Origin of the sequence: Nesterenkonia pannonica, assembly GCF_019575955.1 — a bacterium.
GTDB classification, from domain to species: domain Bacteria; phylum Actinomycetota; class Actinomycetes; order Actinomycetales; family Micrococcaceae; genus Nesterenkonia; species Nesterenkonia pannonica.
Genome location: NZ_CP080575.1, coordinates 1921844 through 2035035, shown reverse-complemented (window position 1 = coordinate 2035035; position 113192 = coordinate 1921844). Strand labels below are relative to the sequence as shown.

Genomic DNA, 113192 nt, shown 5'->3' with positions numbered 1-113192 from the left:
TGCTCGCGGTGACCGCTGGCACCACCCTGATGAACATCCTCGGCGCGCTGATCGCCGTTCCCATCCTCGCCTTCATCAAGCGAGCCACCCAGTACCTGAACAAGGAGGAGTGGCGGGGAGACCCCGAAGCGCTGGAGATGCGGCGCGTGCAGACCGAGGAAGCCTTCGCCCGGGAGGCCCACAAAGAGGCAGTCGAGGCCGAGGAGCAGGCCAGCATGGAGACTCTCAAACGCCGGGTGAAGCAGACGGTGCCCGGCCTGCACCCCGATCGGCCCGTCTTCAGCCGTCAGGGCTCCGCTTACGCGAGCGAGGACCCAGGCCGGTCTGTGCCGGTGGGCCGCCCCGCAGGAGACGGCTCGAGACCGCGCCGCGACGAGAGCTCCCCGTCAGTGCCCGCCCCCAAGCCCGCCGCCGAAGATCATCGTGAGGACAAAGAATCATGAGCATCATCTCGCAGGCCGCCGCCCCGTCACCCCGTTCCGAAGAGCGGGAGCTGTCCGTGACGCTGGATGACGTCGTCGCTGCTCGGAGCGAGCTGGAGGGCGTCATTGTTCCCACCCCGATGGAGCACTCCCGGGCGATGGGGCGCATGCTGGGCGCCACCGTCCACTTCAAGGCAGAGAACCTGCAGCGTGTTAAGCTCGTTCAAGGTGCGCGGCGCCTACATCAGGATGAGCCGCCTCTCCGCGGAGGAGAAGGCATGCGGCGTCGTGGCCGCCTCCGCCGGAAACCACGCCCAGGGCGTGGCTCTGGCGGCCAAGAAGCTGGGAATCAGCGCCCGAATCTTCATGCCCCACGGGGCCGCGCTGCCCAAGATTGCGGCGACCAAGGATCACGGCGCCGAAGTGGTGCTGCACGGCTCCAACGTGGACGAGGCCCTTGCTGAGGCCCAGCGCTGCGCCGATGAGACGGGCGCCGTCATCATCCACCCTTCAACCACACTGACGTGGTGGCAGGCCAGGGCACCATCGGCCTGGAGATCCTCGAGCAGCAGCCCGAGGTGGACACCGTCCTGATGAGCATCGGGGAGGCGGCCTCATCGCGGGCGCAGCAGTGGCGCTGAAGGCCAAGGCTGCCGAGCAGGGGCGCGAGATACGGATCATCGGGGTGCAGGCGGAGAACGCGGCCGCCTACCCTCCGTCCTCGCGGCCGACTCCGTGGTGCAGATCAAGGCGGCGAAGCGCACCATCGCAGACGGCATCGCTGTGGGCCAGCCGGGAGAGATCCCCTTCGACATCATCCGGGAGCTCGTCGACGACGTGGTCACGGTGTCCGAGGACGCCATCGCACAGGCGCTGATCTTCCTCCTCGAGCGATCCAAGATGGTGGTGGAGCCTGCGGGTGCGGTAGGAGTGGCGGCCCTGATGGAGGGCAAGCTCGAAGAGCTCGGTGTCGATGCGAAGAACATCGTGACCGTCCTCTCCGGGGCAACATCGACCCGATGCTGATGATGCGCGTCATCCAGCACGGGCTCGCCGCGGCTCAGCGATTCCTGCGGGTGAAGATCATGCTGCGCGACCGCCCCGGCGAGCTCGCCACCATCTCACGGCTCATCGCCTCGACGGATGCCAACGTCACCGGTGTGGACCACAGCCCCATCGGCAGCGACCTCTCCATGGGAGATGTCTCGATCACGATCACCATGGAGACCAAAGGCACCGAGCACTCCTCGCAGGTGCTGGACACGCTGCGGGCCGAAGGCTACGAGCCCATGGTGCTCAACTAGACGGCCTGCATACACAGGAGGCGACCTCCCCGGCCAGAGGCCGAAGGAGGTCGCCTCCTTGTGAGTTCGTGCTTACCGTCAGCCGGTGTAGGTCTCGGCCGAGATGATCTTGACCTCGAGCTCGCGTCCGTTGGGCGCGGTGTAGGAGACCTGGTCACCCGCCTGCGTGCCGTTGATGGCCTCTCCCATAGGGGAGGTGGGGAGTACACGGTGAGGTCCGAGTCACCGGCGATCTCACGATTGCCGAACAGGAACTCCAGCTCGCGGCCTACCACATTGGCTTTCACGAGGGTGCCCGGCTTCACCGTGCCGTCGCTCTCCGGCGCATCGCCGACGACGGCATTCTCCAGAAGCTGCTCGAGGTAGCGGATGCGGGCCTCAGCTTTGCCCTGCTCCTCCTTGGCGGCGTGGTAGCCGCCGTTCTCCTTGAGGTCGCCCTCATCGCGTGCCGCAGCGATGCGGTCAACGACCTCCTGGCGTCCGGGGCCTCGGAGATGCTCCAGCTCCTGAGAGGCGGTCGTAGGCCTCTTGGCTCAGCCAGTTGGCGTTCTCGGCGGTCTCTGGGCTGTTCGTGGTCATTGAGCCATCATAGGCCTCCCGGCTCATTGATGACACTTCCCACGGAGGGCTCAGCCTTCTGATGAGGGCTGATCCACCAGCCAGCAGGACTCCGCGATGCCCGTCACCCCGCCGTATTCGGTGCGCACCTCAGAGCGCAGGTACTGCCTGCGCTCGCCTGCTCCCTGCCCTCGTGGGGGCCGATGGTCACGATGCGGTGCCCGACGACCGCGTAGGACTCATCGAGCACCTGCAGGGCGCACTGGGCGGTCGCGTCGAAGTCTTTGGTCACCTCGTAGTCCACGACGGCGCGGGTGTCGGAGACGATCTGATATCCGACATCGTTGTACTCCAGCTCGCCGAAGGCCAGGTCGATCGTGAACCATGCGGCGGCGCCGACAGCGGCGGCGAGGGCACCGATGATCGACCACCGCTTCGTCCGGGCGGAGAGGCGGCGCCGCGGAGCGCCGTATCGCTGGTCAAGCTCGTGCTGCTCAGAACCGCGCTGCTCATAGGTCACCGTCATCACCTATATTCTAGTCGCCATGAGTCAGCTGACCCGTCGTACTGAATCCGCTCCCGAAGAGTCCGCCGTCGAGGCCGCGGCCGACGAGCTGGAGGCGCGTCTGCCGCAGGCCCCGCAGAAGGTGCCTGACTCGAGAGGCCTCAGGCTCCTTGCCGTGCACGCCCACCCCGACGATGAGTCCTCCAAGGGTGCGGCCATGATGGCGGCATATGCCGCCGCCGGCGCGGAGGTGATCGTGGCGACCGCCACAGGCGGAGAGGCGGGGACCTGCTGAACCCTGACGCGGCCGAGATCCGCCGATGCCACCGGGACCTGCCCGGCGTGCGCCGCGAGGAGATGGCGCAGGCCGCACGTGCCCTCGGCATCGAGCAGGTGTGGCTCGGCTTCACAGACTCGGGCCTGCCTGAGGGCGATCCGATGCCTCCGCTGCCATTCGGCAGCTTCGCAACCCTGCCGCTGGAGCAGTCCGCTGCGCCGCTGGTTCGGCTGATCCGCCGCTTCCGGCCCCACGTGATCACCACCTACGACGAGTCGGGCGGCTATCCGCATCCCGACCACATCATGACGCACCGCGTCAGCATCGAGGCCTATGAGGCTGCCGGAGACGCGTCACGGTATCCGGGGCTCGGTGAGCCGTGGCAGCCGCAGAAGCTCTACTACGACCGTGCGTTCAATCCTGGGCGCTTCAGGGCCATCCACGAGGCGCTGCTCGAGGCGGGCTTCGAATCGCCCTACGGGGAGCGGCTGGCCCGGTGGGAGGATGAGTCGGAGCGTCCGGACTGGCTCACTCAGCACACGGTCACCACGCAGGTGCCGGTCGGGGACTACCTGGAGGCGCGCGATGAGGCCCTGCGCGCCCATCGCACGCAGGTCGAGCCGCACGGCTTCTTCTTCGCCACGCCCAATGACTTCCTGAGAAGGATCTGGCCCTACGACGACTACGTGCTGGTGGACTCAAGGTGGACGCTAAGCGCACCTGAGTATGACCTCTTCGAAGGAATACCCAGGACCTGACCCACGCCGAGGGTGCGCGTAGAATAGGGGCACTATGGACTTCTTCTCTGCGGACCTGATGCCGCTGCTGACCCAGTGGTGGCCCGGAGGCGGGGAGGCGAATCCCCGAACCTGCGGCCAGGGCTGGAGGAGGAGGACATCACCCCGGCATCGCTTACTTCCTCTTCACCGCCCTCATGGTCGGCCTCGCCGTGCTGGTCATCCGTGATCTGGTCAAGAGGATGCGCCGCATGAAGTACGCCTCGGAGGTCGAGGCCGAGAACGAGGGCCTCGAGGCTGACTTCCCCACGAGATCGTCCCCGCCGAGATCTCGGAGTCGCAGCAGCGTGCCCGCGCCGCCGCCGCTGAGGCCCGATTCGGCCCCGCTGAGCCGAACGAGGCCTACGAGGGCCGAGAAGAGACTCCGGGCGGGCCGGAAGCACCCGCTGACGCGAGGCCTCCCAGTCCGTAGGGTGATGGGATGAGCAATCGTCTCGCCTCTGCGCAGTCCGCCTACCTGCGCCAGCACGCTGACAATCCTGTCGACTGGTGGCCGTGGTCCGCGGAGGCGTTCGCCGAGGCGCAGCGACGAGACGTGCCGGTCTTCATCTCGATCGGCTACGCGGCATGTCACTGGTGCCACGTGATGGCGAGGGAGTCATTCGAGGACGACGCAGCGGCGGAGCTGCTGAATGCGCGCTTCGTGGCGATCAAGGTGGACCGGGAGGAGCGTCCCGACGTCGACGACACCTACATGGCAGCGGTGCAGGCGATGACGGGAATGGGCGGCTGGCCGATGAGCGTCTTCGCCACCCCGCAGGGCAGAGTCTTTCATGCGGGGACCTACTTCCCGCCGCAGCGCAGGGGTCAGGTGCCCAGCTTCTCCGAAGTGTGCGACGCGGTGCATGAGGCGTGGACGCAGCGCCGCGACCAGGTGGAGAGCCAAGCCGAAGACATTGCCGAGGCGCTCGCGGGCCAGCGTCGCCAGCAGTCTCAGATGGCCACAGCAGTGCAGACCGATCGCGAGGGGTCATCCCTCAGCATGAGCGGTGAGGTGTACGCCGACCTTCGCGCCAGGACCTTGGACGTCCTGGCCGAGCAGGAGGACGATGGTCACGGCGGGTTCGGCGCCGCTCCGAAGTTTCCGCCCTCGCCGCTTCTGGGGTGGCTCCTCGAAGACTCGGCATGGAATCCGGAGCATCCTCAGGGCAGCTGGCGCTGCGGACGATGGCCGCCATGGGACGCTCCGCCCTGTTCGACCACGTCGAGGGCGGGTTCGCGCGCTATGCCACAGACCGCGCGTGGGCCCTGCCGCACTTCGAGAAGATGCTCTACGACAATGCTCAGCTGCTGGGCCACTATGCCAGGCTCTCGCGTCACACGGCTGCTGACGCGGGCGCCCGGGCAGACGCTGAGCGCATCGCGCGGATGACGATCGAATGGCTCAGGGAACGGCTCCTGCTGGATGACTCCGGGCTCCTGGCCTCCAGCCTCGACGCTGACACGGTCCTGCCGGACGGCACGCATGCGGAGGGCGGCACATACATCTTCAGCGATGCCGAACTGGCAGAGGCCGCGCGCGAGTCAGGCCTCAGCGACGAGGAGGCGCGGAGAGCCGTCGAGCTCAACCGCGGTGTGCCCGCCGACGAGCATGCGGTCGCGTCGGGAGCCCCGCTGAGCATCACTGCGGAGACGCCCCGCACCGTCCACTTCGACGCACCCCTGAACGATGAGGAGCGCGCCCTGTGGGACGCCATGATGCCCGCGCTGCGCCGTCGGAGGGCCAGCCGCAGCCAACCCTCCCTGGACAGGAAGGTGGTCGCCTCCTGGAACGCGCAGGCCGTGCAATCAGTCGCCGAGGCAGCTGCTCTGTGGGAGGATGCAGAGCTTCTGGACTTTGCGGAGAGCCTCGCCGAACGCCTCTGGGAGACGCACACGGATGAGGAGGGTCGGGTCTGCCGCACCTCCTACGCCGGGAAGCGGGGAACGGGCGTCGGGACGCTGAGCGATCATGCGCATCTGATCTCGGCATGCTTCGCCCTGGCCTCGCTTACGCGGGCTCCGAGTGGGCTGCGCGCGCTGCTCATGCCCTGCGCTTCACGGCGACGCACTTTGTGCAGCGCTCGGATGCGGGGCTTGAGGTGCTGGACACGCTCGATGAGGAGGGGCTGCTGCACGCCGCCCAGGCCGGCGCGGCGCACGCCTCGCCGTTCGACAGCTCTGAGCCGAGCCCCATCGCAGCTCTGGCTGCGGCGGTGCAGCAGGCCGAGGCATTCGCCGTCGACGTCGATCTTCCGATGCGCTCCGGGGAGCTCCTCCAGCACGTGGCACCGGCAGCTCCCGGGCACCGATCGCGGTGGGCTCAAGTCTGCTGGCGCTCCGGCGCTCCGTGCAGCAGTCGCCGGCGCTGCGGCTCTTCGGCGGGTCCCCGGAAGATGCCGCTCAGGTGCGTCGCACTGGGGCGCTTCTCGGCATCCCGGTGGAGCCCCCGGCCCCGGGGACCGTGTCCGAGGGGGCGGAGCTTCGCGTGGCGGTGTGCCTCAACGGCCCGGAGACCTCGATGTGCCTCGTCCCGCAGGGAGACCTCCGCGCAGCTCTCGCGCCGCTGAGCTGATCGTGCACGGTGCGCTCAGCCGACGACGGCAGAGAAGCTGATCATGATCGCTGCGTAGTGGAGGCCGAAGCCTATGAGGGTGCAGGCGTGGAACAGCTCATGGAAGCCGAACCAGTGAGGTGAGATGTTCGGCCTCTTGAGGGCGTAGAAGACGGCACCTGTCACGTAGGCCGCGCCGCTTGCGCAGATGAGGACTGCCGCTGCTGCATCTGCGGCGAAGAAATCGGCGATGAACCACATGGCCGAAAGGCCCAGCACCACGTAGACGAGTGTGGAGAGCCATCGTGGAGCGCTGGTCCAGAAGACTCGGAAGAGGACCCCGCCGATGGCCCCGACCCACACGCCTGTGAGCAGGATGGTGGACTGCGGCTCTGGCAGCAGCGCCGGAGTCATGGGAGTGTAGGTGCCTGCGATCAGCAGCATGATGTTCGCGTGGTCCACGCGTTTGAGCATCACTTTGGCCCGAGGGCTCCACCGCCCCAGGTGGTACACGGCGGAGACGGTGAACAGCAGCAGTCCCGTGATGGCGTAGATCGCCGCAGCGACGGTGAGGCCGGGCGTGGGCGCCCAGGCCACCGCGGCCATTCCGGCCGCCAGGGCCGCGGGAACCATGCTTAGGCGTGCAGCCAGCCGCGGAGCTTGGGCTTCAGCGGCTGCTGGGGCTCAGGAGCTGCTCCGCAGGGGCGGACGCTCGTCCGTCGGCGGTCAGCGACTCCTTGGCGGTGCTTTCCATAGGCTGAATTCTATCGAGAGAGTGACTGGTCGGTAACAAGCTGTCACAAGGGTGCGGGCGACGGAGTGGCATAGGGTGGCGGGTGTGAAGCGCCCGCAGTCCGGCCCCGCCAGGGGCTGAAGCATTTGGCCTACTCGCTGTACGAGCGAAGGCTCCTCGCCGACCTCTCCTCCCAGTAAGCGCCCCAGCACATCGGGGTCGTGGTGGATGGAAACCGCAGATGGGCCAAGCTCGCGGCGCAGAGACCGCCGAGGGCCACGCGGCCGGAGCCCAGAAGATCGTGGAGTTCATCGATTGGTGTGCTGAGCTCGGCGTCCCCACCGTCACTCTCTACATGCTCTCCACCGACAACATGAGCCGCTCGGGGAGGAGCTGGACCAGCTCATGCGCATCATCGGGGACCTGCTGGACCAGCTCGCCGAATCCCGGCCGGGCGGACGCCCGCTCCGTGTGCACCCGGTGGGCCAGCCCGAGCTCCTTCCGGAGCCCCTGGCCCAGAAGCTGTGGTGCGTCACGACCGCGACCGGCTCCATCCCGCTCGTCAGCCCTGAAGGGGTGCGGATGAGGAGCCCTGCGTCCATGTGAACGTCGCCGTGGGCTACGGCGGACGGCAGGAGATCACCGACGCGGTGAAGGACCTCCTCCTGAAGGCCGCCGACGAGGGTGAGGATCTGCGGCAGGTCGCAGACCGGCTCACTCCCGACCAGATCGGCGAACGGCTCTACACCCGCGGTCAGCCGGATCCTGATCTGATCATCCGCACCTCCGGCGAGCAGCGTCTCTCTGGCTTCCTCATGTGGCAGTCGGCCTATTCGGAGTTCTACTTCGCTGAGGCGCTCTGGCCCGATTTTCGCAGGGTGGACTTCCTCCGAGCCCTGAGGGACTTCGCCAAGCGGCAGAGGCGCTTCGGCAGCTGAGAGCAGCTGTTCACCTGTTCGTCACCTGCCGTTTCGTGTGTTCTCCCTCATACGGCCGCGCGCAGGCTTAGATTAGAAGTGTCAGAACCCTGACCGGAAGGCCCAGACCATATGCGCTATGGCAGAAGGGGCCGGTCTGGTCCCTGGCCGTCAGTGCGGCCATGGGTCGGCCGACCATCATCCGACCGAGGATGCGTCGAGACTATGACGCCTGCGGCGCATCTGAGACCCGTCTGGAGACACTGTGGCCACCACCCCGCTCGCCGCCCCGCTGATGCCGCTGCACTCGAAACAGCCGTATCGCAGGAGGTCGCACAGAAGTCTTACGTGCTAGACACCTCAGTTCTGCTCTCCGATCCGAAGGCAGTCCTGCGCTTCGCCGAGCACGAAGTGATCATTCCGATCGTCGTGATCTCCGAGCTGGAGAAGAAGCGCCACGATTCGGAGCTGGGCTACTACGCCCGCTCGGCCCTGCGCCTGCTGGACGAGCTGCGCACCGCCCATGGAGCCCTGAACCAGCCGGTGCCGCTGAACAGCCAGGGCGGTCACCTGCTGGTCGAGCTCAACCACATCAGCCAGGAGGTTCTGCTTAGTTACTTCCGGGGCCGGAGAACGACGCCCGAATTCTTGCGGTGGCGAAGTCGTTCGCCGACGAAGGGCGGGCGGTGACAGTGGTCTCGAAGGACCTTCCTATGCGGGTGAAGGCCTCAGCCATGGGGCTCGACGCCGATGAGTACCGCAGCGAGTGGGTGGCGGACTCCGGGTGGACGGGCCTCGCAGAGGTGACTGCGGCCGACGACCAGGTCGCCGAGCTCTACGACGGCGAGCGCGTCGAGCTGGAGGAGGCTGATGATCTGCCCACCAACACGGGATTGGTCATCCAGTCCGGCTGCGGGTCCGCACTGGGCCGGGTGAAGCAGGATGCCGCATCGAAGAAGTACGTGCAGGTGGCCCGGGCGGACCGCGACGTGTTCGGCCTCCACGGCCGCTCCGCCGAGCAGCGGCTGGCGATCGACATGCTGATGGACCGCGAGATCGGCATCGTCTCCATGGGAGGCCGAGCGGGCACCGGCAAGTCTGCGCTCGCCCTGTGCGCCGGACTGGAGGCAGTGCTGGAGCGCCGGGAGCACCGGAAGATCGTCGTCTTCCGTCCGCTCTACGCGGTGGGCGGACAGGAGCTGGGCTACCTCCCTGGCTCAGAGGCCGAGAAGATGAACCCGTGGGGCCAAGCCGTCTATGACACGCTCAGCGCCCTGGTCTCCGAGAACGTGCTCGAGGAGATTATGGCCCGCGGCCTGCTGGAGGTGCTGCCGCTGACCCACATCCGCGGGCGCTCCTCCATGATGCGTGGGTCATCGTCGATGAGGCCCAGTCCTTGGAGAAGAACGTCCTGCTCACCGTGATGTCCCGCATGGGGCAGAACTCGAAGATCGTTCTGACGCACGACGTTGCTCAGCGCGACAATCTGCGGGTCGGCCGCCATGACGGCATCGCAGCCGTCGTCGAGACGCTGAAGGGAAACGCGCTGTTCGGCCACATCACCCTCACCCGATCGGAGCGCAGCCGCATCGCCGCCCTGGTCACAGAGCTGCTGGAGGAGTGACGCGCTGACCGCCCCGGAGGCTCAGAACCACGGAGGAGCCTCATCCGATGCGGCCGGGGTGCGGGAGGGGCGGCTGCGGCGCTCCTCCCGCACCCCTCTTGTGAAGATCCAGGCAACCGCGACGTTGGCGACGGCCCCGGCCAGATGCCCGGTCCAGGAGACGCGCATCCCGGCGGCCACCGGCATCATGCCGACCAGCATGGAGAGGCCGTAGAAGACGATGACGAAGATCGCGAAGACCATGGCCATCACTCGTCGCGTGATGAGCCCATAGATGATGAGGAAGCTTATGAACCCGTAGATCACGCCGGATGCGCCCACATGCCCGCCCCACGAGGAGCCGTCCGGACGCAGCACCCACGGGGTTCCGATCAGCCACAGGACGATGCCTGAGACGAGCCAGATGCCGGACATGACAAAGGTGAACCGGCGGGTGAGCAGCGAGACCATGCCGCCGAGCACCAGCCAGGAGAACGTATTGCCGAGCAGGTGGCCGAAGCTGCCGTGGAGCACAGGCATGAAGAGGATGCCGCTGAGCCCCTCGAGACTGCGCGGCGTCAGACGCAGGGTGAGATTCAGCCAGTTGCCCGTCCACATGTTGACCAGCCACAGCAGCCACATCACCGCCAGCGGCAGGAGCACCGGAAGGAAGGTGCGCACCATCGAGTGCTTCAGCTCCGTGCCCAGCGAACGCTGAGGCTCGTGGTGATCGTCCCCGGGCTGCAGGTGCAGGCTCATGCCTCCACCATAGGCGAGGCGTCTGGCGGCAGTCGCCCCAGGCACCCTGGCTGTGACCCTGAAACCCACCCTGATCCGTACGTGTCATCCGGCTCACAGCCGGACTAGGATGACCCGGAGAGCGGACCGGGACCCCGGTCTGCGCCGAACCGCACAGACGGGAGTAGCGACATATGGCTGAGACCGAGTACCGGGTCGAGAAGGACACGATGGGCGAGGTGAAGGTGCTTACCCACGCGCTGTACCGGGCACAGACCCAGCGTGCAGTGGAGAACTTCCCCATCTCCGGAAGGACCCTCGAGCGAGCTCACATTGAGGCGCTCGCCCGGGTGAAGAAGGCCGCGGCCAAGGCGAACGCGGAGCTGGGCGTGCTCGACGAGGAGCTTGCCGAAGCAATCGTGGTCGCCGCCGAGCAGGTCGAGTCGGGCGACCTTGACGAGCACTTCCCCGTGGATGTCTTCCAGACCGGCTCCGGAACGTCGTCCAACATGAACACCAATGAGGTGCTCTCCTCACTGGCCAACCAGCACCTGGAGGCCAAGGGGTCGGAGAAGCGGGTCCACCCCAACGATCACGTCAATGCCTCCCAGTCCTCCAATGACGTGTTCCCGACGTCGGTGCATGTTGCCGTCACCTCCGCGCTGGTCAATGACCTGAAGCCTGCCTTGGCGTACCTCGCCGAGCACCTCGAGGCCAAGGCTGAGGAGTTCAAGGACATCGTCAAGTCCGGACGGACGCACCTGATGGACGCCACCCCTGTGACGCTGGGCCAGGAGTTCTCCGGCTATGCGGCCCAGGTGCGGTACGGCATCGAGCGGATCGACTCCTCCCTGCCGCGCGTCGCCGAGGTTCCGCTGGGCGGCACCGCAGTGGGCACCGGGATCAACACGCCGCTGGGCTTCGCAGAGAAGGCCATCAGGAACCTCGCCGAAGACTCCGGCCTTCCGATCACTGAGGCCAGAGACCACTTCGAGGCTCAGGCCAACAGGGACGGCCTGGTGGAGGCCTCCGGGCAGCTGCGGACCATCGCCTACAGCTTCATGAAGATCAACAATGACCTGCGTTGGATGGGTTCGGGCCCCAACACAGGACTGGGGAGATCGCGCTGCCTGATCTGCAGCCCGGCTCCTCCATCATGCCCGGCAAAGTCAACCCGGTGATCTGCGAGTCTGCTATCCAGGTCTCCGCCCAGGTGATCGGCAACGACACCACCGTGGCGCTCTCCTCCACCAACGGTGCCTTCGAGCTGAATGTGGGCATCCCCGTCATGGCGGCCAATGTCCTGGAGTCGATCCGACTGCTGACCAACACCTCACGGGTCATGTCCGACAAGATGATCAAGGGGCTGACAGCCAACGAGGAGCGAGCCGCGTTCCTTGCGGGCGCATCGCCTTCGGTCGTCACCCCTCTGAACAAGCACATCGGCTACGAAGCCGCGGCCGAGATCGCGAAGCACGCCGTGAAGAGCAAGGTCACCGTCCGTGAGGCGGTCGTGGAGCTCGGCTACCTCGAGCGAGGAGACCTCACCGAGGAGCAGCTGGACGAGGCGCTGGACGTCAAGCGCATGACCCAGCCCGGCTGATCACCGCCACTTAGCCGCAGCCCCGGCGTCGAGAGCCCATTCCAAGGATTCTCGATGGCCGGGGCTCAGCGGTTCTGGGAGCCCGTCCACCGGGAACCACCCGACATCAGTCGACTCGTCGTCATTGACGTGCGGCTCCCCGGACACCCACTCCATCTCGAAGACCGTATCCACGTAGCGGCATCTGTCGCCGTTGGGGTACTCGATCAGCCGGGTCGCCGCCACGCCGGCGACCCGGACTGGCCGCACCACCGTCCCGGTCTCCTCGTGCACTTCGCGCACCGCACCCGCGGCGGGCTCCTCCCGGGATCGAGGATGCCGGAGGTGATCATCCAGGCCCCGTTGTCAGACCTGCGAACCAGCAGCACCTCGGGCGCGTCCAGGGCGGAGCCGTCCGCGTCGCGGCGTCTGATGACCGCGGCGCGGACCGATGGCAGAAGCAGCTCTTTGTGCCCGATGTCCTCGCGGAGCGCTGTGATGAAGTCTGGTGTGGCCACGGCCTCACCCTAGTAGGAGGGCCGCCGCAGTGCCGGTCAGCATGAACGGTCCCAGCGGCAGACGCGAGCGGCCTTCGGCCCTGCGGAGAGCCAGAAGCGTCAGAACGGCCAAGTTTAGCGAGCATCAGGGTCGATGCCACGGCGAGCACCGCGGAGCTCCAGCCGAAGAATCCGCTGTGGAGGCCGAGGATGAAGGCCAGCTTCACGTCGCCCAGGCCGACGGCTGAGGCAAAGATGAGGCGCACAGCCATAAATCCCAAGGACCACAGGATGCGGCCACGATTCCGCGGAGAAGGCCGTACGCGTCGCCGGTGAGCGCAGCGACTGCGATGAACAGGCCTGCCGAGACCGCGGCCCAGGGGTAGACGATGGTGTTGGGCAGTCGATGCTCGCGGACATCGACGATGCTGAGCAGCACCGCGCAGATCAGGCAGATGGCGCCGATGATCAGCAGCACCACCCCTGCGCCAGTGCCGCTCCCTGAGCTCAGCAGCTCTTCGATCCGTTCGACCACGGGCACAGCCTATGCGCACTCACGGCGGACGAGGGTGCTGTGCAAAACTGAGGCCCATGGACGAGCAGCAGGGCGCACAGCGCTATCCCTCAGAAGGCGGAATCAACTTTCACACGCGCAAGTGGGTCAAGCCTGAGGATCTCAATCCCAATGGGACCCTGTTCGGGGCAGCCTGCTGCGCTGGATCGACGAGGAGGCCGCGATCTACGCGATTCTGCAGCTGGGCAACGAGCGGGTCGTCACCAAGTTCATGTCCGAGATCAGCTTTGAGGCCTCCGCGCAGCAGGGCGATCTGATCGAGATGGGCCTGCTGGCCACCAGCTTCGGCCGTACGTCGCTGACCATGCGATGCGTGGTGCGAAACATGGTCACCCGAAAGAAGATCCTGACCATCGAGAAGCTGGTCTTCGTCAACATCGGCCCAGAGGGAGTCCCTGCACCGCACGGCTTCACGGATATCACCTACAACCGGGATCGGATGCCCGGACAGCGGCTGTCCGACGGCGACAGCGACGACTGACAGCGTCAGGGGTTGCGCGCCGGACGCGGAATCCTCAGAGCTCGCCGAGCTGGGTGACCAGGTCGGCTCGTCCCTCGGCGAGGCGGTACGTGACGCCCGCAACTGCCGTCTTCCCGGACTCGACTGCGTCGTGGAGGACCGTGGAGCGGGAGATCATCCGCTGCACGGTCTGCTTCACGTGCTCTTCGACGGCTTCGTTCACGGTGGACGCGCTACTCGCTGAGCCGCCACGATGGAGGGGGTGATCCGCTCGACGAGATCGCGCACGTATCCGCCCGGGAACTCGCCGGTCTCAGAGGAGTTCATGGTCGCTGCGACGGCCCCGCAGGAGTCGTGGCCCAGGACGAGGATCAGAGGCACGTTGAGCACGTCCACGCTGAACTCCAGCGAACCCATCACTGCGTCGTCGAGGACCTGTCCGGCTGTGCGGACGACGAAGACATCGCCCAGACCGACGTCGAAGATGATCTCCGCTGCCAGTCGTGAGTCCGAGCATCCCAGAATGGCAGCCACAGGGTGCTGCGAGTCCGTCAGGGACGAGCGGCGAGCGGCGTTCTGGTTCGGGTGGGCAACCTCTCCCGCGACGAAGCGGGCGTTGCCGTCCTGCAGCTTCTTCCACGCCTCAGCGGGAGTGGGCTGACTCTCAGACATTCTCAGGGTCCTCTCTCAGGGATTCGACCACGGCCTCCACTGCTGTGAGGAACTCGTCGTCCCCGGCGTCGCCGCCGATCACCACGGTGGTGCCGTCGACGTCGTTGTTCTCCTCGGTGAGCACCCAGTAGCGGCGCTCCTGATCACCGTCATGGTATAGCTCGAACGTCATTCCCGCCGCGCTCTGCTCGTTTACGGCGTTACGAGTGGTCGATCTCCTCGGCGAGCCAGGACGGCTGCGGGTCCTCGGTCTGAGCGAAGCCGACGAAGTTCATGGCCGTGGTGGTGTACCCCACCTCCCACACGTCCACTCCGTGGTCCACGCGCGATTCCCAGCGGGCGTAGTTGGCGGTCCAGTCATCCGGCACCGCCGGTGAGAGGGGGAGTAGGCGGTGACTCCGGCGTCGTCCAGCGCAGCCGCCTCGCCCTCGACGTCCTCGTCCGGGATGAACGTGTAGTCGGGCTCGGGGCTGAGGAAGTAGAAGCCGCCCATGATGAGCACCAGGACCAGCATCGTCATCAGCATTCCGAACATCGGCGTCGTCAGTCGTTTGTGCTGGGCCTCCGTGAGCTGAGGAGTGGGAAGCTCCTCCTCGGATTCGTGCTCGGCACGGGCGTCTGGCTCAGCCTCATGGTGCGGGCCGCTCTCCGGGTTCTGCTCAGGTCGATCTGTCACGCTCCCTATTCTCGCATTGAGCTGCGCGCGCGGGCGCCCGATAGGCTGGGCCCATCGACAACGACGTTGATCACCAACCACGACGGGAAAGGCCTTCCTATGAGCGGCTACGACGAGACCAACGCCGACCAGCACTACTCGCATCTGAGCTCACGGCTCGCCGTCGGGGACACTGAGCCGGACCGGAACCTTGCGCTCGAGCTCGTCCGAGTGACCGAAGCGGCCGCAATCGTGCGGCGGTGCATGGGTGGGCCGCGGAGACAAGCTTGCCGCTGACGGCTCCGCGGTCGACGCGATGCGCTCCCTGCTGGACACGGTGAACCTCAACGGAGTCGTCGTCATCGGCGAAGGGGAGAAGGATGAAGCCCCGATGCTGTTCAACGGTGAGCAGGTCGGCAACGGCACGGGCGCTGAGGCCGATGTTGCCGTAGACCCGATCGACGGCACGCGGCTGACCGCGCTCGGATACGACAACGCTCTCGCCGTGCTCGCGGTGGCTGAGCGGGGCTCCATGTTCGATCCCTCAGCGGTGTTCTACATGGAGAAGCTGGTGACCGGGCCGGAGGCCGCCGACCTGGTGGACCTGCGCCTTCCGGTGAAGCAGAACCTGCACCTTGTCGCCAAGGCGACGGGAAAGCGCATCGACCAGCTCAACGTCTGCGTGCTGGACCGTCCGCGCCACGCCGGGCTCGTCCAGGAGATCCGAGACGCCGGGGCCCGGACTCGCTTCATCATGGACGGCGATGTTGCTTAGCGCGATCGCCGCAGCGCGTGAGGGAACGGGCGTGGACGTCCTGATGGGCACCGGGGACTCCCGAAGGCATCGTGACGGCCTGCGCCATCAAGGCCACCGGCGGAGTCATTCAGGGTCGGCTGGCGCCCACCAACGAGGAGGAGCGTCAGAAGGCGGCCGACGCTGGTCACGACGTGACCAAGGTGCTGACCACCGACGAGCTCGTCACCAGCGACAACTGCTACTTCGCTGCAACCGGCATCACCGACGGAGACCTGCTCCGCGGCGTGCGCTACCAAGGCGACAGGGTCTTCACCCAGTCTTTGGTGATGCGCTCCAAGTCCGGCACGGTGCGCACCGTCGAGGCGGAGCACCATGCCCGGAAGTGGGAGTCCTACACGTCCCGCTGAGACGGGCGGCGTGTCGGGTGAGCGAAGGACGAGTGCGTGGCTGAGCGGCTGACGCGCGGGCAGCTGGGGCTCGCCTGCGGGATCACAGCAGGGGCAGGCTTCGTGGACGGGGTGGGGTTCATCCACCTGGGCGGCTACTTCGTCTCCTTCATGTCGGGGAACTCCACTCGCGCTGCGGCGGATCTTGCCTCGGGCGATCTCCTGGGATGGGCGCGTGCTCTGGGGCTCGTCCTTGCCTTCGTGTTCGGCGTGGTGCTGGCGTCCGTGGTGTCGCACCGTGGGGAGGCGCGGCTGCGCGTGACGGCACGGCGGTCCAGCCTCAGCTGCGAGCCATGTGGCTTGCCGCTGCGGTGCTGACGCTCGCTGCGGTGTGCGGCAGCCTGTTTCGGCTGGGCCATGGGGAGGGCTGGTGGTTCGCGGTGGCTCCCTGATCGCCGCCGCGATGGGTGCGGTGAATGCGACCTTCACCCGCGGGGGTGAGGTCAGTGTGGGGCTCACATACATGACTGGCGCGCTGGTCAAGGCCGCCCAGCATTTCGCGGCCCTGCTGCAGGGCCGCCCGAACACGGTGTGGCTGCGCTACGCGGCGCTCTGGTCGTCCATCGCGGCAGGCTCTGCGGCCGGGGCGGTCTGCTACCTGGCGTGGGACCTGTGGGCGGTGTGGATCGCTGTTCTGGGACTGCTGGCCTGTGCGGCCGCTGTGGGTCTGCGCCGCCCTCAGAACTGAGCGAGGAGCTCCTTCCAGAACGACTTCCATCGGGGAATCTCATCCTGGGTCGGCAGCCTGCTGTGCTGGACCGCCACGACGGCCTTTCCGGGCGACTTCTCGCTGATGGTGACGTCGGCGCGGGTGCCGTCGGCCAGCTTCACGCGCCAGTAGCGCCACGTGTCGGTTGACGATGCGGTGGGCCGCTCCTCCGCCGGGACCCCTCCGAACTCCTGCATGCCTGCCACCACCTCGAGGAGCCGTGCGAGGGCGGCGTCCTTATCCCCGTGGACGGTCTTCGAGGCCGAGGCGCTGAAGTCCCCGGTGTGGGACTGCCCCGGAACGCGCAGACCCCTCTCATGCTCGTACGCGATCGCGGCGCCCTGAGCCCACCAGCCGCGCGAGGCCATATGCTCCGGCATGCGCTCGAATGTGATCTTCGCAATCTCAGCGTGGGGAGCTGTGCGGCCCCGGCCTCGTCGAGGAGCGCGACCCATTCTGTCCAAGCGATGCCGCTGGCCTGCTCGATCCCAGACGTGCTCTGAGGCTTCACCATGAGCCGAGCCTAGAGCCGGTCGGCCGCCGACGCCAGAGACGGTCGACCCTCGGCTGGAGGGCTCACGTAGTAATGTGCGCCGCATGGTGAAGCAGTCCGCATGGCAGCCCTCCGCATACCTCGCGTACGCCTCAGAACGTACCCAGCCGCTCATCGACCTCATCTCCCGAGCGCGGGTGCCCGGTGCGTCCCGGGTGGTGGACCTTGGGTGCGGTCCGGGCAACGGGCTGCCCATCCTGAGGGCGGCGTGGCCGGATGCGCTGATCACCGGCATCGATTCCAGCCCGGACATGCTCGCGCGGGCCCGCGAGGCCTCGGACGATGCACAGATGTCATTCGTGGAGGCGGATATTCGCGACGTCGGGCGGACACACCTCCCCGACGGCGAGCCTAACCGACGTGCTGGTCTCCAACGCTGCCCTGCACTGGGTCCCTGAGCATCGCGAGCTGCTTCCGCAGCTGATGGAGCTGGTTGCACCGGGGGCACCCTGGCAGTCCAGGTTCCGGGAACTTCTCGAATCCGAGCCATCGGCTTCTCTATGAGATGGCCTCAGCTGTGCCCTACCGCGCAGCCGTGGACATGTCGCAGCTGATCAGACCCACGGCTTCGCCTGAGGAGTATCTCTTCGACCTTGCCCAGCACGGCTGGGAGGCCGAGGCGTGGGAGACCACGTACTGCCACGTCCTTCAGGGTGAGGACCCGGTCTTCGAATGGATATCGTCCACCGGGGCGAGGCCCGTGCTGGATCAGCTGGAGGGCAGCCTTCGTGAGCGGTTCGTCGCGGAGTACAAAGAGGCGCTGCGGCAGGCGTACCCGCGCAGTGCGATCGGGACGGTGCTTCCGTTCCGACGGGTCTTCTTCACGGCCCGGCGGAGCGGCGCATAGGCATCCCCGCCTGAGCCTCCGAGTCTCAGCCGCGGGTGCGGTACTGGGCGATGATGGGGCAGTCCATCGGGTCGGCCTGTCCGAGCCCCACATCGTTGAGGTAGCGGATGACGATTCCGTATGACTCGATGAGTCCGGTCTCGGCGTAGGGGATCTGCTTCTCGGCGCAGAACTCCTCCACGATGGGCTTGACCTTGTGGAGGTTGGGGCTGGGCATGCGGGGAAGATGTGGTGCTCGATCTGGAAGTTCAGGCCGCCCATGCCCCAGTCGATGAGGCGCCCACCTCGAATGTTCCGTGCGGTCAGGATCTGTCGCTGCAGGAAGTCAACCTTTGAGTCTTTGGGGATCACCGGCATGCCCTTGTGGTTGGGGGCGAAGCTTGCTCCCATGTACACGCCGAACACGGCGACCTGCACTGCGATGAAGGCCAGTCCCACCAGTGGGCCCATAGCCCAGATCACCAGGAGTGGGAAGCCGATGAGGCGCACTGCCAGGAGGGCCGCCTCGGTCCCGCGATGCTTGACCTTCGTGGCGCGAATCACAGCATCGACGGCGCTCACGTGCAGCGCCCAGCCGAACATGGTCAGCAGCGGGAAGAGCATCCAGCCCTGTCGCCGGGCGAACCAGGCCGCAAAGCCGGTGCGCTTCTCAGCATCTTCGGGGATGAACGCGATGAAGCCCGGTTCGATGTCACCGTCCTTGCCGACGGTGTTCGGGTTGGCGTGGTGCTTGCCGTGCTTCTTGGCCCACCATGCGTAGGAGAGTCCCACAATGCCGTTGCCGATGATGCGCGACAGCCATTCGTTGCGGCGACCGTTGGAGAAGACCTGCTGGTGGGCTGCGTCGTGCGACAGGAACGCGACCTGAGTGAAGAGGACGCCGAAGACGACTGCCGTCAGCAGCTGCCACCATGATTCGCCCAGCATGACCAGCATGACGCCTACTCCGGCGAAGGCGAGGACCAATGCGATGACGCGCCCGATGTAGGCCTGCGCGCGCCGGTCCATCAGCCCTGCCTCTTTGACCTTATTGGAGAGCTCGAAGAAGTCCTTGGTCTGCTGGCTGCGGGCGGAGTGGCTGCCCGCGGCTGTGCGCCGCTCCGACCGGCGAGAGGTGCGGCCTGGTGCCGGGGCGCATCCGCGCGCGTCTCATCAGTGATCGTCATACCGCTTATGCTATGTCCCTGCCGCAGCTCCGCGCGTCCCCGTCGGAGCCAACCTGACCCCCTACCCCGGTAGGGGCTGGGCATCCTGGCGGGGCTCGAGAGGCAGATCCGCGCACACCAGGAAGCCCCTGAGCGCGTGGGGGCCGCCGCAGAGCTGCCGCCGACCGCCGTCGCGCGCTCACGCATTCCGTTCAGACCGCGCCGAGCTCCGGGCGCGGAGGGCAGGAGGCCTGAAGGCGCAGGCTCGTTCTCGACCGCCACCTGCACCCCGGGCCGTCCGCCCACCTGGCACGGGCTCAGCCGCACGGTGATGGCGGCCTCAGGTGCGTGGCGGACGGCGTTGCTCAGCGCCTCCTGGACGATGCGGTATGCGGCGAGACCTGTCGCCGGACTCGCGCGCGCGAGCGTCGCTGCCTCGTCGGCTCGGTCAGGCCCCAGTAGTCGATGGGCGCTCCCGAGGCCCGCGTGCTCTCGATCAGGGCGTCGATGTCCTCGATGCCCGGCTCGGGTGCGGTCGGCGCCTCCGATTCATCGCGCAGAATGCTCAGCAGGCTGCGCATCTCACTGAGCGCCTGGCGAGACGATGCTGCGATGTCGGCGAACTCCTGGCGTGAGACCTCGTCCACCTGCGGGTTCCGGTATGGGGCCGTGCTCGCCTGCACACTGATCACGGACATGCTGTGGGCGACGACATCGTGCAGCTCTCTGGCGATCCGGTTGCGCTCTTCGAGCTCCTGCCGCCGCCGATCCTGCTGCGCGCTGCTGGCCTCGGCCGCTTCGACGCGCCCGGCGCTGAGGATCCACAGCCTCAGCGAGATGCGGCAGCGACCGTCCCGGCCGTCACGGCGCTGAAGACGATTCCGCTGCTCAGTGCGCCGGTCGGCAGCTCCGGTGAGGCCCAGATGAGGGCGGTCGCCGTCATGAAGGATCCTCCCAGCCACCCGGCGGCAGACCATATCCAAGGCCAGGAGAGTGCTGCTACGCCCAGCACAGCGCACTGCGTGACGATGGCGGTCACGGGCCAGGGCCACACGATGACGCCCGCACCGGCGGTGGCGATCATCAGGCCCGTTCCTGCGGCCAGCGAGAGGGGAGGCCTGCGGCGGGCCATCGCAGCGTCAGCACGACTGCGGTGCAGTGGGCCGCCACGAGGGCCATGGTCAGGGCGGCGTTGAGGAGTAGACCGCGGCGACCACCGGCCATCCGACCGCGAGGAGAGCGGTCGCCGCCGCGATGACGCCGATCCACGCGTAGAGGCTCATGTGCAGAACACGACGGCCCGACAGGATCACCCGGGCGCCGGTGAGGGCCCGGGGCTGCTGCTGATCAGCTCCCTGATGGGTGGGGTAGCTTGTAGCTGTGCCTGCCACCGGTTCTGCCTCCTCTGCTGTACGTGTCCTCATTGTGGACGATCAGTCCATGATCCGCGCAGGCTTCGCAGCCCTGCTGGATGCTCAGGAGGATATAGATGTGGTGGGGACGGCCGAGGACGGCGTAAGCATCACCGACGTTGTACGGCGCACTCGGCCTGACGTCGTGCTGATGGACATTCGGATGCCTCAGGTCAATGGGCTCGACGCGACGCGTGCGGTCCTCAGTATGCCTGGAGATGCGCCGAGAATCCTCATGCTCACCACTTTCGATGCTGACGAATACGTCTTCGGCGCGCTGCGGGCTGGGGCGAGCGGGTTCCTCCTCAAGGATGCTGCCCCCGACGAGCTCATCCATGCGGTTCGCGTGGTCGCCGAAGGTGAATCGCTGCTCTCCCCGAAGATCACGCGCACCCTCATCGCCGACTATGCAGCGAGGCCGGTCAGCTCACCGTTCGGTGAGCACGCCCTCGAGGTGCTCACCGAACAGGAGTCCGATGTGCTGCGCCTGGTGGCGCGCGGCCGCTCCAACAGGGAGATCGCCGAGGATCTGTTCCTCGCCGAGCAGACGGTGAAGACGCACGTCTCCAGAATTCTCAGGAAGCTGGATCTGAGGATCGCACCCAGGCCGTCGTCGCCGCGTACGAGGCGGGCCTGGTCAGGCCCGGAGACTAGGGAGGCGAAGCAGCGGGGCCTGCAGCGACCGCTCAGGACCCTCAGGTCTGCCGAATCACCGGAGGCCCAATGCCCGGTCGCGGTTCACCTGCCGTGTCGCGGAGGTGATCGTGAAGAGGAAATGATCGTGCCGACGTAGAAGAAGCCGATCGTCAGCAGGAAGAGGATCCCCTTGATGTACTTCCCGATGTAGAAGTACTGGAGCCCTGCCACGAAGAAGAAGCCCAGAATCGTCAGAACCAGGGCCAGCCCGGATCCTTCTGCGGACCGTCGACACCACGAGAAGCCATGGCTGCATTCTACGCAGGCCGAGGCGCGCGGCTCATCCGTGGCCTCCGGAGGCTCGCTCGCGGAGCTCGACGGGGTGGGCCCAAGGGTCAGAGCGGCCTCCCAGCTTCTGCCGCCTGTCTGGAGTGCTCCCACGCCTGCCTGAGGGCCCAGAACTTTCGCCAGTGCGCGGCAAGATGGTCAGGAAGCCTGGTGGACCACCGTCTCGGCCTCCGATATGGCCACCGCGAGCAGCAGCGCCTCGCTGCCGGTCTCCCGCTCGCGGTGCGGCCAGGGCTTCCAGGTGCCGGCTGCGGCATCGACGAGCTCCTCCTCTGCGCGAAGACCTGCCACCAGCTGCATGACCACCGAGTCGCTGAGCGGCTTGGCCCGTCCCTCGCGCGTCAGGCCCTTGGTCTTGAAGTCGATCAGGCACAGGCGGCCGCCGATCTCTGCAACCAGGTCCAGTGTCCCCGCGTAGCCGACCTGGTGATTCCAGACGGTGACCTCAGCCGCAACGGGCCTGACTCCGTACATGTCCCACCATTCGTCGAACCGGTCGGCGAAGGCCGTCTCACCGTGCTCCTCAAGGAGACGGTGAGCACCGTCGAGGTCGGCCCCGGGCTCACCGAGCATCGCCAGAGCCACGTGCTCCGCGTAGCTGTGGACGCGGTCCCCCGTGCGGCAGCGTCGTCACGGAATCGCTCTGCGGCGGAAGAGGCATTGCGCGCCAGGCGACGCAGCTCGCCGGGACTCCCCACGCAGGCGGCCAGCTGAGCGTCCTGCGCCAGGGCCGTTGCGGCCATGTGGTAAGCCCACCCGGTCAGGTCCTTGGCCTCTTGGCCTATGACCGTGGTGATCGAGGGACTTCGGGCGGGGAGTTGAGGGACCGCGAGTACATGCGGCCGAACTCTGTGCTGTGCGCCAACGCAGGATCAGTCATGGCCCACGAGTCTGCCACGTCGGTCAGACATGCTGGGAGCCGTTCAACTGGACGACCTGGTAAGCTTGGGTTAAAGTGTCATGTCGTCGGAACGCGGGGAACCTTGAGTTCGACCGATGTGCGGATGTAGCTCAGCTGGCTAGAGCATCACCTTGCCATGGTGAGGGTCGCGAGTTCGAATCTCGTCATCCGCTCGCATATCAGCTTCGGCTGATGCGAAGTGGCCGATGCAGTCGGCTGCTGATTCACCGTGGGGCTTGTCTCCGCGGCCCGGTGGGAGTGAGAGTCCACTGGGTTGGGACGGGCGTCCCACGCCCGAAGCAGGGTGGGGTGGCCGAGTGGTTAGGCAACGGTCTGCAAAACCGTCAATGCGGGTTCGATTCCCGTCCCCACCTCGGAGCTAGTACACTGGCTCAGCCTGATGAAGGCGCGATTGGCGCAGCGGTAGCGCGCTTCCCTGACACGGAAGAGGTCACTGGTTCGATCCCAGTATCGCGCACGGCACGAGGCTAAGGCCTCGAGCCGCATGATGCGGATGTAGCTCAGCTGGCTAGAGCATCACCTTGCCATGGTGAGGGTCGCGAGTTCGAATCTCGTCATCCGCTCTGCGAAGAGGCGAAGCCCCGAAGTCCCCGACTTCGGGGCTTCGCTGCGTCTGTGGCAGGATAGTCCCCACGTGCTACGGGATCGGTGAAAGTCCGAACCGGCGGTGACAGTCCGCGACCCTCCTGTCCAGGAGGCTGAGCTGGTGAAACTCCAGCACCGACAGTCAGAGTCTGGATGGGAGTGGCACAGAAGGAGATGCGCGCATTGGGCACCGCCCCGCACCACGCCCACGAGCCCTTCATGCAGCAGGCGCTCGACGCCGCCCTGCAGGGCCATCGAGGAGCGAACCCGCTTGTAGGAGCTGTGCTGACGGACAGCAGAGGAGCGGTGCTGTCCGTAGGCCACCACCGAGGCGCCGGCAGTCTGCATGCCGAACGGGACTGCATCGCCAGGGCACAGAGCAGCGGAATCAGCGACTTCAGCGGAACGACGCTCTACAGCACCCTGGAGCCCTGCCGCAATTACGGCCGAACACCAGCGTGCACCCAGCTGATCCACGAGGTCGGCATCGGTCAGCTGGTGTACGGGGCGAAGGACCCCACCGCCAACACAGGCGGCGCAGATATTCTCACCGAGGCCGGGGTCAGCGTCGTCGCGGGCGTGATGGCCGCTGACGCCGAGGCGCTCAACCACCGATGGACCGCAGCCCAGAAGCAGGGAGGCCGTTCGTCACGGTGCACCTCGCGCAGTCCCTGGATGCGCGCATCGCCGCTGCGGACGGCACGAGCCAATGGATCACCGGGCCCGAATCCCGTACGCACACGCACACCATCAGACAGCGCATCGATGCCATTCTGGTCGGAACCAACACTGCTCAGGTCGACGATCCGAGGCTGACGGCGCGCACGCCGGACGGAGAACTCGCTGAGACCCAGCCTCTGCGCTGCGTCATGGGCCGCCGCGAACTGGCGCCGGGTGCCAAGCTCACACAGGGGCGTCCCGAAGGCGACAGGTGGGCCCAGCTGCGCACCAGGGACCCCTTCGAGGCGCTCCTGACTCTGGCGTCGGCCCAGCACAACGGCTTTCCAGTGCGGCATGTCCTGGTCGAGGGCGGCCAGTCCGTGCTCTCGGCGTTCGTCGCCGCAGATCTCGTCGACGAGATCTTCGCCTACGTGGCACCCGTGCTCATCGGCACCGGACAGGACGGCTCGGCCCGGAACACCCTCGGCAGCATCGGCGTTGAGACCTTGACGGATGCGCCCCGATACGGCCTCGACCCCGCAGATGGGGCCCCGTCACTGTGATGGGGACGACGTCTGCCTTCACCTCACCCCGAAGGGAGCCCAGTAGTTGTTCACCGGCATCATCACCGGCCTCGGAACCGTCCTTGAGCGGACGCCCGAGCCCGTCAGAGGCGTTGAGCGCCTCGTCATCGAAGCCCCGGGCACGTAGCAGACCTGCCTCTGGGCGGTTCCATCGCAGTCAACGGCGTGTGCGTCTCCGCCGTGGACATCACCGCTGACACCCTGGCCGTCGAGCTGATCCCCGAGACCCTCAAGCGGTCGACCTTCGGGGAGTCCGGGCCGGGTGACCGCGTCAACCTTGAGCGCTGCCTGTAAGCAGAGGCCAGGCTGGACGGACACGTGGTCAGGGCCACGTGGACGGCGTGGGGACTCTCACCGAACGCGACAGCAACGACGGCCGCCACCGCTTCGCTGTGCTTAAGCAAAGCTCGCGCCGTACCTTGCAGAGAAGGGCTCAGTCGCCATCGACGGCGTCTCCTGACCGTCACAGCGGTGGGCAGCGATGAGGCGATGGGCCAGACGTGGTTCGAAGTCGGCCTCATTCCCACCACCTTGGCAGAGACCACCCTCGGGCTCCTGCAGCTGAGCAGCAGCGTGAATATTGAGGTGGACGTCCTCGCCAAGTATGTGCGCCGGATGCTTGCGTTCGACTCCGCAGCACCCGCCGAGCGTGAGCCGCTCGGCCTCGCGGGCATCCCCGCCGTGCGCCAGCCTGACACTCCCGGCCCGGTTCTGGACCGGGTGGAGTGGCTCTCAACGAGCTCTCGGCCGGGCGCCCAGTCGTCGTGGTGGACGATGCTGATCGGGAGAACGAGGGCGACCTCGTCCTCCCTGCCTCCGCTGCCACCGCGGAGGTGCTGGGCTTCATCGTTCGCCACACCTCCGGCGTCGTCTGCGCCCCGATGTCGGCCGAGCGCGCCCGTCACCTGGCGCTTCCGCCGATGGTCGCGGAGAACACTGACCCGAAGGGAACCGCCTACACCGTCAGCTGCGACGCTGCCGGAGTCGTCTCCACCGGGATCAGCGCAGAGGACCGGGCGATCACCGCGCGGGCGCTCGCAAGCCCTGAGACGACCGCCTCCGACCTCACGCGGCCGGGGCACATGTTTCCGCTCGTGGCACATGCCCAGGGCGTGCTGGGCCGGGAGGGGCACACTGAGGCGACCGTCGATCTGTGCAGGCTCTCCGGGCATGCAGAGGTGGGGCTCATCGCGGAAATGGTGCATGACGACGGCTCCATGATGCGCCTGCCCGCGCTGCGGGAGTTCGCCGATGAGCACGGGCTTGCCTGATCAGCATCGCTGACCTCATCGAATACCGAGGGGCACGGCCTCTCCCCATGCTGTTCAGGAGCTTCACGCGGCAGCGTGGGACGCCCCTGCGGAGACCGCAGCAGGCCTTGTCAGCTCGGGGCCGCAGGTGATGCTGCCCACGGACTTCGGCATCTTCACCGCCCAGGTGTGGACGGAGCACGCGACGGGCCACGAGCACATGCTGCTCTCGGCGGATGCCGCGGACACGAAGAACCCGATGGTCAGGCTCCACTCCGAGTGCGTCACCGGCGACGTCCTGCACTCCCACCGGTGCGACTGCGGAACGCAGCTCGCTGCGGCCCTCGAGGAGCTGGAGCGTGACGGCGGTCATCTGCTGTACCTCAGGGGCACGAGGGGCGAGGCATAGGCCTGGCCAACAAGATGCGCGCCTACAAGCTCCAGGAGCAGGGCGCGGACACCGTTGAGGCCAACGAGATGCTCGGCCTTGCCGCGGAGCTGAGGACTTCACGGGCGCCGCTGCGATTCTGCACTCCGCGGGCATCAGACGTCTGAGGCTCCTCACCAACAATCCCGCAAAGGTGCAGGCGCTGTCCGCGACCGGGCTCGACGTGGAGCAGGTTCCTTCGGCGGGCATCGTCCAGGAGCACAACGAGCGCTATCTGCGCACCAAGCGCGACCGCATGGCGCATATGCTGGATCATCTGCAGCTCAATGAGCAGAATGAGAGCCTGGAGAAGACGAGTCTGACGAGTGCCGAGGAGGCTTAGAGCATGAGCGGAGCAGGTGTCCCGCAGGTTGACCAGGACGAGCTCAAAGAGATCGCCAAGGCCGCCAAGAAGCTCAAACTCAAAGTCGCTGTGGTGGCGGCGCAGTGGCACCAGCAGGTGATGGACGGCCTGGTCGGCGGGGCGGACCGCTACCTGAACAGCGTGGGTCTGGACGACTACACGCTGCTGAGGTCGTAAGCTCCTACGAGCTGCCGGTGGTCGCTGCCCACGCCACCAAGAACTTCGACGTCATCGTCGCCCTGGGCGTCGTGATCCGCGGTGAGACTCCTCACTTCGACTACGTGTGCCAGGCTGCGACCGACGGCTTGGCGCGCCTGTCGATCTCCACGGGAAGCCGATCGGCTTCGGCGTGCTGACGGTGGACACCGAGGGCAGGCGCTCGCCCGGGCCGGTCTGTCCGGCTCCAAGGAGGACGTCGGCAGCTCCAGCGCCCATGCGGCCGTGGCTGCGGCCCTGGAGATCAGCAAGCTGAAGAAGTAGGCGGCAGGCGCGGAAGGTAGGGTGGTCAGGTGAAAACTTTCGACGAACTCTTCGCCGAGCTGGCGGCCAAGGCGGAGGAGCGGCCCGCGGGCTCCGGCACTGTCGAAGCCTTGGATGCTGGGGTGCATCAGATCGGCAAGAAAGTCGTGGAAGAGGCAGCGGAGGTCTGGATGGCCGCCGAGCATCAGTCCCGCGATGAGGCGGCCGAGGAGATCTCTCAGCTGCTCTACCATCTGCAGGTGATGATGCTTGCCAAAGGTCTGACGCCTGCGGACGTCTACCGCTTCCTGTGACCCTACCGATCGTGACGAGGAACCCCTAGAACCATGCTGCGCGTTGCTGTGCCCAACAAGGGCGCCCTGTCTGAAGCTGCCATGTCCATGCTGTCCGAGGCGGGGTATCTCCAGCGCCGGGACCGCAAAGAGCTCCGGCTGATCGATGAGGCCAATGGAGTCGAGTTCTTCTACCTCAGGCCCAAGGATGTCGCCGTGTTCGTCGGGCAGGGGATCATTGATCTCGGCCTGACCGGGCGTGACCTCTTCGCCGATGCCCGAGTGGGCCACGGGGCTGAGGAGGCCATGGGATTGGGCTTCGGCCGAGCGTCCTTCCGCCTCGCCGCCCCGCGCGGCATCTTCTCCTCGGCCTCCGAGCTGCGGGGCAAGCGCGTCGCCACCACCTATGACGGGCTGCTCTCCTCGTGGCTGGAGGAGCAGGGCATCGAGGATGTCGACGTGGTTCATCTGGACGGCGCTGTCGAGTCCGCCGTGAGCCTCGGCGTCGCGGATGCGATCGCAGATGTGGTGGAGACCGGCAACACTCTCAAGGCTGCAGGCATGGAGACTTTCGGGAGGCCATTCTGGAGTCGGAGGCCATCCTGATCTCTGCGTCGGGGAGCGGACGGCAGTGGGTGACGGCAACGGCGCGGATCGGCTCATTCGCCGCATCAAGGGCGTGCTGACCGCCAGGCAGTACGTGATGATGGATTACGACATCAGGCGCGAGCACCTCGAGTCTGCGGCAGCCATCACGCCGGGCCTGGAATCGCCTACGATCTCGCCCCTGGCGGACGAGAACTGGGTGGCAGTGCGGTCCATGGTGCCTGCTCAGCAGACCAATCAGCTGATGGATGAGCTCTACGACCTGGGCGCCAGGGCGATCCTCGTCACGACCATCCACGCCTGCCGGGTGTAGGAGGAGGATCCCCAGATGTCGCTAGCAGTTCGGGTCATTCCGTGCCTCGACGTCGACGCCGGACGGGTCGTCAAGGGTGTGAACTTCGAGAATCTCCGCGATGCCGGGGACCCGGTCGAGCTCGCTCACCGATACAACCGCGCTTAAGCGCCGATGAGCTGACCTTTCTGGACGTCACCGCCTCCAGCGATGATCGCGGAACCACGTACGACGTGGTGTCGCGGACGGCCTCGGAGGTCTTCATCCCTCTCACGGTCGGTGGGGAGTCCGCAGCCCCGAGGATGTGGACACGCTCCTCAAGTCAGGGGCCGACAAAGCCAGCATCAACACTGCGGCCGTCGCTCGGTAAGCTGTCATCAACGACATCGTCGCCAGGTTCGGAAACCAGGTGCTGGTCCTGTCGCTGGATGCCAAGCGCACCGGCGCCACGGAGTCGGGCTATGAGGTCACCACGCACGGAGGCCGACGCGGAACCGGCATCGACGCGCTCGACTGGGCCAGAGAGGCCTCCGAGCGCGGGGTGGGTGAGATCCTGCTCAACTCGATCGATGCTGACGGCACGCAGGACGGCTTCGACACTGAGATGATCGCTGCTGTCCGTGCGGTGACCCGCGTGCCCCTGATCGCCTCCGGAGGCAGCCGGCGTCCCGGAGCACTTCCCTGCAGCGATCGATGCCGGGGCCGACGCCGTCCTGGCGGCTTCCGTGTTCCACTTCGGCCCCACGGACATGTTCGCGCGGGTCAAGGACGCCATCCGAGCCATGCTAAGCTACCCGGTAAGGTGATCCCCTGATGAGCCAGATCACTCCTGCGGCCGACATTTCCGGGAAGCTCGCCTTCAATGAGGCAGGGCTGGTGCCCGCTGTGGCCCAGGATGCTGACTCCGGAGCTGTCCTTATGCTTGCCTGGATGAACGAGGAGGCCCTGGCCGCGACGCTGGCTACGCGTCGCGGAACCTACTATTCGCGCTCGCGCGCTGGGCTGTGGGTGAAGGGCGAGACGTCCGGGAACGTCCAGCACGTCCGCTCGGTGAGCATCGACTGCGACGGCGATACGGTGCTGCTCATCGTCGATCAGACGGGACCCGCCTGCCACACCGGGAGCCTACGTGCTTTGCGGGTCGAGCTGCCGCTGGCACCGATGGAGGAGGCCGAATGAGGACTTGGGCACTGTCGCGCCCGCGCGCGAAGAGTTCCTGGACCTGGCTTCCGAGCACCGCGTCATCCCGGTGACGATGACCGTGCTGGCCGACGGGCACACTCCCTCAGCATTCACCGGACGCTGGCGCCCGACGGCGGAAGCCGGCACGTTCCTCATGGAGTCAGCAGCACCAGGCGCGGCATGGGACCGCTACAGCTTCATCGGCGCCCGCTCCGCCGCAGTCCTGACGGAGAAGGACGGGGCCGCGCATTGGCTGGGCACCCCTCCGGCCGGAACGCCGTCTCAAGGAAACAGCGCCGACGTCCTGCGGGACACGCTGCGGTTCCTTGCGGGCGACAGCGGGCGCGCCCGCACAGCAGCCCTCCCTCACCTGAGCTCGGGGCTCGTCGGCTACATCGGGTGGGACGTGGTCCGCCATTGGGAGCGCCTCCCGCACCCGCCTGCGGAAGGCTTGGGGCTCCCCGAGATGGCCATGAATCTTGTGTCGGACCTGGCCGTCCATGACAATCGCAGCGGCACGGTCACGCTCATCGCCAATGCCATCAACGTCGACGGTCGCTCCGAGGGCGCGGAGAGGGCGTACGAGGATGCCGCAGACCGTCTGCGCCGCATGCGCGACGATCTCAGCCGTCCCGTGGCCCCTGAGCTCACAGCGGCTGAGCCCGACTGGTCCGCGGCAGTGGAGGCCGAGCTGCACAGCCGAGTCCGCCATACCTGGGACGAGTCCGAATACATGGACTGCCTGCGCAGGGCCAAGCAGGCCATCGTGGACGGCGAGGTCTTCCAGATCGTCGTCTCCAGGAGGTTCGAGGTGGACACGAGCGTCGATGCTCTGAGCATCTACAGGATGCTCCGTCTGCTCAACCCGAGCCCCTACATGTATCTCATGAGCTTCGAGACCCCCGACGGCGAGCCCTACCAGGTGGTCGGCGCCTCCCCTGAGGCGCTCGTCACCGTGGAGGACAGGATCGCCGTCTCGCACCGATTGCTTAGGCACACGGCCGCGCGGGGCCACTCCGGCCGAGGACAGGGAGCTGGCCGAGGACCTGCTGGCCGATGAGAAGGAGCGCGCCGAGCACATCATGCTCGTTGACCTGGCGCGCAACGATCTCGCCAAAGTGTGCGAGCCGGGATCGGTCGAGGTCACACGGTTCATGTCGGTGGAGCACTTCAGCCACGTGATGCACCTGACAAGCCATGTGCAGGGCAGGGTCGCAGACGGGGCTGAGCCCTTCGACGTTCTCGCCGCGACCTTCCCTGCCGGAACCCTGTCCGGCGCCCCTAAGCCTCGGGCTCTCCAGCTGCTCGATGAGTGGGAGCCCACGCGCCGGGGCGTATACGGGAGTGGTCGGCTACTTCGACCTCTCCGGTCGCATGGACGCGGCCATCGCGATCAGATCCGCGGTCCTCTCCGGCGGAACCGCCTACGTGCAGGTAAGCGGCGGAATCGTCGCCGACTCCGACTTCGACGCAGAGCGGATAGAGACGGTGAACAAGGCGGCAGCCCGCTGCGTGCGGTTCTCGCGGCTGACAGGCTGCGCACCTATGACCGCGATCCCGGAGAGCGCCGACCAGGAGGCGCAAACCGGCGCGCGCCCGGTCTGCAGAGGCGAACCCTGGTGCTGGCGGCGCTGGTGGCCAGCGGCATACTGTTCGCCGCCACCACCCAGACGTGGGTGCTGGCGGAGGGCCTGGGAGACACTGCCCCGGTGGCCCAGGTCGAGATTCCCGGCACCGAGATCTCTGACCTCGTGACAGCGATGGCGCTGGTGGGGCTCGCTGCGGCCCTGGCTGTATCGATCGCGCGCAGGGTGCTCCGCTATGCGGTGGGCGCTGTGCTGGTGGGCGCGGGTCTGCTGGCACTGGTGCAGGTGGTGGGCGTCATCGCCGATCCCGCGGGAGCCTCGATGGTCGCGCTGGGAGAGACGACCGGTACGACGGGTAGGCCGAGAGCTACGGCGTCGGCGTCGCCGCCTATGCGGCCGCAGCGGGCGCGGGCCTGATGCTCATCTCCGGAGCGGCGCTGCTCATGGTCGCGCACCGATGGCAGGACGCCAAGGCGTCGAAGAAGTACAGCCGCACCGGCGCCGTGGTAAGCGCATCGGCCGACGAGGCCGGACGAGTTCGATCTGTGGGATGGACTGTCGCAGGGCGATGATCCCACCGAGGACGCGACTGAGCCGAACTGCCCTCCCATGGCAGAATGGACACCTAGAACCAGTGACGCCCCGCAGAGGCGGCGACCGGAAGAGCAGCGCAGAGGAGATTCTTATGGCGAGCACCAGCACCAAGGTCCGTGATGTTGAGCAGGAGCCCGTGGCGGACGACGAGTTCATCCACCACGATCACATCGGCCACGGGTCCACCCCGCTGCGTGGACGCTCGTTCTGGGCGTCATCCTCGGATCCGTGATTATCGGCGTCGGAATGATCATCTGGGTCGAGGTGCTCATCTGGATCGGCGTCGCCATCCTGCCCCTGGCCATCATCGCCAAGCATCGTCATGAAGAAGATGGGGTACGGCGTCGAGCTGGACACCAAGGCGGTCCTGAATCGCGGTGCGGACCCGCGCAGCCACCAGGTAAGCGCAGCCGGGCCGTACGCGCGGCGCCGAGGCTCGGCAGCCGGGCAGCGGCACCAGCTGAGCAGGGCTGCCGGTTTCTGAATGCCGAACATTCTCGAACAGATCATTGAGGGCGTCCGCGAGGATCTCGCGGACCGTCGTGCAGCCGTGCCCCCACGTGAGATCACGGCCCGCCTGGCCGACACGGAGCCAGCGCTGAACGTGCGTGAGGCCCTGGCCGGAGGACGCGACGACGAGGACGGCGTGAAGATCATCGCCGAGGTCAAGCGCAAGTCCCCGTCCAAGGGCAGCCTGTCCGGCATCCCGGATCCCGCGAGGCTGGCACGCTCCTACGCCATAAGCGGAGCCAGCGTCATCTCGGTGCTGACCGAGCGTCGCCGTTTCAGCGGCAGCCTCGAGGATCTCGACGCCGTTCGCCGCGCTGTGAGCATCCCTGTGCTGCGCAAGGACTTCATGGTCGACGAGTATCAGTTCCACGAGGCTCGGGCCCACGGCGCAGACCTCGTGCTGCTGATCGTCGCGGCCCTGGACGACTATCAGCTCCGCGACTATCTGTCCCTGACGCGCGAGCTGGGCATGGACGCTCTCGTCGAGGCGCACACGGAGGCTGAGATACACCGAGCCGTGGATGCCGGGGTAGGCATCGTAGGCATCAATACGCGCAACCTGAAGACTCTTGAGGTCAACCCGGCGCACTACGACGACATGGCCGCGCACCTGCCTGATGACGCCGTGCGGGTCGCGGAGTCGGGAGTCGACGGGCCGGGCATGGTGCGCAGCTACGCACAGCAGGGCGCTGATGCGGTGCTCGTCAGGGAAGCCCTGGTCAAGCACGGGGACCCCGAAGCAGCCGTGCGTGAATACCGCCGATACAGCAGTGCCAAGGAGGGTCTGTAAATGACTGAGCAGAAATCGCACGATGCTCCCGCTCAGCAGCGCTACCGCGACGCCGAGGGGCCGTACTTCGGAGCCTACGGCGGACGCTGGATGCCGGAGTCCCTGGTCGCGGCCCTGGACGAGTTGGAGGCTGCCTTTCGCAGCGCCAAGGCGGACCCGGACTTCACGGCCGAGTACCAGCGTCTGTGCCGCGACTACACCGGACGACCCAGCCTGCTCACCGAGGCGACTCGCTTCGCGGCAGCCGCAGGGCGCGCGCATCTTTCTCAAGCGCGAGGATCTCAACCACACGGGATCCCACAAGATCAACAACGTTCTGGGTCAGGCCCTGCTCGCCAAGCGGCTCGGCAAGACCCGACTGATCGCGGAGACGGGAGCGGGCCAGCACGGCGTCGCCACAGCGACCGCCGCTGCCCTCATGGGCATGGAGTGCGTCGTCTACATGGGTGCGGAGGACACGCGCCGGCAGGCGCTCAATGTGGCGCGGATGAACCTTCTCGGAGCTGAGGTGGTTCCTGTCGAGGCCGGAGCCAAGACGCTGAAGGATGCCATCAACGAGGCCCTGCGCGACTGGGTGGCCAGTGTGGACGAGACGCACTACGTCCTGGGCACCGTGGTAAGCCCCATCCCTTCCCTGAGCTGGTGCGCTTCTTCCACCAGGTCATCGGAGATGAGGCTCGAGCAGATCCTCGAGCAGACAGGTCGGCTCCCGGACGCCGTGGCGGCGTGCGTGGGCGGAGGGTCCAACGCCATCGGGCTCTTCCACGGCTTCCTCGACGACGAGTCAGTGGCGCTGTACGGCTTCGAGTAAGCGGCGACGGCGTGGAGACAGGTGGCACGCCAGCTCCATCACCCTGGGACGCTCGGGCGTGCTTCACGGGGCGCGCTCCTACCTCATGCAGGACGAGGATGGGCAGACGGTCGACTCACACTCCATCTCTGCGGGCCTCGACTATCCGTCGGTCGGACCTGAGCACGCCTACCTGGCCGACGCCGGGCGCGTCTCCTACGAGCCGGTGACCGACACCGAATGCATGGATGCCTTCCAGCTGCTCTGCCGGACAGAGGGCATCATTCCTGCCATCGAGACGGCCCACGGACTCGCGGGCGCCGCCAGGCTCTCAGCCTCCTGGGGTGATGAGGGAGCGGGCCGCATCATCATGGTGAACCTCTCCGGCCGCGGCGACAAGGACGTCGCAACGGCCGCGGAGTGGTTCAGAATGCTGCCTGGCCAGGAGAACGATCCGGTCGCCGACGATTCCGGTGCGAAGGCGCCGGACGAGGGGTCGAAGCGTGAGCATCACTGCAGCAGCCATCGACAGGGCCAAGGAGCGCAAAGGAGCGGCGTTCATCGGATACCTGCCTGCGGGCTACCCCGATCGCGACACATCCATCGCTGCCGCCATCGCTCTGGCCGAGAACGGCGCCGATGTCGTCGAGATCGGCATCCCTATTCGGACCCCGTCATGGACGGGCCGGTCATTCAGCAGGCCACCACGGAGGTGCTGGGTCGAGGATTCCGCCTCGACGAGGTGTTCGAGGTGGTCAAAGCCGTGACAGAGGCGACGGACGCCGCCGTGGTCGTGATGACCTACTACAACGTGATCGATCGGATGGGGGCCGAGACCTTCGCCAGACGACTTGCGGAGGCAGGCGGAGCGGGGCTATCACCCCCGACCTCATCCCCGACGAAGCATCCGACTGGATCGCGGCGGCGGAGAAGTACGATCTTGACCGGATCTTCCTGGCAGCACCGACCTCCACTGAGGAGAGGCACCGGTCCATCGCGGAGAGCTCGCGCGGATTCGTCTACGGCGTCTCCCTCATGGGCGTGACCGGCAAGCGAACCGCCGTATCGGACGCCGCAGCCCGCGTGGTGCGGGCCTCGAAGGCGGCAGGCGCCTCGCGGGTCTGCGTGGGCCTGGGCGTCTCCACGCGCGCCCATGTCGAGGAGATCGGCCGCTACGCCGACGGCGTGATCGTCGGCACTGCTCTGGTCGCGGCCCTGCGCGACGGCGGGGTTCCGGCTCTCAGCAGTCTGGCCGCCGAGCTGAGCGGTCGTGCCTGATAGCGTGACCGCCGTGACTGCAACGCTCGCCTCTGGCTTTCCGCCGCCGCCGCTCCGAACATTGGACCTCCCAGGCCCGTTCGAGATCGCAATGTACGCACTCTGCATCGTGCTGGGCGGCATCCTCGCCGTCGTCGTGGCCTCCAAGCTCTGGAAGTCGCGCGGGGAGACCCTGAGGACGTGATGAGCGCCACCCTGTGGGCCGTGGTGCTCGGCATCATCGGCGCAAGGCTCTACCACGTGGTGAGCTCCCCGATCCCTACTTCGGACCGGATGGAGACCCCATGCGAGCCTTCCGGGTGTGGGAGGGCGGCCTCTCGATCATCAGGGCTGTCATCTTCGGCGCTCTGGGGTCTACATCGCCTGCCATGGCACGGAATGAAGTTCCCAGCACTCGCGGACGCCGTCGTGCCGGGCGTCATCCTGGCACAGGCAGTGGGCCGCTGGGGCAACTGGTTCAACCAGGAGCTCTTCGGCCGTGCCACCAACCTTCCCTGGGGCCTGCGCATCGACCTGGACCAGGCCTCGCAGGCGCCGAGAGGCACCACTGAGGACACGCTGTTCCACCCCACATTCCTCTACGAATCGGTGTGGAACCTCATCGGCTTCGTCGCCCTCCTGTGGCTCTATCGACGCTTCCGCTTCCGGCCGGGGATCGTGGCCCTGACCTACGTGGCGTACTACTCGCTGGGCCGGTTCTGGATCGAATCCCTGCGCATCGATGAGGCCACCAAATCCACCCAGTACCCCTCTCCGAGATCGGCCTCGACTGGCGGCTCAACCAGATCATCGTCTTTGTGCTGTTCATCGCGGCCGTGGCCGCCATGATCTGGCTCTGGACCAAACGTCCCCGGACCGACGAGCAGCTCGACGAGCAGCTCCAGGGATACCGTCCCGACTCGCGCATGCGTTCGGACGGCGACGGCGATCAGCAGCAGCAGTTCGCGACCGTCCCGGCTCAGGGAGCCTGAGGCCCGATGAGGGGCCGACCGAGGCTGAGGACCCATCGCCGGAGCCCACTGACGGTCCGCCCCGAACGTAACGCAATTTGCGCCGCTCGACCCTCGAGCGGAAAATAGGCCTGATAGCCCTCGAGGGTCAGGCTTCTACGAACGCCCCGGATCGGGTCGCACCCAATCCTTTCCGAGGCACGCACCCCGAGTGCATCCATGCCGAGCGCGCCCACCCCCAGCGCCTGACTCCCGTCATGCGTGCTGAGCGCGCGAAGGTCTCCCCTGAGTGGAGGAAGGAACTGATCATGTCCGCACCGCAGGTCATCAGCCCATTTGAACGCTTCGCCGCATTCCCTGAGAAGCAGGGCCTCTACGACCCTGCCAACGAGCATGAGAACTGCGGAATGGCCGCGGTGGCGACCCTGCGGGGCACCCCGGGGCACGACATCGTCGACCACGCGCTCTACGCTCTGCGCTGCGTTGAGCACCGCGGTGCCGTCGGAGGCGACGTGGGCACGGGAGACGGTGCCGGAATTCTGACTCAGATTCCGGATGAGCTGTTCCGCGCAGTGGTGGACTTCAACCTTCCCCAGCAGGGCGACTACGCCGCAGGCACCGCCTTTCTGCCCCAGGATGAGGCCGAGCGCAATCAGGTCACCGCCGCATTCGAGGAGATGGCTGCTGAGCAGGGCCTGACGTTCCTGGGCTGGCGCGATGTTCCGATCGACGACTCCATGATCGGCTCGATGTCTCGCGCGGCCATGCCCTACTTCAAGCAGGCCTTCGTCACTGTGGCGCCCGAAGACTCGGAGGAGTATGCGAGCTCCGCTGCGGGCAGCCTGGACCAGCGGGCCTGGAGGCTGCGCAAGCGTGCGCAGAACAGGCTCGGCGTCTATTTCGCCTCGCTGAGCTCGAAGACCATCACGTACAAGGGGATGCTGACCACAGCTCAGCTCGAGCCCTTCTACCCTGACCTCTCCGACGAGCGGTACACGTCGACGCTCGGCATCGTGCACTCCCGCTTCTCCACCAACACCTTCCCCTCGTGGCCGCTGGCCCAGCCGCTGCGGCAGGTGGCGCACAACGGTGAGATCAACACTGTTGAGGGCAACCGGAACTGGATGCGAGCACGCCAGTCCATGATGTCCTCAGAGCTCCTCGGGGACGACCCCGAGTACCTCTTTCCCATCTGCACGCCGGGAGCATCCGACTCGACCAGCTTCGACGAGGCTGCCGAGATGCTCATGCTGTCCGGGCGGCCGCTTTCGCAGGCTATGCGGATGATGATTCCGGAAGCGTGGGAGAACCATGCCTCCATGGATCCCAAGCTCCGCGCGTTCTACGAGTACCACGCGATGCTCATGGAGGCCTGGGACGGCCCGGCCGCCATGGCCTTCACGGACGGCAATCAGCTGGGCGCCGTCCTGGACCGCAACGGCCTGCGCCCGGCGCGCTGCTGGGTCACCGACGACGGTCTCGTCGTCCTCTCCTCCGAGGTCGGCGTGATGGACCTCGATCCGGCACGCGTGGTCCGCAAGGGCCGCGTCGCCCCAGGATGATGTTCCTCGCCGATACGGCCGAGGGCCGCATCATTGAGGACGAGGAGATCAAGCAGGATCTGGCCTCAGGTAGGCCGTGGGAGGAATGGGTCGCCGAGAACCTCGTCGAGCTGAAGAACCTTCCCGAGCGGCTGCACGTGAAGCATCCCTCGGGCTCGGTCCGGCTGCGGCAGCAGACCTTCGGCTATACGCACGAGGAGCTCAAGACGCTGGTCGGCCCGATGGCCTCCACGGGTGCTGAGCCGTTGGGCGCGATGGGCACGGACACTCCCATCGCCGTCCTGGCAGACCGTCCCAGGCTGCTGTTCGACTACTTCGTGCAGGCATTCGCGCAGGTCACCAACCCGCCCCTGGACGCGATTCGCGAGGAGCTCGTCACCTCACTGGGCGTATACATCGGCCCCAACGGCAACGTGCTGAGCTCAGAGCATGTGCGGCACCAGCAGGTGAAGCTGGACTTCCCCGTCATCGACAATGATCAGCTGGCGAAGATCGCCAACATCCGCAACGGCGAAGGCCAGAAGGTGGCGCTGAAGATTCGCGGGCTCTTCCGCGTGGGCTCCACTGAGGAGGAGTTCCGCCAGCGCATTCGCGAGATCTGCGAAAAGGTCTCTGCGGCCGTCAACCGCGGCGTGAACTACATCGTCCTGTCCGACCGCGACTCCAACGCCCAGTGGGCTCCGATCCCGTCTCTGCTGCTGACCTCTGCGGTGCATCACCACCTGCTCAAGTCCGCGAACAGAACGCGGGCGAGCATGATCGTCGAGGCCGGAGATGTCCGCGAGACGCACCACGTGGCGCTGCTGATCGGCTACGGCGCGGCGGCCGTCAACCCCTACCTGGCCATGGAGTCCGCTGAGGACATGGTGCATCGCGGCGAGATCACCAACGTCGATGAGCAGCAGGCGGTCAAGAATCTGATCACCGCCCTGGGCAAGGGTGTTCTGAAGATCATGTCCAAGATGGGCATCTCCACCGTCGCGTCCTACTGCGGGGCTCAGACCTTCGAGGCCGTGGGCCTGTCGCAGCGGCTGGTCGACCAGTACTTCTCCGGAACCGACTCCCTCATGGGCGGTGTGGGCCTCGACGTCATCTCGCGGGAGACGCAGGACCGGCACGCACTCGCGTACCCGCAGGACGGCAACGACTTGGGCCGCGGCTCAGAGCTTGAAGTCGGCGGCGAGTACCAGTGGCGGCGCGACGGCCCCCTCACCTGTTCAACCCTGAGACGGTATTCCGGCTGCAGCACGCCTCGCGCACCCGCCGGTACGACATCTTCAAGCAGTACACCAAGGCAGTGGACGACCAGTCAGAAGCTCTGATGACGCTGCGCGGGCTCTTCAGGTTCAAGGAGAACGGGCGCTCCATACCGATCAGCGAAGTCGAGCCGGTCAGCGAGATCGTCAAGCGCTTCAACACAGGCGCGATGAGCTACGGCTCGATCTCCCAGGAGGCGCACGAGACCCTCGCCATCGCAATGAACCGCCTCGGCGGGCGCTCGAACACCGGCGAGGGCGGGAGCACCCGCAGCGCCTCATCGACCCTGAGCGGCGCAGCGCCATCAAGCAGATCGCCTCCGGCCGCTTCGGCGTGACCAGCCAGTACCTGACCCACGCCGATGACCTGCAGATCAAGATGGCTCAGGGCGCCAAGCCCGGCGAGGGCGGCCAGCTCATGGGCAGAAGGTGTACCCCTGGGTGGCTGAGACCCGCCACTCAACCCCTGGCGTCTCCTTGGTCTCGCCCCCGCCGCACCACGACATCTACTCGATCGAAGACCTCAAGCAGCTGATCTACGACCTCAAGCGGGCCAACACTGCGGCGAGGGTCAACGTCAAGCTCGTCTCCCTGCACGGTGTGGGCACGGTGGCGGCGGGTGTGGCCAAGGCCAGCGCCGACGTCGTGCTGATCTCAGGGCACGACGGCGGCACGGGCGCCTCCCCGCTGAATTCGCTCAAGCACGCCGGCACCCCATGGGAGCTCGGTCTGGCCGAGGCGCAGCAGACACTGATGCTCAACGGTCTGCGTGAACGCATCACCGTGCAGGTCGACGGCCAGATGAAGAGCGGAAGGGACGTCGTCATCGCTGCGCTTCTGGGCGCCGAGGAGTACGGCTTCGCCACCGCGCCGCTGGTCGTCTCAGGGTGCATCATGATGCGCGTCTGCCACCTGGACACCTGCCCGGTGGGCGTCGCGACTCAGAACCCGGTGCTTCGAGAGCGGTACACCGGCAAAGCCGACCACGTGGTGAACTTCTTCGAATTCATCGCCCAGGAAGTCCGGGAATACCTGGCCGAGCTCGGCTTCGGACCCTGGACGAGGCCATCGGACAGATCGACCGGCTCGACATGGACGACGCCAAGCGCCACTGGAAGTCGGAGGGCCTCGACCTCACCTCAGTGCTGACAGGCTGGGACCCGCACGAGGAGAAGACCGCGGGCATGCTGCGGCGCACCTCTGAGCAGGACCACGGTCTGGAGAAGCACTTCGACGTCGCACTGATCGAGAAGGCACAGGCAGCCATTCACCAGGGTGAGCAGGTGCGCATCGAGTCTCGTGTGGTCAACACTGATCGGGCTGTGGGCACCATGCTCGGCCACGAAGTGACCAAGGCACTGGGCCTCTCGACGCTGGACCACAACACGATCCAAGTCGACCTGCACGGAGAGGCGGGCCAGTCCTTGGGCGCGTTCCTGCCGCACGGCATCACGCTGAGGCTCACCGGCGACTCCAACGACTATGTGGGCAAGGGCCTCTCGGGCGGCCGAATCATCATTCACCCGCACCCCAGCGCGCCCTTCGTGGCCGAGGAGAACACGGTCGCGGGCAACGTCATCGGCTACGGGGCCACCCAGGGCGAGATGTTCCTGCGCGGCCAGGTCGGGAACGGTTCCTGGTCAGGAACTCCGGAGCCACCGCCGTCGTCGAGGGCATCGGCGACCACGGGTGCGAGTACATGACCGGGGACAGGCGCTGATCCTCGGCCCAACCGGGCGCAACTTCGGTGCGGGCATGTCAGGGGAACGGCGTACATCCTCGACTTCGACCGCGGCAGGCTCAACGACCAGGCCATCCGGACCGAAGCGCTGCTGCTCAGCGAGCTCGACGAGGAGGACAAGCAGATTGTGCTGGACCTCCTTCGGCGGCACCAGGAGGAGACCGGCTCGTCGCTCGCCGAGCGGCTGCTGGAGACGCCTGAGGCCACGCTCGACCGTATGACCAAGATCCTGCCCCGCGACTACGACGCCGTGCTGCGCGCCCGGGCGGATGCCCTCGATGAGGACTGGACCCCAATGGCGACGCCGCATGGCAGAAGATTCTGGAGGTGACCCGTGGCTGATCCGCGCGGATTCCTGAAATACCCCGAGCGTGAAGGGCCCTCCCGGCCGGTGCCGGTGCGCATCATGGACTTCAACGAGGTCTATGAGCGCCAAGACAAGAGCACCACGCAGACGCAAGCATCCAGGTGCATGGACTGCGGAATTCCCTTCTGCCACACGGGCTGCCCCTGGGCAACCTCATCCCTGACTGGAATGACCTCGTGTGGAGGGACCAGTGGGAGGAGGCCTCGGCGCGGCTTCACATGACGAACAACTTCCCGGAGTTCACAGGCCGCATCTGCCCTGCGCCCTGCGAGACCTCCTGCGTGCTGGGAATCAACCAGTAAGCTGTGACGATCAAGCAGTCCGAGGTTGAGATCGCCGACACCGCCCTCGAGCGCGGCTACGTGGAGCCCGTGGTGCCCTCCCGGCTCACCGGCAAGACCGTCGCTGTCGTCGGCTCCGGACCGGCTGGGCTGGCCGCAGCCCAGCAGCTGACACGCGCCGGACACACCGTCGCCGTCTACGAGCGGGATGACCGTGTCGGCGGCCTGCTCCGCTACGGAATTCCTGACTTCAAGATGGAGAAGCACCTCGTCGACTTCCGCATTGAGCAGATGGAGGCCGAAGGCACCCGGTTCTACCCCTCGACAGAGATCGGCGCGGACATCACCTGGGCCGCGCTGCGTGAGTCCTACGACGCGGTCGTCGTGGCGACGGGGGCTATGGTTCCGCGCGATCTCCCAGTGCCCGGACGGAGCCTGGGCGGCATCCACTTCGCCATGGACTACCTGGTGCAGTCGAACAAGGCCGTGGTAAGCGACGAGGTTCCGGACCAGATCCGGGCCGACGGCAAGCACGTCGTCATTCTCGGCGGCGGAGACACCGGAGCGGACTGCATCGGCACCGCACACCGACACGGCGCCAAATCGGTGACGACCCTGGCCATCGGCAAGGAGCTGCCTCGGGAGCGCCCGGGCCACGAGCCGTGGCCCATGGATCCGCGCATCTTCGAGATGTCCAGTGCCCACGAGGAGGGCGGCGAGGTGCAGTGGCTCGCGTCCACGGTCGAGTTCAGCGGTGACGAGAACGGCAACGTGCGCGCACTGAAGGTCGCTGAGACGGAGTACCGCGAGGACGGCTCCCGCGGCCCCAAGCCCGGAACCGAGCGTGAGATCCCAGCGGATCTTGTCTTCCTCGCACTGGGCTTCACGGGCGCCGAGCAGGAGACCCTGGACAGCCAGGTGGGCATGGAGTTCACCTCTCGCGGGGCGGTCGGCCGCACAGAGGACTACCAGACCAATGTCGAGGGAATCTTCACCGTCGGCGATGCTGGCCGGGGCGCCTCTCTGGTGGTCTGGGCGATCGCAGAGGGCCGTGCGGCAGCGTCGAAGGTCGACGAGTACCTCGAGGGATCCACCAGGCTTCCCTACCCGGTGAAGCCGAGCGACCGTGCGATCTCTCTGACCTAGACGAGGGCGTCCGGAGCACTGCGCGGGCTCCCGAATCTGCCTCGGCCGCCGCCGATCTGCAGCGCCGGGATGTGCCTCCCTGCCCCTTGCGTTCTGCGGTAGGCTCAGCCTGTCTGGACCTGACACAGCGTGGTGTCGTGCCAGTTTTAACCTGACTGACCGACCCCTTGAAAGGTGAGGCATGAGACACGCAAAGATCGTCGCCACGTTCGGCCCGGCCACCGCCGGATATGAGAAGACCCGCCAACTGATCGAGGTAGCGTCGACGTCGTCCGCGTGAACATGTCCCACGGGGACTACGACGTGCACGAGGACACCTACCGCACCGTTCGCGAAGTGTCGAAGGATCTTCGCCGGGCAGTGGGGATCTTCGCGGACCTGCAGGGCCCCAAGATCCGCCTGGGGCGCTTCGCCGACGGCCCTCATCAGCTCGCCGAGGGAGATCGGTTCACGATCACCACTGAGGACGTCGAAGGCACACAGGAGCGCTGCTCGACGACGTTCAAGAAGCTGCCGGGCGACGTCGCTCCGGGTGACACGCTGCTGATCGATGACGGCAAAGTCGCCCTGCGGGCAGTTGAGGTCACCGATACCGACGTGATCACCGAGGTGACCGTTCCCGGTCCCGTCTCGAACAACAAGGGCATCAACCTTCCCGGTGTGGCCGTCTCCGTGCCCGCACTGTCGGAGAAGGACGAGGAGGACCTGCGCTGGGCGCTGCGCACCGGCTTCGACATGGTGGCGCTGTCCTTCGTGCGAGACGCTGCCGACGTCGAAGCAGTGCATCAGGTGATGGAGGAGGAGGGCCGCTACGTCCCCATCATCGCCAAGATCGAGAAGCCGCAGGCCGTCGACGCCCTGCAGGATGTCATCGACGCCTTCGACGCGATCATGGTTGCCCGCGGCGACCTGGGCGTGGAGCTGCCTCTCGAGGAGGTGCCGGTCGTTCAGAAGCGTGCCGTGGAGCTCGCTCGCCGGTGGGCCAAGCCTGTGATCGTGGCCACCCAGGTGCTGGAGTCGATGATCGAGAGCCCTCGTCCCACCCGCGCCGAGGCCTCCGACTGCGCCAACGCAGTCCTCGACGGAGCCGATGCCGTAATGCTCTCGGGCGAGACCTCGATCGGCAAGTACCCGGTCCGCACCGTGGAGACCATGAGCTCCATCATTCAGACCACTGAAGCGCGCGGCCTCCACCGCATCCCCAGCTGGGCACCAAGCCCAAGACCCGCGGCGGAGCGATCACCCGGGCCGCCAACGAGATCGCCGAGCAGCTGGACGTGGCATACCTCGCCACCTTCACGCGCTCCGGCGATTCTGCCCAGCGGCTGTCCCGCCTTCGCCCCCGGCAGCCGATCTTCGCCTTCACACACGTGGAGCACACGCAGAACACGCTGACCCTCTCCTGGGGGTGCAGCCGCGATGGGTCGAGTTCGCCTCGCACACCGACCGCATGACCTCACAGGTGGACAAGCAGCTCCTCGAAGAGGGCGTTGCGGAGGTGGGGACCTGGTGGTCATCGCTGCGCTCCCCTCCAGGCCAAGCCGGGACTACGAACATGGTCAAGGTGCACAAGATCGGCGATCTTCCCGACGGCGGCGCCAACATCGACGCGCTGCGGCGCGGTGACGCAGACGTGATGCTTAGCTCGTGAGCCTGTGGGTCCCTGGCCCAGCCAGAGCGCCGCATCGGCGCACTCTGCGCACTCAGCGCTCTAGAAGTGCGGCAGATTGATTCTGTGCCCGCGGCGCAGGAGAGCTAAGATGGAGCGGCTGGGCGGCTCATAGGCCGCCCGCTGCTTACCCGAATGGCGGAATTGGTAGACGCGCTCGACTCAAAATCGAGTACCACTGGTGTGTGGGTTCGAGTCCCACTTCGGGCACAGACCGATTGCAACGCCCCGATGAAGGAGCACCTTGACTGAAGAGAATCAGCACGACGCCGAAGCCGACGCCGTCCCCGCAGACGGTGGGCGTCGCCGTGTGCTGGTCGCTGAGGACGAGACGCTCATTCGGCTCGACATCGTCGAGATCCTCACCGGCGCCGGGTACGAGGTCGTTGCCGAGGCGGAGAACGGGGAGAAGGCGGTCGCCCTTGCGCGGGAGCACCAGCCGGACCTCGTCGTCATGGATGTCAAGATGCCCGTCATGGACGGCATCAGCGCCGCCAAGCAGATCGCGGAGGGCCGCATCGCCCCGTCCTGATGCTCACGGCCTTCTCCCAGCGGGACCTCGTCGAGTCGGCCCGGGAGGCCGGGGCGATGGCCTACGTGGTCAAGCCCTTCGGAGAGAATGACCTCATACCGGCCATCGAGGTGGCTGTCGCCCGTTTCGAAGAGATTCGCGCGCTGGAGGACGAGGTCGCTGACATCAGCGACAAGTTCGAGACCAGGAAGCTCGTGGAGCGCGCCAAATCGCTGCTCACCACGAAGATGGATCTGACCGAGCCGGAGGCCTTCCGGTGGATCCAGAAGACGAGCATGGACCGTCGTCTGACGATGCGCGAGGTCGCTGAGACCGTCGTCGACCAGATGGGCTGACCCGCGCCGTCCGAAGTCTCCGACCCGCCGCCGGGGCCCGCACTCGAATACTGAGACGGGCGTGGGGTGCACTGCACCGGTTCGGATCCCCGCATAGAATCGTGGGCATGTCCGCACCCACTGATCAGCCCCGATTCACCCCGCCCCAGCCTGTGACAGGCCCCTCCTCACCGGAGAAGCCGCGTTCCTGGCAGGTCACCGACGGCTACACCCGGGCAGCCGGCCCGTGGCATGCTCCGCGCCGTAGGCATGGGCGATGATGACTGGTCCAAGGCGCAGATCGGCATCGCGAGCTCGTGGAATGAGATCACTCCCTGCAACCTGTCGCTGGACCGACTGGCCAAGTCGTCCAAGGAGGGTGTGCACGCCGGGGCGGCTTCCCCATGGAGTTCGGGACGATCAGCGTGTCCGACGGCATCTCGATGGGACACGAGGGCATGCACTACTCACTGGTCTCGCGCGAGGTGATCGCGGACTCCGTGGAGACGGTGATGAATGCCGAGCGGCTGGACGGATCAGTGCTCCTTGCAAGCTGCGACAAATCCCTGCCGGGGATGCTGATGGCAGCAGCGCGCCTCGACCTTGCGAGCGTGTTCCTCTACGCAGGCTCGATCATGCCGGGCATTGCACGCTTCAAGGACGGAACCGAGAAGGAAGTGACCCTGATCGACGCCTTCGAAGGGGTCGGCGCATGCGGACGCGGCACCATGAGCGAAGAGGACCTCGACGTCATCGAGCGTGCCATCTGCCCCGGCGAAGGTGCCTGCGGCGGCATGTACACCGCGAACACCATGGCCTGCATCGGCGAAGCACTGGGCATGTCGCTTCCCGGCTCTGCGGCGCCGCCGTCAGCAGACCGTCGGCGGGACGCCTACGCGCGCGCCTCAGGAGAGGCCGTTGTCGAGATGCTGCGGCAGGGAATCACCACTCGCGACATCCTCACGAAGAAGGCGTTCGAGAACGCCATCGCCGTGACCATGGCATTCGGCGGCTCCACCAACGCGGTGCTGCACCTGCTGGCGATCGCCTCGGAGGCCGGTGTGGGTCTCGAGCTGGAGGACTTCAACCGCATCGGAGACAAAGTCCCGCACCTGGGAGATCTCAAGCCCTTCGGCCAGCACGTCATGGTTGACGTGGACAAGGTCGGCAGGGTGCCGGTCGTGATGAAGGCGCTTCTCGACGCTGGGCTGCTGCACGGAGACGCGATGACCGTGACCGGCAGAACGGTGGCAGAGAACCTGGAGGCGATCAGTCCTCCGGACATCGATGGAAAGATCATTCGCCATCTCGACAACCCCTCCACCCCAATGGGGGCATCGCGGTGCTGCGCGGCTCGCTGGCCCCGAGGGCGCCGTGGTGAAGTCTGCGGCTTCGATGCGGAGGTCTTTGAGGGCACCGCTCGCGTCTTCGAGCGTGAGCAGGCCGCACTGAAGGCGTTGGATGAGGGTGAGATCCAGGCCGGGGATGTGGTGGTCATCCGCTACGAAGGGCCCAAGGGTGGTCCGGGCATGCGTGAGATGCTCGCCGTCACCGGTGCCATCAAGGGCGCCGGTCTGGGCAGGACGTGCTGCTCATCACCGATGGGCGGTTCTCCGGAGGCACCACCGGCCTGTGCATCGGGCACATAGCCCCTGAAGCTGTGGACGGCGGGCCTATCGCCTACGTCGCCGACGGTGACCGGATCCGGGTGGACATCGCAGGCCGCACCATCGATCTGCAGGTCGAGGAGTCGGTTCTCGCCGAGCGGATGGCAGCGCCCGACTGGAAGCCGCTGCCTCCGTACGTGACCACGGGTGTGCTGGGCAAGTACGCGAAGCTGGTGCGCTCTGCGGCCGAGGAGCCTCCTGCGGCTGAACCTCGCCGCGCAATTCCATATGGTGAGACGACTCTCACAGGGTTGACATAGGTCACACGTCGGAGAACGATGGTTTCTATGCGCAGCGAACTAGTAGCGGTACCCGTCATCGCCCCCGCCGGGCACTGACTGGTTACTGCCGCACACTGCGTACGCAACCATCCGCCCCGGCACAGGAAGCCCCTGCACGCCGGGGTTTCGTCTGTGCTGAGCCCAGCCCCACCCATGCAGCGACGAATGACAGGGAAGATGAGATGAGCATTGCATCAGATGCCAGGCCCGCAGCACCGGCAGCAGCCTCTCCCCACAGCGGTGCCGAAACCCGTGAGGAGCGACGGCGCCGCATCACCACCGCCGAGCACCGACTGTACGGCCCCGGGCGCAGCGTAGCGCCTGAGGCCGTGACCGGGAGCCAGTCCATCATCCGCTCCCTCGAAGAGCTCGGCGTCACCGACGTCTTCGGCATTCCCGGCGGCGCCATCCTTCCCACCTATGATCCGCTCATGGACTCCGAGCAGGTCAACCACATCTTGGTCCGCCATGAGCAGGGAGGCGGCCACGCAGCTCAAGGCTATGCCATGGCCACCGGGAAGGTGGGGTCTGCTTCGCCACCTCCGGACCGGGTGCCACCAACCTGGTGACGCCGATCGCCGATGCCCACATGGACTCAGTGCCGATGGTCGCGATCACGGGGCAGGTCAACGCCTCCGTCATCGGAACGGACGCCTTCCAGGAGGCTGACATCGCAAGCATCTGCGCCCCCATCACCAAGCACACCTACCTCGTGCAGGACCCTGACGAGATCCCACGCGTGCTCGCCTCGGCGTTCCACCTGGCCTCCTCAGGGCGTCCTGGACCGGTGCTCGTGGACATCACGAAATCGGCCCAGTCTGCTCGCACCACCTTCTCCTGGCCGCCCAAGATGGGGCTGCAGGGCTACAAACCGGTCACCAAGGGCCACGGCAAGCAGGTCCGCGAAGCCGCCAAACTCATCGCAGCCTCCAACAAGCCGGTGTTCTACATCGGCGGCGGCCTGATCAAGGCCGAGGCTCACGAAGAGTTCCGGGAGCTCGCCGAACTGCTGGGCGCACCGGTGGTCAGCACTCTCATGGGACGGGGCGCCTTCCCCGACTCGCACACCCTGCACGTGGGCATGCCGGGCATGCATGGAACGGTCTCTGCGGTGGCGGCGCTGCAGCAGTCGGACCTGCTGATCACTCTCGGTGCGCGCTTCGATGACCGGGTCACGGGGCAGCTGGACAGCTTCGCGCCGGAGGCGAAGGTCATTCACGCAGACGTCGATCCCGCAGAGATCTCCAAGAACCGTCACGCGGACGTGCCCATTGTGGGCTCCCTCGAGGAGATCATCCCGGACCTCACCGCCGCTCTGCGGCAGGAGCTGGATGCGCATCGTCCGGACCTGTCTCCCTGGTGGAACAGAATCGACCGCCTGCGCGATACCTATCCCTTGGGCTGGACCGCGCCGGAGGACGGAGGCCTCGCGCCTCAGCAGATCATCAAGAAGATCGGCGAAGCCAGCGGACCGGAGGCCATCTACGCATCCGGTGTTGGCCAGCACCAGATGTGGGCTGCGCAGTTCGTCAGCTACGACCGCCCTCGTCAGTGGCTGAACTCCGGCGGCCTGGGCACCATGGGCTATGCCGTGCTTAAGCAGCCATGGGCGCAGCCGTGGGTGAGCCCGGCCGCACCGTGTGGGCCATCGACGGCGACGGCTGCTTCCAGATGACCAATCAGGAGCTGGCGACGTGTGCCATCAACCGCATTCCCATCAAAGTCGCGGTGATCAACAACTCTTCGCTCGGCATGGTGCGCCAGTGGCAGACCCTGTTCTACGAGTCGCGCTACTCCAACACTCACCTGAACACCTCGACCAACGACGCGGGCGACGAGGTCGTGCGGGTGCCTGACTTCGTCAAGCTTGCCGAGGCCTACGGCTGCGTGGGCCTCCGCTGCGAGCGGGAGGAGGACATCGACGAGGTGATCGCGCAGGCAAACGCCATCAACGATCGTCCTGTGGTCGTGGACTTCGTGGTCTCTCGGGATTCGATGGTGTGGCCTATGGTGCTAGGCCGGTGTGTCGAACTCAGACATCCAGGTCGCGCGGAACATGACCCCGGACTTTGAGGAAGAGGACGACTGATGGCGGATGAGACGAAGCGGCACACCCTTTCGGTGCTCGTCGAGGACGTTCCCGGCGTGCTGTTCAAGGTCTCAGGCCTCTTCGCCCGCCGGGCCTTCAACATTCACTCGCTTGCGGTAGGGCCCTCGGAGGTCGACGGCCTCTCGCGCATCACGGTGGTGGTGGATGCCGATGAGCACCTTCTGGAGCAGATCACCAAGCAGCTGAACAAGCTGGTGAACGTCATCAAGATCGTCGAGCTGGACCCGGGCAATTCGGTCCAGCGCGACCACCTGCTGATCAAGGTCCGAGCAGATGCCGCGGCGCGGCTGCAGGTCACGCAGGCGGTGGAGCTGTTCCGCGCCCGCATCATCGACGTCTCTCACGAGTCGCTGACCGTGGAGGCCACTGGAGCCGCCGATAAGCTCGATGCGCTCCTGAGCGTGCTGGAGCCCTTCGGCGTCCGGGAGATCGTTCGCTCGGGCACGTTGGCGATCTCACGCGGGGGCAGATCGATGGCTGACAAAGCCCTCCGCTAGAGTGCGGAGGCGCACTCTTTTTCCGAACCGAATCACTGATCGAGGAGATATCCCCATGGCTGACCTCTACTACGACGACGACGCTGACATTTCGGTCCTCTCCGGGAAGACTGTGGCCGTCATCGGCTACGGCTCGCAGGGCCACGCACACGCACTCGCTGCGCGACTCCGGCGTCGACGTCGTCGTCGGCCTGAAGGAAGGGTCGTCGTCACGGCCCAAGGCAGAGGAGCAGGGGCTGAAGGTCGCGACGCCGGCAGAGGCGGCAGCGACGGCCCAGATCGTCATGATGCTGGTTCCGGACCAGCACCAGGAGAAGGTGTTCGCCGAGGATGTCGAGCCCAACCTGCAGGACGGCGACGCCCTGTTCTTCTCCCACGGCTTCAACATCCGCTACGGCTTCATCAAGCCCTCGGAGAACGTCGACGTCGCCATGGTCGCCCCCAAGGGACCCGGTCACGTGGTGAGGCGCGAGTACGAGGCTGGTCGCGGCGTCCCTGCCCTGATCGCTGTGGAGCAGAATGCCACCGGCACCGCGAAGGACCTCGCTCTGGCCTACGCCAAGGGCATCGGCGGCACCCGCGCCGGGGTCATCGAAACCACCTTCACGGAGGAGACCGAGACTGATCTCTTCGGCGAGCAGGCAGTGCTCTGCGGCGGCGCCTCGCAGCTGGTGCAGTACGGCTTCGAGACGCTGACCGAGGTAGGCTACAAGCCCGAGATCGCGTACTTCGAGGTTCTGCACGAGCTGAAGCTCATCGTGGACCTCATGGTCGAGGGCGGCCTGACCAAGCAGCGCTGGTCCATCTCCGACACGGCCGAATTCGGCGACTACGTCTCCGGCCCCCGTGTGATCAGCGCCGAGGTCAAAGAGAACATGAAGGCCGTCCTGGCGGACATCCAGGACGGCAGCTTCGCGCAGCGGTTCATGGACGACCAGCGGGTAGGCGGCCCGGAGTTCGCCAAGCTGCGGGAGAAGAACGAATCTCACCCGATCGAGCCCACGGGCCGTGAGCTGCGCAAGCTCTTCAGCTGGATCAGCGACCAGGCGGACGACTACCAGGAGGGCCAGACCAAGCGATGAGCAAGCCCATCGTGCTCCTCGCTGAGGAGCTCTCCCCAGCCACCGTCGAGGCGCTGGGGCCCGACTTCGAGATTCGCCAGTCGGATGGCGCCGACAGGGACCGGCTCCTGACCGACATCGCCGATGCTCAGGCTGTGATGGTCCGCTCTGCCACTCAGGTCGATGCCGAGGTATTCGCTGCGGCGAAGAGCCTCAAGGTGGTGGCCCGGGCAGGAGTGGGCCTGGACAACGTGGACATCAAGGCGGCCACGGAGGCGGGTGTGATGGTCGTCAACGCGCCGACCTCCAACATCGTCTCGGCCGCGGAGCTGACCTGCGCCCATATTCTGGGACTGGCCCGGAGCATCTCCCCGCGCATCAGGCGCTGAAGGGGGCGAGTGGAAGCGCTCCAAGTACACCGGCCTGGAGCTGCAGGACAAGACCCTGGGCGTCATCGGCCTGGGCCGCATCGGCGGGCTGGTGGCCGAACGCATGGCTGCCTTCGGCATGGAGATCGTGGCCTACGACCCTACGTGACCTCCGCCCGGGCACACCAGCTCGGGGCCCAGCTTGTGGAGCTCGACGAGCTGCTGGCCACCTCGGATGCGGTGACCATCCACATGCCCAAGACTCCCGAGACCATCGGGATGCTGGGCCGGGACGCTTTCGCGAAGATGAAGGAGACGGCCTTCGTCGTCAACGTCGCTCGCGGCGGACTGGTGGATGAGGAGGCGCTGGATGAGGCCCTGCGCGCCGGAGAGATCGGCGGAGCGGCCATCGACGTGTTCTCGAAGGAGCCCGCGACCGGGCTCTCCTTCTTCGACCATGAGAACGTCGTCGTCACCCCGCACCTGGGCGCGTCCACTGTGGAGGCGCAGGAGAAGGCAGGAGTCTCAGTGGCCAAGTCGGTGCGGCTCGCCCTCGTAAGCGAGCTCGTGCCGGATGCGGTCAATGTCGCAGGCGGCGCGATCGATGAGCTGGTGCGTCCGGGCATCCCGCTGATCGAGAAGCTGGGCCGGGTCCTTGCGGCCCTGTCCACCGAAGCGTTCACCGACATCGAGACGGAGGCGGTAGGCGAGATCGCCGAGAAGAACGTCACCGCTCTTCAGCTGGCGGCGCTCAAAGGCGTCTTCACGGATGTGGTCACCGAGCCGGTGTCCTACGTCAACGCCCCGGTGCTCGCCGAGCAGCGCGGCATCTCCACTCGTCTTTCGACGACCACTGAGGTGGAGGACTACCGCAACGCGCTGACAGTGCGCGCTGCGACATCCTCAGGCACCAACCTCGAAGTCCGAGGAACGCTGACGGGCACGCGGCAGGTCGAGAAGGTCGTCGGCATCAACGGCTACGACCTCGAGGTCACGCTGACGGATCACCTGGTGGTGTTCGAATACGCAGACCGGCCGGGCGTCGTGGCATCGCTGGGCAAGATTCTCGGCGAGCACAGCATCAACATCGCGGGCATGCAGGTCTCCCAGAGCACCAAGGAGGGTCGTGCGCTCGCGGTGCTTGCCATTGACGCAGCCCTGCCCTCCGGGGTGCTCGACGAGATCGCCCACGAGGTGCAGGCCTCCTTGGCAGCCGAAGTCAACCTCGAGGACTGAGAAAGAGACGGATGTCCAAGCCCGCCTATTACATCACCACCGCAATCAGCTACCCCAACGGGGAGCCGCACATCGGTCACGCCTACGAGTACATCGCCTCGGATGCGATGGCCAGGTTCAAGCGGCTCGACGGCTTCGAGGTGATGTTCCTCACCGGCACCGACGAGCACGGTCAGAAGATGCAGCAGTCAGCGTCCAAGGAGGGCATCACGCCCCTCGAGCTGGCCTCAAGGAACTCGACGGCTTTCAAGCATGTCGACGACGAGGTGCTGAACATCTCCTACGACCGGTTCATCCGGACCACGGACGAGGACCACTACGAGGCGTCGAAGGCGATCTGGCGGCGCATGGTGGAGGCGGGCGACATCTACCTCGACACCTACGCCGGGTGGTACTCGGTGCGTGACGAGCGCTTCTTCGCCGACGATGAGACCCATGTGGGAGAGGACGGCGTTCGCTACGCCTCCGAGACCGGCACGGAGGTCACGTGGACCCAGGAGGAGTCGTACTTCTTCAGGCTGTCGAAGTACGCCCAGCCGCTTCTGGACTTCTACGCCGCCAATCCGGGCTTCGGGGACCCTCGAGCCGATTCAACGAGGTAATTCGCTTCGTCGAGAACGGGTTGGACGACCTGTCGATCTCGCGCACCACCTTCGACTGGGGCGTTCCGGTGCCCAAGGATCTCACTGAGGCCGAAACCAGCCTGGACCACGTCATGTACGTGTGGGTCGATGCGCTCACGAACTACCTCACCGGCGTGGGGTTCCCGGACACCGAATCGGACGCGTTCAGCAGGTTCTGGCCCGCAGACGTTCACGTCATCGGCAAGGACATCTCACGGTTCCACTGCATCTTCTGGTAAGCGTTCCTGATGAGCGCGGGACTGGATCTGCCCAAGCGAGTCATGATCCACGGCTTCCTGCACAACGCGGGCGAGAAGATGTCAAGTCGGTGGGCAACGTGGTGGCCCCCGAGGCGTGGGTGCAGACCTATGGACTCGACGCGGTGCGGTTCTTTCTGCTGCGCGAGTTCCCCTTCGGCCAGGACGGCTCGTACACCCATGACGCGGTGGTCGGGCGCAAGAACTCCGACCTCGCCAACAACCTGGGGAACCTCGCCCAGCGCAGCCTGAGCATGATCGTCAAGAACTGCGAGGGTGCCGTCCCTGAGCCCGGGGCGTTCGCAGAGGCTGACGAGGCGATCCTGGAGCAGGCCCAGGCTCTGCTGCCGCTCTCCCGGGAGGCTTACCAGAGCCAGGACTTTCACCGGGCTCTTGAGCGAACATGGTTCGTGCTCGGAGAGGCCAACGCCTACTTCGCAGACCAGTCGCCATGGCAGCTGGCCAAGACGGATCTTTCCCGGATGGGCACCGTCCTCTACGTCACCGCCGAGGTGGTGCGCCGGGTGGCGCTGCTGGCCCAGCCGGTGATGCCGGACTCGGCCGCGCAGCTGCTGGACGCGTTGGGCGTGGATGGGGACGGGGACGCGGGCCGCACGAATGCGTCCAATGAAGGACCCCGATCCTTCGCCGCTTTCGGGAGCGGCTGAAGCCCGGCACGGCGATCAGCAAGCCGAAGCCGATCTTCCCCCGACACGAAGAGGAGAAGTGAGAATCATGGCGGAGCAGACGTTCAGCATTGCAGTCATCCCGGGCGACGGAATCGGTCCGGAGGTCACAGCAGAGGCCAAGAAGGTCCTCGACGCGGCGCTCGAGCAGGAGCCCATAGAGGTCAGCTACACCGAGTATCCGCTGGGAGCAGAGCATTGGCTCGCCACCGGCGAGGCCCTGTCGCAGGAAAGTCTGGAGCAGCTGAAGTCGCATGATGCGATCCTCTTCGGTGCAGTCGGCGCCGACCCCGCAGCGCAGAGATCCTCCGGGCTGATCGAGCGCGAGCTGCTGCTGAAGCTGCGCTTCAGCCTGGACCACTACATCAACCTGCGTCCCGTCCGGACCTATCCCGGGGTGGCCACCCCTTGGCGTCCGATGAGCCGTTCGACTTTGTGGTGGTCCGTGAGGGCACAGAAGGGCCCTATGCCGGGACCGGGGACCCTCCGCGGCGGCACGCCCGCCGAGATCGCCAATGAAGTCTCGGTGAACACCGCCCACGGCGTCCGGCGGGTCATCGCCGACGCCTTCGAGCGGGCCGAGGATCGCCGCTTAAGCACGTAACGATGGTCCACAAGACCAACGTCATGACTTACTCCGGCAGCCTCTACCAGCGACTGACTGAGGAGGTGGCCGCCCTGCACCCGCAGGTCACGTGGGACTACATGCACGTCGACGCCGCGACCATCCACATGGTCACCAACCCGCAGCGCTTCGACGTCATCGTCACCGACAACCTCTTCGGCGACATCCTGACCGACCTCGCCGGTGCCATCACCGGCGGAATCGGCCTCTCGCCCTCCGGGTCCATCAACGCCTCGGGGAGTTCCCTCCCTGTTTGAGCCCGTGCACGGATCCGCTCCTGACATCGCTTACCGTCAGATCGCAGACCCCACGGCAGCTGTGCTTTCGGCCAAGCTGATGCTGGAGCACCTCGGGATGGAGGAGTAGCCGAGCGCATAGAGTCAGCCGTCAATGAGCAGCTGACGGAGTGGGCCGCGCAGAGCGCAGCCGACCTGACCACCAGCCAGAGAGGCGATGCCTTCGTGGAGAAGCTGCGCCGCCGCACCGCCTGAGAACCCGCCCGCCACCCCCAGAGGAAGTCCGCTATGACCTTCGAACTCGTCCCGCACCCCAGCCCCACCCCTGAGGACCGCATCGTCGAGATCCTCAAGGAGCCGGGCTTCGGCACCACTTACACCGACCACACGGCTGTGGTCGACTGGAGGGCGGACGGCGAATGGCAGAACCACCGGGTGGAGGCCTACGGGAATCTGGAGCTGAGCCCCGCGGCGGCCGTCCTGCATTACGCGGAGACGATCTTCGAAGGCCTCAAGGCCTATAAGCACGACGACGGCAGCGTGTACACGTTCCGCCCCGATCAGAACGCTCTGCGCTTTCAGCGCTCCGCCGCACGCATGGCGCTGCCGGAGCTGCCGGTCTCCACGTTCGTCGAGTCGTTGGAGCAGCTGGTCGCGGAGGACAAGGCATGGGTTCCGACGGGGAGGGGGAGTCACTGTACCTGCGGCCGTTCCTGTTCGCCGATGAGCCGTTCCTGGGTGTCCGCCCAGCCCAGACCTTCAGCTACCGGGTCATCGCATCTCCGGCCGGGAACATCTTTGGGGGCAAGCTGCGCCCGGTGCGCATCTGGGTCACGCGGGACTACGTGCGCGCTGCCCCGGAGGGACCGGTGCGGCGAAGACCGGAGGCAACTATGCCGGTTCGCTGGTCGCGCAGAAGCAGGCCATCGACAAGGGCTGCGACCAGGTGCTCTTCCTCGACCCTCTCCACGAGAATGCGGTGGAGGAGCTGGGAGGCATGAACGTCTTCCTCGTGCGCAGCGACGGCACGCTGATCACACCTGAGCTCACGGGCACCATTCTTGAGGGCATCACCCGCGACTCGATCATCCAGCTGGCGAAGGACCGGGGCTTCAGCGTGGAGGAGCGACGAGTCGGGCTGTCCGAATGGGCCGAGGGTGCCGCGGACGGCACGATCACGGAGGCTTTCGCCTGCGGGACCGCAGCGGTGGTGACCCCATCGGAGAGCTTCTCGACGGTGACCGGACGATCACCATGCAGGGAGACTTCTCCGTCACCATGAGCCTGCGCGAAGAGCTCCTGGGCATTCAGCGCGGCACTGTGGGGACCGTCACGGGTGGCTGCACCGTCTCGCCTGATTTCTCTGCTCTGCGGGCGGTAGGCTGAACCTATGCGTATCGCCCGATTTGTGGTCAACGATGAGCCCTCATATGGGCTGCTGAACGAAGATGACACCCTGACGGAGCTGGTGGGTGACCCGCTGTACGGCGGGGTCCACCCCACCGGCAACGTCCACCAGGTCGACGACGTGCGGCTGGTCGCACCGGTGCTCCTCGCTCCAAAGTGGTCGGGGTCGGCCGGAACTATGAGGATCACGCGAAGGAGATGGGCAGCGAGCTTCCCGCCTCGCCGATGCTCTTCCTGATGCCCAACACCTCTGTGGCCTACCCCGGAGAGCCCATCACGATGCCTGCCTTCACGGAAGAGGTGAGCTATGAGGTGGAGCTGGCCGTCGTGATCGGCCGGATCGCGAAGGAGGTCCCGGAGGAGCGCGTGCCGGAGGTCATCTTCGGGTACACGGTCGCCAATGACGTGACCGCCCGCGACGCTCAGCGCACGGACGGTCAGTGGGCACGCGCCAAGGGCTTCGACAACTCTGTGCCTCTGGGCCCCTGGATTGAGACTGAGCTGGACCCCTCGGACCTCCGGATCTCCGGCCGTCTCAACGGTGCGACCGTGCAGGACGGCACCACTGCGGACATGGTCTTCGACGTACCGTTCCTGATCTCCTACATCTCGCAGGCCATGACCCTGCTGCCCGGCGACGTGATCCTGACCGGCACTCCCGCCGGTGTTGGCCTTCTCACTGAGGGAGACACATTTGAGGGCGAGATCGAAGGCATCGGAACGCTTCGCAACATGTTCCGGCGATGAGAGCCCTCGCCAGTCCGACCTCCTCGCCTCGCCGTGCCGCTGCAATTCTTCTTGTTTAGGAGCTTCAAACTGTGATGAGCAAACCTGTGCCCGCCCCTTCTGATATCCCCGCTGTGGATGCTGAGACACCGGTTCGGGTGCGTTTCTGCCCGTCGCCTACGGGCACCCCGCATGTGGGGCTGATCCGCACGGCACTGTTCAACTGGGCGTATGCGCGGCACACCGGCGGCCGGATGATCTTCCGCATCGAGGACACCGATGCTGCCCGCGACTCGGAGGAGTCGTACCAGCAGCTGCTCGAGGCGCTCTCCTGGTTGGGCATCGACTGGGATGAGGGTGTGGAGACCGGCGGGCCCCACGGGCCGTACCGGCAGTCCCAGCGCGGCGAGATCTACCAGGACGTGCTGAGCAGGCTGGTGGAGGCCGGGCACGTCTACGAGTCCTTCTCCTCTCCCGAAGAGGTGGAGCAGAGGCACCAGGCGGCTGGCCGCGACCCCAAGCTCGGCTACGACAACTTCGACCGGGACCTGACGCAGGAGCAGAAGGAAGCATTCCGCGCGGAGGGTCGTCAGCCGGTCCTTCGGCTGCGGATGCCCGACGAGGACCTCTCATTCGTGGACCTGGTGCGCGGGGAGATCACGTTCCAGGCGGGCTCCTCGCCCGACTTCGTGGTGGCGCGAGCCAACGGCGCACCGCTGTACACCTTGGTCAACCCCGTCGACGACGCACTGATGGAGATCACGCACGTTCTCAGGGGCGAGGACCTGCTGTCCTCGACTCCGCGTCAGATCGCCCTCTACCGCGCGCTGCACGCCGTGGGCGTGGCGAAGCACATGCCTGCTTTCGGCCATCTGCCCTATGTGATGGGCGAGGGCAATAAGAAGCTCTCGAAGCGTGATCCCGAGTCCAACCTCTTCCATCACCGGGATCGCGGGTTCGTCCGCGAAGGGCTCCTCAACTACCTGGCGCTGCTGGGATGGTCGCTCTCGGCGGATGAGGACATCTTCACAGTGGACGAGCTGGTCGAGCACTTCGATGTCAAGGATGTGCTGGGAAATCCGGCCCGTTTCGACTCGAAGAAGGCGGAGGCGATCAACGGCACCCATATTCGTCGGCTGCAGCCCGGGGACTTCCGTGACCGGTTGGTTCCCTACCTGCAGGCCGATGGCCTCGTCGGCGAGGACCTGACCGAGGAGCAGGGACGCATTCTGGATGGGGCGGCACCGCTGGTGCAGGAAAGGATCGCCCTGCTGTCCGAGGGGGCCGACATGATGGCGTTCCTCTTCCGGCCGGACGAGTCTCTGGTGGTCGAGGATAAGGCGTTCAGCGGTCTGGGAGAGAAGGATGCTGTTCTCGAGACGCTCGATGCGGCATCCGGGGCCCTGGAGAAGCTCGATGCTTCGGCGTGGGCGACGGAAAGCATCGAGGAGGCCCTGCGCGAGGCGCTGGTGGAGGGCCTGGGCCTGAAGCCTCGCAAGGCCTTCGGTGCGGTGCGCTCTGCGGTGTCTGGTCGGAAGGTCTCCCCGCCGCTGTTCGAGTCGATGGAGCTGCTCGGCAAGGAGTCTTCGATGGCTCGGCTGGCCCGATTCCGCCGCATGATGGAGGCCCGCTGAGTCGAGTTGTGCTTCGCTCAGCTCTTCCGGTAGACTTCAGTGCTGTTGCGCGACGGAGATCGCACAGCATTGGGCTATGGTGTAATTGGCAACACGGCGGTTTCTGGTACCGTTATTCTAGGTTCGAGTCCTAGTAGCCCAGCGGATTATTTCTTTTAGAAGTATCCAAAGAATCACATATTGCGGCCCCATCGTATAGCGGCCTAGTACGCCGCCCTCTCACGGCGGTAACGCGGGTTCGAATCCCGCTGGGGTCACCGCACGGCGCAGGCCTCGGAGTGAAAGCTCCGGGGCCGAGCCATGTGATATCAAATTGCATAGGGCCCCATCGTATAGCGGCCTAGTACGCCGCCCTCTCACGGCGGTAACGCGGGTTCGAATCCCGCTGGGGTCACTTGATACATCCTCGCTTGTCTGAAAGCCCGGAATTCCGGGGAGTAGGACAGCGGGGGTGTTTCTTTGTCCACGAATGGCTATCCCGTGTTTTATGCTGGTGTCGTGGAGCTGGACTTTTGACCACACGCGACTAGGTGTAGTTCCCCGTGAGGTTGTGAACGCGAGCTGAGGGAACAGCGCCTCCGAGCGCGGTGTGGGTTCTGTGGTGATTGGAGTAGTGCAGGACATTCTCGTACGAAGCTGCACGGGAGGATTCACTGATGTAGGAGCGGGCGTAGGCCCATTCGCTCATCAACGTTCGATTGAACCGCTCAACCTTCCCGTTGGTCTGGGGTAAGCGGGGTCGGGTTCTCTTGTGCTTGATCTCTTCGCCCAGAGCGGCTTTGAACGCTGCTGACCGGTAGCAGGACCCGTTGTCAGTCATCACCGCGCTGACCTGGACTCCGATGTCGGCGAAGAACGCCTCCGCCCGGGCCCAGAACCCGGCTGCGGTGTGCTTGCGCTCATCATCGAGGATCTCCGAGTAGACCACTCTGGAGTGGTCATCGACCGCGTGATGCAAGAACCGGTAGCCACGAGAAGCTGGCGCCCCGGCTCGGGCTGCTGCGTCCGTGGCGCGGTGGGCCATAAGATCCTGGACTGAACCGCGGCCGTGGGCCCGCCATCCTCCTCCGTCAGGGATCCGGCCCAGCTTCTTGATATCGACATGGACAAGCTCCCCGGGGGTTGAGGCTTCATACCGGTTCGCCGATGGGCGGCGGACTGGCAGTCCGGTGGCCTGATCGGTGGGGCTGATGCAGGAACAGGTGACAGTTCTCTCTTAGGCCGCCAGGTCGACGGCCTGCTCCAATAGGTGGGCTTCAAACTGTACCGGGGTCATCCGCCCCAGCTCCTGCTGCTTCCTCCTGCGGTGATAGGTCTTCTCGATCCAGGTAACGATCTTCATCCGCAGCTGTTGCCGGGTCGCCCAGACCTCACGGTCAAGAACGTTGTTCTGCAGCAGTGAGTAGAAGGACTCCATCGCCGCGTTATCCCCGGCAGCGCCGACCCGGCCCATAGAGCCGGTCAGCCCGTGCTGCTCCAAGACCCGGGTGACTTTCTTCGCCCGAAATTGCGACCCACGATCCGAGTGAAGAATGCACCCGGCCACAGCACCGGCTCCTCGGCGGGCTACTGCGTTGTTGATGGCTCGCACCGCCAATGAGGACTTCATGCGCGAATCGATCGCATAGCCAACGATCCGGCGTGAGCAGACGTCTTTGATCGCGCACAGATACAGCTTGCCCTCAGCGGCTTGGATTCCAGCGATCGTCGCAACGGTGTGAACTATCCCGGGCCCAGTAAAGCACTCATCCGCTCCGTGGGAGTGTCCCAATCGAGCGCCTTGCGCGGCCGGTCGTTCAGTTCGTCGGCGATCGCGGCGAGGGCCTCGGCGTCTTGGGTGCGGAGGTTGGTGCCTTTAGGGAGATACTGCCGGAGCAGCCCGTTGGTGTTTTCGTTCGTGCCGCGCTGCCATGGTGAAGCCCGCTCGCAGAAGTAGACTGCCATGTCCGTGGCGAGGAGAAGCCCCGGTGCTCGCTCATCTCTGCTCCCTGATCCCAGGTGAGAGTCTTCTTCAGCGAGGCTGGCATCCCTTGCAGTGCGGTGATGAGGCTGTCGCGAACAGCATCGGCAGTGCGCTCGATCGGAAGATGGCCGAGGACCACGTAGCGCGTGGTCCTTTCAACGAGGGTCGCGACGGCTGAACCGCTGCCGGCACCGACGATCAAGTCACCCTCCCAATGCCCTGGGATCGTGCGGCCTTCGACGTCGGCGGGTCGCTGGGAGATCGGTGTCATCTCGTCGATGAACCTGCTCGTGCGCGTCTGCGGGTCACGGTGCGGTTTGCGGCGCGAACGACCGCGACGCAGTGAGCCAGCCAACTCGCGTCTCAGCTCTCTGTGCGCGTGGACGTAGACGGCCTGGTAAATCGTCTCGCAACTCACGCGCATCCCCGGGTCATGGGGAAAGTCTCGCTGAAGCCGGTGGGAGATTTGCTCCGGCGACCATCGCTTCTTGAGCTTGATGGCGACATAGTCCCGCAGCGGGCCGTCGACGGTGAGCTTCGCGGTCCGCGGGCGCTCTCGCCGCTTCACGGAGACTCGGTGCCCCGTGTGAGGCAGATAGCCGCTCCTGCTGACGGTGTTGCGTCTCACTTCACGGCTGATCGTTGAAGGCGCCCGCCCCATCGTCGCCGCGATCTTCCGGATCGACAGACCCGCCATCATCAAGTCCTTCAGTCGCTCTCGCTCGAGGAGGCTGAGGTAGCGGGCATCGATGACCTGCTCGACGCGGGCAACGGGGACGCGTTCGCCTTGCACCCATGCGGTTCTCGGATTTTTCACGTTCGCCAGGACCTCCTCGGGCCGGTAGAGCACCACTCTCCCGTCGGGGTAGATCCGGCCCTTCGAGAACACGCGGATGCCCTTGTCCCAATCCAGCGCCTGGTGGGATTCGAGACTCAGTCGAGCCGCGGCGTCGCGTCGCGACATCCCCTCCCGCCGAAGCTTGAGGAACTCCTGTCGCTTCGCCTCCGCGTAGGCACCCGTGAAGATCCCCGCCTTATGCGCCCAGGCATAGCACGTGACCCGGTTGAAGCCGAGTTCGCGTGCGACCGCCGATACGTTGCCGCTCACAGCGAGCCGTCTGAAGAACTCCGCTTTGTCCTCCGGAGTGTGCTTCCGCTGCGTGCTCCGCGGCGTCGACAACCCGGCCTGCTTCATCCATCGGTAACCGCGATCCGGGTGCACCCCAACCGCCAACGCCGCGGCCCGCACCGATCCGCCCCGATCGATCAACGCCAGAAACGCCAACCTCTGTTGCTCCGTGTACTTCCTCGTAAGCATCTCCACTCCTCGCCGCTGGTGTTGCGACGATCGCTGGAATCCAAGCGGTGTGGTGCTCGGTGATATCGGTTAGCCAGACCTGGTTGGGTGCATCAGCGTGGAAGTTCCGCTGCACCCGGTCGTCATGGACTGGTGGGCCGGGGCGGGTGCCTTTGCCTCGGCGTTTGCGGCTGATCACCGAAACCACGCCTTGGGCGTTGCACAGCCGCCACGCGGTGCGCACGGCCATCGGGTAGCCAGCTTCCTCGGCCTCATCAGCGAGGTATCGATACCCGAACTCAGGATCCTCACGGTGAGCGTCGATCAGAGCGTTGAGCCGGTGGGCTTCTTCCCACTCGGCGTCAGTGATGGGGTTGGCCAGCCAACGGTAGTAGGGCTGGCGAGCGATCTTCAAGACCCGGCACGTCACCGCCACAGGAACACCCTCGGTGGCAGCGAGATCACCTACGAGCGGGTAGAGCCTTTGACGGCAGATTCGCCTGAGACAAATACGCCGCAGCCCGGCGCAGCACCAAATTCTCCTGCTCCAACAACCGGTTCCGCCAGCGCAGCTCACGTAGCTCGTCCCTCTGGTTAGTAGTGCGGCCCTCGCGTTCACCGGCATCGGTGGCATCCTGGCGCATCCAGTTCGTCAGGGTCGCGTAGCTGATCCCGAAATCAGCAGCAATCTGCTTCAGGCTCACACCGGCCTCACGGTTATTCGCAACCGCGACAACATCCTCCCGGAACTCCTCCGGGTACTTTCCTGCCATAGGGACATCCTCTCCTGCCCAGCACCAGGGTGCTAAACATCAGATGTCACCTATCCCTGCATCAGCCCCGGGTGACAATCTTCTGAGTCCTGGATCACGCTAGACTCTGCTGTAGCCAGCGAGGTCAATAGCTAAGTGACCGAAACGAGTGGGTTCACTCGGGTCAGAAGGAGACCCAAGCATGCTTACCCGACTCCAGTTGAAGCGTCCGTTCCGTAGTCTCGCCGAGAACACGTTCCCAACTGGTGTGAACTTTGGTAAGCGGACGATTATCTATGGTCACAACGGCAGCGGTAAGTCATCCGTAGCCGAGCTTCTCTATCAAATTAGTGAGAAGACATGCACTGAGTCTTATGTTTGGTATGACCCTAGTGCCTCGAGGTCCGGTACCAGGGACTCAGCACCGGAAGACGTGAAAATCAGCGTGTTCACGAAATCGTGGGTGACGAAGAACCTGCGTGAGTTTCTTGAAGGTGACTCAGCGGATGTGATTGTCACTATTGGTGAGGCTGCAGGCTCTGCTAAGGAAGATGAGCTGCGGTACGCCGATGAACTAAAAGTCTATACCCCACAATTGGATATGGCTGTGAGCGAGGTTTCTGCTCGTGAGGATGCAGTGTCCACCATCCTGAAGAGTGTCCGGGACAGTATCGACACTTCCTTGCGAGAGTTCGACAGTCGTATCTACACAAAGAACGCCTACAACGTAAACAAGGTGAGAGGGCTGCTTGCGAAGAAGCCCACGTCGGTTCTGACCGAAGAAGAGCATCAGGCGAATCTGAAGGAACTACATAAACCACCGCCAGCTGTGCCTTCCATGCCAATGCTGCCTTCGGCTGACCTGAAGAATCTGGAGCTGGAAACAGAGCAGCTGTGCGAACTGAGTGTGCAGGGCGAGCCTATCGAGGCGCTGCTAGGCAAGAAGGAACTGGCGAGATGGCTCCAAACGGCGCTCACGCTCCATAGTGACCAGGACAACTGTCAGTTCTGCACGAATGTGATTCCACCTGAAAGGCTTAAAGAGCTTAGAGGGCACTTCGATGAATCGCGTCAGCGGATTCAAGACGAAGCCAGAGAACTACTTGAAAAGGTTGAGGAAGCCTCAGCAAAGTATGCCCACTACCTCTCTTCTCTGCCGCAAGTTGAGTCTGTCTACGAGGACTTACAAGATGACTTGCGTGAGGCACTGCGCAAGGAGCAAGACTCCGTTGGCAACATCACAGGCTTCCTTGAGTCACTAGCTGAGACCATACGCACGAAGTCTGCCTCACCGGAGATTGACGGTTTGGAACTGATCCTGCCTTCACTTCCTACTAAACCTGGTGCTTGCGTCTCCGTAGTGATCGACAAGCACAAGGAGCGGGTCAATAAGGACAGAGAGTGGAAAAGCGGTAAGGCGGAGGAAGCCGCGAACTACCTCGTGGCTTCGCAACTGGACGCGTACGAGACCGCTAAGTCAAAGTACGAGACTTCTCTCGAGGATCAGCAAAGTCTAGACACCAAAGTGAAGGAGCTTAAAGAACTTCTCACTCAGGCTAGGGATGCTCGGCACAGTACCCAGGAAATGGCAGACAAGCTCACGAGTGATCTTGAGGCTGTCTACGGTAAGTCTCACTTGAGTATTCGTCTGTCTTCTGACCGTAAGGGTTATGTGTGTTACCGCGAGGGGGTGCCAGCTAGGAACCTCAGTGAGGGAGAACGCAACACTCTAGCCCTAGTGTACTTCCTCAGGTATCTACAGGACCAGAAGGAGGAGGTAAAGGACGAGAACCGATTGATAGTTGTCGATGACCCTTCAAGCAGCTTGGACCGAGAAGCTGTCTTCGCCACCCATGCTTGGCTTCTGGACTCCCTCAAAAATTATGGTCAGACGATAATCCTCACTCACGACTTCGAGATGCTCAGGTTGCTTCTAGAGTCTCAGGAACGACAGAGAATAAACTCTGTCACTGCTCTCAAGAAACCAGATAAGGCTGAGGGAGAGCGTGCCTATCCAAAGATCTCCTTCTTAGAGATGCGATGTGGGCACGATGGTCAGCGTAGACGTTCAGTGCTGGAACCCATGTCGAATGAGTTCCTACAGCACAAGACGGAGTACCACTTCCTATTCGCACGCGTCTTGAGTGGACTAGCCGATGACACGGACCACAGTCTTCTCTTTCTACTGCCAAACGCTGCCCGAAGAGTTCTTGAAGCGTTCACTAGGTTCCACATGCCATCTCAGACTGGGTTTAAAGACAGGGTGGAGTTACTAGCGACCAACCTTGAGCACGACTCGTTTAGAGACGTTATAGATTTCTGTCACCGCTTCTCACATGGTCAACCCCGAATCATGGACGACATCTTAGATGCTCGAACATCGAGCCAAGAGGTACGACGATGCATGGAGTTCATTCGTGCAGTAGACAAGAACCACTACGACCAGATGGTGAAAGTTACGAAGAAAGAAGACCCACTCGTGTAGAGACCGGGGTCACTGATGCCATATTACCCAATTTAGGCTTTCGAGTGCCTCCGCTGTGCGTTGTTGGTAGTCCTTACTTCCACGGTCAAGCTTTATCTCGCTGTCGTACATGTCGAGCTGCAAGATGAAACTGTCACTGTACTGACGTGGCTTCTTGAGGTGATACCATTTACCCCCGCGACCATCGTCGTAGGTCACTGACACGTCTAGCTTGTCCGGGAACGAATCGCCGTAGTGGTTGATGGTCTGTCGTTTAAACCGCACGATAGCCGAGAGTTTCTGACCGGGTGCTAGAAGGCTGATGGGATGCTCGAACGTCTCTTTGAAGGCGCGAGCGGTGTTGCTACCAGCGTCGTTCACATCGTCGATAATCGTGAACTCCTGGATCCACGAGACATCGACGTTGCGTGCTGCAGTTTGTCCGTAGTTACCAACGACAACGTACGTGGTGCCATCAATATACTTCGGTCCCCGTTCCACTGACGCAACCACTATTGGTCTAGTTCGTTCACGACTGTCAGCGCGAGTAGCACTCAAGGTGAACGCTGCAATTAAGGCTGTAACTATCGCTGATAGTGCACTAAGTCCGGCGAAGACTATGGTCCAACCCGTTAGCTGTTCTGCGTCCATTCAGGCTCTACTCCTTGTCGATGAACTCTTGAGATGCAGACTACGGCGAAGCTACTCGGCGCGGTGGGAACTGGCTGTTCTGGGTGTATCCGTGGATTCCACCCGGCAACCTGCGAATGTCTATCTTTTTGCTTGCGTTCCTCGGTTTGACACGTGGTCAGCGTTCGGGAGCGGATAAAGCCCAGCAAGAACAAAGCAGCACGAAACTTAAGCGTCCGGTAATTACCGTACAGGCGGGTCTTGAAAAAGGCTTGGCTATCTTTCAACCCATTTCACGAGAAACCCCTTGTCAGCGGCAGTTCGCTTGAATCCCGCTGGGGCTACCACGAGGAATGCCAGGCCATCGTTGATTCTCTGGACTGGCATTTTCGTTGTGACCGCCTTCTCCGACCCCGTACGCTGGCGAGCCGATGACTCGCACAGTGCTTCTCCTGCAGGGACTGGCCCAGAACCCCGAAGACTCGGCCGACGTGATCGTGGGACTGTCCTACGGAGCGGTGATTGCGACGCGTCACGCCATCGACCACCCGCGCAGCATCCCGCGCCTGTACGGACGGCTGGATCTCCGCGCGGAGCTGCATCGGATCCGCAGCTGATCAGCATCCTCCGCCTGTGTGTCCAGTAAGCACAGATGCACCGTCCGTAGTGTGCGAAGAGTCACCTCCTCGACGGAAAGGATCATGCCATGTCAGAAGCAGCAGTCAACACACGGCTCCTCGGCCTGAAGGATGTCAGCGTGCACGTGGAGGACACCGGCGGCTCAGGCCGCCCCTTGTGCTCATCCACGGCTGGCCGCTGAACGCCGACGCATGGTCGAACCAGAAGCAGGCCCTGACCGGGGCGGCTACCGAGTCATCGCCTACGACCGCCGCGGCTTCGGCCGCAGCGATAAGCCGGTTGGAGGGTACGACTACGACACGTTCGCCGATGACCTTGCCGGGCTCCTCGACGAGCTGGACCTCCAGGACGTCACCCTCGTCGGATTTTCCATGGGCGGAGGCGAAGTCGCCCGATACGTCTCGCGGCACGGCCAGCAGCGACTGCACAGCATCGTGCTCGCCGGAGCTGTGACCCCGATGATGATGCAGTCGGAGGAGAACCCCGAGGGGCCGCTCGACGAAGCGAGTGCTCAGCAGATGTCCGAGCAGCTTGAGGCTGACCCGGAGGCATTCTTCGACCAGTTCACCCGTGACTTCTTCACACCTGCCGGAGGTGCGGAGCCGATGGTGAGCGAACCGGTGCGTCACGAGGCCATCACGCAGTGCCGCCAGGCCGACCACTCCGCGGCGCTCAAGCCATGGGCGCATTCGGCACCACCGACTTCCGCGATGACCTCAGGACTGTCACGGTGCCGACCCTCGTCCTCCACGGCGGCGCGGACGCGATCGTCCCCTTCGAAGGGTCCGGCAGGCGCACCCACGAAGCCGTGCCCCACAGCACGGTGCAGGTCATCGACGGGGCGCCGCACGGATTCAACGCCACCCATGCGCAGGAGTTCAACGCGGCACTGACGACCTTCCTCGGCGAATAGGTCCGCGCGGCGGGGCCTGGTCACGTCCACGGAAATGCGAAGATGAAGCGTGACCCAGGCCTCCACCACCGCGACCGCCCCTGCGGCGCCGCGTGTCATCCTGCCTCTGCTGGCCATCCTTGCGCCCGTCCTCATGTGGGCCTCGACGTTCGTCGTGACCCGCTGGGCCGCTCCCAGCATCGACCCCGGACCGTTCGCCCTCATCCGGCTCATCGCAGCGTCGCTGACGCTCACCGTCCTGGCTCTGATCGTGCACCGAGGCCCCCAGACCCACACGAGCCGCCCTGGGCTTCGCTGCGGCCTTCAGGGCGCTCTGGTTCGGGCTCTACACGCTGCTGTTCAACTGGGCAGGCCACTACCTCGACGCAGGCACCGTAGCCCTCGTGGTGAACTTCGCGCCGCTCATCGTCGGAATCGGCGCAGTCGTCTTCTTCAAAGAGGCGTTCAGCCGCCCTCTGTTCGCGGGCATGATCATCTCCCTCTCCGGCATCGCGCTCATCGGCGTGGCAGGGGAGTGGGCCAGCTGGCTGTCACCGGTCTGGTGCTCGCCTTCGGGGCCGCGATCCTCTATGCCGCAGGAATGCTCCTGCAGAAGATGGTCCTGCGGGACCTCGATCCGCTCACCACCACATGGCTCGGAGCGCTCGCCGGGACGGTGGCCCTGCTTCCCTTCGCCCCGGCGGCCGCGGCAGGCATAGGAGAGATCTCAGCCGCCACCGTATGGGCGGCAGTGTATATGGGTATCGGGCCCAGCGCCCTGGGATTCTGGTTCTGGGGCTATGCGATGACCCGGTTCCCCACCGGTCGGGTGGCATCGGCGTCGCTGGCAGTCCCTGCGGTCGTCATCCTGATGTCCTTGGTGACGCTGGGGAGGTGCCCCGCCTCTGGCCATGATCGGAGGTGCGATCTGCCTCTCCGGAGTGGGGTTGGCTCAGCTGCGCCACCGGCGCCGCGCCGTATGACTCAGCGGCTGCTGCTCCAGGACGCCAGCCTGTTCAACGCCTCTGCCAACGTCTCCGGGCGTTTGCAGAATGCGAATCGCAGCAGGTGGTTGAGCTCGTCGCCGCGGTCCTGCTGCGTGGCGGGCAGCGTCAGCGAAGACACCGGGATCGCTGCGACGCCGGCCTCCTGAGCCAGCTGGACGGCGAACTCTGCGGCCGTCAGGTCCGTGACCGACCGGACGTCGGCGAGCACGAAATAGCCCGCCTCCGCCGCGAACAGGGCGAACCCTGCACCCGCCAGCCCCTCCGTGAGCTGATCGCGGCCAGCCCCCAGAGCGTCCCTGTTCTGCGCGAAGAACCCATGGTCATCTCGGAGGCCCTCCGCCGCTGCGAACTGATAAGCAGGTCCCGAGCAGAAGCTCAGGAACTGCTTGACCCCCGCACGCGGTTCACCAGGTCCGCGCTTCCTGTCAGCCACCCGACCTTCCATCCGGTGACCGCAAACGATTTGCCGACTGAGCCCACTGCCACAGCGACGTCCTCAGCCCCGCGGATGCTGAGGATCGTGCGGTGCGAAGAGTCCGCGCCCGGGAGCACCAGATGCTCGTAGACCTCATCCGCCATGACGACCAGATCATGCCTGCGCGCGATGTCCACGATCGTCTCAAGCTCCGCCTCGGTGAAGACTGTCCCCGTGGGGTTATGGGGCGTGTTCACCAGAATCATCGACGTTCGCGCCGTCACGGCTGCCTCCAAAGCTGCCGTGTCCGGGCGGAACCCCGGAGCCCGCAGCGGAACCGTCCGCAGCTCGGCCCCCGCCAATGCGGCGACAGCTCCGTAGGAGTCGTAGAACGGCTCGAACGTGAGGATCTCAGAGCCGGGCTCCGCTAAGGCCAGGATGGAGGCGGTGATCGCCTCTGTTGCGCCCGTGGTGTGCATCACCTGGGTCTGCGGGTCCAATGCGACCCCGTACCACCGCTGCTGATGGTCTGCCACCGCCTCCCGGAACCACGGGAAGCCCATCCCCGGAGGGTATTGATTCGACGGCCCAGCGTCGGTGCCGACCGCCTCAGCTGCCAGCTGCCGCAGCCACGCCGGACCCTCCTGATCCGGGAAGCCCTGGCCGAGATTCACCGCCCCATGCTGCTGCCCGAGAGCCGTCGTCCGTTCGTAGATCGTGGGCAGCACGCGGCCGGACTCCTGGTCATATACGTTTGCGCCTGCGGCTGCGCGCATCCATGGTGGCTGAGACATCCAGATCATCGTAGACGGGCTGCTCCTCCTGCGCGTCCACGGCCACGTCATGGCGGCCCACAGCACAGCAGCCAAGACGGCGAGCCACACGACATAGACCGGCCACGGGCCCAGCAGATCGATCAGCGAACCCCCTCCGGCGGACGGTTCAGGAAGCCGTAGTTGGTCCCCAGCAGGTGGTTCATCGGCATGGCCAGCGCAGTCCACAGCACCGCTGCCGCGTACGCCGTGCCGAAATCGCGCCAGCTCGGTCGGCAGCCCCAGCGCAGGAGCGCCAGAGGCACCAGCAGCACCGCAATGTGGAGGACCCAGTAGAAGATCATGTTCACCGACACGCCCCCAGCATGCTCGGATGGGGAGTGAGCAGCGCCTGTGAGTTCAGCGTCAGACCCCAGTAGTAGGCGATCGCCACCGCCCAGCGGGGCCTCGAGAGCAGGGCCACGGCACAGATGAACCTCAGAGCGTCCGAGAAGTGCAGCGGAAGAGATCCGTCCCAGCTGAACTGGCCCGGCAGCAGCCGCCACACTGTGTACAGCACCGACAGGACCAGCAGAAGCCAACCGGCGGTCCGGAAGACCACATCGGGGCGGGTCAGCTTCGGCACGCCCCAGAGGGTCATCCCTGCGCAGGCAGCAGCGACGCCCAGAAGAATGAGGTGCGCAGTTCCGAACATCACACACTTCAGTCTGCCGGATACGCTGGAGCGATGCAGATCTCGGAGATCATCGATGCCCTGGAGCCCATCTCATCCCGGTATGCGCAGAGCAACAGCATCGACCGCACCAGCGAATGGTTCATGCTCAAGCTCCAGGAAGAGGTCGGAGAGCTCACTCAAGCGTTCATCGACCTGCGCGGCATGGGGCGTGATCGGGGCACCACCGAGAAGCAGCGCCGGGACGCCTTCGACGCCGAAGTGGCAGACGTCTTGGGGCAGCTGCTCCTGCTGGCCCACCACAATGACGTGGACGTGGAGCAGGCCGTGGAGGAGAAGTGGCTGAAATGGGCCTGAGCGACACAGCGCAGACCGTCGCCGACGCAGGCGAGGACGCCGTTCTGGCGGCCCTCATGGGCGTGGTGAAGCCGTTCAACGCCAGTCGCGGCCATGTGGGTCTGGAACTGGGTCCGGGCAACGACGACGCAGCGGTCCTCAGCCCGAGCCCGGGGAGCCGCATCGTCATGACCACGGACACCATGAGCGAGGGCCAGGACTTCAGGCGCACATGGTGGAGCGACCCCGTCGCGGAAGCTATGGACATCGGATCCAAGGCCGCCGCCCAGAACCTCTCCGACATCAACGGCATGGGCGCAGAGCCCACCGCTCTGCTGATCTCTCTGACCCTGCCGGGAGATGTGAGCGCAGACTGGGCGGAGCACTTCACCCGCGGCATCATCCGCGCATGCTCCCAGCCAGGTGCCGAACAGTGCGTCATCGCCGGGGAGACCTCGGCTCCGGCGATACGATCGCCGTCACCATCACGGCGGTGGGGAGCTCCCCGAGCGGATACCTGGCCTGTCCGGTTCGCCGGGGCTAAGGCGCGACGGGGCGCATCCCGGAGACCTGCTCACTGTGGCAGGAAACCTGGGCTACGCCGCCGCTGGACTGGCGCTGCTGGAGAGCCCGGGCACTGAGCTCGACAGCCCGGATCCGCAGCACTGGAGCTCGACTCCCACCGTCCGGCGGGCGCTCGCCGCCCAGAAGCGACCGCATCCGCCGCTCGTCGAGGGACGAATCGCCGTGCTTGCTGGGGCAAGCGCTAAGCATGGACATCTCGGACGGACTCCTCCGAGACGCTGGCAGGCTGGCCAAGGCTTCCGGAGTGCGCCTTGAGCTCGATGAGGACGCGCTGCGGGCGCGGGCCGAGCAGCTCGCCGAGGCAGCCCAGGGCCTCGAGCGGGACGAGGAGCTGGCCTTGGAATGGGTTCTCACCGGAGGCGAGGACTACTCCCTCCTCGTCACCTTCCCGCCGCAGGCCGAGCTTCCGGAGGGCTTCAGCCGAATCGGCACCGTCATTGCCTCAGACGCAGACCAGCCCGGAGTGCTCACCCTTGGGGCATGAGCAGTCCGGGCTGGGACTCCTTGAAGGGCTAGGTCAGCCCTCGAACTTGCGGCCGAGCTGGGCGAAGGACCAGCCCTCGGCCTCCCAGTGCTTGGCGTCGAGGACATTGCGGGCGTCGATGAACCGCTTGGACGCCACCAGGGGCTCAAGATCGGCAGGCGTCAGCGACTTGAATTCGTTCCACTCTGTGGTGAGCATGACCACCTCCGCATCCCGGACCGCCTCTTCCAGGCTCTGGACGTAGCCCAGCCGGGGGTAGCGCTTGGCAGCATTGTGGTTGCCCTCGGGGTCAAAGACGGCCACATCCGCGCCTGCGTTGTAGAGGCGCGCGGCGACGTCCAGCCCTGGGGAGTCGCGCACATCGTCGGAGAGAGGCTTGAAGGTGATGCCGAGCACGGCGATCTTCTTGCCGACCACGTCCTGGTCCAGGAGTTCGAAGGCTCGTGCGACGGCCTTCTTGCGGCGGCGCAGGTTGATCTGGTCGATCTCATCGAGGAACTTCATCGAGTGGTCCAGGCCCAGCTCGGCCACGCGGGTCTGCAGCGCACGGATGTCCTTGGGCAGGCAGCCTCCGCCGAAGCCGACTCCGGCGTTGAGGAACTTGCGGCCGATGCGCGTGTCGAATCCGATGGCGTCGGCCAGGGTGGTGATGTTGCCCCCGACGTTCTCGGTGACCTCTGCGAAGGCGTTGATGAAGCTGATCTTGGTGGCGAGGAACGCGTTGGCGGCGACCTTGACGAGCTCAGCCGTTTCGAAGTCTGTGGAGATCCAGGGGTCTCGCGCCCCAGGGCTTCGGCGTACACCTCCCGCAGAACAGCCTCGTCGGCCTCGGACCCTGTGCCCACCACCAGACGGTCGGGGCGCAGGGTGTCCTCCACGGCGAAGCCCTCGCGCAGGAACTCAGGGTTCCATGCCAGCGAGACGCTCACCCCGTCGTTCTTGGTCTCGGCCACCAGCCCTGAGAGCCGGGCGGCGGTGCCGACGGGGACGGTGGATTTGCCGACGACGAGCGAGTCCTTGGTGATGGAGGCGATCAGGTCGGTCGTGGCAGCGTCGACGTAGGTGAGGTCCGCGCCGGTGCCGCCTCTTACCTGCGGGTGCCCACGCAGATGAAGTGGACGTCGGCCCATGAGTAAGCCTCAGAGACGTCCGCGGTGAAGCGAAGCTACCGGAGTCGACGTGCTTGCGGATCAGCTCGGGCAGACCGGGCTCGTGGAAGGGAAGCTCGCCGCGCGAGAGGGAGTCGACCTTCTCAGGGTCGACGTCCACGCCGAGGACGTCGAAGCCGAGTTCGGCCATGCACGCCGCGTGCGTGGCGCCCAGGTATCCGGTGCCGATCACAGAAATATTGAGAGTCACGGACGCCACCTTAGCGGTTCGGCGCATGTCCGGGGTGACGGCCTACCTACCGCAGGTCGCTCTCGGGGTTCTTCCGCACCAGCTCGGTGAGCTGCTGAGCCGCGGCAGACACCACGTGGGCGAACCGTCGGCCCGGCTGGCGGGAGAGCCGTTCGATGGGGCCGGAGATGGACACTGCCGCGAGAACGCGCCCGGAGGGACCCCGCACCGGGGCTGAGACCGAGGCCACGCCGGGCTCGCGCTCGCCCAGAGACTCCCCCAGCCGCGCCGGCACCCCGGCGAGGACGGTCGGAGTGAACCGGGCGTCTCGGAGGCCCTCGACGAGTCGGTCGTGGTCCTCCCAGGCCAGCAGGACCTGAGCGGCCGATCCTGCCTTCATGGACAGCTGGGTGCCCACCGGTATGGAGTCGCGCAGACCGATGGGCCGCTCCGCCGAGGCCACGCAGATGCGAGAGTCGCCCTGACGCCGGAAGAGCTGTGAGGACTCGCCCGTGGCGTCGCGCAGCTTCAGCAGGATGGGCCCGGCAGCGGAGACCACCTGATCGGAGTAAACGGCCTGGGCGAGCTCGGCCATGCGGGAGCCGATCACGTAGCGGCCGCGCACGTCGCGCGAGAGGAACCTGTGGTGGACCAGTGCCGATGCCAGACGGTGAACGGTCGGCCGGGCCAGACCTGTGACCTCCACCAGCTGAGCAAGAGTTGCGGGACCGGCCTCCAGGGCGTCCATGATCATCACCGATTTGTCCACCACTCCGATCCCTGAGGGGAGTGCAGGATGCTGTGTGCCATAGACTCACTATAGTCCGAATAGTGAGACCAGAGGGTGTCGGTCTAGAGCCGCGGCGATGCTGGTGGTTCTCTAGAACTATGGCACAGACAGCATCCGCGGATCAGCCGCTCACTCTGGCGGAGAAGGTATGGCGCGACCACGTCGTCGTGCGCGGAGAGGACAAGGACGGGCAGCGCAGCCCGGACCTGATCTACATCGACCTGCACATGATTCACGAGGTCACCAGCCCTCAGGCGTTCGAGGGGCTCCGTCTGGCGGGCCGTCCCGTGAGGCGCCCGGACCTCACCATTGCGACTGAGGACCACAACACGCCGACGCTTGAGATCGACAAGCCGATCGCCGACCCCATCAGCCGCAAGCAGGTGGACACCCTGCGCGCCAACGTGGAGGAGTTCGGCATACGGATCCACTCGCTGGGCGACGACAACCAGGAATCGTCCACGTGGTCGGCCCCAGCTCGGACTCACCCAGCCGGGAATGACCGTCGTCTGCGGGGACTCCCACACTTCCACCCACGGCGCCTTCGGATCCCTGGCGATGGGCATCGGCACCTCGGAGGTGGAGCACGTCCTGGCCACCCAGACGCTCTCCCTGAAGCCGTTCAAGACGATGGCTGTGACGGTGAACGGCAGCCTGCGTCCGGGAGTCTCCTCGAAGGACATCATTCTGGCCGTGATCGCCCAGATCGGCACCGGCGGAGGCCAGGGCTACGTCCTCGAGTACCGCGGCACCGCCATCGAGCAGCTGTCCATGGAAGCTCGGATGACGATCTGCAACATGTCCATCGAGGCCGGGGCGAGGGCAGGCATGATCGCTCCCGACGAGACGACGTTCGAATTCGTTGCTTACCGCCCGCACGCGCCGACCGGCAAGGACTGGGACGACGCCGTCGAGTACTGGCGCTCGCTGCGCACCGACGAGGGGGCCCAGTTCGATGCGGAGATCATCATCGACGCCGATGAGCTGGAGCCGTTCGTCACCTGGGGCACCAATCCGGGGCAGGGCGTGAGCCTCAGCGAGGCAGTGCCGTTCCCTCCGACTTCCACGACCCGGTCGACCGCGAGTCGGCTGAGCGTGCCCTGCAGTACATGGATCTGGCCCCGGGCACACCGATGCGCGACGTTCGGGTCGACACCGTCTTCCTGGGCTCCTGCACCAACGCGCGCCTCGAGGACCTGCGAAAGGCCGCAGAGATCATCAGGGGCGCGAGAAGGACCCCGATGTGCGGATGATTGTTGTTCCAGGCTCCGCGAAGGTCCGGCTCGACGCTGAGGCAGAGGGCCTGGACCGGATATTCAAGGACTTCGGGGCGGAGTGGAGGTTCGCCGGATGCTCGATGTGCCTGGGCATGAACCCCGACCAGCTCGCAGAGGGCGAGAGGTGCGCCTCCACCTCGAACCGAAACTTCGAGGGACGGCAGGGCAAGGGCGGTCGAACCCACCTGGTCTCGCCCGTCGTGGCCGCCGCTACCGCGATCCGCGGCACGCTCTCGTCGCCCTCCGACGTCGGCGCAGGCGCGCCGGTGCTTAAGCATAGTCCGCAGCGGCGGCATCCGCCCCGCTCTCCTCAGGGCCGCTCACGCAGGCCCGGCCCCGCAGCAGACCACCGAGGAAGGCTCCCCATGGAACCCATCACGACGCACACCGGCATCGGCGTGCCGCTGAACCAGTCGAACGTCGACACTGACCAGATCATCCCCGCCGTCTTCCTGAAGCGCATCACCAAGACCGGGTTCGAGGATGCCCTCTTCTACGCGTGGAGGAAGAAGGAGGACTTCGTCCTCAACCGGGAGCCCTTCAAGCACGGCACCGTCCTCGTCGCGGGCCCCGACTTCGGCACGGGGTCATCCCGTGAGCATGCCGTGTGGGCGCTTCGGGACTATGGCTTCAAGGTGGTCATCTCCTCCCGGTTCGCCGACATCTTCTACAGCAACGCGGCCAAGCAGGGCCTCCTCGCGGCGAAGGTCGCTCAGCCAGACGTCGAGCTCATCTTCAAGGAGCTCCAGCGTGAGCCCGGCGCTGAGATCACAGTGGACCTGGAGGGCCGCACGGTGGTCTGCGGCAGCGTCGAGACCACCTTCGACATCGACAACTACACGCGGTGGCGCCTGCTGGAGGGCCTGGACGACATCTCCTGACGCTGCGTCAGAAAGCCTCCATCGACGCCTTCGAGGGAACCCGGCCGGGGTTCAAACCCGCGACGCTTCCGGCTAAGGTGTAGCCGCTTGCGGGCGCCTCCGCCGTCCGCGAAGCTGAAGAGCCCCCGAACCCCATCGGGTACAGTGGCAGGGCTGGAATCCGCTGGATCGAAGGGACCACGTCATACATATGGGCAAGCTGCTCACAATTCAGGGCGGGAAGCCCTCGAAGGCACGGTGCACGTCCGCGGTGCCAAGAACTTGGTGCCCAAGGCCATGGTGGCGTCTCTGCTGGGCAGCGAAGTCTCCGAGCTTCGCAACGTGCCTGACATCAAGGACGTCGAGATCGTCCGGAATCTGCTGCAGATTCACGGGGTCAAGGTGGACGCTGACCCGCTGACCGGGGACCTGAGCCTCGATGCGCGCAACACCTACCTGGCCGAATACTCCGAGATCGACGCGTATGCCGGGGACTCGCGGATCCCCATCCTGTTCTGCGGGCCGCTGATGCATAAGATCGGCGAAGCATTCATTCCTGATCTGGGCGGGTGCCGCATCGGCGATCGCCCCATCAACTATCACCTCGAAGTGCTGCGCAACTTCGGCGCTGTGGTGGACAAGCAGCCCAACGGCATCCACATCTCAGCGCCCAAGGGCCTCAGCGGTGCCAAGCTCGAGCTTCCCTACCCATCGGTGGGCGCGACCGAGCAGGTGCTGCTGACTGCTGTGCTGGCTGAGGGCATCACTGAGCTGCGCAACGCCGCTGTGGAGCCGGAGATCCATGACCTCATCGCGATCCTGCAGCAGATGGGAGCGATGATCACGGTCTACACAGACCGGACGATCCGCATCGAAGGCGTCTCTCGCTTGGGACGATTCCGCCACCAGGCGATTCCCGATCGAAACGAGTCCGCGTCCTGGGCCTCGGCTGCTCTCGTCACCCGCGGCGACATCTACGTCAAGGGCGCAGCGCAGCGCGACCTCACCAGCTTCCTCAACATCTACCGCAAGATCGGCGGAGAGTTCGAGGTGGACGAGGAGGATCCGGTTCTGGCACGGCGGCGGGCAGCTCCAGCCCCTAGTGCTGGAGACCGACGTCCATCCGGGCTTCATGACTGACTGGCAGCAGCCGATGGTGGTGGCCCTGACGCAGGCTCACGGCGTGTCCATCGTGCACGAGACCGTCTACGAGAACCGGTTCGGCTTCACGGATGCGCTCACGCGCATGGGAGCTTCGATCCAGCTCCACCGCGAGTGCCTGGGCTCCAACCCCTGCCGATTCGGCCAGCGCAACTTCCTCCACTCCGCTGTGATCTCAGGAGCCAGTGAGCTCACCGGTGTCGACATCAACATTCCTGACCTGCGCGGCGGATTTTCTCACCTTATCGCGGCGCTGGCTGCCAAGGGCACGTCCAACGTCACCGGCATCGAGATCATCAACCGCGGGTACGAGCACTTCATCGACAAGATCGAAGCTCTCGGTGCGGACATCCACATCGAGAAGGCTGGGGCCCCGGCCCTCAGTAAACCGTCGCCGCGGGCGGATGAGTCCACAGGTGGACGCCAACGGATCTTCGGCGCAGGAGACGGCACGCCGCTCTCCGGCCTGGTACCTCGCGGCAGGTCTTGTCCGGCCCGGCATGAACGCTCTGATGGGCAAGGAGTGGCACGGACTCGAGAACATCCCCTCCGACGGCTGCATCGTCGTAGCCAATCATGTGAGCCTCATCGATCCGCTCGCGGTGCTGCACGCGGTCTACCGCAGCGGAACCACCCCTCACATCATGGCCAAGGACTCGCTGTTCCGCGTTCCCGTCCTCGGAACGCTCATGAGTGAGCTGCAGCTCATACCGGTGACGCGCAATGCGCGCGACAGGTCCCGGAGTCGCTGGACATCGCGCACGGCATCCTCCAGGAGGGCGGGGCCGTGGTGATCTACCCCGAGGGCACCCTCACCACCGACCCTGACCAGTGGCCCATGCGCATGAAGACCGGCGCCGCGCGTCTAGCACTGACCACCGGGGCTCCCATCGTTCCCCTGACCCACTGGGGCACCCACCGATTCCTGCCCTATGGCTCCAAGACCCCGAGGATCCTGCCGCGCCGCTCCTACACGCTGCGAGCCGACGAACCTCTGGACATGTCCGATCTGCGCAGCAGGCCGCTGAGCCGCACCGTGCTGGCCCAGGCGACCCAGCGCATCGAGCAGGCACTGACCGAAGGTGTCAGCCGACTGCGCGGCGAACCCGCTCCTGAGCTGATATGGGACAGAAACATCAGCCAGCGTGTGCCTCGCGATCAGCTGCGGGCCCGGGCTGAGCAGCAGGACAGGCACGCGGATCGCACCGGGGAGGGATCGGACGAATGAGTCCCACTGCGGTTCTCGGAGCAGGATCCTGGGGACCACCTTCGCCAAAGTGCTCGCCGACGTAAGCCAGGACGTCGCGCTCTGGGCGCGTCGCGAGGAGGTCGCCCACGAGATCAGCACGCACCGGACCAACAGCGCGTATCTCCCCGAGGTGTCTTTGCCCACGGGCATCCGTGCCACCTCGGATGCGGACCGAGCTGTCCGCGACGCTGAGGTGATCTTTCTCGCCGTTCCGGCTCAGAGCCTGCGTGAGCAGCTGTCGCATCTGAAGGGGAGCCTGAAGCCGGGGGCGATCGTGGTTTCGCTCATCAAGGGCCTCGAACGAATCAGCGACCTGCGCATGTCCGAAGTCATCCACGATGAGCTCGGGCTGCCTCCGGACAGGATCGCCGTGCTCTCAGGCCCCAACCTCGCAGCGGAGATCGCGCGCGAGGAGCCCACGGCGTCGGTGATTGCCTGCTCAGACTCCTCTGTCGCCGAGCAGCTTTCCCAGCTCTGTCAGACTTCCTACTTCCTGCCCTACGTCAACTCTGACGTGATCGGCACGGAGCTCGGAGGAGTTCTGAAGAACATCATCGGCCTGGCGGTGGGCATCTGCGACGGGCAGCAGCTCGGCGACAACTCCAAAGCCTCCGTCATCACCCGCGGTCTCGCGGAGACCACACGATTGGGGCTGGCCCTGGGCGGACGCCAGGAGACCTTCGCCGGGCTTGCTTACCTGGGAGACCTGGTGGCCACCTGCGGGTCGCCGCTGTCCCGCAACCGCACCGCGGGGCGTCTGCTGGGAGAAGGGCTGACGCCCGGGCAGGTCAGCGAAGCGATGACCCAGACGGCCGAGGGGACGAAGTCCGCAGCAGCCGTCCTGGACCTGGCGCGCCGCTATGGAGTGGACATGCCGATCTGCGAAGCGGTGGTATCGGTGCTCGAAGGATCCATGACCGTGGACAACATCGTCGGGTCTCTCCTGGCCCGGGACCTGAAAGCAGAGGTGCATTGACCGTGCCATCCGAGCCGACGGCCAAACCGCGCATTCTGGTCCTCTACGGCGGCCAGTCCTCCGAGCACGCGGTCTCCTGCGTCACTGCAGCGGGGGTCCTCAACGCCATCGACACGCAGAAGTACGACGTGGTCGAGGTCGGGATCACCGAGGCAGGGCAGTGGACGCGGCCCACGGCGGACCCCGCACGCACGCATTCGGCGCCGGTGATCTTCCCCGCGTGGAGCCGACGCAGTCCTCCGTCATCCTTCATTCATCCGCTCGTGATGCTGGTTCATCGGGCACTTCTCTGGTGGAGCTGCATGCCGACGGAACGGCTGCCGAGCTGGGACATGTCGATGCGGTCCTTCCGCTGCTGCACGGTCCCTACGGTGAGGACGGCACCCTCCAGGGGCAGCTGGAGCTCGCCGGAGTGCCGTACGTAGGCGCCGGTGTGCTGGCCTCCGCAGTGGGTATGGACAAGCACTTCATGAAGCTTGCGTTCCAGGCCTCCGGGCTTCGCGTCGGTCCCTGGGAGACCATCACCGCTCGGGAGTGGGCCTCCGACGCAGGAGCTTGCGTGGACCGGGTGAAGCGTCTGGGCCTGCCGGTGTTCGTGAAGCCCGCCCGGGGCGGATCATCAATGGGCGTGAGCCGGGTCGACAGCTGGTCCGAGATCGTCGAAGCGATCGCTCAGGCCCACCAGCACGACGCCAAGGTCGTCGTCGAGCAGGGCGTCTCCGGCCGGGAGATCGAGTGCGGCGTCCTCGGAGCAGCCGCGCACGCGCGCCGCGGGCCTCGGTGTGCGGCGAAATAGTGGTGCACGACGGCGCTGAGCACCACCAGTTCTACGACTTCGAGGCGAAGTACACCGACGCCGCCGCAGCTGATCTCTCATGCCCGGCAGATCTGCCCGATGAGGTCAGCGATGAGATCCGCCGCCAGGCGGTGATCGCCTTCGAGGCCATCGATGGTGAGGGCCTGGCGCGCGCCGACTTCTTCTATGATGCTGCGGCCGCCGAAGGCGAGCGCATCGTCGTCAACGAAGTGAACACCATGCCCGGATTCACGCCCATCAGCATGTACCCGCAGATGTGGCAGGCCAGCGGCTTCTCCTACCCGGAGCTCATCACAGAGCTCATCCAACTCGCCCTGGAGCGCCCCACGGGCCTTCGATAGAATGGCGTGCATCGACTGACGGAGGTCCTTCACCATGATCGGCATTGACGACATCACCATGCGCACCGCTGACCCAGCATCAGCCCCTTCCACCGGGGTGCGGCAACCATTGAGCGGGAGACTGCGCCCCAGGTCTCCGAGCCAGGGGACCACGAGCGGTTCGCCCACTACGTGAAGAAGGACAAGATCACTCAGTCCATGGTCGAGGGCAACGCCGTGGTGGCGCTCTGCGGCAAGGTGTGGGTTCCCTCACGCGATCCGAAGAGCTTCCCCGTGTGCCCTGAGTGCAAAGAGATCTACGAGGAGTTCGGCGAGTCCGGCAAGGACGACTCCGGCGAGGGCGGCGGTCGCGGGTTCTTCGGCTTCGGCAAGAAGTAGGTGAGCGAACCGTCTCTCTTCGACGTCGGCACCGACGTCGGATCGGAACTTCCGCCTGCCCTGCCGCACCGCGCGGCTCATGGCACCGCCCCCACGCTGCGGCAGTGGCAGCAGGAGGCCCTTGACCTCTATGTGCGCCGCAGGCCCAAGGACTTCCTGGCTGTTGCTACCCCTGGGGTAAGCAAGACGACCTTCGCGCTGAGGGTCGCCAAGCTGCTCTTCGAGTCCGGTGAGGTGAGCTTAGGCTCTACGTGGTGGCCCCGACGGAGCACCTGAAGCGTCAGTGGGCGGACGCCGCAGCACGCGTAGGCCTGGCCATCGACCCCAACTTCAAGAACAGCGACGGTCGCCACGGAGCCCAGTTCGTCGGTGTGGCCGTGACGTATGCACAGGTGGCCAACAAGTTTGCGCTGCACCGCAACAAGACCGAGGCGGCTCGGACGCTCGTCGTCTTCGATGAGATCCACCACGCCGGCGACGCCCTCTCGTGGGGAGACGGGGTCAGGAGGCCTTCGATCCTGCGGCGCGACGTCTTGCGCTCACCGGCACGCCCTTTCGGTCCGACACGTCTCCCATTCCGTTCGTGGACTACGTGGAGGACAACGACGGCGTCCGCCGCTCCAAGGCCGACTACTCCTACGGGTACGGGCCCGCGCTGCACGATCATGTCGTCCGTCCGGTGGTCTTCATGACCTATTCGGGAACGATGCGATGGCGGAACTCCTCCGGGGAGGAGATGGAGGCGACCTTAGGGCGGCGCCGCCACCAAAGACATCACGCAGCATGCCTGGCGCACCGCCCTGAACCCTGAGGGGGACTGGATCCCTGCGGTGCTGCGCGCGGCCCATCAGCGGCTTCTCAAGGTCCGGGATCGCATTCAGGACGCCGCGGTCTCGTCATTGCCACGGATCACGAGGATGCTCGTGCCTACGCCGCTCAGCTCGACGCTCTGACGGGGCAGAGAACCACAGTGGTGCTCTCGGACGACAAAGAGGCCTCGAACAAGATCGAGGAGTTCGGCGCCGACGGGTCGCGGTACTGGATGGTGGCTGTGCGAATGGTCTCGGAGGGAGTTGACGTGCCCCGGCTCTGCGTCGGGGTGTACGCCACCTCGACGTCCACCCCGCTGTTCTTCGCCCAGGCGGTCGGCCGCTTCGTGCGCCTGCGCAAGAAGGCGGAGGTGGCCAGCGTCTTCCTGCCGTCCGTTCCTGTGCTCACCGACCTCGCCAACGAATTGGAGGCGGAGCGGGACCACGCCTTGGGAACGGAGCATGAGGGGCCCGCTGAGGGTGACGAGCTGATCGACCCCTCGACGAGCAGGAGGGCGAGGACAAGGCATCGGACCAGCTGACCCGCGGAGAGTTTGCGGCTCTGGGTTCGTCGGCGTCATTCGACCGGGTCATGTTCGACGGCGAGGAGTTCGGCCTGGGGGAGACGTAGGCTCTGATGAGGAGTTGGGCTTCCTGGGAATTCCGGGGCTTCTGGAGCCGGAGCAGGTCTCTGAGCTGCTGCGCCAGCAGCAGGCCGAGCAGATGAGGAGAAGCCCATCGGCTGCTCAGCGGCAGCGGGACGTGGTCGACCACCGCCAGCTCAAGGACCTCCGCGCGAAGCTCAATAAGTCTGTGTCCGCCTACGCGGCGAAGACAGGGATGCACCAGGGGAGCATTCACACGAAGCTCCGGGAGAAGTGCGGCGGGCCCGCTGTCCCTCAAGCTGACCAGTCACAGCTTCAGGAGCGCCTCAGGACCGTCCAGCTGTGGTTCACCCGTGCCTGAGCACTGTTCAGAGCTCGTCGCTGCGGAGCAGTTCGACTCCGGCCTCACGGAGCTCTTCGTAGGTCTCTGCGATGCGGTCCTCATCGACGCCGACCGTCAGATTCTTCAGCAGCCTGACTTCGTAGTCGTTGTCCGCCGCGTCCAGGGCCGTCGCCCTGACGCAGTGATCGGTGGCGATCCCAACGATGGTGACGGTCTCCACGCCCTGCTGCTGCAGGTATGTGTTGAGGTCCGGGGCGCCCTCTTCGATGACATCGGCTGGCGCGACGGCCTTCTCCTTCTCGCCCTCCTTGAGGCCGGTCCGGTCGGGGTCGCCCAGCCGTCCTTCGAATCCTGAGTAGCCGTCGTCGAACAGGCCCTTGAGGAAGCGTGCCTGAATGCGCTCCGTGTCGAGATCGTCGTGGAGGTCGGCCCCGCGGGTTCCGGCGACGCAGTGCACGGGCCAGGTGCGCTGGAAGTCCGGGGAGTCGCTGAAGTGGCTGCCGGGCTCAATGTGCCAGTCCTGTGTGGCGACGATGACGTCGTACTCGCCATGGCTGTCCTCGAGAAATTCGGAGAGTTCGGCTGCCAGCGCGGCGCCGCCCTCCACGGCGAGCGCGCCGCCTTCGCAGAAGTCGTTCTGTACGTCCACGATCACGAGTGCTTCAGCCATGCTTCGAGTGTATAGACCCCGGTGGGCCCAAGGCTACGAAAGAAGCGGCAGAGGTCACTGGTGGATGGTCGGAATCACCGGGTCGCCCTTGAGAGCCGGTGGGCGGCCCGTGGGAGCTCTGCGAAGGACTCCCGGTGCCGCGAAGCGGCGCGCCGGACTCCCTCCGCGCCGGTGAATCCCGGCTGCAGCTCGCCCTCGACCACCAGCGGAACCTGGAGTAAGCGGGCCTCGGCTGCGGTGTCCGGGCGGCGCCTATGCCGATGACTTCCGCCTCTGCTGCTCCGCTGCCGCCGTAGGTCCTCATGGGCACCTTGACGCCTCCGCGGCTGCTCTTGCCCTCTGAAGCCTTCTCCACGGGGATCTGGCCCCGGAGCTGTCCTCATGCTGAACGAGCTTGTAGACCATGCCCGCCGTGGGAGCGCCCGCTCCGGTGACCAGGCGCGTGCCCACCCTGTAGGAGTCCACCGGTGCCGCGGCGAGACGTGCGATGGCGTGCTCGTCCAGGTCGGAGGAGACGATGATCCGTGTGGCGGTGTTCCCGAGTGAGTCCAGAAGGTCTCGGACCATGAAGGCCTGCTCGACGAGATCGCCGGAGTCCAGCCGCACCGCGCCCAGTCGCGGACCTGCGACCTCGACCGCGGTGCGCACCGCGCGCTCGACGTCGTAGGTGTCGACGAGGAGGGTCGTCTCAGGGCCGAACGCTTCGACCTGCGCGGCGAACGCCTCCTCTTCGGAGTCGTGGAGGAGGGTGAACGCGTGGGCGGCGGTGCCCAGAGTGGGGATGCCGTAGTCGTGCCCGGCCTGGAGGTTGGAGGTGGCCGCGAAGCCGACGACGGCAGCTGCGCGTGCGCTGGCCGTCGCAGCCGCTTCCTGGGTGCGGCGGGAGCCCATCTCCACGCAGGGCCGTCCGCCGTCCGAGACGGTCCCGCTAAGCTGCCTGGACCATCCGTGACCCGGCGGAGGCGATCGCTGAGTCGTGGTTGAGGACCGAGAGGATGTATGTCTCGAGCAGGCATGCTTCGGCGAAGGTCGCCTCGACCCGCAGCACTGGGGAGTGCGGGAACCACATCTCGCCCTCGGCGTAGCCGCTGATGCTGCCGGAGAACCTGTAGTGGCGAGATAGTCCAAGGTGGGCTCGTCCACGATGCCCCGCTCACGGAGGAAGGCCAGCGCATCGTCGTCGAAGCGGAAGCGCTCCAGGCCTTCCAGGAGCCGTCCGGTGCCGGCGACCACCCTGTACCGGCGCCCTCCGGGCAGGCGGCGGCCGAAGACTTCGAACACGCAGCGGCGGTGCGCCGCGCCGGAGCGCAGCGCGGCCTGCACCATGGTCAGCTCGTACTGGTCGGTCAGCAGTGCGGTGGAGGGGCTCACGAACCTAGACTAGACGGCATGACAACTGACGGTGCGACCCTCACGGGCAGTGACACGGATCTCGCTGCTGTGCTGACCCCGCAGCGTCCTTTCCACGTGGTCGTGTGGAATGACCCGGTGAATCTGATGTCCTATGTGGCGTGGGTCTTCCGCAGCTACTTCGGCCATTCCAAGGAGCGGGCGCAGGAGCTGATGATGAAGGTGCACACCGAAGGCCGCGCTGTGGTGGCCACAGCCGGTCGGGAGAAGGCGGAGCAGGACGTGACGGCGATGCACAACTATGGTCTGCAGGCGACCCTCGAGGAGGCTAGGCTGATGGCACGAGCGTTTCACGCCACCACGCACGGATACCGCGCTGAGCTGACCACCCATGAGCGTCGCCTGCTCTCAGGGCTCTGCGCTGATGTGATCCAGCTGCTCGAGGCGCGCGCCGAGGAGGTCGCCGAGGCCTCCGACGAGGCTCCTGCCGAGCACGCCGATCTCGCCGACCCGGTGTTCGCGCACTTTCGTGCCGAGCTCGCCTACCTGGGCGAAGGCATGGACGAGGGGACAGGAGCTCCGGCGGACGAAGAGCCCGACACCCCAGCTCCCGGGCTGGACCCGCCACCGACGGCGTCCTGGCCCGCCTCCTTCCCGACGCCCACGAGGACGGGGAGGAGGCCCGGCAGCTGCGGCGGCTCGCCGAGGGCTCCCTGCGCGAGTCGAAGATCAGTGACCTGCGCACCGCCCGGATGCTCCTGGAGTCAGGCACGGTGCGCCTGAAGGAGGAGCAGGCTCCGGCCTTCGGCCGCGCACTCAACGACCTGCGCCTGACTCTGTCGGTGCGTCTGGGCATCGAGGATGACGCGGACGCCAGAAAGGTCCATCAGCTGGCGGCCTCGGGAGCCAGTCGAAGCACTGAGGCGTTCATGGCGGAGATCTACACCTTCATCACCTGGCTTCAGGAGTCGCTCTTCTCCGCGATGCTCGATGTGCTCCCCGACGACGAGGAGCAGGAGGGAGGCCACGCCGGGCGGTAGGGTGAGCGGCATGGAGCTCACCATCATCGGCTGCAGCGGCTCGTTCCCGGGTCCGGAGTCTCCGGCATCCTGCTACCTGCTCACCGCAGAGCACGCGGGCCGGACATGGCGCCTGCTTCTCGACCTGGGCAATGGGGCCCTGGGTGCTCTGCAGCGTCACATCCGCCTCGACGAGATCGATGCGGTCGCCTTCTCTCACCTACACCCCGACCATTTCAGCGACATCTGCGGACTGCACGTCGCAGCGAAGTGGCATCCCGGCGGTTCGGGCCCCGGACTCATCCCCATCTTCGGCCCGGAGGAGACCGCCCGCCGAGCGGCGGAGGTCTACGGCATCGACCCCGATCCGGGCATGTCTGAGGAGTTCGACTTCAGACACTGGGCGGACGGGCAGCCCCACACTGTCGGACCGTTCACCATCACCCCGTATGCCGTATGGCACCCCACACCGGAGGCCTACGCCCTGCGTGTTCAGGCCGTCGACGAGAGCGGCGAGGTGCGGACTCTGACCTACTCAGGCGACACCGACGCGTGCGAAGGGCTGACTGAGGCTGCGCGGGGAGCTGATATCTTCCTCTGCGAGGCTGCCTACCAGGATGGCCGGGATGAGGAGCTGCGGGGAATTCACCTGACCGGTGCACGCGTAAACAGCACCGCCGCCGATGCGGAGGCGAAGCGGCTCTTCCTGACCCACATCCCGGTGTGGACGGACCCGGATAAGGTGTTCGAGGCGGCTGCGGCGCACTACTCCGGTGAGACTGCCGTTGTTGCGCCCGGCGCCTCCTACCGCATCTGATGCATCCGGAGTAAGCAGAGCAGCGACCGACACACACATCGAGGAGAGCACCACTGTGAGCACTACGTCCGACTACCTCCGCCATGACGGCCGCCTGGCCAACCAGCTGCGCGACGTGACCATCACACGCGGCTGGTCTTCGCAGGCCGAAGGAAGTGCTCTCATCGACTTCGGCGGCACCAGGGTGCTGTGCACCGCCAGCTTCGAGTCCGACGTGCCGCGCTGGCTGCGCGGCCGGGGACCGGCTGGGTCACCGCTGAGTACGCGATGCTGCCGCGGGCCACCAATACCCGAAACTCGCGCGAATCCGTGAAGGGAAAGATCGGCGGCCGCACCCACGAGATCTCCCGGCTGATCGGCCGCGCCCTGCGGGCCGTGGTGGACACCAAGGCGTTGGGGAGAACATGATCACTCTGGACTGCGACGTGCTCCAGGCCGACGGCGGCACACGCACGGCAGCGATCACTGGTGCCTACGTGGCACTGGTGGAGGCCATCGAATGGGCTCGCCAGGAGGGTCACGTGGGCAGGAAGGCCGAGGTCCTCACCGATTCGGTCTCAGCGATCAGTGTGGGCGTCCTGCCCGACGGCCACGCTGTGCTCGATCTGCCCTACACCGAGGACTCCACCGCTGGGACTGACATGAACGTCGTCGTCACCGGATCCGGCGACTTCGTCGAAGTGCAGGGCACCGCCGAGGAGCGCCCTTCACCCGCAGCCAGATGGATGAGCTTCTGGACCTCGCCGTCGCGGGGTGCGCCCAGCTCTCCGAGATGCAGAAGCAGGCGCTGGACGCCGCATGAGTGCCCGGCTCGTCCTCGCGACACGCAACCAGGGCAAAGTGCGCGAGCTTCGTGCCCTGCTGGCCGAAGAGCCCGCGCTCGCCTACCTGGACCTGGACGCCGCAGTCGTCGACGCTGTCACAGCCGGGTGTGCAGAGATTCCAGAGACCGGCGTCACCTTCGAGGCGAACTCACTGCTGAAGGCCCGTGAGGTGGCTGCTCAGACCGGACTGCTTACCGTTGCGGATGATTCGGGGCTAGCCGTGGACGTGCTCGGCGGCGCACCCGGAATCTTTTCCGCGCGCTGGGCCGGGAGCAGGCTTCGGACGAGAACAATCGGCGCCTGCTGCTGCAGCAGCTTGCCGATGTGCCGCAGGCCCACCGCGCTGCAGCCTTCATATGCGTCGCATCCTCGTCACCCCTCCGGTGCTGAGCACACGGCAGAGGGCCGCCTGGAGGGTGAGCTGCTCACCGCCGAACGAGGCGATGGCGGATTCGGCTATGACCCCATCCTGCAGCCTGCCGGAGAGTCGCGCTCCGCGGCCGAGCTGTCCATGGAGGAGAAGAACGCGATCTCGCACCGCGGCAGAGCCTTCTCCGCGCTCGCCCCCGAATCGTGGAGGTTCTGGCGGGGGCGTGAGGGGCTGAACTTCACCGCCGTGGACTTTGAGACCGCCAACGGCTTTCGCGGCTCTCCGTGCGCCATCGGTCTGGTGCGGGTGCGGGACGGCGTCGAGGCCGAGACGCACTACACGCTGCTCAGACCGCCGGAGGGCTTCGACCGGTTCGATCCGAGGAATATCGGCATCCATGGGATCACCCCAGAGGCTGCCGCCTCCGCGCCCCGCTTCGGAGAGGCGTTCGACGAGGTGGCCGCATTCATCGGTGCGGACACGCTGGTGGCGCACAACGTCACGTTCGACCTCGAAGTCCTCGAGTCCGCTCTCGAAGTCTCCGGGATCGACGGACCGGGCCTCAGCGGACTCTGCTCGGTGCGCCTGGCCCGGGCCGTGTACCAGCTCCCCTCGCACGCCCTGCCGAAGGCGGCTGCCGAAGCGGGCTTCGACCTGAAGCATCATCACCACGCGCTCTGGGATGCCCGAGCCTCTGCTGCCATCGTGGTCGACATTGCACGTCGTCAGCAGACTCCGGATCCGCGCGCACTGTTCGGTGCCGCGAGCATCGAGCCTGAGGTGCTGGAGCCTTGGACGGCGCCGCGAGTGCGTGAGTCCCGGGCGACCCGGCAGATCCGCGGCTACGGTGACCTCTTCGATGCGACCGTCCCCTTAGGGGCAGGAGCTGCCCGATCTGATGCGCTGGCAGGAGGAGGGCCGGAACCTTCCGGCGAACCAGGACGCGGACCCGTCGCACCCGTTCTTCGGCGAGCATGTCAGCTTTACCGGGAACCTGGTGATTCCTCGCGGCGAAGCCAAGCAGCTGGTCGCCTACTGCGGAGGCACCACCTCCTCACGAGTGACAGGTTCCACCAGCATCCTTGTCATCGGCGACGGGTTCGACGAAGCAGACCTCGCCGCTGATCGGGACCCGCAGGGACCGCTGGGCTCCAATAAGGCCAAGGATGCGCTCAAGCGCAGGGAGACCGGACAGAGCATCCGGATGGTCTCCGAGCGGGGTTCCGACAGCTGGCCGGGGCGGCGTGGCCCTACGTGCCCTGAGCAGCCTGGCGCCACCGGCGGGCAAGGTCCTCGACGACGACGCTCAGCAGCTCGTGCCGGGACTGCTCCTCGGAAAGATCCTGCTCTGAGTGCTCTCCGGCGGTGACCTCTGCGACCCGCGACTGCGCGGCGGCAACGAGGTCAGGGTGACCGTGGGTCAGGCTGATGGCTTCCTGAGCCCATTTCTTCCGCGTCTCGACGCCCACATAGGAAACAGCCCGATCGGAACGGCTCGGGAGAGCACGGCCGTGTCGTATGCCTCCGGCTGGGCAGGGGAGCTGGGGTAGGCCATGTCCGCGGAGGCGAGCCCGCGCAGCGAACTCTCTGCGCTGCCGGGGACGAGCGGGCTTCCGCCACCTGCAGGATGAGCGCCAGAGCGTGGTCGGTGGGCCGCCGCGGGGCTGCGGGAGCCTTCGGGGAAGGACCCGGTGACGGCCCGGTGCCAGCGCAGACAGGCCAGCCACATCGCTGCCAGCGGGTCTGCCCCCGTTCCTTCGGCGGACCACTCGAGGACCTCAAGCAGTCCGTCGGCCAGGCAGAGGGTCAGCAGCGTCTCAGCATGGATCGGCTCATCCCGGCCGGGCAGCAGTGCGGTCATCTGCCCCTGGAACTGCGCGATCAGCTCCTCGTCGGTCAGCGTGTCTCTGTTCACCCGGACAGGGTATCCGCCGTCGAGCACGGACTCAGGTCCAGACCAGGTTCCAGGTGCCTGCCAGCAGCGACGCGGCAGTGGCCGCGGCCGCTATTCCCGCGCCTGCCAGCACCACGAGAGCATCCGTAGGCACCAGACGCGCTGGTCGTGCCCAGGTGCGCGGCCCGGCGCCGAAGCCCCGGGATTCCATGGTGATGGCCAAGCGTGTGGCTGTCCGGATCGCCTGGACCAGCAGCCCGAACGCTTGGGACAGGGTGCCGGAGACTCCCCTAGGAGGCCCTTCTTGGCACCGATGCCGCGGGCGCGACGCGCATGGCCCAGGGTGCTCCAATGCTCTGCCAGCAGCCCCATGAGCCGCATCGCAGCGAGTGCGCCCAGGACGAATCGCGCCGGTAGCTTCAGCTGCTGGGCCAGCGAGTCAGCCAGGTCGGTGGGATCGGTGGTGGAGAGGATGATGACGCTGGGCAGCACGATGGCGAAGGCTCGGAGCCCCAGGGCGACGCCGAGCAGCAACGAGCCGCTGCTGACTGTCGTGAAGCCCAGGTCCAGCAGCACCCGCCCAGATTCTTCACCGGCGATCGCGGTGCCCCATACGGCGATCACCGCCCCGACTGCAAAGGGCCAGATACGGCCGAGGAAGGCCAACGGACGGATTCCCGCCAGCCCGAGCATCACAAAGCTGGCCGCTGCGACCACAGCCGCCGAGACCGCATCGATGGTCGCCACCAGGGCCAACGTGATGAGAGCAAGTGCTGCCAGCTTCGCAAGAGGGCTGCGTCGGCCCAGCCACGAGGCGTTCCGCACGGAGCCCAGCCCGGGAAGCTCCGTGGTCCCCGTTCGGATGAGGGCAGTTCCGCAGGGCGGCTGCGGAACTGCCCGACGTCGACAGTCTCAGCGTCGAGGGCCTCCAGGAACGCGGCGTCGTGCGTGACCGCCAGCACAGCCCCGCCCGCGGCGAGGTGCTCACGCAGCAGGTCGACGATCTCCGCAAAGGTGTGGGCGTCCTGCCCGAACGTCGGCTCGTCGAGCAGCAGCACCTGCGGACCGGAGGCCAAGGCGGTGCCTACGGAGAGCCTGCGCTTCTCGCCCCCGAGAGGCTGAACGGGTTGGCGTCGGCGAGCTGCTCCAGCCGCAGGCGGTGCAGCAGCTGGGCCACTCGTGACTCGACATCCGTCTCAGCGAACTGCGGCTTACCGTCGACGGTGCGCGCCTTCTCCGCGGAGAGCCTCAGCTCTTCGGCCACAGTGGGTTTCACGAACTGGTGCTCAGGCTCCTGAAAAACCATCCCGATACGACTGATCAGCTGTGCCGGATTCCACGCATGCGGGTCCGGGGTGAGCGTGCTTAAGCGTGCGGAGGCAGCAGGCCCGCCAGTGACAGCAGCAGGGTGGATTTGCCAGCTCCGTTCGGCCCCGTGATGCCCACCGCCCGGCCAGCGCTCAGGGTGAGGTTCACCCCGGTGAGCACCGGGGCAGGGCAGTGACGTCGCCGCCACCCTCTGCGCGGACTGTGCCGTGAGACGGCCAGCCCCTCGGCCCGGAGCACGACATCGCTGCCCTGCACTCCCGACTGCTGAGCACGTCCAGCTAAGCGCGGAGATCCCCTCGGCGTCACCAGGGGCTGACCGTGGCGATCGGTCCCACCCTGGGACCCAGAGGCCCGCCTCGGCGAGCTCCGTTCGCAGGGCACCGTCTGTGCTGAGAGTCGACGAGGGCGCTCGCCTACTCACTCCGCTTCCTGGGGTGAGCACGACCAGCGTGTCCATGTGCTCGGCCCAGCGGGCCAGCCGGTGCTCGACGACGACGAGGGTGGCGCCGGTGCGTCCGGCGGCGGCGATCACCGCGTCGCGGACCTTGTCGGCACCCTCAGGGTCGAGGTTGGCGGTGGGTTCGTCGAGCAGCAGCAGACCCGGGCGCATCGCGAGGATGCTTAAGCCAGTGCGAGCCGCTGCTTCTGACCGCCGGAGAGCTGAGCGGTGGGATGGTCACGGGGAGGTGACCGAGCCCCACGGCCCGCAGCGCTTCGGCGACACGGTCCGGAATCTCGTCCCGGGGAACGGCGAGGTTCTCCGGGCCGAAGGCGACGTCGTCGCTGAGGCGGGAGAGCACGACGGCGGCCGCCGGGTCCTGCTGCATGAGCCCGGCCCGGCCGCGTGCCTCCTCGGGGCGTGCGCCGTCGATGAGCAGATCACCCTGGGCTTCGGCGCCCTGGTCCTGCAGAACACCGGCGAGTCCGTGCAGCAGAGTGGATTTGCCTGCTCCGGAGGGTCCTGCGATGAGGACCTTCTCGCCGGGTCGGATTTGCAGGTCCAGACCTGCGACCGCTGGGGAGTCCCGGTCGGGATGGTGCCATGTCCAACCCCGGGCAAGAACCTGTGCTCCAGCTGAGGGAGCTTGCGGCGTCGTGGTGCGGGTGCTCGGCCGGACGGCCGCCGGATCAGAGGGCACGGCGGGGGCTTGTTCGGCCCAGCGGAGATTCGCGGTGCGCCTTCCTCGAGGCCATCGGTCCCAGAACACCGGTGGCGGCGAGCGCCCGGGTGCCCAGCCAGGGAGAAGCCCGGCGACGATGGCCCCGGACAGCATGAAGCAGCCGATGTGGATGGCCGTCTCCAGGGGTGCGTAGGCGTACATGGGCACGATCCAGTGGTAGGTGATGCCGCCGGTGAGCCCGGAGGCGGCCCCGCCGAGGAGTGCGATCTCGATGCTGAAGCGCCGGTACATGACGGCCAGGAAGATGAGCTCGGCCCCGAGCCCCTGCATGAACCCGGAGGAGAGCACGGTGAGGCCCCATTGGGAGCCCAGGAGGGCGGAGACGGCGGCGGCGACCATCTCACAGTAGATCGCCGCACCGGGTTTGCGAATGATGAGAGCGCCGAGGACGGCGGGGAAGAGCCACATGCCGTGGACAAGCGTCTCCACCGGCGGATAGAAGGCGAAGAGGCTGCCCACGAAGTGGTAGCTGAGGTTCCAGCCCCAGAAGATGACCCCGGAGGCGACGGCGAGTGTGGACGCCACCACGATGTCGGAGACGCTCCAGCGCATGGAGCGGCGTGCGGATGCGGACCGTGCAGATGCGCGTGAGAGCGCTGAAGAAGAGTTCATAGCGACTTCCTTCGCAGGTTCTAGCCTGATCAGGTTCAAGGGTCTGGGCCTCAAGCCCACTCTCAGCGACTGGCCGGTGATCGGCGGCCGCTCCCTGTCGGACAGAGTTCGGTATTCAGTTGTCACCGCCTAAGCGGTGGTGGGCGTCACATTAGCACGGGGCTGCGCGCACGTGGCTGTCCGTTCGCACCGGTAGGTTTGGCCTATGCGCTTCCTGCACACCTCCGATTGGCATCTTGGGCGTGGCTTCCACGGCTTCAGCCTGCGCACTGAGCAGGAGCAGCTGTGTGAGGCCGTGTGCGCCGACGTGAGGGAGCAGAACATCGATGCCGTGCTGATCGCCGGCGATGTCTATGACCGGGCGCTGCCGCCGGAGTGGGCCGTGGAGCTGCTGGAGAGAACCCTCGGGCGGCTCGTGGAGCTGGGTGCGAAGGTCATCGTCACCTCCGGAAACCACGACTCGGCGGCCCGGCTGGGGTTCGGGCGAAGCCTGATGCGCAGCTCGGGGTGCACATCCGCAGCGCACTCGAAGACGCCTGGGTGCCCGTGGAGCTGGAGGACGAGCACGGCCCGGTGCTGGTCTACGGCATCCCCTACCTGGAGCCGCAGCTTCACGCCGCGGAGCTCGGCTGTGAGCGCGCCCACCACACTGCCGTGACCCGTGCCGTGGCCGAACGGATCCGGGTCGATCGTGCCGAGCGCAGCCCCCAGGCGCGCACCATTGTGATGGCGCACCTCTTCGCCGCCAAGGGCACGGCGTCCGCATCAGAGCGGAACATCGGTGCGGATGTCGCCGCGGGGAGCAGCCGGAGCACCACGAGGACACCGTCGGCGGGCTCTCGGTGGTCCCGCTGGAGATCTTCGACGATTTCGACTGGGCAGCCCTGGGCCACCTCCACGGACGGCAGGCCCTCACGGACACCGTCAGGTACTCCGGGTCTCCGATCCGCTACTCATTCTCCGAGGCGGAGCAGGAGAAGGAGCGTGGATCTACGACACTGCCGACGGAAGCACCGCGGCCCTTGACTGGAGCATCGGCCGCCCCCTCAAGCGCCTCTCCGGCACGATCGAGGAGATCCTCGGCGCGGAGACCCTGGAGCGGTGGTCCCACGCCTACGTGCAGGTGAAGCTCACTGATGATCAGCGGCCCGAGCAGGCCTTCCAGCGCGTCCAGGAGTCCTACCCATACCTAGCCAGCTTCAGCTATGCAGGGGCAGGTAGGCTCACCAGCGGGTCCACCTACTCGCAGAAGCTGCAGCAGGCCCGCACCGATGCTGAGGTGGTCGCAGGCTTCCTGGAGCATGTGCGCGGCCGGGGCCCCCATGAGGCTGAGCAGCAGCTGATCGCCGAAGCCCTCCAGGAGGTGCGCGCATGAAGCTTCACGCCATGACTCTGTGCGCCTTCGGGCCGTTCCCGGAACTGAGGCCGTGGACTTCGATCAGCTCAGCGCCGAGGGTCTGTTCCTGCTGCGCGGCCGCACCGGCTCCGGGAAGACGTCGGTGCTCGACGCCGTGACATTTGCCCTCTACGGGAATGTAGCAGGGCTGAGAGACCATAACCTTCTCAAGTCACACCACGCGCCTGCTGAGCGAGCCCCTTTGTGGAACTGGAGTTCTCCGTCGGCGGACATCGCTATTGGGTGCGTCGGACACCCTCGTTCATCCGCGCGGGGCGCAAGACGATGGTCAACCCTACGCTCAGCCTGAAGCGATGGACGGGGACGGCTGGGACGTCGGAGTCTCAGGCATCAAAGCCGCTACTGCTGAACTCAGCGGCATCCTCCAGCTGAGCCTGAAGCAGTTCACCAAAGTGATCCTGCTTCCTCAGGAGACTTCGCTGACTTTCTGCACGCCAAGAGCGCCGATAAGCAGGCGCTCCTCGAACAGCTCTTCGACACCTTCCGGTTCCGACGCCTGGAGGAGCGGCTCAACGACCAGGCCAAGGAGGCCAGGGCCCGCAGCGAACGTATCGAAGCCCAGATCGAGCAGCTCACCGCCCGCCTGCGCAGCGACACCGCCACACTTCTGATGCCCCCGCCGAGGAGGGCGCAGGGACGGAGGAGGCCGACCTTGACGGTGCACCTCCAGAGCAGCTCGGGAGCTCGTCACCGCCCAGGCGGAGCAGCGCCGCGGTTACTCACCGGGCGCCTCGAGGCTGCCCGGGACGCCGCAGAGAAGGCCCGAGCCCTGGCGGAGGAGCTCTCCGCGCGCCGACGGGAGCTGCACCGCTGGGCAGAGCACCAGGACGCGCGGCGGACGTATGCCGCCGCCTCCGACCAGGCAGATAGGGACCGGGCCCGCTGCGCCCGCCATGAACAGGCCCGCACCGTGGAGAAGTGGTTCCGGAGGCGACCAGGGCTCAGGAGCGTCACCAGCAGGCCGCCCACCACGCGAAGGCGGCGGCGCAGAGAGCCTCCGACGCTCTCAGCGCCGGATGGTCGGGTGCCGTCGACAGCGATGCAGGAGCCCCTGCCGTCGTGGACCTCGGGGAACGCCCGATCACTCTGCCCTCCAACAGGCCGCTGAGACGCTGACGGGGCTGCGCACCCGGCTGGCGGAGGAGGAGGCCGAAGAGTTGGAAGCCCGTCACAGCCAGCAGCTCCGCAGCGCCGAACAGTCCGCGCTGACCGCGGCCCAGGCCCAGCAGAGCGCGGAGGAGCTCACCGCCAACGTGGACCAGCTGACGAAGAGCCGGCAGGAGCTGGCAGAACGGCGGCAGGACGAGGTCGCTCTCGACGCCGCTGCGGAGTCCGCCCGGGAGCGAGTGACCGACGCAGACTCCATCGTCCAGCTCATGGCACGACGCGACCGGGCCGCTGAGCAGCAGGAGCGCCGCCAGGCCGAAGCGGAGCGGGCCCATGAGCAGTACAGGGCCCAGGATGATGACTACCAGCGGGCAGTCAGCGCCTACCGGGGCGGCATGGCGGCCCAGCTCGCTTACTTACTCGAGCCCGGAGAGCCCTGTATGGTGTGCGGCTCTGTCGAGCACCCTGCCCCGCACGCCGCGGATGAGGAGGAGGGCGCCACTCTCGAGCAGGTCGACGAGGCCCAGCAGCGAATGACAGCTGCCCACCAGAAAGCAGTCGCCGCAGCAGCGGCGCACCGCACCGCTCAGCAGCAGTACGACGAGCTGCTCGAGGAGCTCGGCGGGGAGGCAGAGGACAGCGACGCGCACACCAGTGCACAGGAGGCTGCGCAGCGCCTCGAATCCGCACACCAGGAGCTCAGCCGGGCCCAGGAAGCCCGCCGCGAGCAGCAGCACATCGCCCGCGAGCTGGAAAGGTCCGCAGAGGAGCTCCACGCAGCCCAGCGCTACCACGTCCCTGGAGCATGAGCGTCAGAGCTCACAGGCGGAGGCCGAACGCGCCCGGACCGCTTCCGCCGAGCTCGAAGACCGGCTCGCCCGGCTCCGCGGGGACACCCCAGCGTCAGCGCCCGCCTCGAGGCCGTGAAGGAGCTGCAGGCCGCCGTCCAGCAGGCCATCGATGCCGTCAGCGCCGAGTCGGCTGCCGCCACTGCCGCCAGTACCGCCGCGCAGTCCGCCGAACGCGAGCTGGCCGAATCTGACTTCGCCGACTCGACCGACCTTCGGAGAGCCCAGCTGCCCGAGGAGGAGCTCACTCGGCTCCGCGGCGCGGTCAAGGAGCATGACGCTCAGGGGCAGCGGCTCGACTACGAAGCTGAGCAGCCCGAGGTGAAGGGCGGCCAGGCCCGCCAGTCCGCCGGCGAGCAGGCTCCCGACGCAGACGAGCTCCAGCAGGTCCAGCAGGCAGTCGTGCACGCGGAGGATCGTCTCGAGCAGGCGAGGGACGCACTCACCACCTTCGACGCCCGGCGCGAATCAGTGACCGGGTGCATCGCGTCCCTGAACGAGAGCCTTCAGGCCAAAGCCGACCAGGCCGAGGAGCAGACCCGCCTCCTGGCTCTGGCAGAGACCCTCAACGGCCGTGGGCACGACAACCCCATGCGGATGACCCTCACCACATTCGTCCTGGCCGCCAAGCTCGAAGAGGTCGCGCAGGCGGCCTCACGCCATCTCAGGGCGATGTCCGAGGGCCGATACCAGCTGCTGCACCAGGACACCGGGTCAGGGGAGCAAACAGGGCCTGGACCTGCAGGTCCATGACGAGCACTCTGATGAGCGCTTACCAGCCTCCTCACTCTCGGGCGGAGAGACGTTCATGGCGTCCCTGGCGATGGCGCTGGGCCTCGCGGAGGTCGTCCAGGCTGAGGCGGGGGAGTGGAGATGGAGTCGCTGTTCATCGACGAAGGCTTCGGCTCCCTCGACGAACAGACCCTCGACGCGGTGATGGTCGCCCTCACGAGTCTGCAGGGCGAGTAGGCGGGTGGGAGTGGTCAGTCACGTGGCCGAAATGCACACTCAGATACCTTCGCAGCTGGTCGTCCGTGCCTCTCGAGTCGGTTCGACTCTGACGATGAGAGTTCCTGGGTGAGGTCACCATGAGCATGCATTCGAGTGCAGGGCAGCGGCTGCTGCGCGCTTCTTGTCATGTTCCTGCTGTGCTCCTTGTGCCCGGACTTCTGGCGGCGCTCCTTCCGCGGGGAGCAGCTCCTCGCCGTCGCCTCGGCCCTCTTCGCTCTGGGAGGGTGTTTGCGGCGATCGGCCTGCGCGCGACGCTGAGCAGGTACGCTCATCCGCGCAGCATCCTGCTGAGCAGCAGCGTCCTTCACGCCGGCGTGCTCATCCTCCTGCTGAGGGCCTCGGAGTTCGCCTCCCGTCACCTGGCTCCGGATGCGACGGCCGCCGCACTGGTGATGGGGCTCGCCCTTGTGGGAGGGCTCACTGCCCCGATCCTGCCGGGAGCTTCCCGGCATGCGCGGCTGAACAGGCTGACCGTCGTCATCGCCGCTGTGCTGGCTGCCGTCTGGCTGCTCGCCGCCTCTTCCGGCGGCATGCTCATCGCCTCGGCAGTGATATGCGCCGCCGTGGTGCCGCTGACAGCCATGAAGCTGCCCGAGACTGCATTCAGGCAGCCATACGCCGAACCCGAGGACGGCGGAGCTATGCCTGATCCTCGAGAAAGCGGCTGACGACGCCCTTGTAGCCTCCGGCGGTCAGCACATTGACGTGGTTCCTGCCGAGAATCTCTTCGAAGCGGGCGGGAGCCCCATCTGCTGCACCCAGTCCGCCAGCTGAGGCGCTTCGACCGCTGTGGGATCCTTGCTTCCCGCGACGACCAGGGTCGGAACGCGCGGCACCGTGCTGGCTGGGGCGAACTCCTCCTCTGAGAGAGCCAGGCGCAGCTCCACAGCGTGAGGAAGGTTCTGGTCAGGGATCGCCGCAGCATGGGTGATGAAGCGTCGAGTGTGCTCGTCGGCCGGTTCGGGCCCCCTCGTGCCCAGGCTCTGGCCTGGTCGGCCTCCACCCGGTACGGCTTGGGCGAGACCGGAGATCCGCCCATGACCAAGGACGACACCGATGCTTCTGCTTCGTGCGCGAGCGCCCAGCAGACGCGGGACCCCAATGAATAGCCGTGCACGGCAGCGCGACCCCGTGCTGGGTGATCACCTGGTGCAGGTCGTCGACGAGGTCCCCGGTGCGCATTCCGGCCGGATCAGTGCTCTTGGCGTCGCCATGGCCCGGCATGTCGATGGAGATGATGCTCCGGCCCAGGTCGGCCATAGGGTCCAGCCACCCGGTCTTCACCCAGTTGAACAGAGTGTTGGATCCGTAGCCGTGGACCAGGAGCACCGGGTCGCTGAGCGGCCTGGGGTGCTCCCACACGTGTGCCGCGGCACCGAGGTCCGTGGTGAAGGACCTGGGGCCGGGTAGCGCAGTCGGCCCACTCAGCCGTTGAGGCGGAGTGTCTCAGCGGTGCTGCTGCTGATCTCCTCCAACAGCTGCGGCTCCTCATTCAGCAGTCTTCCGTAGGAGGGGACCATCGCTTCGAGCTTAGGCCTCCACGCATCCACGAGCCCGCCGAAGCAGCGCTCCAGCAGACGCAGCATGATGCTGGGGGCGGTTGAGGCCCCGGGTGAGGCGCCGAGAAGCCCGGCAATGGACCCGTCGCCGGAGGCGATGAGCTCGGTGCCGAACTGCAGAACGGCTTTCCCCTCGTCGTTCCTCTTCATCACCTGAACGCGCTGCCCTGCGGTGATCATGTCCCACGAGTCCGGACCGGCGTTGGGGACGAACCTGTAGAGCTCCTCCATCTTCTGCCGCTGCGACTTGGCGACCTCCTTGAGCAGGAAGGTCACAAGGTCCCGGTTGTCCTTGGCCACGCCCAGTTGGGTGAGGATGTTGTGGGGCCGCACAGACAGCGGCAGGTCCAGGAACGAGCCGGACTTCATGAAATTGGGGAGAAGCGGCGTAGGGGCCGAACATCAGCGACCGCCCGCCGTCGACGAAACGAGTGTCGAGGTGGGGCACAGACATCGGAGGTGCGCCGACGGAGGCCAGCCCGTAGACCTTGGCGTGGTGCCTCTCCGCGATGGACTGGTCTGTGGTCTTCAGGAACTTGCCCGACACGGGAAGCCGCCGAAGCCCTTGATCTCGTCGATCCCGGACCCCTGGAGCAGGCTGAGGGCCCCGCCGCCTGCCCCGACGAAGACGAACCGTGCTGATGCCTTGAGCTTCTTGCCTGTGGAGAGGTCCTTGAGAGAGACGACCCATCGCCCGTCGCGAGCGCGGGAGAGGCCGGTGACGTCGTGGCCGTACCGAATGTCTGCGCCGGACTTCTGGAGGTGAGCTGCAAGCTGCCGGGTCTGCGAGCCGAAGTCGACGTCGGTGCCGTCGTGGAACTTCGACGCGGCCACACGCTGCTGCGCGTCACGGCCTTCGGTGAGCAGAGGCGCCCATTCGCCGATCGTCGCCTGGTCCTCGGTGTGCTCAATGTGCGAGAACAGCGGCTCGGACTTCATCGCCTCGTATCGGACCTTGAGGTACTCCGCGTTCTTGTCGCCCCAGACGAAGCTGATGTGCGGCAGAGCGTTGATGAAGGTGCGGGGTCCTCGAGCGTGCCGTTCTGCACCCAGTGGGACCACAGCTGCCGGGACACGTGGAACTGCTCGTTGATGCCTTTGGCCTTGGCCGTCGACACCGAGCCGTCCTTGCCCTGAGGCGTATAGTTCAGCTCGCACAGAGCGGCGTGGCCTGTGCTTGGCGTTGTTCCACGGGTCCGAGGACTCCTGGCCGCCCCTTCGAGCTTCTCGAAGAGCCCGATGGACCAGTGAGGCTCCAGCTCGCTGAGCAGGCTGCCGAGCGTGGTGGACATGATTCCCGCGCCGATGAGGATGACGTCGTATCGGTTCTCAGGGCCTGAAGCCTCCGGCGTCGCTGCCGACTGGTTCACAGTGCTCCCTTTGCTCGTTGTCTGTGTGATCCGTGGGAAGTGATCAGTGTTTCGTCGCCTCGACCTTACCTGAGATTCGGCGGGCTCCAGATTCAGCGTTCGCCTGCGAGCGCGATGTCTCGCGAACTGCTCGTTGAGCACCGGAGACATGGGGTAGTCGCTCACGCGACGGCCCAGGGCGAGCCCCGAGATGGGGTAGGCCAGCGGCACCGCCGGCAGGTCTTCGGCCAGGACGACGGCGAGCTCGCGGTAGAGCTCCGCGCGCGCCTCATCGTCCTGCTCGCCGCGGGCCTGGGCCATCAGCTCCCAGACCTCCTCCGAGTCGTAGTTGAACTCCCGGTTGGGCATCCCCAGGCCGTTCTGCCCGAACAGGGGGCCGAAGAAGCTGTGTGGTGAGCGGAACCCTCCATTGCGCCCCATGAGGTGGAGGGCCCGCTCATCGTCGGCGAGCATCTCTTCGATGTAGCCGTCGTCCCAGCGCACGGGGCGGGGCTCGATGACCAGGCCCACATCCGTCAGATCGCGTGCCAGGGACGCGTAGACAGCTTCGGGACGCGGGAGCCAGCTGCGGGTCGTCGCCATGGGGTAGTAGAACCGCAGCGGCTCACCCTCGTACCCGGCCTCTTCGAGCAGTTCGGCGGCTGCTGTGGGGCTTCGGTCGTAGCGCGGGGCGGCGTCGGAGTGGACTCCGAGCGCGGGCGGAGTGAATTGGAAGGCAGGCCGGGAGCCTTCGAGGAGGATCGCTTCGCTGAGGGCACTTCGGCGGACGGAGCGGGCAATCGCTTCCCGGACCTCAGGACGCCCCATGATGGGGTGCTCCAGGTTCATGCCCAGGTAGAGGATGGAGAAGGGGTCGCGCTGCAGGATGAGGCGGCCTGCCTGGACCAATGGCCGGAGGTTGTCGGCGGTGATGTGGTCGTACACATCGATCCGGCCGCGGTTGAGCTCTCGGAGTCTGTCGAACGATTTGCCCAGCGCTCTCACGGTGACCGAGGTGGCACCTGCAGCGTCGCCCCAGTGGTCTTCGAACGCGGTCAGCCTCAGGCTTCGGCCGTCCTCGCTGCGTCCGACCAGCTGATAGCAGCCGGTGCCGATGGGATTTCTGGAGACCAGACCCGGATCGGATTCGGAGAGGACGGTCTCCGAGGCGATCCCGAAGGCTTACTGGGTCAGGGCCTGGAGCAGATACACCACCGGCTCAGTGAGGGTGAGCACCAGAGTGAGCTCATCCTCTGCTTCGACCGACTCCAGTACGCAGCTGTCCTCCTCGGCGAAGCCGCCGAATGCCGTCGGGAAGGCCAGGGGAGTGGAGGCAGAGACTGCTCCGAATCCGTAGAGGTAGTCCAGCCTGCCCCATCGCCGGATGTTGGCGGCGACCACGTCGGCCGTGAGCTCGGTCCCGTCGTGGAAGGTCACGCCTTCGCGGAGCCGAAAGTGTAGACCAGGCCGTCGCGGCTGGTCTCCCACTCTTCGGCGAGAAGCGGTGCCACACCGCCGGTGTCCTGGTTGATGCCCACCAAGGGTTCGAAGATCTGCTTAAGCAGATCCGCTCCGTCTCGGAGTCGACAGCCAGCCCTGGGTCCAGGGAGCCCGCAGGGGAGACCGCGCCGATGATGAGCTCGCCCCGGGAGGGAGGCCGGTCACCTTCATTCTGCGAAGCGGACGAATCGTCGGCCGGGCTTAGCCATGGCAGGGAGCGCGGAGGACGCGAACGCCGCCGCGGCGCCTCCTAGGTAAGCTGCGCCGAGGAATCGGCGCCTGTCCAGCTGAACCATCTCCGCCCCGTCTCCGCATGAATGGCGAACGCCGTGAACACCGGTCCTGTTCACGCTCAGCTTCGCCGTCTGTGCAGTGCGCAAGCATATCGCCTGTGCCTTCAGGCCCGACGCATCTCCGCAGAGTCGGGGTGAAGCATTCGGGACAGCCGTGGCAGTGCAGCTCAGCCTGACACGTCGAGCTGCGAGGTCAGCGGCCGCGGGTCTGCTCATGGCTCCATCGGTCGGGCTGGTCCTCGAGCGCCTTGCGGTCCCACTGCCCCGCTCAGCGGCGGCCTCATAGGTGCTGTGCAGGAACCGGCGAAGCGTGTCCGCCGGGTCATCGGTCCTGCGAACGGTCTCGTAGGGCAGACGAAACTCTCCGCCCTCGACGCTGTAGGAGGCGTCGGCGGGCGCCACCGGGAACTCGGAGAAGCCCGCCGGTTCGGGGTACGCGTAGGCGTAGAACGCGCCTTCTTCCCCACCGCCGGGCCAGAACCCGCAGCTGCTCAGCTCGTGGGAGTATCCCTCCACCATGACCCAGTCGCCGCAGTTCGGGGCACCGCCCGGATGCGGCGGGGCGGTGCGGCCGGAGAATCGTGTGCAGGCGAGGTCCATCGAGCCCCAGAAGAAGTGCACGGGGCTGACTTTGCCCACGAAGTGGGAGCGGAATTCGCCCATAGCCCTGTCCGCCAGGAGCAGCTGGCGCCAGAACAGCCGTGCCGAGACGCCGTCGTAGGAGGCGTGCTCGTAGTCCTCTGCGAAGGGAATCGCCGGATCGACCTCATTGGGCTGTGACTGGATTCGCGCTTCGATGCCGAGGTCGGTGAGGGCCGCCATCGTCTCCGAATAGAAGATCGCCACAGGTTTGGGCTCGAGCGCCACGGTCCGCACCGACCCCTCGCTGGTACGGATGACCAGCTGGTGGTCGATGAAGTCGAATTCCATGTCGAATGCTCCACGAGGGTGCGGAATCATCGACGTGGTCAGGCCTCTGGGGCTGACGTACAGGGTGACCTGCCACCAGTGGTTGAGCAGGGTGCGTGGACCAGTCGAATCTTGCCCACGATCTGAGTCCACATGTGCAGCGTGCTCCGGGTCTCTGCCCAGTCCTCAACTCGCAGACGCGGCCATGCCTGTCCTGCGGTTCCATGGTGCTCAGCCACGGTCAGCAGCCCGGATCTCATCGACGTGGACTCCGTGGGCGCGCAGGCCGTCGAGTCGCGGGCACTCTTCGCCGCGGGCGGCGCTCACACGCGTGACCGTCGCTCACTCGGGATCATCGGATGCTGGTCCTTTCCCATGAGAGTCGCCGAACCGCCTGGGTGGCGACGCCGTCGTCGGAGTCCCGCCCCTGCCTATAGATAGCTAGGGCTCTCACACAACAGATTAGGCCTGCTCCGCACCCGCGTCCAGGCCTTGATTGAGAGGGTCTGCTCCCAGATTCTGGTCCGGCGAGTCCCTCTGAATTCGGCAAGAATTGCCGAAGACGGTGCAGAAGCACCAGTTTCGAGATGAGAGGGAGAGGATCTTCCTCCACGGTGTGGTGGATGATCAGTTCGCAGGGCTGGGCGTAGGCAGCTTGCCTGTGCGCGAGGGGGACTTGAACCCCACGTCAAAAGACACTGGAACCTAAATCCAGCGCGTCTGCCAATTCCGCCACTCGCGCGTACCGTCGTGCGTGAGCACAACGGCCTTCCAGTCTAGCTGTCCAGGCCGAGCGTCTTCCGCAGACGTGCGACGTGGCCGGTGGCCTTCACGTTGTAGAGCGCATGCGAGACGCTCCCAGATTCATCGATCACGACGGTGGACCGGATGAGCCCTTCGGTCACTTTGCCGTAGTTCTTCTTCTCTCCCCATGCTCCGTACGATTCGGCGACGGCGTGGTCCTCGTCGGAGAGAAGGGGAACTGCAGCTCCTGGTCTGCGGCGAACTTCTCCAGTGCGGGCACTCCGTCCGGGGACACGCCGAGCACCTTATAGCCTGCGCCCTGAAGGGAGGCCAGGAGTCTCGGAAGTCACAGGCCTGGGTGGTGCACCCGGGCGTCGAAGCTTTGGGGTAGAAGTACACGACGACCTTCTCGCCGCGCAGCTCCGAGAGGGTGACGGCGCTGCCGCCTGCTGAGGGCAGGGTGAAGTCTGGGGCGAGGTCCCCTGGTTCAAGCTGAGCAGTCATGGGGCTTCCTTTCGGCATGTCGCGGGCAGTGTCGGCTCCAGCCTACGGCTCCGGCCGAGCACGTTCACGCATCTGTCACACCCCTTTCATAGAATGGGTGCATGGTGATCAAGAGTGAGCGCGGCGAGGCGGAGCGGCGTCTGGTGGCCGCGCTGCGTTCCACCTTCGACGCATCCGTCATGAACTTCGGGGCCTACAACCTCCTCTACGCCGAGAATGCTCCGGCTGCCGGTCTGCGGTCCGTCGAGGGGCCCGAGCTCTCCGCGATGGAGGCTGTCGGCGCCGCTCGGCATCTCCTGGTGGGCTATCGGCGTGAGCCGGTGGAGATGGTCCTCTGCCCTGTCGACCTCGATGAGGCGCTGCCCCGCATGGAGCCCGGCACCTCCGCTGACGCTGCGCCGAGGGTCCCAGTGCCTGTGAATCTCACGAACCTGGCGGGAATGGCCACGGAGGGCACCACCGTCCGCATCGTGCTCTCTGCAGGCACAGAGCTGAATCTCGACATTCGGGAAACCGTGGAATTCTCCGGCCTTCCAGGGCTTCCGCTGCATCAGAAAAGGGATGTGGAGGACTTCTACGACTTCCTCGATCACTTCATGAACAGCGTCGAGCACCCCCTGCGGCCGTGAGGGGCCATGTGCGGTTGGCGGTCACCGTGAGCCCGTGCTAAGGTTTCCTGTCGTTGCCCCGGCGCGCTTGGGCAGCAGACTGCACGAATCAGATACCCCTGATTGGGGCCTCTAGCTCAACTGGCAGAGCATCAGACTCTTAATCTGCAGGTTGCGGGTTCAAGTCCCGCGGGGCCCACGCTGAGATCGTGCGAAGCGGAAGCCGCTGGTCATCTGATCGGCGGCTTCTCTGCTTTCGGGCGGTTCAGTTCCGCGCAGTGGCGCGGCTCAGCTCCTAACGGGTACTGTGTATCGGTCCGTGTCCGCAGCGGCGGGGTGTAGTTCAGTTTGGTAGAGCGCCTGCTTTGGGAGCAGGAGGTCGCAGGTTCAAATCCTGTCGCCCCGACGGTGTCGAAGGATGCGGCTGCGCGAATGCAGCCGCATCCTTCAGACCTGACGAGCCGATCCATCGGCTGCGCTGCGCGGACGCCAACCCGTAACCCGTAGACCCAGGAGCCCATAAACGTGGTCAAGAGCACCGTTGAAGAACTGAACCCGACCCGAGTCAAGCTCACGGTCGAGGTGTCGAGCGAAGAGCTCGAGCCCAAGATCAAGGCCGCCTACAGCAGCATTGCCGAACAGGTTCAGGTTCCAGGCTTCCGCAAGGGCAAGGTCCCTGCTGCCATCATCGACCAGCGTGTGGGGCGGGAATACGTTGTGCAGCAGGCCATCAACGACGGCCTCCAGGACTTCTACCGCGCAAGCCTGGACGACGCCGAGATCACGCCGCTCTCGCAGCCTGAGGTGTCTGTCGACGAGATTCCCGATGTGAAGACCAAAGAGGGCGTCCTGAAGTTCTCCGGCGAGCTGGACATCAAGCCCCGCATCGAGGCTCCCCGACTACAAAGGCCTCGAGGTCGAGGTTGAGGCCCGCGAAGCCGACGAGGCTGCGGTGCAGAAGGAGCTCGACGAGCTGCGCGACCGCTTCGGCGCCCTCAAGGATGTGGACCGTCCCGCTGCGCAGCAGGACTTCGTCACGATTGCCATGAGCGCAAAGGTCGACGGCGAGGAAGTCGACTCAGCCGACGGCCTGAGCTACCAGGTCGGCGCCGGAAACATGCTCGAGGGACTCGACGAGGCCCTCGAAGGCCTGTCGCCGTCAGAGGATGCAACCTTTGAGACGACCCTCATGCGGCGGCGAGCACTCGGGCGAGCAGGCCCAGGTCACAGTGACCCTCACTGCAGTCAAGGAGCGCGAGCTGCCCGAAGCTGACGATGAGTTCGCTCAGATGGCTTCAGAGTTCGACACCATCGACGAGCTTCGCGAGGACCTCGCGTCAAGGCTGAGCAGACCGTGCTTGAGGAGCAGGGCGTCGAAGCCCGCGACAAGGTCCTCGAGAAGCTCATCGGTCTGGTGGAGATCCCCGTCCCGGAATCCGTGGTGAACGAGCAGATCGAGCAGCACTTCAGCGGCCAGGGCCACTCGGAGGGCGACGACCACGACACGGACTCCCACCGCGAGGAGATCCGCAAGCAGACCGAGGACGCCTTCCGCAACGAGATGGTGCTGGACATCGTCGCCGAGCGCGAGGAAGTCGGAGTCGAGCAGTCCGAGGTCATCGAATACATCGTCGCGACCTCCGGCCAGTACGGCATGGAGCCCAACCAGTTCGCCCAGATGCTGGAGCAGGTAGGCCAGATCCCGATGATCCTCGGAGAGGTCCGTCGGCGCAAGGCACTGGCCAAAGTCCTTGAGTACGCTGCAGTCAAAGACAGCGACGGCAACGAGGTGGACCTGACCTCGTTCGTCACCCCGCCCTCTGAGGGCGAGGACGGCGAGGAGATCGCCGCAGAGGAGTCCTCCGAGGAGAAGTAGTCCTCCGAGCATCTCAGCAGCAGAACCCCGGCGTCCGCGCGATGCCGGGGTTCTGCGCATACACCGCCAGAGACTGCATGTGCCCACGGCGAACAGCCCCGCGTAAGTGCCCAGAGTAAGCGTTCCCGTGGGCTAGTGTTCAGTGACGAGAATGACAGCAGACCACAGTGGAGGTACCCCAGTGTCTGAGTTGCCCACCGCCCAGAGCGTGGCTCCGGAATCCCAGGACAACTACATCTATAACCGTCTCCTCAAAGAGAGAATCATCTGGCTGGGCTCAGATGTTCGCGACGACAACGCGAACGCCATCTGCTCCCAGATGCTGCTTCTCTCCGCAGAGGACCCCGAGCGCGACATCTACCTCTACATCAACTCGCCCGGCGGGTCCGTAACGGTAAGCATGGCCATCTACGACACCATGAAGTTCATCCCCAATGATGTCGTCACCGTGGCCACAGGCCTCGCGGCATCCATGGGACAGTTCCTGCTGTCCTCAGGCACACCCGGCAAGCGCTTCGCGACCCCGCATGCTCGCATCCTGATGCACCAGCCTTCGGGCGGCATCGGAGGCACCGAGTCCGATGTGCGAATCCAGGCGGAGCTCATTCAGCACATGAAGCAGGTCATGGCGGAGCTCACAGCGGAACAGACCGGGCAGTCCGTGGAGACGATCCTTGAGGACAATGCCCGCGACAAGTGGTTCACCGCACATGAAGGCCTCGAATACGGCTTCTTCGACAAGATCGCCCAGCGCTCCTCGACCGTCTCCGGCGGCGGGGAGTCTGAGAGAACGACGACGGAACTTTAGGAGCACCAGCATGAACTTCGACTTTTCTCAGAACGCGCCCGAGATGCCCTCCGCCCGCTACATCATGCCTCAGTTCGAGGAGCGGACTCCCTACGGCTTCAAGCGTCAGGACCCCTACGCGAAGCTTTTCGAGGAGCGCATCGTCTTCCTGGGCACTCAGGTGGACGACGCTTCGGCCGACGACATCATGGCTCAGCTGCTCGTGCTTGAGTCCATGGATTCCGAGCAGGACATCACTCTCTACATCAACTCGCCCGGCGGATCATTCACCGCCATGACCGCTATCTACGACACGATGCAGTACATCCGGCCCCACGTGCAGACTGTGTGCTTGGGCCAGGCCGCCTCAGCTGCGGCAGTCCTGCTCGCGGTAAGCACACCCGGGAAGCGGTACGCACTGCCCAACGGTCGCGTTCTGATCCATCAGTAAGCTACAGGAGGCACTCGCGGCACAGCCACGGACCTCGCCATCCAGGCAGACGAGATTCGACGCATCCGTACGTGGATGGAAGAGGTCCTGGCGCATCACACCAACCAGACCGCCGCGCAGGTCAGAGAAGACATCGACCGTGACAAGTTCCTCTCGGCGCACGCGGCCAAGGAATACGGTCTGGTGGACGACGTTCTGACCTCCCGCAAACTGCCCTCCTAGTGGCTTAGGCTGGGGACTATGGCGCGAATCGGCGAGAGCAGCGACCTGCTCAAGTGCTCCTTCTGCGGGAAGAACCAGAAGCAGGTCCGCTACAAGCTCATCAGTGGCCCCGGTGTGTATATCTGCGACGAGTGCATCGAGCTCTGCAACGAGATCATCGAGGAGCACCTCAACGAGGTCCAGGAGACGGACACCTTCGAGCTTCCGACCCCAAGCAGATCTACCGCTACCTCGACGAGTACGTGGTGGGACAGCACGCAGCCAAGAAGACCCTGGCTGTGGCTGTCCACAACCACTACAAGCGTGTGCAGATCACCGGCAGCGCGTCCAAGACGGCAAGCATCTCGCAGGGCGACTTCGACGACGTGGAGATCGGCAAGTCGAACATCCTGATGGTCGGACCCACCGGATCGGGAAGACCTACTTGGCACAGTCTCTGGCCAGGAAGCTGCAGGTTCCGTTCATCGTGGCCGATGCGACCAGCCTCACGGAGGCTGGCTATGTGGGCGAAGATGTCGAGAACATCCTTCTGAAGCTCATTCAGGCCGCCGACGGGGACGTGAAGAAGGCGGAGCAGGGCATCGTCTATATCGATGAGATCGACAAGATCTCCCGCAAATCGGAGAACCCTTCGATCACACGAGACGTCTCCGGTGAAGGAGTCCAGCAGGCCCTCCTGAAGATCCTCGAGGGCACCACCGCGCAGGTCGCGCCGCAGGGCGGACGGAAGCACCCCAACCAGGAATACATCCAGATCGACACCTCGAACGTCCTGTTCATTGTGTCGGGCGCATTCGCCGGACTGGAAGAGATCATTGAGTCGCGGACCGGGAAGAAAGGTCTCGGCTTCGGTGCCCCGCTGTCGACGATCACCCGCGAGGAGATCACCTACAGCGACCTTGAGCCTGAAGATCTGCACAAGTTCGGCCTGATCCCAGAGTTCATCGGACGCCTGCCAGTAGTGGCCACCGTGGAGGAGCTGGACACCGAGGCGCTGGTCGCCATCCTCACGCAGCCTAAGAACGCCCTGATCAAGCAGTACCAGAAGATCTTTTCGCTGGAGGATGTGGAGCTCGAGTTCACGGACGCGGCGATCCGCGCGATCGTCGGGATGGCAGAGGTGCGCGGCACGGGCGCCCGCGGACTCCGCAGCATTCTGGAGACCGTGCTCAACCGGTGATGTTCGAGCTTCCCGACCACGAGGACGTCGCCACCATCACGATCACCGAGGAGGTCGTGGCTGAGGGTGCGGAGCCCGTCATGCTGAGCCGCTCCGAAGCAAAGAAGCTCCACAAGAAGACCGCCTGAACCCTTCGCCGCTCGAGCGGCCCGAAGAACGGAGTGAACCTGGCATGAGCAGCATCCCGGAGAACCTGAGATACAGCTCCGAGCACGAATGGGTGAGCGAGGCCCAACGAAGACAGCATCGTGCGAGTGGGCATCACCGACTTCGCACAGGATGCCCTGGGCGAAGTCGTCTATGTCGACCACCCTGCCGTCGGAGCAGCCGTCGCAGCAGGGGATGTCGTCGGCGAGGTGGAGTCCACCAAGTCGGTCTCCGACATCTATGCCCCTGTCGCCGGAGAGATCACGGCGGTGAACTCGGAGCTTGACCAGCAGCCGCAGACGGTCAACGCCGAGCCCTACGGCGGGGATGGCTGTTCGAAATGCGGCTCGCCGCAGAGTCCGGCTATAAGGCGCTTCTGTCCGCCGAGCAGTACTCGCAGGGGCTGGCTGAGCAAGACCCGTCCGTTCTTCGCATCCTGACCGCCGACGCTGAATCTGTGCGTCGAAGAAGGTTAATCTATGTCTCTGTCTGTTATATAGTTGTGACCCTAGGTCAAGCGCGCATGATCGGCAGAGGAGGGCAGCGTGGAACAGGCCAGTTCAGAACGGGCACGCGGACGGCGGTACGGGGCCGGTGAGACAACATCCATCTCCTTGCCGCCCACTACAACGGGCAGCCTCGAGGCATATCTCTCAGACGTCGACAGCCGCGCCCTGGGGCATTGCCTCCGGGCTCTGCGCTCCTGATCGCCCACAGCGGCGCCAATCAGGGAGCCAGGTTCCTGCTGGACGGAGACGTGACCACGGTGGGCCGTCACCCGGAGGCCGAAATACTTCTCGACGACGTCACTGTGTCTCGGCGGCACGTGAGATTCCACAAGACTCCCGAAGGCTTCGTGCTCGAGGATCTGGGCAGCCTCAACGGCACCTACGTCAATCACAACCGGGTGGATCAGCACCTCCTCCAGCCCCGAGACGTCGTTCAGATCGGCAAATTCCGCCTCACGTTCTACGCCTCATCGAAATAAGTCGAGCTGAAATAACTGCTGAAAAGGGCACAGGGCGTTATTGTGTTTCATGGCTTCACCTTCCCTGAGCCTGAAAGAGGACACGCAGTGAGCGCAAGGCCTGCTCGCACGCCGAAACAGGCGGCGAAGAACGAGAGTACCGATACCAGAGCGCCCGCAGAGGCGCACGTATTCACCATTTCCGAGGTGCTGCGTGAACTGCAGAACGAATATCCCGATCTCTCAGCCTCCAAGCTGCGGTTCCTCGAAGAGCGGGATCTTGTCGAGCCCGCCCGCACCGACTCCGGGTACCGGAAATACTCAGCCTCCGACGTCGAGCGTCTGCGGTTCATCCTCGCCCTCCAGAGGGACAGGTATATGCCGCTGGACGTCATCAAAGAGACGATGGACGCCATCGACCGCGGGGAGAAGCCGGAGGCCCTTCCGGAGCATGCTCCGGTCGGTCCCCGCGACATCACCGACGACGTAGCAGGGCAGATCACCGGCCGGATGCGGCCAATGAGCCGCAAAGAGCTCCGAGCTCTCTCGGGTGCCACTCGCGGAATGCTCGACACCCTGGAGAAGTTCCGCATCATCGCGGCCGACGAGCAGGGCAACTACAGCCATCAGGACCTCAAAGCCGTCAAGGCCGTCCGCGTCCTCGCACGGTACGGCCTGGAGCCCAAGCACCTCGTAGGAATCCGGCGCTCAGCCGATTCCGAACTGGATCTCATCGCTCGCGCCATGGCTCCCCACGCGATGCGCAAGGACGCCGCCGCGAGGGCGCGGGTGGCAGAGTCGTCCAAAGAGATGCTGCAGTCGCTGAAGGAGCTTCGCTCATCCATCATGGATTCCGCCGTCGAAAGATCGACCGCGGCTGAGGTCAGAGGCCTACACTGGTGCCATGGAGGATCGGCCCGGTGAGCAGGTCATGCTGGACATCGTCGGTGTGCGTGTCGAGCTGCCCTCCAGTCAGCCTGTGATCATCCTGCGCGCTGCCGACCAGGACTCGGAGGGGCGTCAGCAGTTCGCCGTCGTGGTCGGGCCCTCCGAGGCGGCAGCCGTAGCACGAGCGCTCCAGGGCGAGATTCCGCCGCGTCCTCTGACCCACGATCTGCTGACGAATGTGCTTGAGACCCTGGGCGGAGGAGTGGCGCACGTAGAGATCAGCCTGATGGACGCCTCAACCTACCGGGGCACGCTCGCGCTCAGCTCCGGCAGGACGCTCGATGCGCGTGCCTCCGATGCCATCGCCGTCGCTGTGCGGGCCAAGTGTCCTGTCACGATGCGTCGCGACACTCTGCGGAGCGTCGCATTCAGTGCGAGCAGATCCCCATGACGCGCCGGCAGAATCCGCTCACCCTGAGGGAGAGCCTGCGAACAGGTCTCCCATCTCTGAGGAGGAGATCGCCGAGTTTCAGAGGTTTCTCAGCGAGGCAGAGCCTGATGACTTCGGCAGCTCAGGGCACGGAGGCAACGGCCGGTAGCAACACGCGCGGCACCAGCGGGTCCCATGCCGAGTCTGCGGCGCTAGACTGATGGGCAGATCATAAGCTTCCCCCTCGATACGTGATGAGAAGGTGACCGGTGAGCCTGGACTTCAGCTCTGAGACTCGGAGGGCGCGTCAGCAGCCCGCAGCTCAGGACCGGCTGTTCGACGACGGCCTCCCCGACCTTGATGAGGAGATGGGCTACCGCGGCCCCATCGCCTGCTCTGCGGCTAAGCATCACCTACCGCCAGCTGGACTACTGGGCCCGGACCAAGCTCGTGCAGCCCTCGCTGCGCAACGCGTCCGGATCTGGTTCGGCCCGTCTGTACTCATTTCGCGACATTCTGGTGCTGAAAGTCGTCAAGCGTCTGCTGGACACCGGGGTTTCGCTGCAGCAGATCCGGGCGGCGATCGAGCATCTGCGCGAGCGAGTGTCGAAGACCTGGCGCAGATCACCCTGATGTCTGATGGCGCTTCGGTGTACGAATGCACATCGCAGGACGAGGTGATCGATCTGGTCCAGGGCGGACAGGGCGTATTCGGCATTGCCGTCGGACGGGTGTGGCGAGAGGTGGAGGGATCGCTCGCAGAGCTGCCCCGCGAACGCACCGAAGCCCACGCGGACGCCGACCAGGTCGAGCCCGAGAGAGCCTTCGAGGGCACTGACGAGCTTTCGCAGATGCGGGCGCGAAAGCCTCATAGCTGCGGCGCTCCGAGCCTCGGCTCGGAGCGCGCCGCCTGCTCAGTCGACCTTGATGAGCTGCTTGAGCAGTTCGTCGAAGCTCTTCGCCATGTCCCGCACCTGGTCCGAGGGCCACTGGTGGACCGGGTATGCGGCCCCTTGTATCTGCTGCCAGAAGGGGTTCTCCTCGAGCACGGGGAGCATCATCTTGTCCGCGTAGAGCCGCTCCATCTCCAGCAGGCGATACTCATGCTCGACCGAGTCGGCGCGTGCACGGTTGACCACGACCCCGGCCTGAGTCAGCTGCGGGGCATACTCGTTGGAGAACATGCGGATAGCGCGCATGGTGCGCTCTGTGCCCGCGACGGAGAAGAGGCTCGGCTCCGCCACCAGCAGGACCTGGTTCGAAGCCCCCACGCAATGCGGGTCAGGCCTGAGAGGACGGAGGGCAGTCGACAAGCACGAGGTCGTACCCTTCGAGCTTGTCGACGAGTGTCTTCAGGCGCTTCATATCCCGCGGACGAATATCCGGGCGGTCGAAGGTTGCGGAGATTGCCAGTAAGCGACCACATCGAGGACAGCCTCCTCCTGCCGGTCCTCCGGCAGCAGCTCCACCCACCCGGAAGGGATGGTGTGCTGGGTGATGTCGGCCCTGCGGTACTCCCGCAGGAGCAGGCCCGCCTCCTTGCCGGTGCCCCGGGTTACGGCAAGGCCCGTGGTCGCATCAGCGTGCGGATCAAGGTCGATCACCAGCGTCTTGACCCCTGCGTTGAGGGCGGCCGAAGCCAGGCCCATGGTGACCGAGGTCTTGCCGACCCCGCCTTTCAAACTGGAGACGCTTAAGATCTGCACCTGCCCATCCTAAGACGCGACGTGCCCCCACGGTGCAACCGCGGGGGCACGTCGGAGAGTCGCTGACGATGCTGAGGCCGTCAGCTGACCTGCATCTCGCCCATCTCCTCCCAGCCATCAGCGTCGATGCTGCGGGAAATGATGCGCGGGGTCGAGGCGAGGGCCCCGAACATCGGCCCCTCAGAGCTGATCGCACGCTGGAAGTGGTCGGAGGTTACATGCGCCTCGGCGGCGTCGTCATCAAAGCCCTCCACGAGGACATATTCGTTCGGGTCCTCCAGGCTGCGCGACCACTCGAAGAACTTGTTGCCGGGCTCGGCGCGGGTCGACTCGGTGAACTCGCGAGTCAGCTCAGGCCACTCCTCCGCATACTCCGGCTTCACCGGGAACTTCACCACAATCAGAATCATCGTTGTGGTCTCTCCTTTCCAAAGAATGAGCGAATGTCCAGCACTGCAACCGCAGATGCTCCCACACCATTCCGAGGCTCCGCCGACCTAGGATGGGGATCATGGCAACACTGCGACCTGACCTGGCGATCATCGGCTCCGGCTCCGGCAATTCCCTCATCACACCCTTCTGGAACGACAAAGAGGTGGTCCTGGCCGACAAGGGCATCGATGCCACCGGCGCCTTCGGGGCACGTGCCTGAACGTGGGGTGCATTCCTACCAAAATGTTCGTCC

General features: G+C 65.7%; 84 protein-coding genes, 11 tRNA genes, 62 pseudogenes and 2 riboswitches (2 of these 159 running past the window's edge). Of the genes and pseudogenes, 107 read left to right on the top strand and 50 right to left on the bottom strand.

Going from position 1 to position 113192, the window contains the following annotated elements:
* Positions 1-443: the 3' portion of an AI-2E family transporter gene (locus K0H76_RS14500; protein ID WP_258933424.1), read on the top strand. It extends 205 nt beyond the left edge of the window; 443 of the gene's 648 nt are visible here — the last part of the coding sequence; the start codon falls outside the window, past its left edge; its stop codon occupies positions 441-443.
* Positions 440-1726, top strand: a pseudogene (gene ilvA / locus K0H76_RS14495) (threonine ammonia-lyase). The gene K0H76_RS14500 and the pseudogene ilvA overlap by 4 nt, the downstream one beginning before the upstream one ends.
* Positions 1727-1804: 78 nt before the next feature.
* Here the strand turns inward: ilvA and greA are convergent.
* Positions 1805-2305, bottom strand: a pseudogene (gene greA, locus K0H76_RS14490) (transcription elongation factor GreA).
* Between the two features lie 103 nt (positions 2306-2408).
* The gene (locus K0H76_RS14485; RefSeq protein ID WP_258933423.1) at positions 2409-2810 is read right to left on the bottom strand and encodes a DUF4307 domain-containing protein; all 402 of its coding nucleotides are present in this window, start codon (positions 2808-2810) and stop codon (positions 2409-2411) included.
* Positions 2811-2931: 121 nt separating this feature from the next.
* Here K0H76_RS14485 and mca point away from each other — a divergent pair.
* The 5 genes and pseudogenes from mca to K0H76_RS14460 all read left to right on the top strand — a co-directional run bounded on the left by mca (position 2932) and on the right by K0H76_RS14460 (position 6458).
* Positions 2932-3824, top strand: a pseudogene (gene mca / locus K0H76_RS14480) (mycothiol conjugate amidase Mca).
* A gap of 34 nt (positions 3825-3858) precedes the next feature.
* The gene (locus K0H76_RS14475) at positions 3859-4032 is read left to right on the top strand and encodes a hypothetical protein (protein ID WP_258933422.1); all 174 of its coding nucleotides are present in this window, start codon (positions 3859-3861) and stop codon (positions 4030-4032) included.
* Positions 4001-4288 (top strand): hypothetical protein, encoded by a 288-nt coding sequence (locus K0H76_RS14470; RefSeq protein ID WP_258933421.1) that lies wholly within the window; start codon positions 4001-4003, stop codon positions 4286-4288. The genes K0H76_RS14475 and K0H76_RS14470 overlap by 32 nt, the downstream gene beginning before the upstream one ends.
* The gene (locus K0H76_RS14465) at positions 4285-5235 is read left to right on the top strand and encodes a thioredoxin domain-containing protein (protein WP_258933420.1); all 951 of its coding nucleotides are present in this window, start codon (positions 4285-4287) and stop codon (positions 5233-5235) included. Before K0H76_RS14470 ends, K0H76_RS14465 begins: the two co-directional genes overlap by 4 nt.
* Complete coding sequence (locus K0H76_RS14460) at positions 5130-6458, top strand: hypothetical protein (protein ID WP_258933419.1); 1329 nt, start codon at positions 5130-5132, stop codon at positions 6456-6458. Before K0H76_RS14465 ends, K0H76_RS14460 begins: the two co-directional genes overlap by 106 nt.
* Here K0H76_RS14460 and K0H76_RS14455 read toward each other — a convergent pair.
* A pseudogene (locus K0H76_RS14455) lies at positions 6433-7067 on the bottom strand (hemolysin III family protein). The gene K0H76_RS14460 and the pseudogene K0H76_RS14455 sit on opposite strands and share 26 nt — an antisense overlap.
* 274 nt (positions 7068-7341) lie before the next feature.
* Here K0H76_RS14455 and uppS point away from each other — a divergent pair.
* Positions 7342-8067: pseudogene (gene uppS / locus K0H76_RS14450) on the top strand (polyprenyl diphosphate synthase).
* Between the two features lie 327 nt (positions 8068-8394).
* Positions 8395-9670: pseudogene (locus tag K0H76_RS14445) on the top strand (PhoH family protein).
* Positions 9671-9691: 21 nt separating this feature from the next.
* On the opposite strand, the gene K0H76_RS14440 reads toward K0H76_RS14445, so the two are convergent.
* Positions 9692-10408 (bottom strand): rhomboid family intramembrane serine protease, encoded by a 717-nt coding sequence (locus tag K0H76_RS14440; RefSeq protein ID WP_258933418.1) that lies wholly within the window; start codon positions 10406-10408, stop codon positions 9692-9694.
* Positions 10409-10581: 173 nt separating this feature from the next.
* Between K0H76_RS14440 and K0H76_RS14435 the strand changes: the two are divergent.
* Positions 10582-11990, top strand: a pseudogene (locus tag K0H76_RS14435) (class II fumarate hydratase).
* Here the strand turns inward: K0H76_RS14435 and K0H76_RS14430 are convergent.
* The 3 genes from K0H76_RS14430 to K0H76_RS14420 form a co-directional block, all read right to left on the bottom strand.
* Entirely contained in the window at positions 11991-12242 is a 252-nt protein-coding gene (locus tag K0H76_RS14430) for a hypothetical protein (RefSeq protein WP_258933417.1), read from the bottom strand. It abuts the pseudogene before it with no gap.
* Positions 12197-12487 (bottom strand): hypothetical protein, encoded by a 291-nt coding sequence (locus K0H76_RS14425; RefSeq protein ID WP_258933416.1) that lies wholly within the window; start codon positions 12485-12487, stop codon positions 12197-12199. The genes K0H76_RS14430 and K0H76_RS14425 overlap by 46 nt, the downstream gene beginning before the upstream one ends.
* Before the next feature lie 202 nt (positions 12488-12689).
* Positions 12690-13001, bottom strand: coding sequence for a hypothetical protein (locus K0H76_RS14420; protein WP_258933415.1), 312 nt, complete (start codon positions 12999-13001; stop codon positions 12690-12692).
* Positions 13002-13057: 56 nt separating this feature from the next.
* Between K0H76_RS14420 and K0H76_RS14415 the strand changes: the two are divergent.
* Positions 13058-13521: pseudogene (locus tag K0H76_RS14415) on the top strand (acyl-CoA thioesterase).
* 34 nt (positions 13522-13555) lie between these two features.
* Here K0H76_RS14415 and K0H76_RS14410 read toward each other — a convergent pair.
* The 3 genes and pseudogenes from K0H76_RS14410 to K0H76_RS14400 form a co-directional block, all read right to left on the bottom strand.
* Positions 13556-14172, bottom strand: a pseudogene (locus tag K0H76_RS14410) (carbonic anhydrase).
* Positions 14165-14344 (bottom strand): DUF4245 domain-containing protein, encoded by a 180-nt coding sequence (locus tag K0H76_RS14405; RefSeq protein WP_258933414.1) that lies wholly within the window; start codon positions 14342-14344, stop codon positions 14165-14167. Before K0H76_RS14405 ends, K0H76_RS14410 begins: the two are co-directional and overlap by 8 nt.
* Before the next feature lie 28 nt (positions 14345-14372).
* Positions 14373-14540, bottom strand: coding sequence for a DUF4245 domain-containing protein (locus K0H76_RS14400; RefSeq protein WP_258933413.1), 168 nt, complete (start codon positions 14538-14540; stop codon positions 14373-14375).
* Between the two features lie 407 nt (positions 14541-14947).
* Here K0H76_RS14400 and glpX point away from each other — a divergent pair.
* The 3 genes and pseudogenes from glpX to K0H76_RS14385 all read left to right on the top strand — a co-directional run bounded on the left by glpX (position 14948) and on the right by K0H76_RS14385 (position 16718).
* Positions 14948-15991 (top strand): annotated as a pseudogene (gene glpX, locus K0H76_RS14395) (class II fructose-bisphosphatase).
* A gap of 36 nt (positions 15992-16027) precedes the next feature.
* Positions 16028-16348, top strand: a complete 321-nt coding sequence (locus K0H76_RS14390) for a DUF1275 family protein (protein ID WP_258933412.1) — start codon at positions 16028-16030, stop codon at positions 16346-16348.
* A gap of 52 nt (positions 16349-16400) precedes the next feature.
* On the top strand, positions 16401-16718 hold the full coding sequence (locus K0H76_RS14385; RefSeq protein ID WP_258933411.1) for a DUF1275 family protein: 318 nt from the start codon (positions 16401-16403) through the stop codon (positions 16716-16718).
* On the opposite strand, the gene K0H76_RS14380 is transcribed toward K0H76_RS14385, so the two are convergent.
* On the bottom strand, positions 16709-17194 hold the full coding sequence (locus K0H76_RS14380) for a hypothetical protein (protein ID WP_258933410.1): 486 nt from the start codon (positions 17192-17194) through the stop codon (positions 16709-16711). The genes K0H76_RS14385 and K0H76_RS14380 overlap by 10 nt on opposite strands.
* A 142-nt stretch (positions 17195-17336) precedes the next feature.
* Here K0H76_RS14380 and K0H76_RS14375 point away from each other — a divergent pair, with 142 nt between their 5' ends.
* Entirely contained in the window at positions 17337-17690 is a 354-nt protein-coding gene (locus K0H76_RS14375) for a methyltransferase domain-containing protein (RefSeq protein WP_258933409.1), read from the top strand.
* Positions 17691-17797: 107 nt separating this feature from the next.
* On the top strand, positions 17798-18139 hold the full coding sequence (locus tag K0H76_RS14370; protein ID WP_258933408.1) for a hypothetical protein: 342 nt from the start codon (positions 17798-17800) through the stop codon (positions 18137-18139).
* 25 nt (positions 18140-18164) lie between these two features.
* On the opposite strand, the pseudogene K0H76_RS14365 reads toward K0H76_RS14370, so the two are convergent.
* The 3 genes and pseudogenes from K0H76_RS14365 to K0H76_RS14355 form a co-directional block, all read right to left on the bottom strand.
* Positions 18165-19210: pseudogene (locus tag K0H76_RS14365) on the bottom strand (acyl-CoA desaturase); the annotation flags it as partial.
* Between the two features lie 439 nt (positions 19211-19649).
* Positions 19650-20246: a histidine kinase dimerization/phosphoacceptor domain-containing protein gene (locus tag K0H76_RS14360; RefSeq protein WP_258933407.1), complete on the bottom strand. Its 597-nt coding sequence runs from the start codon at positions 20244-20246 to the stop codon at positions 19650-19652.
* Between the two features lie 219 nt (positions 20247-20465).
* Positions 20466-20675, bottom strand: a complete 210-nt coding sequence (locus tag K0H76_RS14355) for a hypothetical protein (protein ID WP_258933406.1) — start codon at positions 20673-20675, stop codon at positions 20466-20468.
* A gap of 49 nt (positions 20676-20724) precedes the next feature.
* Here K0H76_RS14355 and K0H76_RS14350 point away from each other — a divergent pair.
* A pseudogene (locus K0H76_RS14350) lies at positions 20725-21350 on the top strand (response regulator transcription factor).
* Between the two features lie 84 nt (positions 21351-21434).
* On the opposite strand, the gene K0H76_RS14345 reads toward K0H76_RS14350, so the two are convergent.
* Entirely contained in the window at positions 21435-21773 is a 339-nt protein-coding gene (locus K0H76_RS14345; RefSeq protein WP_258933405.1) for a TM2 domain-containing protein, read from the bottom strand.
* A pseudogene (locus K0H76_RS14340) lies at positions 21728-22560 on the bottom strand (cytochrome). Before K0H76_RS14340 ends, K0H76_RS14345 begins: the two are co-directional and overlap by 46 nt.
* 120 nt (positions 22561-22680) lie before the next feature.
* Between K0H76_RS14340 and K0H76_RS14335 the strand changes: the two are divergent.
* From K0H76_RS14335 to K0H76_RS14310, 6 genes and pseudogenes are all read left to right on the top strand, one after another.
* Positions 22681-22754: transfer RNA gene (locus K0H76_RS14335), tRNA-Gly, on the top strand.
* Positions 22755-22884: 130 nt separating this feature from the next.
* A tRNA-Cys gene (locus K0H76_RS14330) sits at positions 22885-22955 on the top strand.
* Positions 22956-22987: 32 nt separating this feature from the next.
* Positions 22988-23059 (top strand) — tRNA-Val (locus K0H76_RS14325).
* A 32-nt stretch (positions 23060-23091) separates the two neighbouring features.
* Positions 23092-23165, top strand: a tRNA-Gly gene (locus K0H76_RS14320).
* A 68-nt stretch (positions 23166-23233) separates the two neighbouring features.
* Positions 23234-23356: riboswitch (FMN riboswitch) on the top strand.
* 50 nt (positions 23357-23406) lie between these two features.
* Positions 23407-23652, top strand: a pseudogene (locus K0H76_RS14315) (riboflavin biosynthesis protein RibD); the annotation flags it as partial.
* Between the two features lie 149 nt (positions 23653-23801).
* Positions 23802-24410, top strand: coding sequence for a RibD family protein (locus K0H76_RS14310; RefSeq protein WP_258933404.1), 609 nt, complete (start codon positions 23802-23804; stop codon positions 24408-24410).
* Between the two features lie 18 nt (positions 24411-24428).
* Here K0H76_RS14310 and K0H76_RS14305 read toward each other — a convergent pair whose 3' ends face one another.
* Positions 24429-24554 (bottom strand): hypothetical protein, encoded by a 126-nt coding sequence (locus K0H76_RS14305; protein ID WP_258935500.1) that lies wholly within the window; start codon positions 24552-24554, stop codon positions 24429-24431.
* Positions 24555-24563: 9 nt separating this feature from the next.
* Between K0H76_RS14305 and K0H76_RS14300 the strand changes: the two are divergent.
* The 37 genes and pseudogenes from K0H76_RS14300 to K0H76_RS14120 all read left to right on the top strand — a co-directional run.
* Positions 24564-25058, top strand: a pseudogene (locus K0H76_RS14300) (riboflavin synthase); the annotation flags it as partial.
* 98 nt (positions 25059-25156) lie between these two features.
* On the top strand, positions 25157-25702 hold the full coding sequence (gene ribB, locus K0H76_RS14295; protein ID WP_258933403.1) for a 3,4-dihydroxy-2-butanone-4-phosphate synthase: 546 nt from the start codon (positions 25157-25159) through the stop codon (positions 25700-25702).
* Between the two features lie 130 nt (positions 25703-25832).
* Positions 25833-26090, top strand: a complete 258-nt coding sequence (locus K0H76_RS14290) for a hypothetical protein (protein ID WP_258933402.1) — start codon at positions 25833-25835, stop codon at positions 26088-26090.
* 14 nt (positions 26091-26104) lie between these two features.
* A complete protein-coding gene (locus tag K0H76_RS14285; protein WP_258933401.1) occupies positions 26105-26236 on the top strand; it encodes a hypothetical protein in 132 nt (43 codons plus the stop codon).
* A 26-nt stretch (positions 26237-26262) separates the two neighbouring features.
* The gene (locus K0H76_RS14280; protein WP_258933400.1) at positions 26263-26451 is read left to right on the top strand and encodes a hypothetical protein; all 189 of its coding nucleotides are present in this window, start codon (positions 26263-26265) and stop codon (positions 26449-26451) included.
* 3 nt (positions 26452-26454) lie between these two features.
* Positions 26455-26952: pseudogene (gene ribH / locus K0H76_RS14275) on the top strand (6,7-dimethyl-8-ribityllumazine synthase).
* Positions 26953-26981: 29 nt separating this feature from the next.
* Complete coding sequence (locus tag K0H76_RS14270; protein ID WP_146341422.1) at positions 26982-27245, top strand: phosphoribosyl-ATP diphosphatase; 264 nt, start codon at positions 26982-26984, stop codon at positions 27243-27245.
* Positions 27246-27278: 33 nt separating this feature from the next.
* Positions 27279-28143, top strand: a pseudogene (gene hisG / locus K0H76_RS14265) (ATP phosphoribosyltransferase).
* Positions 28144-28158: 15 nt separating this feature from the next.
* Positions 28159-28928: pseudogene (hisF, locus tag K0H76_RS14260) on the top strand (imidazole glycerol phosphate synthase subunit HisF).
* A gap of 7 nt (positions 28929-28935) precedes the next feature.
* A pseudogene (gene hisI, locus K0H76_RS14255) lies at positions 28936-29375 on the top strand (phosphoribosyl-AMP cyclohydrolase).
* Positions 29306-30842: pseudogene (locus K0H76_RS14250) on the top strand (chorismate-binding protein); the annotation flags it as partial. The pseudogenes hisI and K0H76_RS14250, both read left to right, overlap by 70 nt.
* An 81-nt stretch (positions 30843-30923) precedes the next feature.
* Positions 30924-31307, top strand: a complete 384-nt coding sequence (locus K0H76_RS14245) for a Trp biosynthesis-associated membrane protein (protein WP_258935427.1) — start codon at positions 30924-30926, stop codon at positions 31305-31307.
* A complete protein-coding gene (locus K0H76_RS14240) occupies positions 31307-31462 on the top strand; it encodes a hypothetical protein (protein WP_258933399.1) in 156 nt (51 codons plus the stop codon). The genes K0H76_RS14245 and K0H76_RS14240 overlap by 1 nt, the downstream gene beginning before the upstream one ends.
* A 113-nt stretch (positions 31463-31575) precedes the next feature.
* Positions 31576-31716 carry a hypothetical protein gene (locus K0H76_RS14235; protein WP_258933398.1) on the top strand — a complete coding sequence of 47 codons (141 nt, stop codon included), beginning with the start codon at positions 31576-31578 and terminating at the stop codon, positions 31714-31716.
* A 90-nt stretch (positions 31717-31806) separates the two neighbouring features.
* Positions 31807-31968: a hypothetical protein gene (locus K0H76_RS14230; protein ID WP_258933397.1), complete on the top strand. Its 162-nt coding sequence runs from the start codon at positions 31807-31809 to the stop codon at positions 31966-31968.
* Entirely contained in the window at positions 31969-32784 is an 816-nt protein-coding gene (gene trpC / locus K0H76_RS14225; RefSeq protein WP_258933396.1) for an indole-3-glycerol phosphate synthase TrpC, read from the top strand.
* A gap of 22 nt (positions 32785-32806) precedes the next feature.
* The gene (locus K0H76_RS14220; RefSeq protein ID WP_258933395.1) at positions 32807-33595 is read left to right on the top strand and encodes a pyridoxal-phosphate dependent enzyme; all 789 of its coding nucleotides are present in this window, start codon (positions 32807-32809) and stop codon (positions 33593-33595) included.
* A gap of 482 nt (positions 33596-34077) precedes the next feature.
* Positions 34078-34852, top strand: a pseudogene (gene trpA / locus K0H76_RS14215) (tryptophan synthase subunit alpha).
* Between the two features lie 13 nt (positions 34853-34865).
* Positions 34866-35036, top strand: a complete 171-nt coding sequence (locus tag K0H76_RS14210) for a hypothetical protein (protein WP_258933394.1) — start codon at positions 34866-34868, stop codon at positions 35034-35036.
* Positions 35036-35680, top strand: a complete 645-nt coding sequence (locus K0H76_RS14205) for a prolipoprotein diacylglyceryl transferase (RefSeq protein WP_258933393.1) — start codon at positions 35036-35038, stop codon at positions 35678-35680. The genes K0H76_RS14210 and K0H76_RS14205 overlap by 1 nt, the downstream gene beginning before the upstream one ends.
* Positions 35650-35823 (top strand): hypothetical protein, encoded by a 174-nt coding sequence (locus K0H76_RS14200; protein ID WP_258933392.1) that lies wholly within the window; start codon positions 35650-35652, stop codon positions 35821-35823. The genes K0H76_RS14205 and K0H76_RS14200 overlap by 31 nt, the downstream gene beginning before the upstream one ends.
* A 287-nt stretch (positions 35824-36110) precedes the next feature.
* A pseudogene (gene gltB / locus K0H76_RS14195) lies at positions 36111-40703 on the top strand (glutamate synthase large subunit).
* A pseudogene (locus tag K0H76_RS14190) lies at positions 40696-42155 on the top strand (glutamate synthase subunit beta). Before gltB ends, K0H76_RS14190 begins: the two co-directional pseudogenes overlap by 8 nt.
* A 181-nt stretch (positions 42156-42336) precedes the next feature.
* Positions 42337-43870, top strand: a pseudogene (gene pyk / locus K0H76_RS14185) (pyruvate kinase).
* 84 nt (positions 43871-43954) lie between these two features.
* A tRNA-Leu gene (locus K0H76_RS14180) sits at positions 43955-44034 on the top strand.
* 34 nt (positions 44035-44068) lie between these two features.
* Positions 44069-44691, top strand: a pseudogene (locus K0H76_RS14175) (response regulator).
* A gap of 107 nt (positions 44692-44798) precedes the next feature.
* Positions 44799-44951, top strand: coding sequence for a hypothetical protein (locus K0H76_RS14170; protein WP_258935499.1), 153 nt, complete (start codon positions 44799-44801; stop codon positions 44949-44951).
* The gene (locus tag K0H76_RS14165) at positions 44941-45159 is read left to right on the top strand and encodes a dihydroxy-acid dehydratase (protein WP_258935426.1); all 219 of its coding nucleotides are present in this window, start codon (positions 44941-44943) and stop codon (positions 45157-45159) included. The genes K0H76_RS14170 and K0H76_RS14165 overlap by 11 nt, the downstream gene beginning before the upstream one ends.
* Positions 45075-46319 (top strand): dihydroxy-acid dehydratase, encoded by a 1245-nt coding sequence (locus tag K0H76_RS14160; protein ID WP_258933391.1) that lies wholly within the window; start codon positions 45075-45077, stop codon positions 46317-46319. The genes K0H76_RS14165 and K0H76_RS14160 overlap by 85 nt, the downstream gene beginning before the upstream one ends.
* Positions 46256-46597 carry a dihydroxy-acid dehydratase gene (locus tag K0H76_RS14155; RefSeq protein WP_258933390.1) on the top strand — a complete coding sequence of 114 codons (342 nt, stop codon included), beginning with the start codon at positions 46256-46258 and terminating at the stop codon, positions 46595-46597. Before K0H76_RS14160 ends, K0H76_RS14155 begins: the two co-directional genes overlap by 64 nt.
* 203 nt (positions 46598-46800) lie before the next feature.
* Positions 46801-48707: pseudogene (locus tag K0H76_RS14150) on the top strand (acetolactate synthase large subunit).
* Positions 48707-49225 carry an acetolactate synthase small subunit gene (gene ilvN / locus K0H76_RS14145; RefSeq protein WP_146341438.1) on the top strand — a complete coding sequence of 173 codons (519 nt, stop codon included), beginning with the start codon at positions 48707-48709 and terminating at the stop codon, positions 49223-49225. The pseudogene K0H76_RS14150 and the gene ilvN overlap by 1 nt, the downstream one beginning before the upstream one ends.
* A 55-nt stretch (positions 49226-49280) precedes the next feature.
* Positions 49281-50307, top strand: a pseudogene (ilvC, locus tag K0H76_RS14140) (ketol-acid reductoisomerase).
* Positions 50304-51890: pseudogene (gene serA / locus K0H76_RS14135) on the top strand (phosphoglycerate dehydrogenase). The pseudogenes ilvC and serA overlap by 4 nt, the downstream one beginning before the upstream one ends.
* Positions 51891-51901: 11 nt before the next feature.
* Positions 51902-53500, top strand: a pseudogene (gene metG / locus K0H76_RS14130) (methionine--tRNA ligase).
* Between the two features lie 5 nt (positions 53501-53505).
* Positions 53506-54338: pseudogene (locus K0H76_RS14125) on the top strand (isocitrate/isopropylmalate family dehydrogenase).
* A gap of 4 nt (positions 54339-54342) precedes the next feature.
* Positions 54343-54447: an isocitrate/isopropylmalate family dehydrogenase gene (locus K0H76_RS14120; RefSeq protein WP_258933389.1), complete on the top strand. Its 105-nt coding sequence runs from the start codon at positions 54343-54345 to the stop codon at positions 54445-54447.
* A 14-nt stretch (positions 54448-54461) separates the two neighbouring features.
* Here the strand turns inward: K0H76_RS14120 and K0H76_RS14115 are convergent, their stop codons facing one another.
* Entirely contained in the window at positions 54462-54749 is a 288-nt protein-coding gene (locus K0H76_RS14115; RefSeq protein WP_258935498.1) for a hypothetical protein, read from the bottom strand.
* Between K0H76_RS14115 and K0H76_RS14110 the strand changes: the two are divergent.
* The 6 genes and pseudogenes from K0H76_RS14110 (at position 54654) to K0H76_RS14085 (ending at position 58478) form a co-directional block, all read left to right on the top strand.
* Positions 54654-55675: pseudogene (locus K0H76_RS14110) on the top strand (branched-chain amino acid aminotransferase). The gene K0H76_RS14115 and the pseudogene K0H76_RS14110 sit on opposite strands and share 96 nt — an antisense overlap.
* Positions 55676-55707: 32 nt before the next feature.
* A pseudogene (locus tag K0H76_RS14105) lies at positions 55708-56471 on the top strand (fumarylacetoacetate hydrolase family protein).
* A gap of 74 nt (positions 56472-56545) precedes the next feature.
* Positions 56546-58084, top strand: coding sequence for a glutamate--tRNA ligase (gene gltX / locus K0H76_RS14100; RefSeq protein WP_258933388.1), 1539 nt, complete (start codon positions 56546-56548; stop codon positions 58082-58084).
* Positions 58085-58154: 70 nt separating this feature from the next.
* Positions 58155-58226, top strand: a tRNA-Gln gene (locus K0H76_RS14095).
* Positions 58227-58268: 42 nt separating this feature from the next.
* A tRNA-Glu gene (locus tag K0H76_RS14090) sits at positions 58269-58341 on the top strand.
* Positions 58342-58405: 64 nt separating this feature from the next.
* A tRNA-Glu gene (locus K0H76_RS14085) sits at positions 58406-58478 on the top strand.
* Positions 58479-58610: 132 nt separating this feature from the next.
* Here the strand turns inward: K0H76_RS14085 and K0H76_RS14080 are convergent.
* The 4 genes and pseudogenes from K0H76_RS14080 to K0H76_RS14065 form a co-directional block, all read right to left on the bottom strand.
* Positions 58611-59264, bottom strand: a pseudogene (locus K0H76_RS14080) (DDE-type integrase/transposase/recombinase); the annotation flags it as partial.
* A 36-nt stretch (positions 59265-59300) separates the two neighbouring features.
* Positions 59301-59768 (bottom strand): annotated as a pseudogene (locus K0H76_RS14075) (DDE-type integrase/transposase/recombinase); the annotation flags it as partial.
* A gap of 38 nt (positions 59769-59806) precedes the next feature.
* Positions 59807-61011: pseudogene (locus K0H76_RS14070) on the bottom strand (IS30 family transposase).
* A gap of 794 nt (positions 61012-61805) precedes the next feature.
* Positions 61806-62117 carry a transposase gene (locus K0H76_RS14065; RefSeq protein WP_258933387.1) on the bottom strand — a complete coding sequence of 104 codons (312 nt, stop codon included), beginning with the start codon at positions 62115-62117 and terminating at the stop codon, positions 61806-61808.
* 181 nt (positions 62118-62298) lie between these two features.
* Here K0H76_RS14065 and K0H76_RS14060 point away from each other — a divergent pair, with 181 nt between their 5' ends.
* Complete coding sequence (locus tag K0H76_RS14060; protein ID WP_258933386.1) at positions 62299-64581, top strand: AAA family ATPase; 2283 nt, start codon at positions 62299-62301, stop codon at positions 64579-64581.
* Positions 64582-64590: 9 nt separating this feature from the next.
* Here the strand turns inward: K0H76_RS14060 and K0H76_RS14055 are convergent, their stop codons facing one another.
* Positions 64591-65211, bottom strand: a complete 621-nt coding sequence (locus K0H76_RS14055; RefSeq protein WP_258933385.1) for a hypothetical protein — start codon at positions 65209-65211, stop codon at positions 64591-64593.
* Between the two features lie 410 nt (positions 65212-65621).
* Here K0H76_RS14055 and K0H76_RS14050 point away from each other — a divergent pair, with 410 nt between their 5' ends.
* The 3 genes and pseudogenes from K0H76_RS14050 to K0H76_RS14040 all read left to right on the top strand — a co-directional run bounded on the left by K0H76_RS14050 (position 65622) and on the right by K0H76_RS14040 (position 67440).
* Positions 65622-65807 (top strand): hypothetical protein, encoded by a 186-nt coding sequence (locus K0H76_RS14050; protein WP_258933384.1) that lies wholly within the window; start codon positions 65622-65624, stop codon positions 65805-65807.
* 89 nt (positions 65808-65896) lie between these two features.
* A pseudogene (locus K0H76_RS14045) lies at positions 65897-66742 on the top strand (alpha/beta hydrolase).
* Between the two features lie 284 nt (positions 66743-67026).
* Entirely contained in the window at positions 67027-67440 is a 414-nt protein-coding gene (locus K0H76_RS14040; RefSeq protein WP_258935425.1) for a DMT family transporter, read from the top strand.
* Positions 67441-67705: 265 nt separating this feature from the next.
* Here K0H76_RS14040 and K0H76_RS14035 read toward each other — a convergent pair whose 3' ends face one another.
* Genes K0H76_RS14035 through K0H76_RS14020 form a run of 4 tightly spaced genes read right to left on the bottom strand, consistent with a single transcriptional unit; the run spans position 67706 to position 69610 of the window.
* Positions 67706-68161, bottom strand: a complete 456-nt coding sequence (locus K0H76_RS14035) for an aminotransferase class I/II-fold pyridoxal phosphate-dependent enzyme (protein WP_258933383.1) — start codon at positions 68159-68161, stop codon at positions 67706-67708.
* On the bottom strand, positions 68104-69027 hold the full coding sequence (locus tag K0H76_RS14030) for an aminotransferase class I/II-fold pyridoxal phosphate-dependent enzyme (RefSeq protein ID WP_258933382.1): 924 nt from the start codon (positions 69025-69027) through the stop codon (positions 68104-68106). The genes K0H76_RS14035 and K0H76_RS14030 overlap by 58 nt, the downstream gene beginning before the upstream one ends.
* A gap of 32 nt (positions 69028-69059) precedes the next feature.
* Complete coding sequence (locus K0H76_RS14025; RefSeq protein ID WP_258933381.1) at positions 69060-69260, bottom strand: YwaF family protein; 201 nt, start codon at positions 69258-69260, stop codon at positions 69060-69062.
* A 2-nt stretch (positions 69261-69262) separates the two neighbouring features.
* Positions 69263-69610 carry a YwaF family protein gene (locus tag K0H76_RS14020; RefSeq protein ID WP_258935424.1) on the bottom strand — a complete coding sequence of 116 codons (348 nt, stop codon included), beginning with the start codon at positions 69608-69610 and terminating at the stop codon, positions 69263-69265.
* Between the two features lie 33 nt (positions 69611-69643).
* On the opposite strand from K0H76_RS14020, the gene K0H76_RS14015 reads away from it, so the two are divergent.
* The 3 genes from K0H76_RS14015 (at position 69644) to K0H76_RS14005 (ending at position 70994) form a co-directional block, all read left to right on the top strand.
* Positions 69644-69946: a pyrophosphatase gene (locus tag K0H76_RS14015; protein WP_146341449.1), complete on the top strand. Its 303-nt coding sequence runs from the start codon at positions 69644-69646 to the stop codon at positions 69944-69946.
* Complete coding sequence (locus K0H76_RS14010) at positions 69937-70566, top strand: AIR synthase related protein (protein ID WP_258933380.1); 630 nt, start codon at positions 69937-69939, stop codon at positions 70564-70566. Before K0H76_RS14015 ends, K0H76_RS14010 begins: the two co-directional genes overlap by 10 nt.
* A gap of 131 nt (positions 70567-70697) precedes the next feature.
* Positions 70698-70994, top strand: coding sequence for a hypothetical protein (locus K0H76_RS14005; protein ID WP_258933379.1), 297 nt, complete (start codon positions 70698-70700; stop codon positions 70992-70994).
* 33 nt (positions 70995-71027) lie between these two features.
* On the opposite strand, the pseudogene K0H76_RS14000 reads toward K0H76_RS14005, so the two are convergent.
* Positions 71028-72380: pseudogene (locus tag K0H76_RS14000) on the bottom strand (UDP-glucose/GDP-mannose dehydrogenase family protein).
* 19 nt (positions 72381-72399) lie between these two features.
* Complete coding sequence (locus tag K0H76_RS13995) at positions 72400-73086, bottom strand: IclR family transcriptional regulator (protein WP_258935423.1); 687 nt, start codon at positions 73084-73086, stop codon at positions 72400-72402.
* 134 nt (positions 73087-73220) lie between these two features.
* Between K0H76_RS13995 and leuC the strand changes: the two are divergent.
* From leuC to K0H76_RS13950, 9 genes and pseudogenes are all read left to right on the top strand, one after another.
* Positions 73221-74650, top strand: a pseudogene (gene leuC / locus K0H76_RS13990) (3-isopropylmalate dehydratase large subunit); the annotation flags it as partial.
* Between the two features lie 114 nt (positions 74651-74764).
* Positions 74765-75363: pseudogene (gene leuD / locus K0H76_RS13985) on the top strand (3-isopropylmalate dehydratase small subunit).
* 107 nt (positions 75364-75470) lie between these two features.
* Positions 75471-76769, top strand: a pseudogene (gene murA / locus K0H76_RS13980) (UDP-N-acetylglucosamine 1-carboxyvinyltransferase); the annotation flags it as partial.
* Between the two features lie 67 nt (positions 76770-76836).
* Positions 76837-77214 carry a 1-acyl-sn-glycerol-3-phosphate acyltransferase gene (locus K0H76_RS13975; protein ID WP_258933378.1) on the top strand — a complete coding sequence of 126 codons (378 nt, stop codon included), beginning with the start codon at positions 76837-76839 and terminating at the stop codon, positions 77212-77214.
* On the top strand, positions 77208-77648 hold the full coding sequence (locus K0H76_RS13970) for a 1-acyl-sn-glycerol-3-phosphate acyltransferase (RefSeq protein ID WP_258933377.1): 441 nt from the start codon (positions 77208-77210) through the stop codon (positions 77646-77648). Before K0H76_RS13975 ends, K0H76_RS13970 begins: the two co-directional genes overlap by 7 nt.
* Positions 77645-78645, top strand: a pseudogene (locus K0H76_RS13965) (NAD(P)-dependent glycerol-3-phosphate dehydrogenase). Before K0H76_RS13970 ends, K0H76_RS13965 begins: the two are co-directional and overlap by 4 nt.
* A pseudogene (locus K0H76_RS13960) lies at positions 78642-79803 on the top strand (D-alanine--D-alanine ligase). Before K0H76_RS13965 ends, K0H76_RS13960 begins: the two co-directional pseudogenes overlap by 4 nt.
* A 171-nt stretch (positions 79804-79974) precedes the next feature.
* Entirely contained in the window at positions 79975-80181 is a 207-nt protein-coding gene (locus tag K0H76_RS13955) for a DUF3039 domain-containing protein (RefSeq protein ID WP_258933376.1), read from the top strand.
* Positions 80182-81956, top strand: a pseudogene (locus tag K0H76_RS13950) (DEAD/DEAH box helicase).
* Between the two features lie 7 nt (positions 81957-81963).
* On the opposite strand, the gene K0H76_RS13945 reads toward K0H76_RS13950, so the two are convergent.
* Together K0H76_RS13945 and K0H76_RS13940 are read right to left on the bottom strand one after the other, a co-directional pair.
* Entirely contained in the window at positions 81964-82608 is a 645-nt protein-coding gene (locus K0H76_RS13945; RefSeq protein ID WP_258933375.1) for an isochorismatase family protein, read from the bottom strand.
* A 54-nt stretch (positions 82609-82662) separates the two neighbouring features.
* A pseudogene (locus K0H76_RS13940) lies at positions 82663-83934 on the bottom strand (nicotinate phosphoribosyltransferase).
* A gap of 63 nt (positions 83935-83997) precedes the next feature.
* Between K0H76_RS13940 and clpS the strand changes: the two are divergent.
* From clpS to K0H76_RS13915, 5 genes and pseudogenes are all read left to right on the top strand, one after another.
* Positions 83998-84288 (top strand): annotated as a pseudogene (clpS, locus tag K0H76_RS13935) (ATP-dependent Clp protease adapter ClpS); the annotation flags it as partial.
* 308 nt (positions 84289-84596) lie between these two features.
* Positions 84597-84998, top strand: a complete 402-nt coding sequence (locus K0H76_RS13930) for a DUF2017 domain-containing protein (RefSeq protein ID WP_258935422.1) — start codon at positions 84597-84599, stop codon at positions 84996-84998.
* A gap of 10 nt (positions 84999-85008) precedes the next feature.
* Positions 85009-85794 (top strand): MBL fold metallo-hydrolase, encoded by a 786-nt coding sequence (locus tag K0H76_RS13925; protein WP_258933374.1) that lies wholly within the window; start codon positions 85009-85011, stop codon positions 85792-85794.
* 55 nt (positions 85795-85849) lie between these two features.
* Positions 85850-86596: pseudogene (gene rph / locus K0H76_RS13920) on the top strand (ribonuclease PH).
* A gap of 38 nt (positions 86597-86634) precedes the next feature.
* Positions 86635-88113: an exonuclease domain-containing protein gene (locus tag K0H76_RS13915; protein ID WP_258935421.1), complete on the top strand. Its 1479-nt coding sequence runs from the start codon at positions 86635-86637 to the stop codon at positions 88111-88113.
* Between the two features lie 125 nt (positions 88114-88238).
* Here K0H76_RS13915 and K0H76_RS13910 read toward each other — a convergent pair whose 3' ends face one another.
* The 9 genes and pseudogenes from K0H76_RS13910 to K0H76_RS13870 all read right to left on the bottom strand — a co-directional run bounded on the left by K0H76_RS13910 (position 88239) and on the right by K0H76_RS13870 (position 92004).
* Positions 88239-88457 (bottom strand): hypothetical protein, encoded by a 219-nt coding sequence (locus K0H76_RS13910; protein WP_258933373.1) that lies wholly within the window; start codon positions 88455-88457, stop codon positions 88239-88241.
* Positions 88409-88903 (bottom strand): hypothetical protein, encoded by a 495-nt coding sequence (locus K0H76_RS13905; protein WP_258933372.1) that lies wholly within the window; start codon positions 88901-88903, stop codon positions 88409-88411. Before K0H76_RS13905 ends, K0H76_RS13910 begins: the two co-directional genes overlap by 49 nt.
* Positions 88904-88934: 31 nt before the next feature.
* Positions 88935-89689, bottom strand: a pseudogene (locus K0H76_RS13900) (energy-coupling factor transporter transmembrane protein EcfT).
* A complete protein-coding gene (locus K0H76_RS13895) occupies positions 89575-89958 on the bottom strand; it encodes a hypothetical protein (RefSeq protein ID WP_258933371.1) in 384 nt (127 codons plus the stop codon). The pseudogene K0H76_RS13900 and the gene K0H76_RS13895 overlap by 115 nt, the downstream one beginning before the upstream one ends.
* An 8-nt stretch (positions 89959-89966) precedes the next feature.
* The gene (locus K0H76_RS13890) at positions 89967-90188 is read right to left on the bottom strand and encodes a hypothetical protein (RefSeq protein ID WP_258933370.1); all 222 of its coding nucleotides are present in this window, start codon (positions 90186-90188) and stop codon (positions 89967-89969) included.
* A gap of 59 nt (positions 90189-90247) precedes the next feature.
* Positions 90248-90328 carry an ATP-binding cassette domain-containing protein gene (locus tag K0H76_RS13885; RefSeq protein ID WP_258935420.1) on the bottom strand — a complete coding sequence of 27 codons (81 nt, stop codon included), beginning with the start codon at positions 90326-90328 and terminating at the stop codon, positions 90248-90250.
* 439 nt (positions 90329-90767) lie between these two features.
* A pseudogene (locus K0H76_RS13880) lies at positions 90768-90874 on the bottom strand (ATP-binding cassette domain-containing protein); the annotation flags it as partial.
* 71 nt (positions 90875-90945) lie between these two features.
* A pseudogene (locus tag K0H76_RS13875) lies at positions 90946-91224 on the bottom strand (ATP-binding cassette domain-containing protein); the annotation flags it as partial.
* Positions 91225-91339: 115 nt separating this feature from the next.
* Positions 91340-92004: pseudogene (locus K0H76_RS13870) on the bottom strand (ECF transporter S component).
* Positions 91994-92110: riboswitch (TPP riboswitch) on the bottom strand. (Overlaps the previous pseudogene by 11 nt.)
* Positions 92111-92209: 99 nt before the next feature.
* On the opposite strand from K0H76_RS13870, the gene sbcD reads away from it, so the two are divergent.
* From sbcD to K0H76_RS13855, 3 genes are read left to right on the top strand one after another with little or no spacing between them, the layout of a single operon-like run.
* On the top strand, positions 92210-92662 hold the full coding sequence (gene sbcD / locus K0H76_RS13865; protein ID WP_258933369.1) for an exonuclease subunit SbcD: 453 nt from the start codon (positions 92210-92212) through the stop codon (positions 92660-92662).
* Positions 92551-93030: a hypothetical protein gene (locus K0H76_RS13860; protein ID WP_258935497.1), complete on the top strand. Its 480-nt coding sequence runs from the start codon at positions 92551-92553 to the stop codon at positions 93028-93030. The genes sbcD and K0H76_RS13860 overlap by 112 nt, the downstream gene beginning before the upstream one ends.
* Entirely contained in the window at positions 92960-93379 is a 420-nt protein-coding gene (locus tag K0H76_RS13855; protein WP_258935419.1) for an exonuclease SbcCD subunit D C-terminal domain-containing protein, read from the top strand. The genes K0H76_RS13860 and K0H76_RS13855 overlap by 71 nt, the downstream gene beginning before the upstream one ends.
* Positions 93380-93383: 4 nt before the next feature.
* On the opposite strand, the gene K0H76_RS13850 is transcribed toward K0H76_RS13855, so the two are convergent.
* Positions 93384-93560: a hypothetical protein gene (locus K0H76_RS13850; protein WP_258933368.1), complete on the bottom strand. Its 177-nt coding sequence runs from the start codon at positions 93558-93560 to the stop codon at positions 93384-93386.
* Positions 93561-93714: 154 nt separating this feature from the next.
* On the opposite strand from K0H76_RS13850, the gene K0H76_RS13845 reads away from it, so the two are divergent.
* From K0H76_RS13845 to K0H76_RS13830, 4 genes are all read left to right on the top strand, one after another.
* Positions 93715-94032, top strand: coding sequence for a hypothetical protein (locus tag K0H76_RS13845; protein WP_258933367.1), 318 nt, complete (start codon positions 93715-93717; stop codon positions 94030-94032).
* Between the two features lie 282 nt (positions 94033-94314).
* Positions 94315-95337: a hypothetical protein gene (locus K0H76_RS13840; protein WP_258933366.1), complete on the top strand. Its 1023-nt coding sequence runs from the start codon at positions 94315-94317 to the stop codon at positions 95335-95337.
* Between the two features lie 114 nt (positions 95338-95451).
* The gene (locus K0H76_RS13835; protein ID WP_258933365.1) at positions 95452-96129 is read left to right on the top strand and encodes a hypothetical protein; all 678 of its coding nucleotides are present in this window, start codon (positions 95452-95454) and stop codon (positions 96127-96129) included.
* A 335-nt stretch (positions 96130-96464) separates the two neighbouring features.
* On the top strand, positions 96465-97055 hold the full coding sequence (locus K0H76_RS13830; RefSeq protein ID WP_258933364.1) for a hypothetical protein: 591 nt from the start codon (positions 96465-96467) through the stop codon (positions 97053-97055).
* Positions 97056-97079: 24 nt separating this feature from the next.
* Here K0H76_RS13830 and K0H76_RS13825 read toward each other — a convergent pair whose 3' ends face one another.
* The 7 genes and pseudogenes from K0H76_RS13825 to bcp form a co-directional block, all read right to left on the bottom strand.
* Entirely contained in the window at positions 97080-97274 is a 195-nt protein-coding gene (locus K0H76_RS13825) for a hypothetical protein (RefSeq protein WP_258933363.1), read from the bottom strand.
* Between the two features lie 19 nt (positions 97275-97293).
* Complete coding sequence (locus K0H76_RS13820; RefSeq protein ID WP_258933362.1) at positions 97294-97749, bottom strand: alpha/beta hydrolase; 456 nt, start codon at positions 97747-97749, stop codon at positions 97294-97296.
* Between the two features lie 62 nt (positions 97750-97811).
* A pseudogene (mqo, locus tag K0H76_RS13815) lies at positions 97812-99238 on the bottom strand (malate dehydrogenase (quinone)).
* A gap of 492 nt (positions 99239-99730) precedes the next feature.
* Positions 99731-100696 (bottom strand): annotated as a pseudogene (locus K0H76_RS13810) (ABC transporter substrate-binding protein); the annotation flags it as partial.
* A gap of 266 nt (positions 100697-100962) precedes the next feature.
* Positions 100963-102152, bottom strand: a pseudogene (locus tag K0H76_RS13805) (DUF5996 family protein).
* A gap of 507 nt (positions 102153-102659) precedes the next feature.
* Positions 102660-102739, bottom strand: a tRNA-Leu gene (locus K0H76_RS13800).
* 34 nt (positions 102740-102773) lie between these two features.
* A pseudogene (gene bcp, locus K0H76_RS13795) lies at positions 102774-103245 on the bottom strand (thioredoxin-dependent thiol peroxidase).
* Between the two features lie 101 nt (positions 103246-103346).
* On the opposite strand from bcp, the gene K0H76_RS13790 reads away from it, so the two are divergent.
* From K0H76_RS13790 to K0H76_RS13735, 12 genes and pseudogenes are all read left to right on the top strand, one after another.
* Entirely contained in the window at positions 103347-103874 is a 528-nt protein-coding gene (locus tag K0H76_RS13790; protein ID WP_258933361.1) for a hypothetical protein, read from the top strand.
* A gap of 105 nt (positions 103875-103979) precedes the next feature.
* Positions 103980-104052, top strand: a tRNA-Lys gene (locus K0H76_RS13785).
* A 133-nt stretch (positions 104053-104185) separates the two neighbouring features.
* Positions 104186-104259: transfer RNA gene (locus K0H76_RS13780), tRNA-Pro, on the top strand.
* 119 nt (positions 104260-104378) lie between these two features.
* Positions 104379-105729, top strand: a pseudogene (gene tig, locus K0H76_RS13775) (trigger factor).
* 181 nt (positions 105730-105910) lie between these two features.
* Complete coding sequence (locus K0H76_RS13770) at positions 105911-106537, top strand: ATP-dependent Clp protease proteolytic subunit (protein WP_258933360.1); 627 nt, start codon at positions 105911-105913, stop codon at positions 106535-106537.
* A 10-nt stretch (positions 106538-106547) separates the two neighbouring features.
* Positions 106548-107189: pseudogene (locus tag K0H76_RS13765) on the top strand (ATP-dependent Clp protease proteolytic subunit).
* An 18-nt stretch (positions 107190-107207) separates the two neighbouring features.
* Positions 107208-108497 (top strand): annotated as a pseudogene (gene clpX / locus K0H76_RS13760) (ATP-dependent Clp protease ATP-binding subunit ClpX).
* A 44-nt stretch (positions 108498-108541) separates the two neighbouring features.
* A pseudogene (gcvH, locus tag K0H76_RS13755) lies at positions 108542-108925 on the top strand (glycine cleavage system protein GcvH); the annotation flags it as partial.
* A 136-nt stretch (positions 108926-109061) separates the two neighbouring features.
* Positions 109062-109504: pseudogene (locus tag K0H76_RS13750) on the top strand (FHA domain-containing protein).
* A gap of 87 nt (positions 109505-109591) precedes the next feature.
* Entirely contained in the window at positions 109592-110407 is an 816-nt protein-coding gene (locus tag K0H76_RS13745; RefSeq protein WP_258933359.1) for a MerR family transcriptional regulator, read from the top strand.
* Complete coding sequence (locus K0H76_RS13740; RefSeq protein WP_258933358.1) at positions 110388-110822, top strand: bifunctional nuclease family protein; 435 nt, start codon at positions 110388-110390, stop codon at positions 110820-110822. Before K0H76_RS13745 ends, K0H76_RS13740 begins: the two co-directional genes overlap by 20 nt.
* A 311-nt stretch (positions 110823-111133) precedes the next feature.
* Positions 111134-111568, top strand: a pseudogene (locus K0H76_RS13735) (MerR family transcriptional regulator); the annotation flags it as partial.
* A 147-nt stretch (positions 111569-111715) separates the two neighbouring features.
* Here the strand turns inward: K0H76_RS13735 and K0H76_RS13730 are convergent.
* Both K0H76_RS13730 and K0H76_RS13725 read right to left on the bottom strand, forming a co-directional pair.
* Positions 111716-112507, bottom strand: a pseudogene (locus K0H76_RS13730) (ParA family protein).
* 80 nt (positions 112508-112587) lie between these two features.
* Positions 112588-112917: an antibiotic biosynthesis monooxygenase gene (locus tag K0H76_RS13725; protein WP_146341486.1), complete on the bottom strand. Its 330-nt coding sequence runs from the start codon at positions 112915-112917 to the stop codon at positions 112588-112590.
* A 101-nt stretch (positions 112918-113018) separates the two neighbouring features.
* Between K0H76_RS13725 and K0H76_RS13720 the strand changes: the two are divergent.
* Positions 113019-113192 (top strand): annotated as a pseudogene (locus K0H76_RS13720) (mycothione reductase) (it continues 1279 nt past the right edge of the window).

Excerpts from the sequence above, each read along its gene's own strand:
- K0H76_RS14485 (WP_258933423.1), bottom strand. The coding sequence starts at position 2,810 with ATGACGGTGACCTATGAGCAGCGCGGTTCTGAGCAGCACGAGCTTGAC.
- K0H76_RS14475 (WP_258933422.1), top strand. The coding sequence starts at position 3,859 with ATGGACTTCTTCTCTGCGGACCTGATGCCGCTGCTGACCCAGTGGTGG.
- K0H76_RS14470 (WP_258933421.1), top strand. The coding sequence starts at position 4,001 with ATGGTCGGCCTCGCCGTGCTGGTCATCCGTGATCTGGTCAAGAGGATG.
- K0H76_RS14465 (WP_258933420.1), top strand. The coding sequence starts at position 4,285 with ATGAGCAATCGTCTCGCCTCTGCGCAGTCCGCCTACCTGCGCCAGCAC.
- K0H76_RS14460 (WP_258933419.1), top strand. The coding sequence starts at position 5,130 with ATGCTCTACGACAATGCTCAGCTGCTGGGCCACTATGCCAGGCTCTCG.
- K0H76_RS14440 (WP_258933418.1), bottom strand. The coding sequence starts at position 10,408 with ATGAGCCTGCACCTGCAGCCCGGGGACGATCACCACGAGCCTCAGCGT.
- K0H76_RS14405 (WP_258933414.1), bottom strand. The coding sequence starts at position 14,344 with ATGACGTTCGAGCTATACCATGACGGTGATCAGGAGCGCCGCTACTGG.
- K0H76_RS14380 (WP_258933410.1), bottom strand. The coding sequence starts at position 17,194 with ATGGGTCGCGCTCCTCGACGAGGCCGGGGCCGCACAGCTCCCCACGCT.
- K0H76_RS14375 (WP_258933409.1), top strand. The coding sequence starts at position 17,337 with ATGGTGAAGCAGTCCGCATGGCAGCCCTCCGCATACCTCGCGTACGCC.
- K0H76_RS14370 (WP_258933408.1), top strand. The coding sequence starts at position 17,798 with ATGGCCTCAGCTGTGCCCTACCGCGCAGCCGTGGACATGTCGCAGCTG.
- K0H76_RS14310 (WP_258933404.1), top strand. The coding sequence starts at position 23,802 with ATGGACCGCAGCCCAGAAGCAGGGAGGCCGTTCGTCACGGTGCACCTC.
- K0H76_RS14290 (WP_258933402.1), top strand. The coding sequence starts at position 25,833 with ATGCTGCCCACGGACTTCGGCATCTTCACCGCCCAGGTGTGGACGGAG.
- K0H76_RS14285 (WP_258933401.1), top strand. The coding sequence starts at position 26,105 with ATGCGCGCCTACAAGCTCCAGGAGCAGGGCGCGGACACCGTTGAGGCC.
- K0H76_RS14240 (WP_258933399.1), top strand. The coding sequence starts at position 31,307 with ATGCTCATCTCCGGAGCGGCGCTGCTCATGGTCGCGCACCGATGGCAG.
- K0H76_RS14235 (WP_258933398.1), top strand. The coding sequence starts at position 31,576 with ATGGCGAGCACCAGCACCAAGGTCCGTGATGTTGAGCAGGAGCCCGTG.
- K0H76_RS14230 (WP_258933397.1), top strand. The coding sequence starts at position 31,807 with ATGAAGAAGATGGGGTACGGCGTCGAGCTGGACACCAAGGCGGTCCTG.
- trpC (WP_258933396.1), top strand. The coding sequence starts at position 31,969 with ATGCCGAACATTCTCGAACAGATCATTGAGGGCGTCCGCGAGGATCTC.
- K0H76_RS14220 (WP_258933395.1), top strand. The coding sequence starts at position 32,807 with ATGCTCCCGCTCAGCAGCGCTACCGCGACGCCGAGGGGCCGTACTTCG.
- K0H76_RS14205 (WP_258933393.1), top strand. The coding sequence starts at position 35,036 with ATGAGCGCCACCCTGTGGGCCGTGGTGCTCGGCATCATCGGCGCAAGG.
- K0H76_RS14170 (WP_258935499.1), top strand. The coding sequence starts at position 44,799 with ATGTCCGCACCCACTGATCAGCCCCGATTCACCCCGCCCCAGCCTGTG.
- K0H76_RS14165 (WP_258935426.1), top strand. The coding sequence starts at position 44,941 with ATGGGCGATGATGACTGGTCCAAGGCGCAGATCGGCATCGCGAGCTCG.
- K0H76_RS14160 (WP_258933391.1), top strand. The coding sequence starts at position 45,075 with ATGGAGTTCGGGACGATCAGCGTGTCCGACGGCATCTCGATGGGACAC.
- ilvN (WP_146341438.1), top strand. The coding sequence starts at position 48,707 with ATGGCGGATGAGACGAAGCGGCACACCCTTTCGGTGCTCGTCGAGGAC.
- gltX (WP_258933388.1), top strand. The coding sequence starts at position 56,546 with ATGAGCAAACCTGTGCCCGCCCCTTCTGATATCCCCGCTGTGGATGCT.
- K0H76_RS14065 (WP_258933387.1), bottom strand. The coding sequence starts at position 62,117 with ATGGCAGGAAAGTACCCGGAGGAGTTCCGGGAGGATGTTGTCGCGGTT.
- K0H76_RS14060 (WP_258933386.1), top strand. The coding sequence starts at position 62,299 with ATGCTTACCCGACTCCAGTTGAAGCGTCCGTTCCGTAGTCTCGCCGAG.
- K0H76_RS14055 (WP_258933385.1), bottom strand. The coding sequence starts at position 65,211 with ATGGACGCAGAACAGCTAACGGGTTGGACCATAGTCTTCGCCGGACTT.
- K0H76_RS14050 (WP_258933384.1), top strand. The coding sequence starts at position 65,622 with ATGACTCGCACAGTGCTTCTCCTGCAGGGACTGGCCCAGAACCCCGAA.
- K0H76_RS14025 (WP_258933381.1), bottom strand. The coding sequence starts at position 69,260 with ATGATCTTCTACTGGGTCCTCCACATTGCGGTGCTGCTGGTGCCTCTG.
- K0H76_RS14020 (WP_258935424.1), bottom strand. The coding sequence starts at position 69,610 with ATGTTCGGAACTGCGCACCTCATTCTTCTGGGCGTCGCTGCTGCCTGC.
- K0H76_RS14015 (WP_146341449.1), top strand. The coding sequence starts at position 69,644 with ATGCAGATCTCGGAGATCATCGATGCCCTGGAGCCCATCTCATCCCGG.
- K0H76_RS14010 (WP_258933380.1), top strand. The coding sequence starts at position 69,937 with ATGGGCCTGAGCGACACAGCGCAGACCGTCGCCGACGCAGGCGAGGAC.
- K0H76_RS14005 (WP_258933379.1), top strand. The coding sequence starts at position 70,698 with ATGGACATCTCGGACGGACTCCTCCGAGACGCTGGCAGGCTGGCCAAG.
- K0H76_RS13995 (WP_258935423.1), bottom strand. The coding sequence starts at position 73,086 with ATGATCATGGACGCCCTGGAGGCCGGTCCCGCAACTCTTGCTCAGCTG.
- K0H76_RS13945 (WP_258933375.1), bottom strand. The coding sequence starts at position 82,608 with ATGGCTGAAGCACTCGTGATCGTGGACGTACAGAACGACTTCTGCGAA.
- K0H76_RS13925 (WP_258933374.1), top strand. The coding sequence starts at position 85,009 with ATGGAGCTCACCATCATCGGCTGCAGCGGCTCGTTCCCGGGTCCGGAG.
- K0H76_RS13890 (WP_258933370.1), bottom strand. The coding sequence starts at position 90,188 with ATGGTTTTTCAGGAGCCTGAGCACCAGTTCGTGAAACCCACTGTGGCC.
- sbcD (WP_258933369.1), top strand. The coding sequence starts at position 92,210 with ATGCGCTTCCTGCACACCTCCGATTGGCATCTTGGGCGTGGCTTCCAC.
- K0H76_RS13850 (WP_258933368.1), bottom strand. The coding sequence starts at position 93,560 with ATGGTCTCTCAGCCCTGCTACATTCCCGTAGAGGGCAAATGTCACGGC.
- K0H76_RS13845 (WP_258933367.1), top strand. The coding sequence starts at position 93,715 with ATGGACGGGGACGGCTGGGACGTCGGAGTCTCAGGCATCAAAGCCGCT.
- K0H76_RS13840 (WP_258933366.1), top strand. The coding sequence starts at position 94,315 with ATGAACAGGCCCGCACCGTGGAGAAGTGGTTCCGGAGGCGACCAGGGC.
- K0H76_RS13830 (WP_258933364.1), top strand. The coding sequence starts at position 96,465 with ATGAGCATGCATTCGAGTGCAGGGCAGCGGCTGCTGCGCGCTTCTTGT.
- K0H76_RS13790 (WP_258933361.1), top strand. The coding sequence starts at position 103,347 with ATGGTGATCAAGAGTGAGCGCGGCGAGGCGGAGCGGCGTCTGGTGGCC.
- K0H76_RS13740 (WP_258933358.1), top strand. The coding sequence starts at position 110,388 with ATGGAGGATCGGCCCGGTGAGCAGGTCATGCTGGACATCGTCGGTGTG.
- K0H76_RS13725 (WP_146341486.1), bottom strand. The coding sequence starts at position 112,917 with ATGATTCTGATTGTGGTGAAGTTCCCGGTGAAGCCGGAGTATGCGGAG.